This window comes from Xanthomonas sp. LF02-5 (genome assembly GCF_034105325.1).
In the GTDB taxonomy this organism is placed as follows: domain Bacteria; phylum Pseudomonadota; class Gammaproteobacteria; order Xanthomonadales; family Xanthomonadaceae; genus Xanthomonas_A; species Xanthomonas_A sontii.
Genome location: NZ_JAXGGF010000010.1, coordinates 1 through 111728 on the forward strand (window position 1 = coordinate 1; position 111728 = coordinate 111728).

Below are 111728 nucleotides of genomic sequence, written 5' to 3' on the forward strand. Positions count from 1 at the left end.
AGCTGAGGTAGCCCAGCGGCCACCTCAGCCTCCCAACCACCACGATCAGGCGCCGCTCTGGTGCCGTTGCGACAGATGCTACCCCCTGGCTCCAGGTCGTGGCAGGTTGTTCGAGGTGCCCTTCAGTCCCGACCCCGGAAGGGTGGGGGTTGCCGGTCCCGAGACGGGATGCCGCATCATCTCGCCCGGTCGCTGCTGCTCTCTTGTGGGAGGGACTTCAGTCCCGACGCGAGCCACCGTCAGACCCGGGGTCTCGGTCGCATGCTGCCGACCCCCGACGTGGCGCACGGCAGCCGCGACCGCCATCGTATAGTGCGCCCATGCCGACCCTCGCCGCCGCCGCCGCTTCCACCGACACGCCACTGGCCGCCTTGCCAGTCACCCTGCAGCGTCTGCGCGCGGCCTGGCAGTCGGCCAAGCCGGAGCGGGCGCAGCGTCGCGAGGACCTGCTGCGGCTGCGCGCGGCGCTGAAGCGGCGGTTGCCGGAGATGGCCGATGCCATCGCCGCCGATTTCGGCCACCGCTCGCGCCACGAATCGCTGATCGCCGACGGCATGACCGTGCTCGGCGAGATCGATCACCTGCTGCGCCATCTGAAGCGCTGGATGCGCCCGCAGCGGGTCGGCGCCGGCTGGCGGCTGTGGCCGGCGCGTGCGGAAGTGCGGCCGGTGCCGGTCGGCGTGGTCGGGGTGATCGCGCCGTGGAACTACCCGGTCAACCTGGCGCTGATCCCGCTGGCCACCGCCATCGCCGCCGGCAACCACGTCTACCTGAAACCCTCCGAGCACACCCCGCGCAGCGCGCAGTTCCTGCAGTCGCTGCTGGCCGAGGTGTTCCCGCCGCAGCGGGTGGCGGTGGCGCTGGGCGGTGCCGAGGTGGCGTCCGCCTTCGCCGCGCTGCCGCTGGATCACCTGGTGTTCACCGGTTCCACCGCGGTCGGCCGCAAGGTGATGGCCGCCGCCGCCCCCAACCTGACCCCGCTGACCCTGGAACTGGGCGGCAAGTCGCCGGCCATCGTCTGCGCCGACTACCCGCTGGACCAGGCCGCCGCGCGCCTGGCCACCGGCAAGTGGTTCAACGCCGGGCAGACCTGCATCGCCCCGGACTACGTGCTGATCGACGCCGGCCGCGAGGCGGCGCTGGTGCAGGCGCTGCGTGCGCAGGTGCTGGCGCGCTACGGCGATTTCGCCAGCGCCGAGGACTACACCCGCATCGTCAACGAGGGCCAGTACCGGCGCCTGCGCGGCTACCTGGACGATGCCCACGCGCGCGGCCTGGAGGTCATCGAACTGGCCACGGTGGCGCGCGAGCGTGCCGAGCGCGAACGGCTGATCGTGCCCACGCTGGTGCTGCAGCCGGGCGACGACGCGCTGCTGATGCAGGAGGAGATCTTCGGCCCGATCCTGCCGGTGCGCAGCTACCGCTCCCTGGACGCGGCCATCGCCGAGATCAACAGCCGCGACCGGCCGCTGGCGCTGTATCCCTTCAGCCATGACCGCGCGCGGATCGAGACGATCCTGCACGCCACCATCGCCGGCGGGGTCACCGTCAACGACAGCCTGCTGCATTTCGCCGCCAACGCGCTGCCGTTCGGCGGCATCGGCCCCAGCGGCATGGGCGCCTACCACGGCCGCGCCGGCTTCGACGCCTTCAGCAAGGCGCTGCCGATCCTGTGGCAGTCGCGCCGCGCCGGCAGCGATTTGCTGAAGCCGCCGTACGCGCGGATCGCGCGCATGCTCTCGTTCCTGGTGCGGTGAGCGGGGGAGCAGCCGACGTCCAGAGCGCGTGTGCATGGCGTGGCGATAGGGCGCCTGCGTGTAGGCGCGACGAGGCATTACCGGTAAAGCCCCGCGGCTGAAGCCGTTCCTACAAGGCCTGCCTCGGCCGCGACCGGCGAAGCCTCCGATGTGGCGCCACGCCCGGCCGCGATCGCCCCGCACGCGCGATCCACGCCTGGGCCGCGTCCGCAGCCCCGTCACCGGGAAGCAATGCGACCCGCCTGCCCCAAATCGCGGCGCAGTCCACAGTCCAACGCGGGGTCGCACCCCGGAAATAAATAATTCACAGTAAGTTATTAGGTTCTCGCCCGACGCCGTCGCCGATCACGGCGGCTCAGGCTCCTGCGCGAGACGTCCGTGCGGAGCGCAACACACGAGATGCCGCCATGCGTCGACCTGACCGGCGCTCGTCCCCCGTGTCTCCCCCTTTCCTTCAGAACCGGACGCAGCCCAATGAAGATCGCATTCGTTCCCTCGCCCCTGGCGCGCGCCTGTCGCGTGCTCGCCGCCCTGACGGTCCTGGCCGTCGTGCCGCAGCTGGCCATGGCCAACTGCAACGACACCGTCGGTACCAAGATGAGCAACATCCTGTTCGGCGACAGCAGCGGCGACACCGTCGTGCTGGCCCACCGCGGTCTGTGGGGCAAGTACGGCAACTTCCCCGACATGCCGGAAAACTCGCGCGGTTCGCTGCAGCTGGCCAACGACCAGTGCATGGACGGCGTGGAGCTGGACATCAAGATGACCAGCGACGGCGTGCCGGTGGTGCTGCACGACTGGAACCTCGGTCGCACCACCAACGTGTGGACCAGCCGTGCCGGCGAAACCAAGTACGACCCGATGAGCAACCAAGGCTACAACCCGTCGATCACCGTGACCCCGTGGTCGGTGGTGAGCGGCCTGTTCCTGCTGACCCCCGATCGCCGCACCACCACCGGCTACCACGTGCCGCGCGTGGATGACCTGTTCTCCTACTTCAAGGCGCATGGCCTGAAGACGCCCATCGTGTTCGACATCAAGGACGCCGCCTCGGTGCGTGCGGTTTCGCGCGCGGCCGATGCCGCGTTCTCGGTGGGTGCGTCCAACTTCGTCGCGGCCAAGGTCAATGCCACCCTGTACCCGAGCCGCTCGGCGTTCCGCGCCGACACCACCAGCATGGTCGGCATTCCGGTGTTCACCACCAACATGCTGACCAAGATCAATGTCGACAACGCCATATCGGCCTGGAGCGATACCAAGGAGGCGATGGAGATCAACGTCAAGCAGCTCGGTGGCCTGCTGCAGGGCCAGGCCGACCGCGTGCGCGAGCGCGGCGTGCGCGTGGGCGTGTTCCAGGCGATTCCGGACAGCCCGCTGGCCGGGAAGTTCTACCAGAACAGCGGCGCCTGCTGCTATCAGCTGTCGGACCTGTACTTCTCCTACTCCGGCGGCCGCGACACCGCCGACAACCGTGGCGATCTCAACTTCATCGTCAACCAGGAGGCGTTCAGCCTGATCACCACCGACGATCCGAAGGCGGCGATCGCGTACCTGAAGGCACGCGGCAAGCACGACTGAGTCCTTGCACGTCCTGGCGGCCGACCCCGCGGTCGGCCGCCGTGTCGCGGCCGCGGCGCTCCGGCGCCGTGGGCCGCCCTCTCCTGGAGAAGCGCATGTCCCTGTCTTTCGCCAAATCCGCCGTGGCCAGGTCCATCACCTTGGCCACCTGCGCGCTGGCCGCGTTCGCCGCCCTGGCTGCGCCGGCCGCCGAGCCCGCCACCGCCGACCCGGTGGTACTGCGCGTCGGCGCGCAGCAGTTCACTGCCAGCGAGTACCGCGCCCTGGCCGGCGACGCCACGCGCGGCGCTGCCGGCATCGACGACGACTCGGTGGTGCGCCGTTTCGCCGACCGCGCCATCCTGCTCGACCAGGCCCGGCAGCAGCACCTGCAGGACGACCCGGTGGTGGCCGCGCGCCTGCGCCGTGCTACCGACGCGATCCTGGCCGAGGCCGCGCAGGCACGGCTCAGCGCCGACGCGCACATCGACGAGGCGATGCTGCGCCGGCAGTTCGCCGCGCATCCGGACGACTACACCGAATATCACCTGCGCCATCTGTTCGTCGCGCTGCATCCGCAGGGCGGGCCGCGCAGCGGGCACACCCTGACCGAGGCGCAGGCTCTGCAGCGCGCCGAAGCGCTCAAGCGCCAGCTCGACGGCGGCGCCGATTTCGCCACGCTGGCGATGCGCGAGTCCGACGACACCGCCACCGCCGGCGAGGGTGGGCAGTTGTCGCCGACCTTCGGCCGCTACCTGGCCGACGCGTTCGACGCGTCGATCCGCCAGCTCGCGGTGGAGCAGGTCTCCGCGCCGGTGCGCGGCCCCGACGGCTACCACCTGATCCGGCTCGATGCGAAGACCGCGGCGCGCTTCGACGCGGTGCGCGGGCAGATCGATCTGCAACTGCGCGAGCAGGCCGCGGCCGACGCCATGCAGCGCCTGCGCCAGGCGCAGCCGATGGCGTTCGACCGCGCCGCCTACACGGCCGCGGCGCGCTGAGCATGGCGGCGATGCGGTGCCCGCTGTGTTGGTTCGCCGGCGCGGTGGTCGTGGGAATGGTCGCGCTCGCGGCGAAGCTGATGCCGCCGACGGCCGCACCCGCCGTTGCCGCGAGCAAGGTGCAGGCAACGGCTCTACCGCGCTCGGCAGCACCGTCGCCGTTGGCGATGTCCGCGACCACGCCGCCCGATGCGGCGCTGGCGGCCGGCACCAGCGAGGCGCAGCGTCTGACCGCCACCGCGCTGTTGGCGCTGGATTGCCGGCAACGCGCGCAAGCGCCGCCGTCCCGCCCGGTGGTGCTGCCGGGTGCAGACGCCGAGGACGCCGCGGCCGTCGCGGCACGCCGGGCGGCCGAACGGCAACGTCTCGCGGCCTGCCGCGGCGTTGCCGGGCTCGATGCCGCGCAGATCGAGGCGATGCTGCGCAGTGCGGCCGCGCGCGGCGATGCCGATGCGCAACGCCAGTTGCTGGCGCAGCGCGTGGCGCAGTTGGTCGCGCGCGCCGGCAGCGTCGACGCGGAAGGGCAACGCGCTTCGCTGTCGGCCGCCGACGAGCGCGATGCCGAGGACGTGGTGACGCAACTGGAAGACCGCGCGCTGCACGGCGACCGCACGTCGATCGACGCCTTGGCGCAACTGCTGCGCGCGCCCTGGCTGGCGGTGGCCGATCCGCCGTACGCCGCGGCCTGGCAACTGGCCGCGCGGCAGGCGCCGGAGCGGCCGTTCCCGCCGCCGGAACAGGCGCTCGGTGCCGAGGAACTGCTCGACGGCTTGAGCGAGGCGCAGCGCCAGCAGGCGCTGAGCCTGGCGCCGGCGCTGTTCGCGCAGTGCTGCGCGCGGCGCTGAACGGCCTGGTGCCCACGGTTTGGCCGCCGCGGCGGCTGCGGTCAGAATAGCGGCCGGCTTCCCCGTCCCGGATTTCCCTTGAAGATCGCCAGCTGGAACGTCAACTCGCTCAATGTGCGCCTGCCGCACCTGCAACAGTGGCTGGCCGCGTTCGCACCGGACGTGGTCGGGATCCAGGAGACCAAGCTGGAGGACCACAAGTTTCCCGACACGGCGCTGGCCGAGGCCGGCTACCGCAGCGTGTTCGCCGGGCAGAAGACCTACAACGGCGTGGCGATCCTGTCGCGCCTGCCGATCGGCGACGTGCAGATCGGCGTGCCGGGCTTGGAGGACGAGCAGAAGCGCGCCATCGCCGCCACCATCGGCGACCTGCGCATCGTCAATCTGTACGTGGTCAACGGCCAGGACGTGGGCACCGACAAGTACGCCTACAAGCTGCGCTGGCTGGAGGCGGTGCACGCCTGGCTGGCCGACGAGCTGCAGCGGCATCCGCGGCTGGTGGTGCTGGGCGACTTCAACATCGCCCCGGACGCGCGCGACGTGCACGACCCGCTGGTGTGGAGCGACAACCACATCCTCACTTCCACCGCCGAGCGCGGCGCCCTGCACAAGCTGCTCGGCCTGGGCCTGCACGACGGCTTCCGCCTGCACCATGCTGACGGCGGCATCTTCAGTTGGTGGGACTACCGCCAGGCCGGCTTCCGCCGCGACCTGGGGCTGCGCATCGACCTGACCCTGGTGTCCGAGGCGCTGAAGGCGCGCACCCGCGGTGCCGGCATCGACCGCGAACCGCGCAGCTGGGACCGCCCCAGCGATCACGCGCCGGCCTGGGTCGAACTGGAGCCGGCGGCATGAGCGAGCGCCACGTGCGCCGCTGCATCGACAAGGTCGGCGATACCGCGATCGCGCCGCTGCACCGGCTCAGCTGCCACTGCGGTGCGGTGCAGATCGACCTGGAGCTGCCGCAGGGCATCGTCGACCCGCGCCGCTGCAACTGCTCGCTGTGCCGACGCCGCGGCGCCATCGTCGCCTCGGTGCCGCTGGCGGCCCTGCATGTCCGCCAGGGCGAGCAGGCGCTGCGCCTGTACCAGTTCCACACGCATACCGCGCAGCATTATTTCTGCGGCACCTGCGGGATCTACACGCATCATCGGCGCCGCTCCGATCCCAGCCTGTACGGCTACAACGTCGGCTGCCTGGAGGGCGTGGACCCGTATGCGCTGGCCATTGCGGTGCCGGTCGAGGACGGCGTGCGCCATCCGGCCGACCGCGCTGCGCCGTGAGCGGGGCCGCAAATGCAAAACGCCCGGCGAACCGGGCGTTTGCGCAAGCGGCGAGGGCGTTGTGTCAGCGCGCGCGGCCGCGGGTGAACAGGTTGACGATCGCCAGCAGGATGATGGCGCCGATCAACGAGTACAGGAACGTCCACAGGGTGATCGCCTGGTTGATGCCGCCGCCGAACAGCCAGCCGGCGATCAGCGCGCCGACGATGCCGACCACGATGTTCAGGATGATGCCCTGCTGTGCGTCACGGCGCATGATGATGCTGGCCAGCCAGCCCACGATGCCGCCGACGATCAACCAGATGATGATGCCCATGCGTCAGACTCCTCGGTTCGGCCCGCACCAGGAGCGGTGGGGTGCGCGTCATTTAAGGAGCGCCGCCGTGAAGCGGCCGTATAGCGTCGGCCCCGCCGCGCAGCGGCCATTGCGCTTTGTGGGCGCGGCGTGAGCGCGCCGACGCTGCCCGTGGCCGACGGCGCCGAGCCGCCGGATTGGCGCCTCGGCCCGGTGGCGCTGTGGCTGCGCCCGCATCCGCCGCGGACCTCCGGCGAGGCGCAGGCGCGGCGCCTGTTGGCCGGCGAACTGGCGGTGCCGGCGGCGCAATTGCCGCTGCGCCGCGACGCCCGCGGCCGGCCCGGCCTGCATGCACCGCTGGCGCACGTGGACACCGGTTGGAGCCACAGCGGCGACTACCTGCTGGTGGCGGTGGCCGCGCACGCGCGGCTGGGGGTGGACATCGAGCGCCAGCGGCCACGGCCGCGCCTGCTGGAACTGGCGCAGCGCTTCTTCCACCCGGACGAGGTCGCGCTGCTGGCCGCGCTGGCGGCGCCGGCGCGCGAGGCGCTGTTCTTCCGCCTGTGGTGCGCCAAGGAAGCGCTGCTCAAGGCGCATGGCCACGGCATCGCCTTCGGCCTGCACCGGCTGCGCTTCGCCGAGGACGCCGGCGGCGCGCTGCGCCTGGTCTGGTGCGACCCGGGCCTGGGCACGGCCGAGGCCTGGCACCTACACGAATGGGAGGCCGCGCCCGGCTACCGGGCGGCGCTGGCCTGGTGGCCAGGGCTGCCGTAGGTTCCATGCCTCTGGATCGTGTTGCAGCCCTGGATTCCGATATCGGCCTCGTTGGCTGGGCAGGTCGTGCTTTGGTGTAATTTGATGTAAAAAGATATACGTTTTTTATAGGAAAACGCGATGAAGCTCCCTGTGCCGCCCCCAGACAGCTGGCGTCTTCTTGTTGATGAACCTGAACGCATGATGAGGGTGTTCAGGTCGAAGATCGGTCCCGAGGTGGCTGGAAGCTACGAACACTGGGACAAACTCAGGCATAGAGTCGCGCCAGACGGCCTCACCACAGAAGAATGGTGGGCTGGCATCAAGTGGAGCCGTCAAGCGCTGGCGCGCGAACTTGATCTGGTGGACAAAGACGACGAGAACTTCGTCGTTTCCGTTACCGATTCGATGCAGCGCAGACTTCACTACATTGATCGCGAGGCGGCTGGGGCGATCAAAGGAATGGAGAGCAGTGGTGGACAGAATAGATTTCTGATCCGTTCGCTGATCGAGGAGGCCATGACGTCGTCCCAGCTTGAGGGAGCCGCTACCACCCGCGCGGTTGCAAAAGAGATGCTATCGACTGGCAGACTGCCGCGCGATCAGTCGGAGCGAATGATCTACAACAACTACCTCGCGATGAACATGATTCGCGACAGGGGGAAGCGGCCAATCACGCCCGAGGAGGTGCTGGAGCTGCATAGCATCCTGACGGACGGGACGCTGGAAAGCGCGGAATATTCTGGTCGATATCGTTCGGTGGGAGACAATGTCGTCATCTCCGACCGAGGTTCCCCGCCGACGCTGCTGCATGTCCCGCCGCCTGCAATCCAAGTGGCGGACAGGATGAGACGGCTTTGCGCGTTCGCGAACGACACGGCGAGCGAAACCTTCATCCATCCTGTCGTGCGCGCCATCGCAATTCACTTCCAGATCGGCTACGACCATCCATTCGTTGATGGGAACGGACGGACGGCCAGGGCGCTCTTCTACTGGAGCATGATGAACTCCGGTTACTGGTTGACCGAATATCTGTCGATTTCGAGCGTATTGAAGAAGTCGCCCGGGAAATACATGCGGGCGTATCTCTACACCGAGAGCGATGGCGCCGATCTGAGCTATTTCGTCTCGCAGCAGTTGGAAGCGATCGAGCAGTCCATCCAGGCGTTGCACACGTATATCGCGAAGAAGCAGCAGGAAGATCGGCTTGCGCGTCACGTGCTGCGCAAGGCGCATGTGGGCGACGCTGTGCTGAATCACAGGCAGCGCGCCTTGCTGGCCAATGCACTGAAGGATCCTGACCGGCCATACACCGTGGCCGGACATCGGTCGGCGCACACGATCACCTATCCAACAGCGCTGGGCGACCTGAATTCCCTGGTCGCCGCGGGCCTGCTCTACAAGCAACGGGTCGGCAAGGCGTTCGAATACTACCCGGTACCTGGCCTCGCACGGATGTTGGGAGCCTGACCGCCCCAGGCGGGTGCTGAGCCTCTATGCGTTCCGGGAAATGCCTCGGCCAGAGTGCGGCAGCGGCGGCACCTGCGATAATCCGCCGATGACCGATGCCTCTCTTCCCGATTCCGTCCGCGTCGCGCTCGAGCAGGGCCTGCACGCGCAAGGCCTGGACGTGGCCGCGCTGGCGCCGCCGCTGCTGGCCTATCTGGCGCTGCTGACGCGCTGGAACCGCACCTACAACCTGACCGCGATCCGCGACCCGCACGAGATGGTGACCCGCCATCTGCTGGATTCGCTGGCGATGCAGCCGTTCGCCCAGGAGGGCGCGCTGGCCGACCTGGGCACCGGCCCGGGACTGCCCGGCATTCCGCTGGCGATCGCGCGGCCGCAGCTGCGGGTGACCCTGGTCGAAAGCAACGGCAAGAAGGCGCGGTTCCTGCGCGAGGCGGTGCGCCAGCTGCGCCTGGACAACGCGCGCGTGGCCGAGTCGCGCGCCGAGGCGCTGGACGAGGCCGGCGCCTACGACCTGCTGACCGCGCGCGCGCTGGACACCCTGGCCGGCATCGTCGCCGTCGGCGGCCACCTGCTGCGCCCGGGCGGGCGCCTGCTGGCGATGAAGGGCGTGCGCCCGGACGAGGAGATCGCCGCGCTGCCGCCGGGTTGGGTGGCGCCGACGGTGCACCCGCTGCAGGTCCCCGGCCTGGGCGCCGACCGCCACCTGGTGGTGGTCGAGCGCGGTTGAGCGGCGGCCGCGGCCGGCCCCGATTTCCGCCAGGGGGGGCTGTGACCGCATAATGCCCGGTCCCACCCCATCGCCGACGAGGCTCCCGCATGGCCCGCATCATCGCCATCGCCAACCAGAAGGGCGGCGTCGGCAAGACCACCACCGCGGTCAACCTGGCCGCGTCGCTGGCGCGGCAGTCGCAGCGCGTGCTGCTGGTGGACCTGGACTCGCAGGGCAATGCGACGATGGGCAGCGGCATCGACAAGCGCGAGCTGGCCGCCTCCACCTGCGACGTGCTGCTCGGCGAGAGCAGCGCCGAACAGATCCGGGTGACCGCGCCGGAAGGCTTCGACCTGCTGCCGGGCAATATCGATCTCACCGCCGCCGAGATCCAGCTGATGGACCAGCCGGCGCGCGAGCAGCGGCTGAAGACCGCGCTGGCGCCGCTGCGCGAAGCCTACGACTTCATCCTGATCGACTGCCCGCCGGCGCTGTCGCTGCTGACCCTGAACGCGCTGACCGCCGCCGACTCGGTGATCGTGCCGATGCAGTGCGAGTACTACGCGCTGGAAGGGCTGACCGCGCTGCTGGAGACCATCGAGGCGCTGCGCGCCGAGCTGAACCCGGCGCTGGAGATCGAAGGCGTGCTGCGCACCATGTTCGACGTGCGCAACAACCTGGCCAACGCGGTATCGGCGGAACTGACCAACCACTTCGGCGACAAGGTGTTCCGCACCATCGTGCCGCGCAACGTGCGCCTGGCCGAGGCGCCCAGCCATGGCCAGAGCATCGTCGGCTACGATCGCACCTCGCGCGGCGGCGTCGCCTACCTGGGACTGGCCGGCGAGATCGTGCGCCGCCGCAACGAACGCAATCGGCCGATGCCGGCCATGGAGACCATCTGATGAGCGCCAAGCCCCCCGCCCTCGGAGCGAAGAAGCGCGGCCTCGGCCGTGGCCTGGAAGCGCTGCTGGGGCCGAAGGGCGCGGCCGCGCCGGTGCCCACCGCCGAGCTGCAGCCGGGCGAGAGCCTGCGCCGCCTGCCGGTGGGACAGCTGCAGCCGGGCAAGTACCAGCCGCGCCAGGAGATGGACGAGGCCAAGCTGCAGGAGTTGGCCGAGTCGATCAAGGCGCAGGGCGTGATCCAGCCGATCGTCGCCCGCGAACTGGCGCCGGGCAGTTTCGAGATCGTCGCTGGCGAACGCCGCTGGCGCGCCTCGCAACTGGCCGGCCTCAGCGAGGTGCCGGTGGTGGTGCGCGAGCTGGACGATCGCACCGTCATCGCCATGGCGCTGATCGAGAACATCCAGCGCGAGGACCTCAATCCGCTGGAAGAGGCGCAGGCGCTGCAGCGGCTGATCGACGAGTTCTCGCTGACCCACGCCGAGGCCGCCGAGGCGGTGGGCCGCTCGCGCGCGTCGGTGTCCAATCTGCTGCGCCTGCTGGAACTGCCGCCGGCGATCCGCGCGCTGCTGGAAGCGCGGCGCCTGGAGATGGGCCATGCGCGCGCGCTGCTGACGCTGTCGCCGGAGCTGGCCAGCCGCCTGGCCTCCGACGCCGCCGACCAGGGCTGGTCGGTGCGCGAGGTCGAGCACCGCGCCCAGCAGTTCGCCGCCGGCAAGGTGCCGAGCAATCGCAAGGCCAAGCCGGCGCGCACCGCGCCGCAGGCCGACATCGCCTCGCTGGAGACCGAGCTGTCCGAGTCGCTGGGGACCAAGGTGTCCATCGCCCATGGCCGCGGCGGCAAGGGCAAGCTGGTGATCCACTACACCGACCTGGACACGCTGGACGGCGTGCTCGAGAAACTGCGCCCGCGGCAGGCCTGAGCGCCGCCGCCCGCGTCCGCCAGGACCGTCCCCGCCATGCATCCCAGCAAGGTCGACCGTCACCACCTGCTGCGCCTGACCGACCTGCCCAACGTCGGGCCGGCCTGCGAGAAGGACCTGCGCCTGATCGGCATCCGCGTGCCGGCGCACCTGCAGGGCCGCGATCCCTACGACATGTACGCACAGCTGTGCCTGCGCACCGGGGTGGTGCACGACCACTGCGTGATCGACGTGTTCCTGTCGATCGTGCGCTTCATGCAGGGCGAGACGCCGCGCCCGTGGTGGGAGTTCAGCAAGGAGCGCAAGGCGGCGCTGGCCAAGGACGCGCCGCTGACCCTGCGCTGAGGCCGCGCGCCGCGGCGCTGGCCAGCAACCGGAGCATTGCATGAGCAACGAGGACACGCAGATCAGCCCGGGCGGCAGCCCGATCCTGCACCACCGCGAGGAAAAACCGTTCGCGCTGGCGAGCGGCGAGTCCTGCCTGGAGCAGATCGGCGCGCACATCGAACGCCACCTGGGGCCGGTCGCCGGCGTGCTGCACGAGATCATCTCCGACACCGTGCATCTGGATGTGCATGTGGTGCCCGCCACCGACGAGGTGCCGTATCTGCGGCTGGTCACCTCGGGGATGAGCGACCTGCCGATGGCCGTGCCCGAGGGCGTGGGGGCACCGCGCTTCATGGAGCTGATGCTGACCCTGCCGCCCGACTGGCCGATCACCCAGGACGATTTCCAGGATGAGCGCCATTACTGGCCGCTGCGCCTGCTCAAGACCCTGGCGCGGCTGCCGCACAAGTACGACACCTGGCTGGGCTTCGGCCACACCGTGCCCAATGGTCACCCGGCCGAACCGTACGCGCCCGGCGTCGGCTTCGACGGGGCGATCGTGCTGCCGCCGGTGAGCACGCCCGAGGCGTTTGGGGAACTGGTCGTCGATGCCGACAAGACCATCGTGTTCATGACCCTGGTGCCGCTGTATCCGGAAGAAATGGCGCTCAAGCTGAAGAAGGGCGCCGAGGCGCTGATGGACCGCTTCGACGCCAAGGGCCTGCAGGACGTGATCGATCCCGCCCGGCCCAATGTCGCCCGCAAGCGCTTCGGGCTGTTCTGACCTGCCGTTCCGATCCACACACCGCGCACGCTGTTCCACGCTTTCCAGGACTTTCGCCATGCCCATCCTCGTCACCGGCGCCGCCGGCTTCATCGGTGCCCACACCGTCCGTGCGCTGCGCGCCGCCGGGCAACTGGTGGTGGGCCTGGACAACTACAACGACTACTACGACCCGCAGCTCAAGCGCGACCGCGTCGCCGCGCTGTGCGCGAACGCAGACATCCGCACCCTGGACCTGACCGACCGCGACGGCCTGGCCGCGCTGTTCGACGAGGTGCAGCCGACCCGCGTGGTGCACCTGGCCGCGCAGGCCGGGGTGCGCTATTCGCTGCAGAACCCCTATGCCTACGTCGACAGCAACCTGGTCGGCTTCGTCAACATGCTGGAGTTGTGCCGGCACCGCGGCGTGGAGCATCTGGTCTATGCATCCAGCAGCTCGGTGTACGGCGATTCGGCGACGCCGCCGTTCTCCGAGGATCAGCGCATCGACCAGCCGCGCTCGCTGTACGCGGCGACCAAGGCCGCCAACGAGCTGATGGCGCACACCTATGCGCAGCTGTACGGCCTGCGCGCCACCGGGCTGCGCTTCTTCACCGTGTACGGCCCCTGGGGCCGTCCGGACATGGCGCCGCTGCTGTTCAGCCGCGCGGTGCTGGCCGGGCGCCCGATCGAGGTGTTCAACCACGGCCGCATGCGCCGCGACTTCACCTTCGTCGCCGACATCGTCGCCGGCGTGCTCGGCGCGCTCGATCACCCCTCCAGCGAGCCGGTGCCGCATCGCGTGTTCAACCTCGGCAATCACACCCCGGTGGAACTGGAGCGCTTCATCGCGGTGATCGAGGACGCCGCCGGGCGCAGCGCCGAGAAACAGTATCGGCCGATGCAGCCGGGCGACATGATCGAGACGATGGCCGATACTGCGCGGGCCCACGCCGCGTTCGGCTTCGATCCGAGTACCCCGATCGAGGTCGGCCTGCCGCAGGTGGTGGCCTGGTGCCGGGAGTATTTCGGCGCCGCCGCCTGACGCTTCATCCGCGGATCATCGGTCCGCGGCACAATGCCTGCCGCTTTTTCCCCCACGCGCGCCCCGCGCCCAGCCTTGCCGAATCCATGAGCCAGCTTTCCCTCTCCGTCGTCGTCCCGGTGTTCAACGAGCGCGACAACGTGCCGCCGCTGGTCGCCGAGATCGTCGCCGCGCTGCGCGGCACGATCGATTTCGAGATCGTCTATGTCGACGACCATTCGCGCGACGACACCCTGGCGGTGCTCGAAGGGCTGAAGGCGTCCACGCCGGAGCTGCGCGTGCTGCACCATGTCAGCCAGAGCGGGCAGAGCACCGCGGTGCGCAACGGCGTCAAGGCCGCGCGCGGGCTGTGGATCGCCACCCTGGACGGCGACGGCCAGAACGATCCGGCCGACATCCCCAAGCTGCTGGCCTCGCGCCAGGCCGCCGAGCCGCTGGTCAAGCTGTTCGCCGGCTGGCGGGTGTCGCGGCAGGATTCGGGCAGCAAGCGCTGGGCGTCCAAGTGGGCCAACGCGATCCGCGCGCGCATGCTGCGCGACGACACCCCGGACACCGGCTGCGGCATCAAGCTGTTCGAGCGCGAGGCATTCCTGGACCTGCCGTACTTCGACCACATGCACCGCTACCTGCCGGCGCTGATGCAGCGCGCCGGCTGGCAGACCCTGAGCGTGCCGGTCAATCACCGCCACCGCACCTCCGGCGTGTCCAAGTACAACAATCTCAACCGCGCCCTGGTCGGCATCCGCGACCTGCGCGGCGTGGCCTGGCTGATCGCGCGCAGCCGCCGCACCGCGGTGCAGGAGCGCTGAGATGGACGCGCATTTCCTCAACGAACCGATCCAGGCGCTGTACTGGACCGGGCTGCACGTCACCGGCTGGAAGCTGATCGGCTACGTCGGCGCGCTGATGTTCGGCGGCCGCTGGCTGGTGCAGTTCGTCGCCTCCAAGCGCGCCGGCAAGCCGGTGATCCCGCGCCTGTTCTGGTACATGAGCGTGGTCGGCAGCCTGATGACGCTGAGCTACTTCATGTTCTCGGCCAAGCAGGACTCGGTGGGTGTGCTGCAGAACCTGTTCCCCGCCTTCACCGCCTTCTACAGCCTGTACCTGGACATCAAGCACCGCGGCTGGCACCGCGACCGCGCGACGCACTGAGCGCGGCGCCGCTGCGCGCGATTGCAGGGGCGCGTAATCCCCCCCGATCGCAGCTGGCCACTGTGGGAGGGACTTCAGTCCCGACGCGCGCACCTTCCACACCTCAGTGGTCCTACTGTCATCGCCGCCGATGACGCCAAGGCCCCACATGTGGGAGGGACTTCAGTCCCGACGCCTGAATCTTCCAGGTCTCGGTAGTGCCGCCCTCCGCGGCACACGGCAGCGAGCACCGGATTTCTGACGCTACGCGCGCAGGTTTCCTTACGCCTGCCACAGTCCATCCCCGATGGTGTCGCGTCATCCGCCTTGCAACCCTGGCGTCATGCACACCCGACTGCCCCGAGGCTACCGCGCGCTGCGTGCCGGGCGCTGGAGCGAGACCGGCCGCACCTATCTGGTCACCACGGTGACCTGGCAGCGCCAACGCCTGTTCGAGGACTGGCGATGCGCCTGGGCGGCCGCGTCCTGCCTGGGCCATGCCAACACCTGGGTCGGCGCGCAGTTGCTGTGCTGGGTGCTGATGCCCGATCACTGGCATGGACTGGTCATGCTCGAGCACGGTGCCGCGCTGCCGACCGTCATGCGCGAGGCCAAGGGCCGCGCCGCCAGGGCGGCCAATCATGCGCGGGGCCGCGGCGGCGCCGTGTGGATGGAGGGGTTTCATAATCGTGCACTGCGCGACGCGCGGCAGTTACTGCCGGCAGCGCGCTACCTCGTCGCCAACCCGTTGCGCGCCGGTCTGGTGCGCCGCGTCGGCGACTACCCGTACTGGGATGCGGTTTGGCTGTGTCCGGCCGCTACCGCGCCGTGCGCGGCATCATGCTCGGGTGCAAGTGCGACGGCGTGATGCCGTGCAGACCGACGGTGAGGCTTGCGGTCGCATGGTCGATGTCGGCACCAGCAGGCCTGCGACCGCTGCAATGGCTGCAGTTGCTGCTGGATGCTGTCGCAGGCGGAGCGACCGCGCGTCGGGACTGAAGTCCCTCCCACAATGGGACGCCATCCTGCGCAGCCGCAGCCGCAGCCGCAGCCAGCCAGAGCTACAGCTATAGCTAAGCCAGCGATGCAGTTCCTGAGTTGCAGGCCGGTACAACCGCTGCGAGGCGCGTTTCCGTTCCCTGCATCGCCCCACACAGGACTTCCGGCCCACCCGCCAGGCAGGGTGGTGGTGCGATCATCGACGATCCGTTCCCGCCGTGTGCCGCCCATGCCGATGCTCGCCAAGACCCCGCTGGCCATTTCCCTGCTGATCGCGTTCGCCGTGGCCACACCCGCACTGGCCGCACCGCCGGCGTCGACAGCGTCCAGTGCAACACCGGCCACGGCCAATGCCAGCGCCGCCGATGCGCGGTTCCAGGCCATCTACGAGAAGGAGTGGGCCTGGCGCCAGGCGCAGCTCGGCCAGGCCGACGAGGACAGCGACAGCAGCGGCGACAACACCCATCTGCCCGACGTCGGCGCGGCCGCTCAGGCCGCGCGCCTGAAGGTATGGGACGACGTGCTGCGGCAACTGGACACGCTCGACGCCACCCAGCTCTCGCCGGAGAACCAGGTCAACCTGGCGATCTACCGGCCGCAGGTGGAGAACCTGGCCGCGTCGGTGCGCCTGCGCGCCTACGAAATGCCGTTCAACTCCGACAGCGCGTTCTGGTCGGACCTGGCGTTCATGGCCCGGCGCACGCTGCGCACGCCCGACGAGTACCGCGCCTACATCGCGCGGCTGGAGGACGTGCCGCGCTACTTCGCGCAGCAGACCGACAACATGCGCGCCGGGCTCAAGCGCGGCTTCAGCGTGCCGCGCGCGGTGCTCGACGGCCGCGATGGCGCCATCGCCACCGTGGCCGAACTGAAGGATCCGACCGCCGCGGTGCTGTACACGCCGTTCAAGCAGATGCCGGCGCAGATTCCCGCCGCCGAGCAGGCGCAACTGCGCGCGCAGGCGCAGGCGACGCTGCGCGACAAGGTGATCCCTGCCTACGCGCAGCTGCTGACCTTCTATCGCCAGGAGTACGTGCCGCAGGCGCGCACCACGCTGGCGGCCGAAGCCCTGCCCGACGGCAAGGCCTACTACCGGCAGCAGATCCGCGAGTACACCACGCTGGACATGGACCCCGAGCAGATCCATCAGCTCGGCCTGCGCGAAGTGGCGCGGATCCAGAAGGAGATGGACGCGATCATCCAGCAGGTGGGCTTTCACGCGCCGGCCGGGCAGAAGACCTTCCCGGCATTCCTGCAGTTCCTGCGCACCGATCCGCAGTTCTACGTGAAGACGCCGCAGGAACTGCTCGATCGCGCCGCGTGGATCGCCAAGCGCGTGGACGGGGAGGTCGGCAAGTTCATCGGCACGCTGCCGCGCGGGCGCTTCACCATCGTGCCGGTGCCGGCGGACATCGCCCCGTTCTGGACCGCCGGCCGTGGCGGCGTCGGCACCTACTGGCTCAACACCTACGACCTGCCGTCGCGGCCGCTGTACAACCTGCCGGCGCTGACCCTGCACGAGTCTTCGCCGGGCCATTCGCTGCAGGGCGCGCTGGCCGAGGAGCAGGGCGCGCAGCCGGCGTTCCGCCGCGAGAACTACATCTCCGCCTACGGCGAGGGCTGGGCGCTGTACACCGAGAAGCTGGGCAAGGAGATGGGCATCTACGCCACGCCCTACGAGGACTTCGGCCGGCTCAGCTACGAGATGTGGCGCGCCTGCCGCCTGGTGATCGACACCGGTATCCACCACAAGGGCTGGACCCGCGCGCAGGCGCAGGCCTACCTGCGCGAGCGCACCGCGCTCAGCGAGCACGAGGTCACCACCGAGGTCGACCGCTACATCTCCTGGCCGGGCCAGGCGCTGAGCTACAAGCTCGGCGAACTGACCATCCTCAACCTGCGCGCCGAGGCCGAGCGCGAACTCGGCGCGGACTTCGACATCAAGTCCTTTCACGACGCGGTGCTGCAGCAGGGCTCGGTGCCGCTGCCGGTGCTGCAGCAGCAGATCCGCGCCTACATCGCCGCGCGCAAGAAGAAGGCCTGATCGCTGCCGCGCAGGCCGGCGCCGCTTCCTGCGGGAAGGGCGCCGGCCTGCGGCGGATCAGCCGGCGTGGCGTGGCCCGGCCACGCGTGCGGCGAAGGTCGGCAGCACCAGCAGGGTCAGGGCGGTGGCGGTGATCAGCCCGCCGATCACCACCGTCGCCAGCGGTTTCTGCACCTCCGCACCGGAGCCGCTGGCGATCGCCATCGGAATGAAGCCGACGATCGCGACCAGCGCGGTGGTCAACACCGCGCGGATGCGGCTGCCCGCGCCGTCGATCGCCGCCTGCAGCGGCAGGTCGCCGGCCTCCAGGCGCTCGCGGATCGCCTGCATCAGCACCAAGCCGTTCAAGGTGGCCACGCCGGAGACGGCGATGAAGCCCACCGCGGCCGACACCGAGAACGGCATGCCGCGCAGCAGCAGGGCGAGCAGGCCGCCGACCAGCGCCAGCGGCACGCAACTGAACACCAGCACCGCTTCCTTGACGCTGCGCAGGGCCATGAACAGCAGGCCGCCGATCAGCAGGAACACCACCGGCACCACGGTCGCCAGCCGCCGCTCGGCCCGCTGCAGGTTCTCGAACTGGCCGCCCCAACTCAGGTAGGCGCCCGGCGGCAACGGCACGTCGGCCACCGCAGCCTGCGCCGCGCCGACGAAGCCGCCCAGGTCGCGGCCGCGCACGTTGGCCTGCACCACCACGCGGCGGCTGCCGTTGTCGCGGCTGATCTGGTTCGGCCCTTCGCTGACGGCGATGCGCGCCACCGACGACAGCGGGATCACCTGTCCGGTCGGCGTGGCGATCGGCAGCGCGGCCAGCTGATCCGGGTCGTTGCGCGCGGCGTCGTCCATCCGCACCACCACGTCGAAGCGACGGTCGCCCTCGAAGATCTTGCCGGCGGCGCGGCCGCCGATGCCGGTGGCCAGCGCGTCGCTCACGTCGGCCGCGCTCAGCCCGACCTGTGCCGCCGCCGTGTGGTCGATGGTCACATCCAGCGTGGGCAGCCCGGAAATCTGCTCGACCCGCACGTCGGCCGCGCCCTCCACCGCGCGCAGCGTCGATGCGATCTGCTCGGCCACCTTCTGCAACTGGCCGAAGTCGTCGCCGAAGATCATCACCGCCAGGTCGGTGCGCACGCCGGAGATCAGTTCGTTGAAGCGCAATTCGATCGGTTGGCTGAACTCGAAGCTGTTGCCGAGCTGCTGCCCCGCCAGCGCCTCCAGGCGGGCCACCAGTCGCTCCTTGTCCAGCGCCGGATCGGGCCAGTCCTTGCGCGGCTTGAGCACGATCACGCTGTCGGAGATGTTGGTCGGCATCGGGTCGATCGCCGCCTCGGCGGTGCCGGTCCGCGAGAACACCGTTGCCACTTCCGGCTGCGTGGCGATGGCCTTTTCCAGCGCCAGCTGCATCGCCAGCGACTGTTCCAGCGAGGTGGACGGCACGCGCAGGGCCTGCATCGCCACATTGCCTTCGTCCAGCGTCGGCATGAATTCGCGGCCCAGCATCGCGAACGCGCCGACGCCTGCCAGCAGCATCGCCACCGCGCCGGCGGCGACCGTGCGTGGATGCGCGACGGCCGCGCGGATCGCCGGTGCGATGCGCGTGCGCAGCGCGCGGAGCAGACGCGTTTCGTGCGCGTCGTCGGTCGCATGCGCCGCCTCGTCCTGCAGCGTCGGCTCGCGCACCAGCAGCGCGGCCATCGCCGGCACGAAGGTGAAGGAAAACAGGAACGCACCGACCAGGGCCAGCATGAAGGTGGCCGCCATCGGCTGGAACGTCTTGCCCTCCACGCCTTCCAGGGTGAGGATCGGCGCGAACACCAGCAGGATGATCAACTGGCCGAAGGCGGCCGGCCGCGCCATCTTGCGCGCCGCCTCGGCGGCAACGCCCAGGCGCTCGGCGGCGGTCAACCCGCGGCCCAGCGCGGCGCGGCGCTGGCCCAGCAACAGCAGGGTCGCTTCGATCACGATCACCGCCCCGTCCACCAGGATGCCGAAGTCCAGCGCACCCAGGCTCATCAGGTTGCCGCTGATGCCGAAGCGGTGCATGCCGATCACCGCGAACAGGAACGACAAGGGAATCACCAGCGCGGTGATCGCGGCCGCACGCAGGTTGCCCAGCAGCAGGAACAGGATCACCACCACCAGCAGCGCGCCCTCGGTGAGGTTCCTGGCCACGGTCCTGATGGTCGCGTTGACCAGCACGCTGCGGTCCAGCACCGGCGCCGCCACGATGTCAGGCGGCAGCGACGCGTTCACCTGCGCCAGCCGCGCGGCCGCGGCCTGCGCCACAGTGCGGCTGTTGCCGCCGGCGAGCATCAGCGCGGTCCCCAGCACCGCCTCGTGGCCGTTGCGGCTGGCCGCGCCCAGGCGCGGGGCGCGACCGGAGGCGACCGCGGCCACGTCGGCCACGCGCACCACCATGCCGTTGCGGGTGGCCACCGGCGCCTGCGCCAGATCGTCGGCGCTCAGCGCCAGGCCGTCGGCGCGCACCACCAGGCCTTCGCCGGCGCGCTGCACGAAGCCGGCGCCGGCCTGCACGTTGGCGCGCTGCAGGGCGGTGACCAGGTCGGCCAGGCCCAGGCCGTGCGCGGCCAGCCGCGCCGTGTCCGGATGCACCCCGTATTCCTTGACGTAGCCGCCGACCGTATCGACGCCGGCCAGTCCCGGGCTGGCGCGCATCTGCGGCGCGATGATCCAGTCCTGCACGGTGCGCAGATAGGTGGCGCGCTCCTGCGGCGTGCGCAGCAGTTCGCCGTCCGGCGTGCGGTAGACCTCCCCGGCCTGCCAGCCCGCCGCGCCCGGCCGGGCCAGCCGGGACGGATCGAACGCGGTGAAGTCCACCGTCCACATCAGCACCTCGCCCAGGCCGGTGGTGACCGGCGACAGTTGCGGCGATGCTCCCTCCGGCAGGTCGTCCAAGGCCGCGCGGATGCGTTCGGCCACCTGCTGGCGGGCGAAGTAGACGTCGGTCGCATCGGTGAAGATCGCGGTGACCTGCGAAAAGCCGTTGCGCGACAGCGAGCGGGTCGCGGTCAGGCCGGGAATGCCGGCCAGCGCGGTTTCCAGCGGGTAGGTCACCTGCCGCTCGATCTGCTCCGGGGTCAGGGCCGGCGCCACCGTGTTGAGTTGCACCTGGCGGTTGGTGATGTCCGGTACCGCGTCGATCGGCAGCCTGCCCAACTGGAACAGGCCCACGGCGGCGAGCAGCGCGGCCAGCGCCACCACCAGCCAGCGGTGGCGCACGGCGGTGTCGATGATCAGCTTGAACATGGTCGCCTCCTCAGTGGCCGTGGTCGGCGTCGCCCTTGGCCAGTTCGGCCTTGAGCAGGAAGGCGTTGGCGCCGACGATGCGTTCGTCGCCGCGCAGTCCGCCGAGGATCTCGATGCGGTCGCCGGCGCGCCGCCCGACCAGCACCGGCTGCGCCTTGAAGCCGCCCGCGACCGCCACGAACACCGCGTTGCGGCCCTCGACGGTCTGCACCGCATCGGCGGGGACGCTGAGCGCGCTGTCCTGGCCGTCGGTGACCAGCACCGCCGAGACCGGCGAGCCGGCCGCCGGCAGGGGCGCAGCGACCGGCATCGCGCGGATCACCGCGGCGCCACCCTGCTGGCGCAGGTCGGCCGCCGCCGCCGTGACCCGGGCGGCGAAGCTGCCACCCGTCCCGCGCACCTCCAGCGCCATGCCGGGCGCGACCTGCGCCGCCAGCGCCGGCGGCGCGCTGAACACCAGCTCGTTCATCGCCGGATCGGCGACCTCGGCCACCACGCTGCCGGCCGCGACTACGCTGCCGGGCGTGACCTGCACGTTGCCGACGATGCCGGCCACTGGGCTGACGATGCGCACGCGGCCGCTGGCATCGGGGGCCCCGCTGGCCGCGGCCTGCGCCTGCGCGGCGGCAGCCTGCGCCTGTGCCGCCAGCGCCCGCGCGTGCGAGGTTTCCAGCTCCTGGCGGGCGACCACGCCCTGTTCGACCAGGGCGCGGTCGCGGGCATGCGCCAGGCCGGCGGCCTTGGCCTCGGCCGCGGCAGCCAGGGCATTGGCGCGGAACACCGCGGCCTCGCCGCTGACCAAGATGGCCAGCGGCTGCTGCGCCTGCACCGCGTCGCCTGGCGCGACCAGCACGCGCTCGACCCGGCCGGTCACCGTCGAGGCGACCGAGGCGCGCGCGCCCACCGCCGGTTCGACCCGCCCGGCCAGGCGCACCGAGGCGCCGCCGCCGCGGCCGACCGCGACCACATCCAGGCCGGAGGCGGCGATCTGTTGCGGCGTCAGCCGCACCACGTCGCCGGTTTCGGCATCCGCGTGGGCAGTGGCATCGGTCTTGGCCACCGGTGCGTGGGCTGCGTCCTTGCCCTCGGCGCCACGGTCGTGCGCGTCATCGGCCGCCAGGGGGGCCTGCCTGTCGCCGGCGCAAGCGGCCAGCAGGAGTGCCAGCAGCAGGCTGGCGGAAAGGGAGATCGGACGGGACAGGTTCATTGGGCCTCCATGAACGGCGCGCGCCCTTCCAGGCGGGCCAGTTCGATTTCCGCCGCGACGCGCGCCAGGCGCGCGTCCACGGCAATGCCGCGCGCGGCGATGAGCGCAGCGCGGGTGCTGCGCAGTTCCAGTTGCGTGATGCGACCGGCGTCGACGCCGATGCGGGCCAGGCGGTAGGCCTCCTGCGCCGCCGCCACGCCGTCGTCGGCGGCGCGTGTGCGGCTGCCGGCGGCCTTCAGCGTGGCCAGCGCGGACACGCGGTCGGCGGTGCTGGTGCGACGTTGTCGCTCCAGTCGTGCCTCCGCCGCGCGCCGTTCGGCGCTGGCGGCACGGATGCCGCCGCGGTTGCGATCGAACAGCGGCACGCTGAGGCTGACGCCGAGCGTGTAGGCGTGGGCGCGGTCTTCGCGGAACCGCGTCTGCGCGGCGGTCAGGCTCAGCTCGGGCAGGGCACGCTTGCGCTCCACCTCGACCTGGCGATCAGCAGCTTCGGCTTCCGCAGCGGCGATGCGCACTGGCAGCGCTGCCGCCTCGGTCGCGCGCGGCGATGGCGGCGTGCGGTCGAGCAGGCTGCCATCGAGGGACTGCACCGGCGTCTCCAGCAGGGCGATCGCCGCCAGGCGCGCCAGCGCCGCGTCGCGGAACGCCTGCGCTTCGTCCAGCGCCGCGGTGGCATCGGCCACTTCGCTGCGCGCCTGCACCGCGCGCAGTCGCGGCTCGCGGCCCTGCGCGACCATCGCCTCGACGGCGGCCGCATCGTTGCGGATCAGGCCCAGCGCTTCCTCGGCCAGCGCGTAGCGGCGCAGCGCGCTTTCGGCCAGCGCGTAGGCCGAGGCCACCTCGCCGGCGGCCTCGCTGCGGCTCTGCGTGCCGCGCAGGGCCGCAGCGTCGGCGTCGGCGCGGGCCGCGCGGATGCGCGCGCCGCGTTGGCCCCACAGTTCCAGCGGTTGCGACAGGGTCAGCGAGGTTTCGGCCCGGTCGGTGCCCGCATAAGTGCCGCTGCCCCAGGCGTTTTCGGTGGACCAGGACAGCGACGGGTTGGGCAGCGCCCGCGCCTGTTCGGCGCGCGCATCGGCGGCCTCGGTCAGCGCCGCGCCGACGCGGCTGCCGGGCAGTTGATCGAGACGTTGCAGCAAGGTGTCGTACGAAGGGGCGTTCTGCGCCATCGCCAGCGCGGCCGGGGCCAGGCCCAGCAGCACGGCGACGACCCGCCCGGCCGCGCGCGGCGGCCGACGTGTCGGAGTCGACATGAGGAAATTCCAGAGGTGAGGGAAACGGAAACCCGCGATCGCGGGACACGCTCAACTCACGCTCTGGGTGGGCGCTTCAATCCGTCCTGGACGACGCCTGCAGGTGAAGCGTCGACGGCCTGCATCCAGCGCGCCGGTCGCGGCGCGCCGAACACGGCGAGGGCGCTCGCCGGCAGGCTCAGATTCGAGTGGTGGCAATGGTTGTGGCTGCAGGCGCCGGCATGCTTGCCGTCGCTGTCCTCGCCATCGGCATGCGCCGCGGCGGGCGCGTGCACGGCGTCGGCCGATTCCGGCTCCAGCGCGCAGGCCAGCGCATCGGCCACCGGCACGACCACGAACGCCGCCAGCAGCAGCATCAGCAGGGAGGTACGCAGTGGACGGAACAGGCGGCGCATGAGGCCGGCAGACTAACAAGCGCTTCGGCGCGGACACAATATCAACCCGCCGCGCGCCATCCCACGCTCAAGGCAGCTTCGCGATCACCTTGATCTCGAACTGGAAGCCGTACAGCCAGGTCACGCCGATGCCGGTCAGGGTTGGGTGCGGTGCCTCGCCCCAGTACTCGGGCACGATCGCCCAGACGGTGGCGAAGTTCCGCTCCGGATCGACCAGGAACATGGTCACGTCGATCACGTCGTCGAACGTGCAGCCGGCGGCGGCCAGCACCGCGTTGAGGTTGTCGAAGGCGCGGCGCACCTGCGCGGCGAGCTCCGGCTCGGGCGAGCCGTCCTCGCGGCTGCCGACCTGGCCGGAGACGAACAGCAAGCCATTGCTGCGGATCGCCGGCGAGTAGCGGTTGCGCGCGTACAGCGCCTGGCGGCCGGCGGGAAAGACGACATCGCGGTGGGACATGAGGACGCTCCAGAAGAGGCGGCACGCGCTGCGCGTGCCGGAGTCGCCATCGTGGTCGGCGCCGTTGCCTGGATAAACCGCGACGATCCGCCTAGATTGATTGTGGATTCCAAACAATCGCGGACGGCGATGGACCGATTCGAGGCGATGCGGGCATTTGCTCGCGTGGTGGAGACCGGCAGCTTCACCCGTGCTGCCCACACCCTGCAGCTCAGCCGCACCAGCGTGACCCAACTGGTGCAGCAGTTGGAGGCGCACCTGCGGCTGCGCCTGCTTCACCGCACCACCCGCCGGGTCAGCGTCACCGCCGACGGGGCCGCCTACTACCCGCGCATCGCCCGTCTGTTGGCCGAGCTGGAAGAGGTCGAGGCCGGCCTGGGCAGCGCCGCCGCGGCGCCGCGCGGGCGCCTGCGCATCGACGTGCCAGGCCCGTATGCGCGATTGCGGCTGGTGCCGGCGTTGCCCGACTTCCATGCCCGCTACCCGCAGATCCAGCTCGACGTGGGCGTGAGCGACCGCGAGGTCGACGTGATCGTCGACCAGGTCGATTGCGTGATCCGCGGCGGCGCGCCGGCCGATCCGGCGCTGGTGGCGCGGCCGCTGGCCAGCCTGCCGCTGGGCTTCCACGCCAGCCCGGCGTATCTGCATCGGCACGGCGTGCCCGACCACCCGCGCGCGCTGGACGGGCCGACGCATCGCATGGTCGGATTCCTCAGCCCGCGCAGCGGCCGCGCGCGCAGCTTCCAGGCGCGGCGCGGCGAGGAGCAATGCGAGGTGCAGGGCCGCTACCAGGTCGGCTTCGACGACGGCAACGCCTATCTGGCCGCCGGCCTGGCCGGTTTGGGCGTGGTCGTATTGCCGTCCTACATGGCCGCAGCGCACGTGGCCGAGGGCGCATTGCGGCCGCTGCTGCAGGACTGGCAGTTGCCGCCGATGCCGATGCACCTGATGTTCGCGCCCAATCGGCACATGAGCCAGCGGCTGCGCGCGTTCATCGACTGGGCGGTGGAGGCGTTGGGCCCGGCGGACCCGGTGTAGCCGGCATTCGCGCCGCGGGGGGAGGCGATCCGCCTGTGGACAACTTGCACAAGCCCTTGATCGCCTGCATAATGCGCGGCTCGCTGTGCCCGACGAGGTCGGGGCCGGCGGCCGGATGCGCGATCTCTGGCCGGCCTTTCCCAGCGTAACCGCTTGATTTCCCACGTCGCGTGGTGGCCGCAGGGCTGCCGGGGCCGCCGTCTCCCAGGCTATGGGCGACCAAACTACTATCGAGGTGCGCAATGTCCCGCGTATGCCAAGTGTCCGGCAAGCGTGTGCAGACGGGTAACAACGTCTCCCACGCCAACAACAAGACCCGCCGTCGTTTCCTGCCCAACCTGCACGAGCGTCGCTTCTGGGTCGCCAGCGAGAACCGCTGGGTCAAGCTGAAGGTTTCCGCGCACGCGCTGCGCACCATCGACAAGAACGGCATCGACACCGTTCTGGCTGAGCTGCGTGCGCGCGGCGAAAAGGTCTGAGGAGTAGAGCATCATGGCAGGCAAGCGCGATAAGGTCCGTATGATTTCCTCGGCCGGTACCGGCCACTTCTACACCACGGACAAGAACAAGAAGAACACCCCGGGGAAGATGGAATTCCTCAAGTACGATCCGGTCGTGCGCAAGCACGTCCTGTACAAGGAAGGCAAGATCAAGTGATCGGCTGATCCTCGGATCGCTGCTCACGTTGCACACGGAACCCGCCGCAAGGCGGGTTTCGTGCGTCTGGAACAAGGAAAAAGCGCACCGCCGCTGCGGCCATGGTTGCGTTTGCCGGCGCAGTCCGCAGAATCGGGCGACCTGGGTTGCGAGGATCGCGATGCTGCCGGTCTGGTTGGAAGGCACGTGGCTGCTGGCGCTGGACTGGCTGATCCGGCTGGTGGCGCTGTTGTGGATCCCCACCCGCACCACGCCGGGCGCGGCGCGCAGCTGGCTGTTGCTGGTGGGCTTCGTGCCGTTGCTGGGGCTGCCGCTGTACCTGTTGCTCGGCCACCCCTGGCTGTCGCGCGAGCGCGTCCGCCGCCAGACGCTGGCCTCGCAGGTGATCCGCGAGCAGCAGGTGCCGCTGACCGCGCTGCGCTGGGCGCCGCCGGCCGACACCGTGGTCGCCGAAGTGGTGCCGCTGGTCGAGCGCCAGGGCGACTTCATGCCGACCCACGGCAACAGCGTCGAGCTGCTCGACCGCTACGCACCCTCGCTGCAGGCGCTGATCGACGACATCGACGCGGCGGTCGAACGCGTGCACCTGCTGTACTACCTGATGTTCGACGACGCGGTCGGCGATGCGGTGAGCGCGGCGCTGCTGCGCGCGGCCGCGCGCGGCGTGCAGTGCCGGTTGTTGCTGGATGCGCGCGGCGGCCGCCGCGGCCTGCGCCGCTACCGCAAGCGCCTGCATGCGGCCGGGGTCGAGGTGCAGGCGCTGCTGCCGGGCGGGCTGCGCTGGCGCCGCAGCGGCCGCATGGATCTGCGCAACCACCGCAAGATCGCGGTGATCGACAACCGCGTCGGTTACATCGGCTCGCAGAACTTGGCCGAACCGCAGTTCGTCCCCGGCCATCCCAACCGCGAGCTGGTGGCGCGGGTGCAAGGGCCGGTGGTGGCGCACCTGGAAGCGGTGTTCGCCAGCGACTGGTTCATCGAGACGGGGCAGCGCCTGAGCGTGGTCGCGCCCGCCTCCATCCACGGCGGTGGCGTCGCCGCGCAGCTGTTGCCCAGCGGGCCGGCGTACCCGTTCGAGAACGCCCGCGACACGGTCAACGCGCTGATCCATCTGGCGCGGCGGCGCATCGTCATGGTCACGCCGTACTTCGTGCCGGACGAGGCCACGCTCAGCGCGCTGCGCATCGCCGCGCTGTCCGGGGTGGACGTGCAGTTGATCCTGTCCGAGAGCAACAACCAGCGGCTCACCGCCTGGGCGCAGGAGGCGTATTACGACGAACTGCTGCGCAGTGGGGTCAAGATCGCGCTGTACCGGCCGTGCTTCCTGCACGCCAAGCACCTGAGCGTGGATGAGGGCATCGCCCTGGTCGGCTCGATCAACCTGGACATCCGCTCGTTCGCATTGAACGCCGAGGTCGGCATGCTGTGCTACAGCGCCGCGGTGGTGCAGCGGCTGCGTGCGGTGGAGGCCGACTACCTGGCCGACGCGCGGATGCTGACGCTGCAGGACTGGCGCAAGCGGCCGGCGTGGCGGCGCAGCCGCGAAGGCATCGCGCGCCTCGCCGATGCGCTGATGTGACGCATGCCGATGACAGGCGCATGACGCGCTCATGCGCGATCGGTGCCGGCACATGCACCACGGTTCTCAGCCGCGGGCCGGGCCGGTGGGGGCTTCCCTTACAATCGCGGCATGAATGAGCTTGTGCCCAGCGAACCGGCCGCCGACGACTGCGACATCGCCATCGTCGGCGGCGGCGCGGCCGGCGTGCTGGTCGCGCTGCAGTTGCTGCGCCAGGCCGGCACCGCGCTGCGCGTGCAATTGATCGAATCGCAGCCGGCGCTGGCGCAGGGCGTGGCCTATGCGACGCCCTGCGCCGAACACCTGTTGAACGTGACGGCCGGGCGCATGAGCGCCTTCGCCGACGCGCCCGACGACTTCCTCGACTGGCTGCAGCAGCAGGCGTTGTATCCGCAGCTGTCGCGCGCCGCACTGGCCGAGGCCTATGTGCAGCGCCGCCATTACGCCGCCTATCTGCGCGCACGCCTGTGGCAGGCGCAGACCGCCGGGCCGGCGCGCCTGCAATGGCGCCAGGCGCGGGTGCTGGCGCTGCATCCGCAGCCGACGGGCGGTCAAATTCTGCAATTGCACGACGGTGGACAGCTGCACGCTGGCGCCACCGTGCTGGCGCTGGGCAACAGCCTGCGTCCGCTGCCGGCGCGCGGCGCTCCCGGTCTCGACGCGCCGTCGCGGATCGAGGCCTGGGACTATGCGCAGTTGCAGGCGATTCCGCGCGAGGCCACGGTGTGCATCGTCGGCTCCGGCCTGAGCATGGCCGACAGCGTGCTGACCCTGCTGGCCAACGCGCACCGCGGCCCGGTGCACGTGGTCTCGCGGCACGCGCTGCTGCCGCTGCCGCACGCCGCGCATGGCGCGCCGGCCGACTTCGATGCGCAGGCGCTGCTGGCGATGCTGCTGCGCCAGCGCGTGCGCGCGCTGCGTCGCCATGCCGCCGCGGCACAGGCGCAGGGCCGGCCCTGGCAGAGCGTGATGGACCGGATACGCCCGCTGAGCCAGGCACTGTGGCAGTCGCTGTCGGTGACCGAGCAGCGCCGCTTCCTGCGCCACGTGGTGCGATACTGGGACGTGCACCGGCATCGCATCGCCGCGCCGGTGTTCGCGCAGCTGCAGGCGATGCGCCGGGTCGGTCAGTTGCGCCTGCACCGCGCGCGGCTGGATACGGTATTCCCGGTCGGCGCCTGCGTGCAGGTCAACGGCATGGGCGCCGACGGCGTGCCGCTGCAGCTCGACGCGCACTGTGTGATCAATGCCACCGGCGTCGAACTGCGCGCCCAGACCATGCGCAATCCGCTGCTGCACCAGTTGCTGGGGTGCGGCCATGCACAGCCGGGGCCGCACGGCATCGGCGTGGGCAGCGCCGCCGACGGTGCGTTGCTCGACGCCGATGGCCACGCCACGCCGCGCATCCGCGTGCTCGGTAGCCTGCGCATCGGCAGCCTGTGGGAAAGCCTGGCGATCCCCGAGCTGCGCGTGCAGGCGCAGCAGACCGCGCAGGCGCTGCTGGCGCTGGACGTGTCGGCCCGCGTCGCTGCGCAATGAACACCGCGGAACAGGCCACGCTACGATGTATGTCGGCGCGTTGGTGACATCCGAAGGCCTCCCATCGCGCTCATTGCCACAGCGGACCGAGGTGTGACCGCGTAGAAGCTGCTTCAGCCGCGACAGGCCTTCGCCGGTCACGCCCATCGCGGCTGAAGCCGCTCCTGCACGAGACTTCCCCGCAGGCATCAGCGGCTTTCATCCACCGCGTCTTGCGGCGTGCGCCCGAGCAACAGGCAGATCGCGATCGCCGCCAGCGCGGTGATCGCCGCCAGCACCCGGGTGAGCGTGCCGAAGGTCGCCGCGTAGGCCAGCCGTAGTTGCGTCGCGGACAGCGCGCCCTCGGCCATGGAGGCGGACAGATCGCCGGCGACCAGCCGCTGCGCGGTGTCCGCCAGGGCCGCGTGCGGCAGCAGCGGCGCGACCGCGGCCAGCCGCACCTGCACCAAGGCCGCGAGCAGGGCCGCCACGCTGGCCAGGGCGATGCCTTCGCCGGCCACGCGCAGCGTGCCGAACAGGCCGGCGGCCATGCCGGCGCGTTCGATCGGCACCACGCTCACCGACAGCGCATCCATCAGGCCCCAGGGCAGGGCGGTACCGGCACCGATCAACAACAATGCCGGCAGCGCCTGCGCCGGGGGCCGCGCGCCGAGCCAGCACAGGCCGGCCGCGGCCGCCGCCAACCCGGCTGCCGACAGCCAGGCTGGGGCGATGCGCTGCGCCAGTACCGCGGCCAGGCTCGGCACCAGCAGCATCGGCGCCGACAACGCCAGCAGCGTCAGGCCGGCACTGGCCGCCGGCGTGCCATCCACGCCGATCATGCGCAGCGGCAGCAGCACCAGCAGCACCACGTAGCTGGTGCAGGTGGCGACCGGCAGCAGCTGCACGCCGACGAAGCGCCGGTAGCGGAACAGGCTCAGGTCCAGCAGTGGATGCCGGCGGCGCCGTTCGATCCACACGAAGCCGAGCAGCAGCAGGGCCGCGGCACCGAGCAGGGCCAGCGTCGCGGCGCTGCCCCAGCCGCTGTGCGGCCCCTGGATCAGGCCGGCGGTGAACAGCGCCAGCGCCGCGCTGAAACACAGCGCGCCGGCGCGGTCGGGCGGACCGCCGGCCGGAGCGCGCGAGGCCGGCAGCCAGCGCGCGGCCAGGGCCCACGCCAGCGCCGCGATCGCGGCCACGCCGAAGAAGATCGCGCGCCAGCCCAGCCGTTCGCTCAGCGCGCCCGCGGCCAGCGGGCCGAACGCCAGGCCGGTGCCGAAGGTGGTGCCGAGCAGGCTGAACGCGCGCGTGCGCGCCGCGCCGGTGTACAGCTGGGCCAGCGCCGCGGTGCCGGCGGCGAGCGCGGCGGCGGCACCGACGCCCTGCAGCGCCCGCCATAGGTCGATCGCCGCGACCGAGCCGGCCACGGCCACGCCCAGGCTGGCGCTGGCGAACAGCGCCAGACCGCCGAGGAACACCCGGCGCCGCCCATGCCGATCGGCGAGCGCGCCGGCGGCCAGCAGCAGGCTGCCGAAGCTGAGCATGAAGGCGTTGGTGATCCAGGCCAAAGCCAGCGCGCTGCCGCCCAGGGCCGCGCCGATCGCCGGGGTGGCGACGGCACCGCCGGAGAAGTTCAGCGGCAGCGCCAGGGCGGCCAGGCACACTGCGGCCAAAGCGGCGCCGCGGCGCGGCAGGACAGTGGAATCGGGAGGCGAAGCGGAGGTCATCGGAGCGGCTCTGGCGGCGGATGTCGGAAAGCCACTAGAGATACCGAGGCGGCAATTCGCGAAAAAGGCCGCGATCCTCCGCACTTTGCGGAATGGAACGCTCTAATATCGCGGCATGGACCGCCTCACCGGCATCGTCGCCTTCGTCCGGGCCGCCGAACAGCGCAGCTTCGTCGGCGCCGGCCGCGTGCTCGGCATCTCGGCCTCGGCGGTGGGCAAGAGCGTGGCCGGGCTGGAGCGCGCGCTCGGCGTGCGCCTGCTGCAGCGGACCACCCGCCGCATCGCGCTGACCGCCGAGGGCGCGTTGTTCCTGGAGCATTGCCAGCGCGTGCTGGCCGACCTGCGCGAGGCCGAGGACGCGCTGGCGCAGACCCGGCAGGCGCCGCGCGGGCGGCTGCGGGTCGGCCTGCCGACCATCGGCTACCGCTTCCTGGTGCCGCTGCTGCCGGAGTTCCGCCAGCGCTATCCGGACGTGGCGCTGGACCTGGAGTTCGACGACCGCGTGGTCGATCTGCTCGAACACGGCCTGGATGCGGTGATCCGCAGCGGCGTGCAGGCCGACTCGCGGCTGCTGGCGCGGCGCCTGGGGCCGTTCCGCTTCTGCCTGTGCGCGGCGCCGGACTACCTGCGCCGCCGCGGCGTGCCGCAGACCCCGGCGGAGCTGGCCGCGCACGATGGCGTGCTGTTCCGCGTTCCCGATACCGGCAAGCCGCAGGACTGGCCGCTGGCCGAACCGGCGCCGCTGCCACCGGCGGTGCTCACCTGCAACAACATGGAAGCGGTGCGCGCCGCGGCGATCGCCGGCCTGGGCATCGCCTGCATGCCGGCGTTCCTGGCGCAGGACGCGTTGGCCGACGGCCGCCTGCAGCCGGTGCTGGACGCGCACATGGCCGACGGCGGCGCGTTCTTCGTGGTGTGGCCGTCGCGTCGGCAACTGTCGCCGAAGCTGCGCGTGTTCGTGGATTTTCTCGCCGAACGGCTGTTCCGCACCGATTGACGCCACGTCGTGTGCCGGGCGACGCGCGCTGTCGCAGCCGCTGCGCCGCCGCACCGGCTAAAATGCGCGGGTGGATGTCTCTCATTTGCTCGACGATCTGAACCCCGCCCAGCGCGAGGCCGTTTCCGCCGCGCCCGGCCATTATCTGGTCCTGGCCGGCGCCGGCTCCGGCAAGACGCGCGTGCTCACCCATCGCATCGCCTGGTTGCACCAGGTGCATGGCGTGCCGGTGCACGGGATCCTGGCGGTCACTTTCACCAACAAGGCCGCGGGCGAGATGCGCCACCGCGCCGACCTGCAGCTGCGCAACGGCAGCCGCGGCATGTGGATCGGCACCTTCCACGGCCTGGCGCACCGCCTGCTGCGCCTGCACTGGCAGGACGCGAAGCTGCCGGAGAGCTTCCAGGTGCTCGACGCCGACGACCAGCTGCGGCTGGTCAAGCGCGTGGTGCAGCAGCTGGAGCTGGACGAGGGCAAGTACCCGCCCAAGCAGATCGTGTGGTGGATCAACCAGCAGAAGGACGAGGGCCGCCGCGCCCAGCACATCCAGCCGGAACCGCGCGACGAGTGGGTCACCACCCTGCGCAACGCCTACGCGCTGTACCAGGAGCGCTGCGACCGCGCCGGCCTGGTCGACTTCGCCGAACTGCTGCTGCGCGCACACGAATTGTTGCGCGACACCCCGGCGCTGCTGGCGCACTACCGCGCCCGCTTCGGCGAGATCCTGGTCGACGAATTCCAGGACACCAACGCCATCCAGTACGCGTTCGTGCGCGTGCTCGCCGGCGACAGCGGCCACGTGTTCGTGGTCGGCGACGACGACCAGGCGATCTACGGCTGGCGCGGCGCTAAGGTCGAGAACGTGCAGCGCTTCCTCACCGATTTCCCCAGCGCGCAGACCATCCGCCTGGAGCAGAACTACCGCTCCAGCGCCAACATCCTCAACGCCGCCAACGCGGTGATCGCACACAACCCCGACCGTATCGGCAAGCAGTTGTGGACCGATTCGGGCGACGGCGAGCCGATCGACCTGTACGCCGCCTACAACGAGGTGGACGAGGCGCGTTACGTGGTCGAGCGCGTGCGCCAATGGGTGCGCGACGGCGGCAGCTACAGCGAGGCGGCGGTGCTCTACCGCAGCAACGCGCAGTCGCGTGCGTTCGAAGAGGCGCTGATCGCCGAACAGGTGCCGTACCGGGTCTACGGCGGCATGCGCTTCTTCGAGCGCGCCGAAATCAAGGACACCCTGGCCTACCTGCGCCTGGTCGCCAATCGTGCCGACGATGCGGCGTTCGAGCGCGCAGTGAACACGCCGCCGCGCGGCATCGGCGACCGCACCCTCGACGAAGTGCGACGCCTGGCGCGCGCGCAGTCGCTGTCGCTGTGGGCGGCGGCGCGACATGCCGCGCAGCAGGGCGGCGACCTGGCTGCGCGCGCGCGCAACGCGCTGGGCCAGTTCCTCGGCCTGATCGAGCAACTGGCCGCGGACGTGGCCGGGCTGCCGCTGCCCGAACAGATCGACCAGGTGCTGGCGCGCTCCACCCTGCGCGAGCACTGGGGCAAGGAGAGCCGCGGCGGGCTGGATTCGGAATCGCGCACCGACAACCTCGACGAACTGGTGTCGGTGGCCTCGCGCTTCGTACGCGCCGACGGCGACGAGGACGCCGACGAAGGCCGCCAGGCGATGACCGAGCTGGTCGCGTTCCTGGCCTACGCCTCGCTGGAGGCCGGCGAAGGCCAGGCCCAGGCCGGCGAGGAAGGCGTGCAGCTGATGACCCTGCACTCGGCCAAGGGCCTGGAATTCCCGATCGTGTTCCTGGCCGGCATGGAAGACGGCCTGTTCCCCAGTGCGCGTTCGCTGGAAGAGAGCGGGCGCCTGGAGGAAGAGCGGCGCCTGGCCTATGTCGGCATCACCCGCGCCCGCCACAAGCTGGTGCTGAGCTATGCCGAGTCGCGGCGCATCCACGGCCAGGACAACTACAACGTGCCCTCGCGCTTCCTGCGCGAGATCCCGCGCGAACTGCTGCACGAAGTGCGGCCGAAGGTGCAGGTCTCGCGCAGCGCCTCGCTGGGTGCGCCGCGCAGCCTGGGGCACAGCGTGATCGAGGCCCCGGCGATCAAGCTCGGCGCCAACGTGCAGCACCCCAAGTTCGGCGGCGGCGTGGTCATCGACTACGAAGGCAGCGGCGCCCACGCCCGCGTACAGGTGCAGTTCGACGAGGCCGGCGCCAAGTGGCTGGTGATGGCGTACGCCAATCTGACCCTGTTGTAGGTGCGCTCTTCGGTCCCGTCTGCGGACGCGGCGGGATGGCGACATGCTCGACGTTCTAAATGTCTTCAATAGAAGACTTAAAGCTGTATAAGATTCATAATTGAAGACTATTTTTCGATTTGCGGCCGATGTCTGCCGCGGTATGATGTATCCGATTAATTGCATAAACGCTGTTTGCATATCGGATTGAAGACATGGCTGCTTACGACAGGTTGTCGCCATTGGCGAGCTCGGCCATCACGTCGCTGGGAGACGTCATTCGTCGCGGCCGTAGAGCCCGGACGATGACCCAGGAGGAACTGGCCGAGCGTGCCCGGGTCAGCCGTCTGACCGTCCTCAAGATCGAATCGGGCAATCCCGGCGTCGCCATCTGGGCGTGGGTCAGCGTCATGGAAGTGCTGGGCCTGCTTGGCACATTGCAGGCATTGCACGATCCGGTGGCGCAGGCCATGGATGCGGCGCATGGACGCCGGGTGCGCAAGCGCGATCTGCGCAAGAAACTGGATTTCTGACGATGCCTGTCCACGAACGTTACGTCATGATCCGCCTTGAGGGAGCCGATCAGGACGTGCCCGCAGGGCTGCTGACGCTGGTGGAAACGCACGCCGCATCAGTCGGTAGCCGGTTTGCCTATGGCATGCGCTATTCCCGCCGCCCCGGCGCCATCGACGTCGATCCCCGCAGCCTGCGCCTGGACGAAGTAGCGCCCGGTATCGAGGTCGCGCCGCCGGGCGATCTTGCCCTGTTCGGCGCCATCCGCGATGCCCTTCCCGATGCCTGGGGCCGGCGCGTGCTTGCCAACACGCTGCGCATCCAGGAAGGCCAACTCAACGACCGGGTGCTGATCGACAATTCCAGTCCCAACCGCAGCGGTGCCCTCGATTTCCGTCGCCGTCCCGAAGACGCGCCGCACGACAGCGGTCTGCTGCGGCCGATGCATCTGGATCACCTGCTCGATGCCGCCGAGCGAATCGAAGAGGGCGAGTCCGTTCCGCAACACTTGCTCGAGCTGCTGGGCGAGGCGCCCACGCTCGGCGGCATGCGGCCCAAAGCGGTGCTGGTCGATCAGGGGCGGCAGTGGTTGGCCAAGTTCCCGACCCGGCGCGATCCGTTCGACATTCCCTTGATCGAGCACGCCACGCTGGAACTGGCCCGTCTTGCCAAGATGGATGTTCCCGACACCCGGCTGATCGATGTGCCAGGTCGCGGGACGGTGATGATGATCGCGCGCTTCGATCGCGGCACCGAGGCCGAGGGCTATCGCAAATGGCATATGGTCAGTGCGCTGACGGCGCTGGGCGTGCATGAAATGGATTCGCCGAAGATGGCTTATGCGGACATCGCCGACGCGCTGGGCCGGCTGGGTGCGGCGGGACAGGTGACTGCCGATCGCCACGAACTGTTCCGGCGCATGGTGTTCAACATTCTGGTCTGCAACGACGACGACCATCTCCGCAACCACGCGCTTGTGCACCGTGGCGACTTCGGGGGCTGGCGCCTGAGCCCGCTCTACGACGTGGTTCCCAGGCCGAGCGGCGGCAGCGAGCGCTTCCTGCACCTGGGGATCGGCGCACAGGGGCGCCTGTCCACGCTCGACAACGCGCTCACGCACTGCGCGAGGTTTGCCCTCACCACCGCGGCCGCGGCAGCGGTGATCGATGAGGTGGCGGGCGTGGTGCGCCAGTGGAAAGGCCACTTCGAGGCGCAAGGCGTACCTGGTTCGCAGATCGACAAGGTGCAGAACGCATTCCGGCTGCCATCGCAGATCGGCCTGGCGCAAGTGAACCGGTTCCTGTAACGCGGTCTGCCGCTCGCGGCGGGCTGGCGCGACTGGCCGGGCAGGACGGGCATCTAAGCAGGGAGCATCCATGGTCTTGCTTCATGGTCCCTACGTCAGCGACCGCGGCCGCGCCAGGACGCCAGGCGATGACCGAGCTGGTTGGGTTCCTGGCCTGTACCTCGCTGGAGAGCTGCGTAGGCCAGCACCGGTCTGACATGCCGCGCCCGGCGGGTGGGTCAGCGCGACGACGGCGTGGCAGACGCCGCGACGCGGGTGAAGTAGTTGGTGCGCATCGTCGGCGTGCCGTCCGGCGCGAACGCGGAGACCGTCTCGGTCATCGAGCGTCCGTCGGCGGCGACGGTGTAGATGCGGGTCGAGGCCACGCACCTGTCCTTGGACAGCATCATCGCCAGCACGTTGGGCGCGGGCATCTGCAGCGCGAAGACATCGGCCTCGAAGTTGTTCTTCACCGGCGTGGCGCGGCCATCGAGCGCGGCGACGCCTTCGGCATGCATGGTGCCGCCGCCCTGTTCGGCAATGTCGACCTTGACCGCCCACTTGCCCTTGCCCGCCTCGCTGAAGCGCAGGGTGACCGCCTTGGGCCGGTCCTGGGGTGCCCGATCCAGGCGCGCCACGTCCACGGCCCAGTTGCCGAGCAGGGGCGAGGGCGCAACGGGTGCGGCGGATGCGGACAGACACGGCGACAGCAGCGCCGCGAGCGCGACGGCGAATAGCAGTTTCATGCGACCTCCCGGGAATGGTGTGCGGCGATGAGGACAGCCAATGGTGTGCGCTGCGCGCGTTCGCTCGGTCGACCGTGCCGGGGTGCCGAAGAGCGCATCCGTGCGGCGGCATGACCGCCCTGCTCCGGGACGCGTGCGCTGCGACGCTGGCACCGCAGGCGCAGCGCAACAGGTCAGGTGGTCACGGGTCTGGGTTTGCTGCGCACACGGTCTCGCTCAGGCCGCGCCGCCATCGCGCTTCCAGCAGCGCGTAGCCCGCACAGGCCAGCAGCAGCGGGCCGAGGTAATAGAAGGCGCGATAGGCCAGCAATGCCGCCAGCAGTTCCGCTTGCGGTGCATGCGATCCCAGCAGCGGCAGCACCACCGCTTCCAGCACGCCGATGCCGGCCGGCACGTGGGCGATGGCGGTGGCCACGGCCGCCGCCAGCAGTGCGCCGAGCGCCGCGGTATAGGCCACGCCGGCCGGCATCAGCACGTACAGCAGGGCGCCCATCAGCGCCCAGTTGCCGGTGCCCAGGCCGAGTTGCAGCAGCGCCAGCGGCAACGGCGGCAGGTGCAGGACGTGGCCGCGCACCTGCAGCGTGCGGCCATGCGCGCGCTGGCAGGCGATCAGGTAGCCCACCACCAAGCCCAGCATGGCGGCGCCGACCCATGGCAGCACCGCGCCGCTCAGCGGCCACTGCGCCGGCGTGCGCAGGCGGCCGCTGACCAGCAGCACGCCGGTCAGCAGCAGATAGCCCATCCAGTTGGTGGCGATGGCGAAGCCGACCACGCGGCTGATCGTCGCCAGGCCCAGCCCGGCGCGTCCGTACAGCCGGTAGCGGATCGCGGTGCCGCCGATCAGCGCACCGACATTCAGGCTGAAAGCGTAGGCGATGTCCGCGATCGCCATGACCCGCGGCGTCGGCACCGCATGCGTCGCGTAACGTCGCGCGGCCAGGTCGTAGCCGGCATACAGCACGTAGCTGGCCAGGCTCAGGCCTGCGGCGGCGGCCAGGGTGCCGGCACCGTAGCCCGCCAGGGTGGTGCCGACCTGCGCCCAGTCCACGGTGCGCGCCGCGCGCACCAGCAGGACCGCCACCAGGACCAGGAAGGCCAGATAGGCGAAGCGGCGCAGCATGCGCCAACGCGTGCGCGGATGGTTCATGGCGCGTGCCGCTTGCGCCGCAGCACCGCAGTGCGCGGCGTGCGCTTGGGCAGGCGGCTGGCCCACTGCGGCACGTTGCGCAGCACATGGAACAGCAGCGGCCGCAGCAGCGGTTGCCAGAAGCGTCCGTGTGGCACCTGCGCCGGCACGACTTCGCGGCAGTGCCGTTGCATCAGTCGCTGCAGGCGCCCGTGCAGGTCGCGCGCGAAGGCGGCATTTCGGATCATCAGGTTGGCTTCCAGGTTCAGCGCCAGGCTCAGCGGATCGAGATTGCTCGATCCCACCGTGCTCCAGTGGCCGTCGATCACCGCGACCTTGCCGTGGAACGGGCGCTCGCAGTACTCGAAGATCTGCACGCCGGCATCGACCAGATGCCGGTACAGCGCGCGTGCGGCGAGCAGCGCCAGCGGCGTGTCCGGTTGCCCCTGGAAAATCAGCTTCACCGCCACCCCGCGTCGCGCGGCAGCGCACAGGTCGCGCAGGAAGCCGTAGCCGGGGAAGAAGTAGGCGTTGGCGAGCATGATCTGGTGCCGCGCGTTGCGGAATGCCTGCCGGTAGGCGCGCTCGATGCTGCGTGATCGGCCGGCGTTGTCGCGCGGCAGGAAGCACACCTCGGCCGCGCCGGCGGGCGGCACATCGACGTTCTCCTGCGGCACCCACCCCGCGCCGGTACCGTGGGTGGCCAGGGCCCGGCGCATGAACGCGACCATGTCCGCCACCACCGGGCCTTGTACCTCCACCGCGTAGTCCTGTTTCGCCTCCGGGCCGAAATCGGCCAGGTGATCGGCCGACCAGTTGATGCCGCCGATCATGCCGATTCGCCCATCCACCACCAGCAGCTTGCGGTGATTGCGCCGGAACACGTTCAGGCGCACGCCGAGCAGGGTCGGCTGCTGGTCGTACAGGCGCAGCTCGGCGCCGGCCTCGGTCAGTTCGCGCACGAAGCCGGGCGAGAGATCCGGCGAGCCGAACGCATCCACCAGCAGGTGCACGCGCACGCCGCGGCGCGCAGCGGCGACCAAGTGATCCTTCAGCGCCAGGCCGACCTTGTCCTCGAACCAGATGAAGGTCTCCAGCAGCACCTCGTGCCGGGCCGCGTCGATCGCGGCGAAGGCGCACCGGAAGTACGCATCGCCGTTCTCCAGCAACTCCAGGCGGTGGCCCTGGCGCCAGCGCGTGTCGCGGTTCGCGGTCCGGTTCACAGCACGATCCTGGCGTGCAGCGGGGCGTGGTCGGACAGGTGCGACCACGGCCGGCCGGTCAACACCCTTGCGGCCTCGATGCGCACGTTGCGCACATAGATGCGGTCCAGCGGCAACAGCGGCCAGCGCGCCGGGAAGCTGCGCGCCACGCGTCCGTGCAGGTGCACGAAGGCCTCGGTCAGGCCATGCCGCTGCAGCAGCGGATGCCCGCGCTGGCGCCAGTCGTTGAAGTCGCCGGCCACGATCAGCGGCGCCGGCGCCGGCAGTTCGGCGATCAGCGCGCCGAGCAGGCCGATCTGTCGACGCCGGTGTGCCTCGCGCAAACCCAGGTGCACGCAGATCGCATGCACCGCCTCGGCATGACCGGGGATCTCCAGCACCGCATGCAACAGCCCGCGGTGCTCGTGGCCGGCGATGGAGACGTCGCGGTTGACGAAGGAGGCGATCGGAAAGCGCGACAGCAGCGCATTGCCGTGGTGCCCATGCGGATACACCGCATTGCGGCCGTAGGCGAACTGCGGCCACAGCGCGTCGGCGAGGAATTCGTACTGGCTCTGCGCCGGCCAGTCGGCGTGGCGGCCGGCATGCAGCTGGTGTTCGCCCAGCACTTCCTGCAGGAACACCAGGTCCGCGGGCAGGGCGCGGATTGCCGCGCGCAGTTCCGGCAGCATGAAGCGCCGCTTCAGCACGCTGAAGCCCATGTGCGCATTGACGGTCAGCAACTCGATCGCAGGCATGCCGGGACGGGACGGAAACTCCGCCTGCCATTGTCGTCGGCGTCCGCGTGTGGCGCGTGACGGTGTCGCGTCGCGCACCTGCCGCCGCTGCGTTGACCGCAGCGGCGGCGGGTCGGCTCAGCGCCGTGCGGCGATGATCTTGCTCAGGTAGTCCGGCGTGCCCTCGACCCGCACCAGGTGCGGATACTGCAGGCCGTCGTGGTAGTTCACCGGCACGTCGCGCACGCCGCCCTGATACTTGAGCGTCAGCACGATCGGCGCGCTGCCACCCTTGGCGTCGGCGATGGCCTGCTTGAGCGTGTCGCGCGAGTAGTCCTGGCCGTTGACCGCCAGCACCGTGGCGCCGCTGCTGACCCCGGCCTTGAACGCCGGGCCGTCCCACAGCACGTCGTTGATGCTGGCGTCGTCGTTCATCACCAGGCCGATCGACCAGGCGAAGTTGTAGCGGTGCCGCGCCGACTGGTGGCGGCCGTCGTACTGCTTCTCGAATGCGCTGGGCTGGTCGGTGTACACCAGCTTCCAGCCGCTGGCCTGCAGGCCTTCCAGCAGCGGCGGGTCCACCTGGTAGACGCGCCGGTTGATGTAGTCGGCCCAGTCGTAGTGGACCACGCCGTCGAGCGCGGCGACGACGTCGTCGAAGGTGTAGGTCTTGACCGCGAAGCTGCCGTCGTCGATGCCGAAGAACGCCTTGGCCACGTCGTCCAGCGACTTGCGCCCGCCGCTCATCGCGCGCAGCTTGGCGTCCACCGCCAGCCACACCATCTGCCCGCCGCTGTAGTAGTCCTCGCTCATCTGCCAGCTGCGATACGGCAGCGGGGACCGATGCGCGGCGGTGGGGTCGTTGGTGGTGTCCTCCAGCGAGCGCCAGCGGAAGCCGGCGCGGTTGCGATCGTAGTTGGCGGCGGTCATCGCCAGCGCATCGCGGAACTGTTGCGGCGTCCACATCCCGGCGCGCGCGGTCAGCACATAGCCCCAGTACTGGGTCTGGCCCTCGTAGACCCACAGCAGCGAGTCGCCCATCGGCACGTTGAAGGTCGGCGTCCACAGGTCGGCCGGGCGCCGGAACTTGCCATTCCACGAGTGCGTGTACTCGTGCGCCAGCAGGTCGCGGTCCGGCGCGTTCTCGTCCCAGGCGCTGAAGTAGTCGGCAGCCAGTCCGTTCTCGCTGGACTGGTGGTGTTCCAGGCCGTTGCCGCCCAGCACGTCCGACAGCGAGAACAGGAAGTCGTAATGCGCGTAGTGGTGCGAGCCGAACAGCTTGATCGCCTGCACCGGCAGGTTGCGGTGCGCCTGCAGCTGCTCGGCGCTGATGTCCAGGAACCGCGGCGCGTCGGCGACCACGTCCAGGTGCACCGGCGCGCCGCCGGCCGGGGTCAGGTCCACGCGCTTGAAGTAGCGCCCGGCGTAGATCGGCGAGTCGACCAGGGTGGTGAAGTCCACCGGCTTGAAGGTGGTGGTGGCGCCGTTGCGGCTGGCGGTCTCCAGCGCGGTGCCGAACTCCCAGCCGGCCGGCAGGGTCACGCTCGGCGCCACGGTGATGCCGCGGGTGTCGTGGCCGGCCGGGTACAGCGCCACCTTGTTCCACTCCAGCTGCAGCATCTTGTCGGTCATCTCGAAGCCGTCGTCGCGCGGCGACAGGTACTGGAAGCTGGCGTCGATCGCGCTCACGCCCTGCGGCACGTCGACGTGGAAGCTGTACACGTCGAAGGTGTCGCGGCGCCACGGCAGCGGCTTGCCGTTGGCGGTGAGGGTGAGGCCGGCCAGCATCGCCACCGGCCCGCTCGGCGAATGGTCGCCGGGAATCCACTGCGGGTACTGCAGGGTCAGCCGTCCGGCGCTGACCGGGATGGTCTCGTGCACCCGGTAGATACCCTGACGCACATCGCCGGCGTCCACCTGCAGGGTCAGGGTGCCGGGGTAGGGCGTGTCCTGCGGCGCCGGCACGTCCGGTGTGCGCACCACCTGTGCCTGCGCGGCGCCGGCGAGCGCCAGGCCGATGCCGAGGACCAGCGCCCGACGGGCGCGACGGGAGACGGGAAAAGCGGTGGCGGACATGCGCGGCTCCGGGAGCGGGATGGGATGCGAAGCGCGGAACGTTAGCACCTGTCGCCGTCGTCGTCGCACTTGCCCAGCCCGGTCACGAAGGTGTCGGGCAATGCCGTTCATCCGAGGGCCACGGGTCCCGGGCTGTGACCGCGGGACGGCCGCGCGACAGCTATGTCCCTCCGGCGGCTGGCGGCAGCGGCGGTCGTCCAGCGCTGTCCCGCTGTGGACGGCCGCCAAGCGCGCAACCCCTTGGACTACGGCTGCATCGCAGCTGCGGCGTTGCAGCCGGAAAGTGTGCCGCCTCAGTCCTTCAATGCGCCGTCGCCCGGATCGCTGGCGGCATAGGTCGACGTCGGTAGTTCCGCGGCATGAGGGTGCCGCAACGCCTCGCGCAGCGGCGCCGGCAGGTGCTCGACCGCCAGGATCACCTTGCCGAAGTGCACGTCGCGCACTGCGCTCGACGGCACCACGAAGTCGCCGCCATTTTCGATGTTGACGACGAACGTGGCGCCGCCGTCGCGCACCTCGCGCACCGCCCCCACACCGACCTCGCCATCGGCCACGAACACCATCTGGCCTGCTTCCACACGTTCGGACATCGCGCACCGCCTTTGTCTGGGAAGAGCCCACGCGGGCTGGAATGCGCCGGCACGGGCGTTCGATGATCGGACGCGTAGGCGTTGCTGGACGGTGAATGCGACGTGGTCTGTTGGTCACGACGTCGCCGTGGCTGCGGCTTGCGCGTCACCGCCAGGGACACGCGCCGTGACGCAGCGCGATGCGATCATTCGCGTTCGACCACTGCCTGGGAGGGCAAGGATGCGAAGCGAGAAAGAGAAGATGCTGGCCGCCGAACCGTATCGCCCCAACGACGCACAGCTTCAGGCCGAGCAGGACGCGGCCAGTGCCTGGATGCAGCGCTACAACGCGGCGCTGGCCGAGCCACCGGCGCGGCGGCACGCGCTGCTGGTCGAAGGACTGGGTTCGGTGGGACGCGGCGCGGTGGTGCGGCCGCCGTTCCATTGCGACTACGGCTACAACATCCATCTCGGCGAGGACGTGTTCCTCAACTTCAACTGCGTGATCCTGGACGTGGCACCGGTGCACATCGGCGCCGGCACCCAGATCGGGCCGGCGGTGCAACTCTATGCCGCCGATCATCCGCGCGATGCTGCGCAGCGCGCCGAGGGGTTGGAGTTGGGGCGGCCGGTGACGATCGGGCGCAACGTCTGGATCGGCGGCGGCGCGATCGTACTGCCCGGTGTGACCATCGGCGACGACGCGGTGGTCGGCGCCGGCAGCGTGGTCACCCGCGACGTGCCGGCCGGCGCGCGCGTGGCCGGCAATCCAGCACGCCTGCTGAAGCCGCACAGCGACTGAATTTGATCCGGGTCAAGGCAGGCGCCGCGCAATGGGTGTGCAATGCTGTCCAGGCCGCCGTGTGCGGCGTCACCGGAGCATCCCATGTACCAGCGCATCCTGATCGCCATCGATGGTTCCGAGTTGTCCGCCAAGGGTCTGCAGCAGGGGCTGGCGCTGGCCGCCGAGCTCGGCGCGGACGTGGATATCGTCACCGTGTCCGAGCCGTGGGCAATGGGCATGTACGACGCGATGGGCTGGAGCGTGGGCTACGAGGCCAGCCCCGAATACCGCCAGGACCGCGAAGCCGGCGCGCAGAAGATCCTGGCGCCGGCGCTGGCCGCCGCCGCGGCCACCGGAGTGACCGCGCACGGTCGCCACGTGCTCGACCGCTACGCCGCCGAGGGCATCATCGACATGGCCGTGGCCTGCAACAGCGATCTGATCGTGATGACCTCGCACGGCCGCCGCGGCATGAGCCGGGTCCTGCTCGGCAGCCAGACCGCGGAAGTGCTCGCCAACAGCCAGGTGCCGGTGCTGGTGATCCGCTGAGGCGCTGACCGGCCCGCGCCGGGGTCGGCGCGGTGCGGAACACGTTCGAGGCCGGCATCCGGCCGCTGGCCGCAGCGACCTATCGCTTTGCCGATACGCTTCGGCCTGTCACGCGGCTGCGCCGGGAGGCGACGCCGCGACAGGGGGCCGGCATCCGGCACGTGCATGCATTCGTCCGTCTGGACAGATCGGGGACGCGAGCACGCCCGCGCGCCGCCACCGTTGGGCGACGCGCCGGGCGCGCCATCACCAGCTGTACAGCTTCCAGTACACGGGCGACACATTGTCCTTGCTGCCGTCCACTTCCATGTGGCCGTCGCCGTTGCGGTCGTACAGGTAGTAGGCCGGGCCGCGCGCCGGGGTCACCTTGACCATGCGCAGCTGGCCGCCCACGCGGTATTCGTCGACGGTATCGCCGTTGTCCATCTTGCGCTGGGTCGTTTCCGCGCCGCGCACGTCCATCGGCGCGCCGTCCGGGCCGAGGCCGGTGGAGGCGCAGCCCGCCAGCAGCAACAGCGGGACCAGGATCAGGGCTTTCATTGCGGTGTTCTCCACGGGCAGGACGTGCGCAGAGTATGCGCCGAGTGTCTGCATGCGGTGTGGGAATGGTGCGGGCGGATGGCTGCTTAGTGGATCAGGTCGGCGTGTCGCTGCGTACCGTACCCTCACCCCAACCCCTCTCCCGGTGGGAGAGGGGCTCCTGGCTGTTCCCTTGTCCCGCCGGGAGAAGGTGCCCCGCAGGGGCGGATGAGGGTACGTGCGCAGCGGCGTGAACCAGGTCAGCGCGTCGCTGCGCGCCGTACCCTCACCCCAACCCCTCTCCCAGTGGGAGAGGGGCTCCTGGCTGTTCCCTTCTCCCTCCGGGAGAAGGTGCCCCGTAGGGGCGGATGAGGGTACGTGCGCAGCCTCGTGGACCCAGATCAGTGCGTCGCTTCGCGTCGTACCCTCACCCCAACCCCTCTCCCGGTGGGAGAGGGGCTCCTGGCTGTTCCCTTCTCCCTCCGGAGAAGGTGCCCCGTAGGGGCGGATGAGGGTACGTGCGCAGCCTCGTGAACCAGGTCAGCGGGTCGCTTCGCGCCGTACCCTCACCCCAACCCCTCTCCCGATGGGAGAGGGGCTACACGCCGCAGCGTAGAATTGGCCGATGAGCCGATTAGTCCTGATCGACGGGTCCAGTTACCTGTATCGCGCGTTCCACGCGCTTCCGCCGCTGACCAATGCCGCCGGCGAGCCCACCGGCGCGCTATTTGGCGTGGTCAACATGTTGCGCGCCACCCTCAAGGAGCGCCCCGAGTACGTGGCCTTCGTGGTCGATGCGCCGGGCAAGACCTTCCGCGACGACCTGTATCCGCTGTACAAGGCCAACCGGCCGCCGATGCCCGACGAGCTGCGCGCGCAGGTCGAGCCGATGTGCCAGATCGTGCATGCGCTGGGCATCACCATCCTGCGCGAGGACGGGGTCGAGGCCGACGACGTGATCGGCACCCTGGCCCTGCAGGGCGCCGGCGACGGCCTGGACGTCACCATCTCCACCGGCGACAAGGATTTCGCCCAGCTGGTGCGCCCCGGCGTGCAACTGGTCAACACCATGAGCGGCAGCCGCATGGATTCGGATGCGGCGGTGATGGAGAAGTTCGGGGTCTGGCCGCACCAGATCGTCGACCTGCTGGCGCTGATGGGCGACGCCATCGACAACGTGCCGGGCGTGGAGAAATGCGGACCCAAGACCGCGGCCAAGTGGCTGGCCGAGTACGGCTCGCTGGACGGGGTGATCGCCCACGCCGACAGCATCAAGGGCAAGATCGGCGACAACCTGCGCGCGGCGCTGCAGCGCCTGCCGCTGAACCGCGAACTGGTCACCATCAAGACTGACGTGGCGCTGCCCGGCGGCCCTCGCACCCTGGGCCTGCGCGAACAGGAGCCGGAGCAGCTGCGCGGCCTGTACCAGCGCTACGGCTTCACCCAGGCGCTGCGTGATCTGGACGGCGGCGTGGCCGCGCCGGAGGCCGCCAGCGAGGCGACGCCCAGCCTGCGCGGCACCGCCGCCGGCTATGCCCGGGCCGCGGCGCCGGCCGCCGATACGGCGCTGGACCCGGCACTGGCCGCCAAGGGCGACTACACCGCGGTGACCACACCCGAGGCGTTCGAAGCACTGCTGGTGCGCCTGCGCGCCGCCGACGGCTTCGCCTTCGACACCGAGACCGACGCGCTGGACGCGATGCGCGCCAACCTGGTCGGGCTCAGCTTCGCCACCGAGCCGGGCCGCGCCGACTACCTGCCGCTGGGCCATGACTACCCGGGCGCGCCGGTGCAACTGGATCGCGCGCTGGCGCTGGAGATGCTCAAGCCGCTGCTGGAGGACCCGGCCAAGCCCAAGGTCGGCCAGCACGGCAAGTACGACCTGCACGTGCTGCGCCGCCATGGCGTGGAGGTGCGCGGCTACGCCGACGACACCATGCTGGAGAGCTTCGTGCTCAATTCCACCGCCAGCCGCCACGACATGGACTCGCTGGCCCGGCGCTACCTGGGCTACGACACGGTCAAGTACGAGGACGTGGCCGGCAAGGGCGCCAAGCAGATCGCGTTCTCGCAGGTGGCCATCGACGACGCCACCGGCTACGCCGCCGAGGACGCCGACATCACCCTGCGCCTGCACCGCACGCTGTCGGCGCAACTGGACGCCGAGCCGGCGCTGGCGCGGGTCTACCGCGAGATCGAGATGCCGCTGGTGCCGGTGCTGGCGCGGGTCGAGGCCAACGGCGTGTGCGTGGACATCGCCGAGCTGCGCAAGCAGAGCCAGGACCTGAGCCAGCGCATGCTGGCCGCGCAGCAGAAGGCCACCGCGCTGGCCGGACGCAGCTTCAACATGGACTCGCCCAAGCAGCTGCAGGCGGTGCTGTTCGACGAGCTGAAGCTGCCGGCGGTGCTGAAGACCCCCAAGGGCCAGCCCAGCACCAACGAGGAGGCGCTGGAGGCGATCGCCGACCAGCACGAGCTGCCGCGGGTGATCCTGGAGTACCGCGGCCTGGCCAAGCTGCGCAGCACCTACACCGACAAGCTGCCGGAGATGGTCAACCCCGACACCGGTCGCGTGCACACCAGCTACCACCAGGCCGGCGCCGCCACCGGGCGGCTGTCCTCCTCCGATCCCAACCTGCAGAACATCCCCATCCGTACCGACGACGGCCGCCGCATCCGCCGCGCCTTCGTCGCCCCGCCCGGGCGCAAGCTGATCGCCTGCGACTACTCGCAGATCGAGCTGCGGATCATGGCCCACCTGTCCGAGGACCCGGGCCTGTTGCGCGCCTTCGGCAGCGGCGTGGACGTGCACCGCGCCACCGCCGCCGAGGTGTTCGGGCGCAAGCTCGAAGAGGTCACCGGCAACGAGCGTCGCGCCGCCAAGGCGATCAACTTCGGCCTGATGTACGGCATGAGCGCGTTCGGCCTGGCCCGCAACCTGGGCATCGGCCGCGGCGAGGCGCAGGACTACGTGGCGCTGTACTTCAGCCGCTACCCGGGCGTGCGCGACTTCATGGAACGCATGCGCGAGCAGGCGCGCACCCAGGGCTACGTGGAGACCCTGTTCGGCCGCCGCCTGTACCTGAACGACATCAACGCTCGCCAGCAGGGCCTGCGCGCCGGTGCCGAGCGCGCCGCGATCAACGCGCCGATGCAGGGCACCGCCGCCGACATCATCAAGCGCGCCATGGTCGGCGTGGACGCCTGGCTGCAGGACCACCGCGACCGCGCGTTGATGATCCTGCAGGTGCACGACGAACTGGTGTTCGAAGCCGATGCCGACTTCGTCGACACCTTGCTGCCGGAAGTGACCGGGCGGATGTCCGCCGCGGCGGAGCTGAAGGTGCCGCTGGTGGTGGACAGCGGGGTGGGCGACAACTGGGACGAGGCGCATTGAGTGCCCGGGTTCCGGGCATGCACCCGCGACCCGGCCTGGCGCTGCGGTGTCTTGCGTAGACATCGCATGCGCATGCACGCCGGATATCGCAGAGGGTTTTCCGAAGGATTATCCCGCCCGCGACTTTCGCTTTCCCATTCGCGTTGGTTTTTTGACCCCATCGGGCGCGACAAGCCGAAAATCCCTACTGGCGTCACACCCCGGGGCGTGCAGGATCGCTTTGATTGAACGGAATTTTGACGCGGTTTATTTGCGCGGATTTTCGGGAATGAATCCGTCCTTAATCTGACAAATTTTTAACTTAAATCTTCACGAACGAGCAAGGTGGGGAATGTTCTTATATCCCTCGACAGGCGCAATACCTGTCGCGGATCTCCTCCCATCCCCTGGAGCAGATCCAGGAACGGCGACTCCTCCCCAAGTCTCCGTTCCCTGGCCCCGCCGACCTCCCCCTGGTCCGCGGGGCTTTTTTATGCCCGCACGTTCGTGATGCCGCGCTGGCGGCGCGCGCGACACGGCTCAGCGGCGCGCGTCGGTGGGCTGTTGCAGTTGGTAGAGCGCGTCGTCCAGGGTGTCCATCTGCGCGGCCAGCGTGGTGCGGGCATCGTGCAGGCCGCGGTTGTAGTAATGCGCGCCGATGCGCTCGGCGACGAAGTCGAGCAGGAATTCGGCCTCGAACGCACCGACCTGCTGCTGCAGCTCGGTGCGCAGGTAGGCCTGCAACTGTTCGGCGATGGCGCGCTTGTCCTCGCGGCCCAGCACGACGGTACGTGCCGGCGCGCTCATGCCAGCCATTCGCGCGGCACCAGGTACTCGGCCAGGCGCGCCTCGGCGCTGCCCGGTTCGGGCTGGAAGCCGTACTCCCAGCGCACCCGCGGCGGCAGGCTCATCAGGATGCTCTCGCTGCGGCCGCCGCTCTGCAGGCCGAACAGGGTGCCGCGGTCGTAGACCAGGTTGAACTCGACGTAGCGGCCGCGCCGGTACAGCTGGAACTCGCGCTCGCGCTCGCCCCAGGGCAGGCCGCGGCGGCGTTCCACGATCGGCAGGTAGGCATCGAGGAAGCCGTCGCCGACCGCGCGCTGGTAGGCGAAGTCGCGCTCGAAATCGGCATGCAGGTCGTCGAAGAACAGGCCGCCGACGCCGCGGGTCTCGTTGCGGTGCTTGAGGAAGAAGTACTCGTCGCACCAGCGCTTGTGCGCCGGATAGCGGTCTTCGCCGAACGGCGCGCACAGGTCGTGCGCGGTCTGGTGCCAGTGGCGGGCGTCCTCGTCGAACGGGTAGTACGGGGTCAGGTCGAAGCCGCCGCCGAACCACCAGGCCACGGTGGCGCCGTCGCGCTGCGCCTCGAAGTAGCGCACGTTGGCGTGGGTGGTGGGGATGTACGGGCTGAGCGGGTGGAACACCAGCGACACCCCGACCGCGCGCCACGAGGCGCCGGCCAGTTCCGGGCGGTTGGCGCTGGCCGAGGGCGGCAGGCGGGTGCCGGCGACGTCGGAGAAGCCGATGCCGGCCTGCTCGAACAGCGCGCCGTCGCGCAGGATGCGGGTGCGGCCGCCGCCGCCCTCCGCGCGCTGCCACAGGTCTTCGGCGAAACGGGCCTGGCCGTCGGCGGCCTCGACAGCCGCACAGATGCGGTCTTGCAGGCCAGTGAGATAGTCGCGAACGCGGTCGAAGGTATGCATGCCGCCATTCTAGAAGCTGGCTGTGTCAGGCGTCTGCGGCGGGCTGCCCGGACTGCGCGGGCCGGTCGGCATGCGTCAGCGGCGGAACTCGGCGCGCAGCGCGGGGCGGCACAGCTGGTAGACCAGCCAACCGTGCAGGCCGGCGAAGACCAGGGCGGTCAGCGCGCCGCTGACCATGAGCGTGATCCGGCCCAGCGCCAGGTCGTGCTGGAGCTGTTGCGGGTCGAAGGCGTGCTGCGGCGCCCAGACCTGCAGCAGATCGAACAGTTGCCACAGCAGCGGCAGCACCGCGAAGTTGGCCGCGGCGGTGACCACCAGGAACACGATGAACGCCCGCCGCGCCCAGTCGCGCCGCTGCAGCAGCGCCCACGACGCCGCGCACAGGCCCGCCGACAGCAGCGCCGACAGCCAGGACAGCGCCAGTGCATGGGCGACGCACCACTGCAGCAGCGGCGGCAACGGCAGCCCGGCCTCGCGCAGCACGCCCTCGATCGCCCTGTCCGGCAGCGCCATCAGCAACAGCGCCTGGCCCAGCGAATACAGCAGCGACAGCACCCCGATCAGCAGCGAGAGCTTGGCCATCGCATCGATATTCTGGTTGCGGGCGGCAGTGCGGGGCAGCGGCGGAGGCGGCATCGGCGGTCCTTCGGGGCGGGGCGGCGCTGGCGGCGCCGCACCGGCGGCAGTCCGGCAAGGATAGGGATGGCGGAGCAGGGCGCAAGCCGGCGTGGCGCGCGAGGTGGGGCGCCTATGCCGGTGCGCGGCCTCTGGTCAGGGCGCTGCCGATGCGGTGTCGCCAGGAGCGGCGCTACGCCAAGGTCGTGCCGATGCCGTCTGCGTCCGGACGGCCTAGCTGCGGGCGCTCGCGTAGCAGCGGCTTCAGCCGCGACGCGCCTTACCGGGAAAGCCTCGTCGCGACTGAAGTCGCTCCCACAGGGGCTTGCGGCGAGCCCGCCGGGTGCACTGTGGGAGGGACTTCAGTCCCGACGCATTGCGCCATCGGAAGGCTCACCACCTCGCGCGTCGCGGATGCATGACCGCTGACTGCTGCGGAACGGCGCGATGCGTGACGGACACCGGTGGTTGGCGCTGTCCCGAAGGCGCCCCGCGGGCGCTGCGCCTGCCGCACGTCGACGGCAGGCGCCTCGGTATGCGGCCGGCTCAGCGCAGCTCGCGTTCGAACAGCTTGAGGATGCGCTTGTACTCGTCCAGCCAGGAATCGGCGCGGGTGAAGCCGTGCTTCTCCAGCGGGTACGGCGCGATCTCCCAGTTGTCCTTGTGCAGCTCGATCAGCTTCTGGGTCATGTCGACCGAGTCCTTGAAGAACACGTTGTCGTCGACCATGCCGTGGGCGATCAGCAGGTGGTCGCGCAGGCCGCTGGCGTATTCGATCGGCGAGGAGGTGCGGTAGGCCTCCGGGTCCAGGTCCGGGGTGTTGAGGATGTTGGAGGTGTACTCGTGGTTGTACTGGCTCCAGTCGGCCACCGGGCGCAGCGCGGCGCCGGCCTTGAACGTGCCGGGGCTGCGGAACAGCGCCATGTAGGTCATGAAGCCGCCGTAGGAACCGCCGTAGATGCCGGCGCGGCTGCGGTCGCCCTGCTTGCTGTCGACCAGCCAGTCCAGGCCGTCCAGGTAGTCCTCCAGCTCCGGATGGCCCATGTCGCGGTAGATCGCGGTGCGCCAGTCGCGGCCGTAGCCGGCGCTGGCGCGGTAGTCCAGGTCCAGCACGATGTAGCCCTTCTGCACCAGCAGGTTGTGGAACATCTGCTCGCGGAAGTACGGGGTGTAGCGCGCCGACACGTTCTGCAGGTAGCCGGCGCCGTGCACGAACATCACCACCGGATAGCGCTTGCCCGGCTCCGGCTGCGCCGGACCGTAGTACTTGCCCCAGACGGTGCCGGCGCCGTGCTTGGACGGCACCTGCACGAACTGCGGCTGCACCCATTGGCGCGCCTTGAACGCGGCACTGCGGGTATCGGTGAGCACGCGCGCGTTGCCGCCGGCGGCCGGCAGCACCGCCAGTTGCGGCGGCAGGTAGGGGCCGGAGTAGTGCACCAGCAGCTGCTGGCCGTCCGGCGACAGCGCGAAGTCCTCCACGCCGTCCAGCGAGGTCAGTTCGGCGACGCTGTCGTTGCGCAGGTCGAGCTTGCACACCTCGTAGTCGCCCGGCCACTTGCGGTTGCACAGGAACAGGAAGCCCTGGCCGTCGGCGCTGACCACCGGCGCGGACACTTCCCACTTGCCGGAGGTGCGCTGGCGCGGCTTCTCGGTGCCGCGCTGGGTGTACAGGTGCGAATAGCCGGACTGCTCGGACAGCAGCCACAGCGTCTGGTTGTCCGGCATCCAGCCGAAGTCGTTGAAGCTCCAGTTGATCCAGGCCGGATCGGTCAGGCGGTGGCGCGGCTGCAGCACCGCCTTGTCCAGGTCGACGCTGGCGATCCAGCGGTCCTTGTTGTCCACCGCACGCAGCAGCACGGCGACGTTGCGGCCGTCCTCGCTCCAGTGCATGGAGGCGCCGCTGCCGTCGCCGTCGGTTTCCACGCGCACCGCGCGCGGGCCCTGCAGCGGCTCCTGCTTGGCGGCCTTGCGCAGCGCCGCCAGCGGATCGGTGCCGATCCCGGGCAGCACCGACAGGTCGAGCTTGCGCGCGCTGCCGGCCACCGCGTCGACCAGCCACAGGGTCTGCGCCACCGGCGAATTGCGCCCGACCAGGGTGCGCGCTTCCTGGAACTCGGCGTAGCCGGATTCGGTCACGTACTTGGGCATCTTGCTGTCGCGGCCTTCCTCGGCGCCCTTGGCATGGGTGACGACCAGCAGGTGGCGGCCGTCCGGCGACAGCGCACTGTCGTCGACCACCACGTCGTCGCCCAGGTACACCGGTGCCGGCGCGCGGCTGCTGTCGGCGCGGCGCCAGGCCTGCTCCTGCTGGCGCAGCAGCTCGCGCTGGGCGCGGTCGCGAGCCAGGGTTTCCAGCGTGCGCAGCTGCTGGTCGCGCAGCACGTCGGGCTTGGGCGCGGCATCGGGATCGCGCTCGGCCTTGAGCACCGCGGCCTGCTGCACGCCGCCACCCGGGCTCCAGCGGTACCAGTCGTTGCCGACCCGCCACAGCGCGCCGCCATCGGTGGTGAACTGCGGCCGCGCGGCAGCCTGGTTGCTGCGGGTCAGCTGGGTCAGCGCGCCGCTGCGCAGGTCGCGCAGGAACACGTCGCCGTTGCGCACGAACAGCATGCGCTGGCGGCGTGCGTCGTAGACCGGGTTGGCCGCGTCCAGGGTGCTGCGCTGGGCGTCCTCGACCCGCTGCGCGGCGGCGCCGTCGACGCCCTGGCGGTAGGTGTCGCGCACCGGGCTGCCGTTGCGCTTGAGCTGGTACTGCACCTGGTGCCCGTCCCAGGCCCACCAAGCGTCCTCGACCGGCGGCCCGATCCAGTCCGGATCGGCCATGGCCTGCTCGATGGTCAGCGGGGCGGCGGCATCCTGGGCCGCGGCCAGCGGCGGCAGGCAGGACAGGGACAGCAACACAACAGCGCTCAGGGCGAGACGACGCATCTGGAATTCCGGGCGAACGGCAAACCGCAAGCGTAGCAGTCGCCAGGGCGGTGGCGATTGCGCCGTTGGTCATGGGAGCATGGCGCACGGGGCAGGGAAAGGCGGGGCGTTCAAAATACTTGGTCTTCAAGAAGGTTTGGGCGTTTCAATCTGATTGCTATTTTCCTTCAGGCTCAGGTAAGAATTTGGTGGTCACGTCGCCTGAGGTGGCCATCTGGGGAATCTGTAAATTCAGATTTTGATGTTTTTTTATTTTTCGTGTAAATCAAAAATCCAACATCAAAGGGGGAATAAATGAAGATGAAGTGGATGGCAGTGTTGTTTCTGCTGTGTTTTTCTGGCCCGTCGTTCGCCAACGAGTGGATGAATGATGTCGAAGTCACGCAGATGAATGCTTATCAATCGGGGACGGGCCATTTCGTTTGGTTTACCTCCCTGCCTGAAGAGTGTAAGACGGCATCTCCCTCGGCCCCGATCATGACATTCGATGAAGCGCAATCTGGAGGAAAAGGCATGCTGGCCATCGCGATGGCCGCCCTGCTCAATAAGCGCAAGGTCAATGTGCAAGCCAACGGGTGCAGTATTATCGAGATTTATTTGAAGTAAAGGCGAGCACGGACGGGTAATTGTGAAGCAGTTAGCGCACGCGGTGCGAGTGCCACTGCCGTTTGCGTTGTTGAACCTGTAATGGAGCCGAAAAAGGCGATGTCTGACTCGCCTGTCATCGTCGAAAGTCCCTGGAAACGCACCGGAGCCGGCGCGGGAACACCGGATCTGAGCGTTGTCAGCGTGGCTCATGCGGAGGTCATTTCCCTTGGGCCGCGTTGATCAGCCCTTTTGTCGCTGAGGCTCCAGATGCCGAAGGGATACCCATCCGGCGTAGGTGTGCTTAGACACCCGCGGATGTCCTTCCTGCGACAAACCGTCACATCCCATTTCGCCGCGCTGCACCAACAATAGGCATCGTTTCCGCTGCCTCAGGCGCTACCCATGGACGCCCTGCTGCTGTCGCGCATCCAGTTTGGATTCGTCATCAGTTTCCACGTGCTGTTCCCGGCCTTCACCATCGGCCTGTCGAGCTGGCTGGCGTTCCTGGAGTGGCGCTGGCTGCGCACCCGCGACACGGTGTGGCGCGATCTGTACTTTTTCTGGCTGAAGATCTTCGCCGTGTCCTTCGGCATGGGTGTGGTCAGCGGCATCGTGATGAGCTTCCAGTTCGGCACCAACTGGGCGGTGCTCAGCGAACGTGCCGGCAACATCCTCGGCCCGCTGCTCAGCTACGAAGTGCTGACCGCGTTTTTCCTGGAAGCCTCGTTCCTGGGGGTGATGCTGTTCGGCTGGCACAAGGTGCCGGAGAAGCTGCACTTCCTGGCCACCTGCCTCGTCGCCATCGGCACGCTGATCTCCACGTTCTGGATCCTGTCGGCCAACAGTTGGCTGCAGACGCCGGCCGGCTATGCGGTGGTCGAAGGCGTGTTCCACCCGGCCAACTGGCGCGAGGTGATCTTCAATCCCTCGTTCCCGTACCGGCTCACGCACATGGTGCTGGCCGCATTCATCACCACCTGTTTCGTGATCGGCGGGGTCAGCGGCTGGTACCTGCGCCGCGGCGAGCACCTGGATGCAGCCGGGCGCATGCTCAAGCTGGCGGTGGCGTTCGCCGCGATCGCGCTGCCGTTGCAGATCGCCGCCGGCGATGCGCATGGCCTGAATACGCTCGAGCACCAGCCGATCAAGGTGGCGGCGATGGAGGGGCACTGGCACGGCGAGGCGAAGGGGCAGGGCGTGCCGTTGGTGGTGTTTGCGGTGCCCAACGAGGCCGCCGAGCGCAATGACTACGAGGTGACCATCCCGCGCCTGGGCAGCGTGATCCTCACCCACACGCTGGATGGCGAGATCACTCCGCTGACCGCGGTGCCGCGGGACGAGCGGCCGCCGGTGAAGCCGGTGTTCTATGCGTTCCGGGTGATGGTCGGGCTGGGCATGGCGATGTTGCTGCTGGCGCTGGTCTCGCTGTTCTTCTGGTGGCGCGGCACCTTGCTGCGCCGGCGCGCGCTGCACCTGGCATGGAACGCGATGCTGCCGGCCGGGTTCGTGGCCCTGGTCGCCGGCTGGTTCGTCACCGAGATCGGGCGCCAGCCCTACGTGATCTATGGCCTGCTGCACACCCGCGATGCGGTCAGCCCGACGCTCAGCCCGGCGATGGTGTGGATCTCGCTGAGCGTGTACGTGCTCGCCTACGCGCTGGTGTTCGGCTTCGGCAGTTGGTACATCCTGCGCATGCTGCGCCACGGGCCGCTGCCGCACGAGCCGGCGCCGCGCATGCAGGAAGGCGATAAGACCCCCGCACGACCGCTGTCGGCGGCCGACGACGACATCGAGGAGACCCGCTGATGGACATGGCGACCGTATTGCCGGTGATCTGGTTCGGCGTGATCGGCTTCGGCGTGCTGATGTACGTGCTGCTGGACGGCTTCGTGCTCGGCCTCGGCATTCTGGCGCCGTTCGCCGAGGACGAGGATCAGCTCGACCTGATGATGAATACCGCCGCGCCGATCTGGGACGGCAACGAGACCTGGCTGGTGCTCGGCGGCGCCGGTCTGCTGGCGGCCTTCCCCAAGGCCTACGCGATCGTGCTGTCGGCACTGTACCTGCCGGTGCTGCTGATGCTGATCGCGCTGGTGTTCCGCGGCGTGGCCTTCGAGTTCCGCTTCAAGGCGCGCAGTTCCAAGTACCTGTGGGGCTGGGCGTTCGCGCTGGGCTCGCTGTGCGCGGCGTTCTGGCAGGGGGTGATCCTGGGCGCGCTGGTGGAAGGCATGCCGCTGCAGGACGGCAAGTACCTGGGCGGCGTGCTGGGCTGGTTCAGCCCGTTCTCGATGCTCACCGGTGCGGCGGTGGTGTTCGGTTACGCGCTGCTCGGCGGCAGCTGGCTGATCCTCAAGACCGAGGGCGCGATGCAGCGCATCGCCCGCACCCTGACCCGGCCGCTGGTACTGGTGGTGGTGGTGTTCATGGGCCTGGTCAGCGCCTGGCTGCCGTTCCTGGACTCGCGGATCATGGCGCGCTGGTTCCACGACGGGAATTTCTGGTGGCTGTCGCCGGTGCCGCTGCTGGTGCTGGTCAACGCGCTGGCGCTGTGGCGCGCGGCGATGGCGCAGGGCCGCGATGCGCGTCCGTTCGTGCTGACCCTGTGCTTCTTCGTGCTCGGCTTCTTCGGCCTGGTGCTGGGCATCTGGCCGAACATCGTGCCGCCCGGGCTGACCATCTGGGAAGCGGCCTCGCCGCCGTCCTCGCAGGGTTTCGTGCTGGCCGGGCTGGCGGTGCTGCTGCCGGTGATCCTGGGCTACACCGCGTGGTCGTACCGGGTGTTCCGCGGCAAGATCACCGCCGACACCGGCTACCAGCACTGACGGCGGCCGCTGCGGCGGCAGGCCGGCTTGCCAGCGGCGGCGGTGGCGGCCAAGCTACCGGCTCCCGCGCCGTGCGGGTCATCGCCCGCCCGAGCCGCCGCCCCGCATGTCCGCCGTTTCCTCCGAGATTCCCGCCGCGCCCCTGTTGCATCCGCTGGCCGTCGGCGACGCGCGGCGCCCGCTGGCCTTCGCCAACGGCGAACACATCGACCTGGCCACCTTCCTCGGCCACGTGCGCGGCCTGGCTGCGGTGCTGCCGGCCGGCCGGCATGCACTGAACCTGTGCGAGGACCGCTACTGCTTCATGGTCGCGTTCTGCGCGGTGGCGCTGCGCGGGCAGACCTCGCTGCTGCCGTCCTCGCGCGCGCCGGCGGTGGTGGCCGAGGTGCAGCGCAGCCATGCCGATTGCTACTGCCTGGGCGATCTTGCGCTGGCCGAGCCGCCGCCGCGCTACTGGCAGTTGCCGGACGCGCTGCCGTCGCTGGATGGACCGATGCCGCAGCTGGCCGACGACGCGCTGGTGGCGATCGGCTTCACCTCCGGCAGCACCGGCGCGCCCAAGCCCAATCCCAAGACCTGGGGCAGCTTCCTCACCAGCACCCGCCAGGACCTGCTGGCGCTGGTCGGGCTGTGGCCCGACACGGCGGTGCCGCAGGTGGTGGCGACGGTGCCGCCGCAGCACATGTACGGCATGGAGCTGTCGATCCTGCTGCCGCTGGTGACGCCGCTGGCGGTGCACGCCGGGCGTCCGTTCTTTCCCGAGGACGTGGCGCGCGCGCTGGCGCAGCTGCCGGCGCCGCGGCTGCTGGTGACCACGCCGGTGCATCTGCGCGCGCTGGTCGAATCCGGCGTCGCCCTGCCGCCGCTGGCCGGCATCGTCTCGGCCACCGCGCCGCTGGCGCAGGAACTGGCCGCCGCTGCCGAGGCGCGCTTCGGCGGGCAGGTGCGCGAGATGTTCGGCTCCACCGAGACCTGCGTGTTCGCCAGCCGCCGTACTGCCTGTGAAGTGCCGTGGACGCCGCTGCCGGGCGTGCGCGTGGCGCCGCAGCCGGACGGCACCCTGGTGCACGCGCCGCACCTGCCGCAGCCGGTGCTGCTGGCCGACCTGATGGAAGTGGATGCCGACGGTCGTTTCCAGGTGCGCGGGCGCCAGGCCGACCTGCTGGAGATCGCCGGCAAGCGCGCCTCGCTGGCCGACCTCACCCGGCGCCTGCTGGCCCTGCCGGGCGTGGTCGACGGCGCGATGCTGCAACTGGATCCGGAGCCGGGCCAGGCGGTGGGCCGCATCGCCGCGGTGGTGGTGGCACCGACCCTGGACGAGGCCACGATCCTCGCCGCGCTGCGCCGCGAGCTGGATCCGGTGTTCCTGCCGCGCCGCCTGCGCCTGCTCGACGCCCTGCCGCGCAACGAGACCGGCAAGCTGCCGCGCGATCGGTTGCTGGCGTTGCTGGCGGCGGGTCGCGAGGACTGAGGCTCTGCCGGTAGGGCGCCGGGATGGCGCCCATCGACGAGGCGCCAGCGTGGCAAGATTTGCGCAGCGCAGTGCGCTGTCGTCCGCCGCACGGTGTGGCTGGGAGCGGCTTGCAACCCCATACGCTGGTGTTCGTATACTGCAGCCCTCGCTTCGCGCCGCAAGGATGTGCCGCATGCCCCATCGGGCTTCTCTCGTCCTGATCGCCTCGCTGCTGTGCGGGGCCTGCACCCATGCGCCCGCGCGGACGCCTGCCGTTGCGCCTCCTGCCAAGGAATCTCCCGCCATGACCTCGTCCCCCTCGTCCGGCGCCGCCGATCAGGCTGCCGCGCCCGTGTCGCCCAAGCTGAGCGCCGAGCAGATGCTCAGCCGATTGCTGACCTTGCTCCGGACCAGCAGGAGCGTGGCCGAATTCACGCCGGAGCGCTTGCATGAGGTGATGGGGGTGGAGATGGACTATGCGCGTGATGGGTCGGGACGTTATGGATTCGGGGAGAAGGTCAGCCGGGACTGGGTGCATGGCTTCGAGGTCAATATGAAGAAGGCCGATCCTCGGTTGATCTTCAGCTTCGATCCGGTTGTACCGGGCGCCTCGCCCGCGATGCGCGATCTCTGCCGCGTGGATTTCGATCAGTTCACCAGCGAATTAGAAGAAATGGGTTTTGTGCGTGAGCGCTACTACGACTCTCCCCCGGCGGCGCCGAACGGCGGGCCAAAGCCGTCTCACGGACCCTGGATGTACGATTCGTTCGAGCGCCCCGGCATGTGGTTGCAGGTTTACCCGCGTGACGAAAGCATCGGGTCCGATGATGCAGTCCGTCACTCCTGTGTTCAGATGGTGATAGTCGGATAAAGGGAGGCGCAGGGATGCCACTCACGCCACAAGCTCAAGCTGTCATCACCGACTTTGGTAGCCAGCCAAGTGTCAATCCCGATCATGTGCGGAATCTGCGCGCGATCATCGAAGCATCGCCCGCCTTGGTCGATCAGCTAAACGACGCTGTACGTCAGGGCCAAGTGTCACGCATCGTTCCGCTGACCAATCCCAATGCTGGCGGCGAGTACGATTCTGAAAACAAGGCTGTGCGGGTCCCATTGGCCAGGCTTCAAGCATCGCCGTCTGGGCGGGCACCCAACGCGGGCGAGCTCACCTATGTCCTGGGACATGAGTTGCAGCATGGCGCCAATGCCGCGGACACCAAGCGAGCACTCACCGAATTTGCCGCTGGCGTTTCCGCAATCTCACAGAGACAAAGTCCACGCGACTACACCGAACCTCTGGCGTCTCTCCTTGTACAGAATCGCCGCGATGAAGCCGGAGCCCAGATCGCCGCCTGGAATGCGATGGTCAGCAGGGTCCGCACGGCGAATCCGAACGCAACCCTTGAAGATATATACAACGAACAGCCAGGACGTATGGCTGATTTCATCGACAAGTCGGGCGCGCGACCTCACTTCGACTACACGCTCAAGCCGAATCTAAGCATCAATGCGGATATGACGATGCCCCAGAGTCCGGCCAATTTGGAGGGAATGGGGCAGAATTTTTTCGACAAGGCTTCCGAGAACAGCAAGCTCGGTGCTCTCGGCAACTCCGATTATGCCAATTACTACGCTGCCAATCCGGTCAGCCATATCGCCCAGGTCGAGCACCGGCAACATCCGCCACAACCCGGCAACGACACCCCGCAGATCGCGCTGAACCTGTCGCGGCTGCATCTGCGCGAGTCGCTGCTGGAAGAGAACGGGCTGGATCTTGGCAGGGATCGACGTCCTCTGCCGTACTTCGACAGCAGCACGCAGCCGCCGGTTGCGGGACTGCTGCAGCACACCGCCGACACCCATCGACACGTGTCGCCCCTGGCCAACGGGTTGCCCGAACCTTCGACGCTTCCCGCGCAAGGCACGGAGGCGCACCGGAGCGATGATCCCTCGCTGCCGGGGCATCCGGATCACGCGTTGCTGGAACAGATCCGAGCAGGCATGCGCAGGGTCGACGCAGACCTGGGCAAGGCCTACGACCACGACAGCGAGCGGCTGAGCCGCAGCCTGCTGGCGGCCTGCAAGGACAACCGCGACATGTATCCGGGCACGGCCGGCTATTCGTTGTCGGGCAATGCGCTGGAGCGGGTCGACCACGTGGTGTTGGGGAAGACCGGGAACCTGATCGCCGTGCAGGGCGCACTGGACGACCCGGCGATGAAGCGCGCGGTCGTTCCGGTGGAGCAGGCATTGGCCACGCCCGTGGAACAGTCCGACCAGAAACTGGCGCTGGCCAATCAGGCGCTGGGGCAGGAGCAACAGCGCATTACGCAGCCGGAATTGGACCGTCACCTGACCGCGCCGGCGCGTTAGTGCATGTCGCCACTGCGTGGCCGGCGAGGTGGGATGGTCATGCGTGGGAGGAAGGCAGCGGCGCGAAACATCGGCGCATACGCGCTTGCTGCGGTGCGCTCTGCCACGTCCGGCGTCCAACGTGATTTGCGCCGGGCAAGTAGCGACACGGCACCCGTCCCGCACAGGCCGCACTTGGGCGCAAGCCCAGGGACAGCGCGTCGCGCGGGCGGAACCGGCGCGGCAGCGCCGGTGCCGGTACCCGCTCAGGAAAGCGCGGCGGCGACCTGCGCGAACAGGCGCGGCAGATCCACCGGCATGCGGGTGTCCACGTCGATCACCGTCCCCAGGCCGATTGGGCCGGGATAGTCGGCAAGCAGGTCGGGCGGCAGTTCCCGCAGGGGGTGTGCCGCGTGCTGCGTGCCCGTCGCGGCGCGCGCGCGGAAGCGGCGCAGGGTCTCGTCATGGCCGCAGTGGCAACGGACTTCCACCAGCTTCGCCTCCAGTGCGGCGATCCTGCCGCGTTCGTAGTCGCGGCGCGGTCGGAAGTTGGCTTCCAGCACCGCGTGCGGACTGCGCTGTGCCAGCGACCAGAGGACTTCCATCGCTGCGCCGCCGAGACGGCGCGACGCGGCGAGATCGCCGCCGCCATCGCCCAGGGCGTCGGTCAGCGTCTCCTTGATGAAATCCTTGCAGAACAGCGGAAAGCCCAGGTGCGCCGCCAGCGGGACCGCCAGCGTGGTCTTGCCGGCGCCGGGGGCGCCGGACACCAGGACGATCTTGCGTTGCCGTTCAACCATGGACTCCGTCGATCTCAACCGCCAGTTCGTCGCGGCAGATCACCGCGTGCAGCAGCAGGCGCGGGACGCGGTCGCCGAAGCGGGTATCGAGGGCGGCGGCGACCAGCGGCAGGTCGCCGGGCTCGCGCACGTAGACCTTGAGGCGGGTGCCGTCCCCAAACTGCGACGGGAGGTCCGGGGCGTGTTCGCGCGCGGCCGCCAGCAGGGCGTCGAAGTTGGCGAAGGTTTCCTCCAGCTGCGCCAGCAACTGGCCCTGATGCATGGAGGCGTGGCCGACCACGCTGGCGGTGCCCGACAGCAGCAGCGGCATGTCGCTGCCGGCCGGCGGCAGCATGGCGCGGGCGAAGCTGGGCGGCTGCGGGCCGTACTGGCGCGGGTAGCGGTAGGCGCTGACCTGGCGCGGGTTCTCCAGCGGGGTGCCGGCCTGCGCGGCGGCCAGCCAGTAGATCTGCATCACCCGCGCATCGTCGCAGCGGCCGACCGCGGTCGCCGCCGGCAGCTGGGTGGCGTCGAAATCGCCCAGCCCGCGCGCGCGGCCGACGCAGAAGCGCCGGTAGCGCTCGCGGTCGCCGCTGCCCAGGGTGATCGCGTCGAGGTAGTTCCAGATGCGCAGCAGGCGCGGGGTGGCGCTGCCGGCGACGAAGGCGCTGATCTGCGCGTAGGCGAGCGCGGCGGCTTCCTCGATGTCCAGGTCGACCTGGCGCTCGTCGATCTCGATGACGCCGAACTGCAGGCGGCCGTCGCTGGCCCATGCGATGGCGCCGTCGCGGCCGCTGTGCACCGGGGCGTCGGTGCGCCACACCTCGAGCATGCGCGGGCCGTGCGGCTGCAGCGGCACGCGCAGGTAGCGCGGGTCGTCGTGGTAGGGCGCGGTCTCGCCGAAGCCGAATACCGCCAGGACGCGATACTCGGCCAGCCACTGGCTGGGGTCGGTTTCGGCGACGTAGTCCACCTGCAACTGCGGATGGCCCTGCGTGTGGTGCGGAAACTGCAGGTGCGGGCGGCTCATGGTGTATCTCCGTGCAAGGTGTCGCCGTGGAACTGTTCGTGGGCCTGGCGGCGGCGGTGGCGCCAGGCGCGCCACGCCCGCGGCAGCATCGCCACCGCGGACAGCGCATAGATGGCGCGGAACACGCGCAGGCGGCGCAGCACCGCACGGTTGTCGAAGACGTCGCCGGCGAGCATCGCCACCACCGCCTGTTCCACCTGCAGCACGTTGCGCGGCTGCGCGAACAGCTCGCGCATGGTCGGCGAGGTGAAGCGGTAGATGAACCACTTGAACTCGTCCAGGCCGCCGCGCAGGTGCCGCTCCAGGCGCCGCTGCAGCCGCGCCTCGCTGGCCGGGTCGCGCAGCGCCGCGTCGACCACGGACGCGCCGCGCTCGGCGCTGTGCATGGCCAGGTACACGCCGGAGGAGAACATCGGGTCGACGAAGGCGTAGGCGTCGCCGAGCATCAGCCAGCGCGGCCCGCTCATGCGCGTGCATTCGTAGGCGTAGTTGCCGGTGGCGTGCACCGGCGCCACGCGCTGCGCGCCGGCCATGCGCGCCACCACGTCCGGATTCAGCGCCAGCGTACGCAGCAGGAACGTCTCGCTGTCGCAGCCCTTGCGGGTCTTCATGTACTCCGGGTCGCACACCGCGCCCACGCTCATCACGTCGTCGGGCAGCGGGATCAGCCACATCCAGCCGTGCGCGTGGCGGTAGATGCTGATGTTGCCGGCGTCCTCGCCGGGGCGCCGCGCCACGCCGCGGAAATGGCTGAACAGCGCCGCCGACTGGTGCCGCGGATTGGCGCGCTTGAGCTTGAGCGTGTTGCCGAGGAAGGTGTCGCGGCCGCTGGCGTCGATCAGGTAGCGCGGCCGGTAGTGGCGCACGCCGTCGGCGCCGCGTGCCTGCACCGTCGGCGTCTCGCCGTCCAGCTGCACCGCCTCGACGCGCACGCCCTCGTGCACGTCGGCGCCGACCGCGCGCGCATGCGCGAACAGCACCCGGTCGAAGTCGGCGCGCGGCACCTGCAGCGCGAAGTCGGACTGCGCACCCAGCGCATGCGCGAAACGGAAGGTGTTGTAGCCGCCGGCATCGTTGGGGAAATCGGCGCCGAGCTTGAGCACGCCGATCGCCCGCACCTGGTCGAGCACGCCCAGCCGCTGCAGGATCGGCATGTTCATCGGCAGCAGCGATTCGCCGATGTGGAAGCGCGGATGGTGGTCCTTTTCCAGCACCGTCACCCGCCAGCCGCGTTGCGCCAGCACGATCGCCGCCGCGCAGCCGGCCGGCCCCCCGCCGATCACCAGCACGTCGGGCGTGTCTGCCGCGGCGTCGCGTGCGGTGGAGGGAGGGGAAGCAACAGCGGCGGACGTCATCCTGAGGGAACCTGCGGGCGCAACGGCGGGGCGAAACGGCATGATAGCGTGCTGTTCGCGGGCCGATGGTTGCGCCGCAGCGCCCGATGCACCATCTTGTCGCACCCGTCCTTTCGCCTGGAAGCCCCTGGATGTCTTCGCAAACCGCCGCCGAACGTGAACTGGCCGAGCTGCTGGTCGAGAGCCTGAACCTGGAAGACGTCCAGCCCGGCGACATCGATCCGGAGGCGCCGCTGTTCAATACCGGCCTGGGGCTGGACTCGATCGACGCCCTGGAACTGGCGCTGGCGATCAGCAAGCGCTACGGCTTCCAGCTGCGCTCGGACAACGACGAGAACCGCCGTATCTTCGCCTCGCTGCGCGCGCTGTCGGCGCATGTCGAAGCCAACAAGACCAGCTGAGCCGGCCGACGCCGCGCCCTGGGCGCTGGCCCTGGGCGTGCTGCTGGCGCTGGCCTACTCGCCACTGGCGCACTGGGCCAATGCCGCGCACCGCCCGGACCTGGCGGTGCTGGCTGGCGCGGCGCTGGTGCTGATGGTGCTGGTGGAGCCGATGGCGCGCTGGCGGCCCTGGGCCTGGGCGCTGGCGATCGCCGCGACCGCGGCGCTGGTGCCGCTGTGGCGCTCGCCGCACGCCCTGCTGCTGCTGGCCGCGCCGCCGGTGCTGTTCACCGCCTGGGTGGCCTGGTTCTTCGGGCGCAGCCTGCAGCGCGGGCGCACGCCGCTGATCACCCGCATCGTCGAGGCCCTGTACCGGCAGGCCGGCATGCCGATCACCCCGGACCAACTGCGCTACACCCGCCGCCTGACCCTGGCCTGGACCCTGCTGCTGGTCGGGCTGACCCTGCTCAACCTGCTGCTGGCGCTGTGCGCCCAGCCCAGCGGGGTGCTGGCGCAGCTGGGCCTGGCCTCGCCGCTGCCGATCAGCGATGCGCGCGCCTCGCTGTTCGCCAATCTGCTGGGCTACGGGGTCATCGGCGGCTTCTTCGTCGGCGAGTACCTGCTGCGCGGGCGCTGGTTTCCGCAGCGTCCCTACCGTAATCTGCCCGACTTCCTGCACCGGCTGGCGCGGCTGGGGCCGGTTTTTTGGCGCGATCTGTTGCGCTGACGCGCGAAGTGCAGGGGACGCAAGGGTCGTGCAGATCATCAAGGAAAACAGCAAGTTGTCGCGGGCTGGGATGCCTTCGCGCATGGCCTGGGCCGTGTGGAACGCCCTGCAACTGGCATTCACCCTGGCGCACACCGCGCTGGGCATCGTCGTCGCACTGGTGCTGCTGCGGCTGACCGGGCCGCGCCTGCCGCTGCGCATGGGCGCGCGGTTCTGGGCGCCGGTGCTGCTGTTCGGCGCCGGGGCGCGGCTGCAGGTGGAGGGCCGCGAGCGGGTGGACTGGTCGCGCAACCACCTGTTCGTCAGCAACCACCAGTCGATCATCGACATCTGCGCGCTGTTCATGGCGCTGCCGGTGCCGCTGCGCTTCCTGCTCAAGGACGAGATGCTGAAGGTGCCGTTCGTGAACTGGTATGCGCGCGCGACCGGCATGCTGTTCCTGGACCGCGACAGCCGCCGCGCCGGGGCGATGATGCGGCGCGAGGCGGCGGCGCTGCTGCGCCGTGGCCAGGACCTGTGCCTGTTCCCGGAAGGTACCCGCAGCCGCAGCGGCGCGCTGGCCGAGTTCAAGGCCGGGCTGCTGCAGGCCGCGATCGACGCCGGGGTGGACGTGGTGCCGGTGGCGCTGGACGGGGCGGGCAAGGTGCTGCCGCCGACCAGCCTGTTCCGGGTGCGGCCCGGCGTCATCCGGGTGCGGATCGGCACGCCGATCCGGGTGAACGGCGAGGACGGCCCGCTGAACCGCCAGGAAGTGACCCAGCGCGCGCACCAGGCCGTCCGTGCCATGCTCGAACCCAGGATATGAGTCGCCCGTATGCAATTCGTCGTACCGCATGATCATCCCAGCCTGCCCGGCCACTTCCCGGGCCGCCCGGTGGTGCCCGGCGTCGTGGTGCTGGACCACGTGCTGCAGGCCGTCGAGGCGGCGCATGGCGCGCGCGCGCCGCTGCGCCTGCCGCAGGTGAAGTTCGTGCAACCGCTGTTTCCCGGCCAGCCGGCGCGGGTGGAACTGGACGGCGCCGCGCCGCGCTGGCGCTTCCGCGTGCTGCGTGGCGAGGACCTGCTGGTCAGCGGCGAACTCAACGCCGAGGCGGCGCCGTGAGCGCCGGCTGGAAGCAGCGCCCGGAAGGCGGCGGCCGCTTCGCCCTGTGGCTGATCCGCAGCATCGCCCGCTATGGCGGCCGCGCCGTCGGCCGCCTGCTGCTGTATCCGATCACCCTGTATTTCCTGCTGGTGCGCGGCCCGGAGCGGCGCGACTCGCGGCACTACCTGAGCCGTGTGTTCGATCGCCCGGCCACGCTGCTGGAGGTGGCCCGGCACATCCACACCTTCGCCTCGACCATCCTCGACCGGGTGTTCATGCTGTGCGGGCAGATGCACCGGTTCCGGGTGCAGATCCGCGGCCTGGACCAGTTGCACACGCAGATGGACCGCGGCCGCGGCGTGCTGATCTTCGGCTCGCACCTGGGCAGCTTCGACGCGCTGCGGGTACTGGCCACCGAGCGCCCGGACGTGCAGGTCAAGGTGGTGCTGGACAAGGCGCACAACCCGGCGATGACCGAACTGCTCGGCGCGCTGAACCCGCAGCTGGCCGCCAACATCATCGACGCCGGCATGGACAGCACCTCGATCGTCATGGCGATCAAGCAGGCCACCGACGAGGGCGCGCTGGTCGCGCTGCTGGTGGACCGGCCGCGCCCGGAGGATCCGGCGCTGCCGGCCGCGTTCATCGGCCAGGGCGCCATGTTCCCGACCTCGCCGTGGCTGATCGCCGCCGCGCTCAAGGTGCCGGTGGTGCTGGCGTTCGGGCTGTACCGCGGCGGCAACCGCTACGAGCTGGTGTTCGAGACCTTCAGCGAAGGCCTGGACCTGCCGCGTCGGCAGCGTGCGCCGGTGCTGGCCGCGCTCATCCGCGATTACGCCGCCAGGCTGGAGCATTACACCCGCTCCGCGCCCTACAACTGGTTCAACTTCTACGACTTTTGGAACAACCGCCATGCCGATGCGCCGCACCTTGCCGTGGATGCTGATACTGCTGTGCAGCGCCGCACCGCTGAGCGCCGCATCGCCTGAGGCGCCGGACGCCGACTGGATCCTGCAGAAGCTGGCGCGGCCGGCGCCGGTCAGCACCGCCTTCGTCGAACTGCGCGGCTCGGCGCTGCTGAAGACGCCGTTGCGGGTGCAGGGCGAGTACCGCCGCCCGGACGCGCAGACGCTGGTTCGCGAGGTCACCGCGCCTTACCACGAGACCACCACGCTGCGTGGCGGCGAGGCCACGCTGGAGCGCGACGGCAAGCCGCCGCGGCGCTTCTCGCTGGCGCGCGTGCCGGAACTGGCCGGCCTGCAGAGCGGTTTCGGCGCGTTGCTGTCCGGCGACCGCGCGCTGCTGCAGCAGCAGTTCAACATCAGCAGCAGCGGCACCCGCGAGCGCTGGCAGCTGCAGTTGCAGCCCAAGGATCCGGCCATGGCCGCGCACGTGCGCAGCCTGCACCTGTACGGCCGTGGCGCCGAACTGCGCTGCATCGAGACCACCCCGGCCAAGGGCGACGTGCAGCGCACCCTGCTGGCCGGTGCCGCGCAGGCCGCCGGCGCCCTCGCCGACGGCGCTGCGCTGACCGCGCTGTGCCACGGCGACGCGGCGTGATCCCCGCACGAGGCGCCCGCCGGCAGCGTGCTGCCGGCCTGACGGCTGCGCGCGCGGCGGCTGATCGCGCGGTGCAGGCAGGCCTGAGGACGTGGCGATGAAGCGCGTCCTCAGTTCGAAGATGCGCATCTCGCTGGCGCTGCTGTGGCTGGCACTGCTGACCGTGGCCGGGATCTGGCTGGGCAATGCGCTGCAGGTGTCGGGCGATCTTCGTAAATTCATGCCGGAAGCCCGCACTCCCGCGCAGAAACTCCTGCTCGACGAACTCGGCGAAGGCCCTGGCTCGCGGCTGCTGCTGATGTCGCTGTCCGGGGCCGATCCGGCCACGCTGGCCAAGCAATCGCAGGCGCTGCATGCCGAACTGGCCGCGCAGCGCGACGTGTTCGAACTGGTCGCCAATGGTGCCGACGCCGGCCTGGACGCGATCCCGCCGCGCCTGCTGCCGTACCGCTATCTGCTCAGCGACAGCTTCGACGCCAAACCGCTGGATGCGCCGACCCTGCGCGATGCGCTGCAGGCGCGGCTGCAGGACCTGGGTTCGCCGGCGGCGGCGATGGTGGAGCCGCTGCTGCCGCGCGATCCAACCCTGGAAGTGCTGCACCTGGCCGAGAGCCTGCAGCCGGCCGGCGGCCCGCAGCAGCGCGACGGGGTGTGGTTCGACCGCGCCGGCAAGGACGCGCTGCTGGTCGCGCAGACCCGCGCCGCCGGCTTCGATCCCACCGGCCAGCAACGCGCGGTGGATGCGATCCACACCGCCTTCGCCAAGGTCAGCGCCGGCACCGGCAGCACGCTGACCCTGACCGGCCCCGGCGCGTTCTCGGTGGAGATCGGCGGGCGCACCCAGAACGAGGCGCAGTGGATCGGCACCCTGGATACGGTGGGGCTGATCGTGCTGCTGCTGGTGGCCTACCGCAGCTGGAAGATTCCGGTGCTGGGCGTGCTGCCGCTGGCCAGCGCCGGCTTGGCCGGCCTCGGCGCGGTGGCGCTGCTGTTCGACGGCGTGCACGGGATCACCGTGGCGTTCGGCTTCACCCTGATCGGCGTGGTCCAGGACTACCCGATCCATCTGTTCAGCCATCAGCGCCCGGGCCTGGATCCACGCGAGAACGCGCGCCATCTGTGGCCGACGCTGGCCACCGGCGTGGTCTCCACCTGCATCGCCTACGTCACCTTCCTGTTCTCCGGCGTGGACGGCCTGCGCCAGTTGGCGGTGTTCACCATCGCCGGCCTGCTGGTGGCGGCGCTGACCACGCGCCTGCTGCTGCCGGCGCTGATCGATCCCTCGCCGCGCGACCATGCCGATTCGCCGATGCTGGAGCGGTTGTGGCGCGGCATCGCGCGGCTGCCGCGGCCGCGCTGGTCGCTGCTGCCGCTGGCCCTGCTGGCGGCCGCGGTCATCGTGTTCGCGCCGGGGCCGTTCTGGCAGAACGACCTGTCCAAGCTGACCCCGGTGCCGGCCGACGGCCTGGCCCGCGACGCGCACCTGCGCCAGGAACTGGGTGCACCCGACGTGCGCTACGTGCTGGCGTTGCCGGCGGCCTCGGCCGAGGCCGCGCTGGCCGCGTCCGAACGCCTGCGCCCACGCCTGGATGCGCTGGTGGCGCAGGGCGAGCTGGCCGGCTACGACATGGCCGCGCGCTACCTGCCCAGCGCCGCCACCCAGCGCCGGCGCCAGGCCGCTCTGCCAGATCCGGCGCAGGCGCAGGCGATCACCGCCGCCGCGGTCGCCGCCACCCCGTTCCGCGCCGACGCCTTCGCGCCGTTCCTGGCCGACTTGCAGGCCGCACGCAGTGCGCCGCTGCTGACCGCGCGCGACCTGCACGGCACGCCGCTGGCGACGCCCGTCGGCGGCCTGCTGCTGGAGCGCCCGGACCGCACCACCGCGCTGGTGTCGCTGACCGGGCTGCGCGATCCGGCGCAGCTGGCGCGCGCGGTGCAGGGCAGCGGCGCGCAACTGCTGGACCTGAAGGACGCCTCCGAGTCGCTGGTCGCCGCCTACCGCGGCCGCGTGCTCGCCGCGCTGGGCGTGGCCGCGGTGCTGCTGGCGCTGACCGTGGCGATCGCCTTGCGCACGCCGCGGCGGATCGCACGCGTGCTGCTGCCGATGGCGCTGACCACGCTGCTGATCCTGGCGATCCTGCGCGGCTGCGGGGTCGAGCTGAACCTGTTCCACCTGATCGCGCTGATCCTGGCCGCCGGCCTGGGCCTGGACTACGCGCTGTTCTTCGACCACGCCGGCGACGACCGCGCCGACCAGTTGCGCACCCTGCATGCGTTGATCGTGTGCAGCCTGATGACGCTGCTGGTGTTCGCGCTGCTGGCCGCCTCCAGCATCCCGGTGCTGCGCGCGATCGGCAGCACCGTGGCGCTGGGCGTGCTGTTCAATTTCGTGCTGGCGCTGCTGATTTCGCGCGAGACTGCCAGCGAGGCCCGGGAGAGCCGCCATGCACACTGAACCCTTGCACGGACGCGACGCCATCGCCGCCCTTGTCCCGCACCAGGGCCTGATGTGCCTGTGGGAAGAGGTGGTGGCCTGGGACGCGCAGCGCGTGGTGTTGCGCAGCGTCGCGCATCGCCAGGCCGCGCATCCGCTGCGCAGTGGCGATCGGCTGCGCGCGCTGCACCTGTGCGAGTACGGTGCGCAGGCGATGGCGGTGCACGGTGGCCTGCTCGGTCGCGCCGCGGGCACGCCGGTGCGGCCGGGCATGCTGGTGGCGCTGCGCGGGGTGCAGTTGCACGTCAGCGAACTGCAGGATCTGCCCGGTCCGATCGAAGGCGAGGCCGAGGTGCTGCTGCAGGCCGAGGACAGCCAGCAGTACGCCTTCCGCATCAGCCATGCCGGGCAGTTGCTGGCCGAGGGTCGCGCCACGGTGATGCTGGGCGCGGCGTGACTGCGTAGGCCTCGACGGCCCTGCAGGCGCGGCGAGCGCCGCTTGCCGAAGAGCCCGGCGTGGAAGGCGTCGGGACTGAAGTCCCTCCCACAGTGCACCCAGGCAATGCACGGGCACGTTCCTGCAGGTGTCGTTTCGCGGTGTCGTGTGTCATCGATCGCGATAGGTTTCCACGATAACGTCCGCCCGCGGCTGCTGCGGCGTCGGACGGGGTGCCCGCGGTGCGCGACGAGTCGTTAGGATGGCGGCCCTGTCCCTCCGCCCAAGGAACCACGATGTCCCAGCCTGCTTCCCCGCGCCGCGCCCTGGTCACCGGCGGCAGCGGCGATCTCGGTGGCGCGATCTGCCGTGCCCTGGCCGCGCAGGGCCTGCACGTGATCGTGCACGCCAATGCCAACGTCGCGCGGGCCGTGGCGGTGGTGGAGGCGATCGTCGCCGCCGGCGGCAGCGCCGAGGCGGTGGCGTTCGACGTGGCCGATGCCGAGGCCAGCGCGCAGGCGCTGGCGGCCTTGCTGGAGGCCGGCCCGATCCAGGTGCTGGTCAACAACGCCGGCATCCACGACGACGCGCCGATGGCGGGCATGAGCGCGGCGCAGTGGCATAAGGTCATCGACGTTTCGCTGCACGGTTTCTTCCACGTCACCCAGCCGCTGCTGCTGCCGATGGCGCGCACGCGCTGGGGCCGCATCGTCAGCGTGTCCTCGGTGTCGGCGGTGCTGGGCAACCGCGGGCAGACCAACTACGCCGCGGCCAAGGCGGCGCTGCACGGCGCCAGCATGTCGCTGGCGCGGGAAATGGCCAGCCGCGGCATCAGCGTCAACGTGGTCGCACCGGGCGTGATCCAGGGTGCGATGGCCGAGAGCGCGTTCCCGCCGGAGGCGATCAAGCAGATGGTCCCGGCCGGGCGTCCGGGCAAGCCGGAGGAAGTGGCGGCGTTGATCGCCTTCCTGTGCTCGGACGCGGCCGCCTACATCAACGGCCAGGTCATCGGCATCAACGGCGGCATGGGCTGACCGCCTCGAAAACGACGCGGCCGTTGCACCGCCATGCCGGCGGCGCAACGGCGACGGGCGCTCAGCGGCAGACGAAGCTGGACGCCGCCTCCACGTCGCCGCCGACGTAGCGCGCCACCTGCGGATACGGGCACAGCGGACGGCTGCGCTGGCTGCTCCAGTTGGCCGGCACCTCGTTGTTGGGCGCGGCGCTGCCGCTGCCGCGTGCGCTGGCGACGATCGCGGCCGGCGCCTGGCCCTGCTCGACCCAGGCCACCAGTGGGGTCAGCGCATCGAACTGGTCGGTGGCCGGCCCGCCGGCGCAATGCGCCATCGCCGGCACCGCGAACAAGCGTGCGTAGCTGGCGGCGTCGGCATCGGCGGTGCGCAGGCGGTCGTACCAGGCCGCGGTATCGGCGAAGGAGAAGATGCCGTCGCCGGTGCCGTGGTAGATCAGCAGCTTGCCGCCGCGCTTCTTCAGCGTGGTCAGCCGGGTCTCGTTCGGCGGGGTCATGTACGACCACGCGGATTCGCCAAAGGCGCCGGCCGTGGCGAAGATCTTCGGCGCGTCGCGGTCCATGTCGAACTGCAGCGCGTAGCGCTTCAGATCCTGCAGCACCGCCGGATCCTCGGGCGGGGTGACGAAGCCGAAGGCCACCGAGCCGGGCACCAGGGTCAGCGAGGCGTCCTGCCGCCAGCCGGCCCAGTCGCCGCTGGCGATACCCGGGTCGTAGGGGAAGGGCGCGTACAGCGGCGTGCCGGCGCTGTTGCGCGCGCCGGCGTGGATGGCGCCGAGCGCGCGCTTCTGCGCCGGGGTCAGGCATTGGCCGGTGCGCCCGGCGCTGCCGCAGGTGGCGACATCGCGGTTCAGGTCGAAGCGGCGCTGGCAGGCGAGCACGTCCTGCACCATGCCGTCGCGCACGCCGTCCAGCGCATCGCAGGTGGCGAGGATGCGCTCGGCCACCAGGCTGCGCTCGGCGGCGCTCAGGCCGCTGCGCGTGTCGCTGCCGCCTGCCAGCGCCGCCAGTTGCTGGGCCGCGGCCAGATCCGCGATCGCAGCCTTGGGCAGATGGAACCCGGGGTCGCCGACCAGGATGCCGTCGTAGTCCTGCGCGTCGCGCGCGGCGGCGACCATGCCATGGCGGCCGCCGTTGGAGCAGCCGCCGAAGTAGCTGTAGTCCGGCGCCTTGCCGTAGGCGATCTGCACCACGCGCTTGGCCATCGGCGTCAGCGCCTGCACCGCCTGGTAGCCGTAGTCCAGGCGCGCCTGCGGATCGCGGCCGAACAGCGGGTTCTGCGCATTGCTGTGCCCGGCATCGGAACTGATGACCGCAAAGCCCATGCGCAGCGGGTTGTCGCGCTGGCCGCCGCCGCCGATGTCGCCAAGCGCCGGGACCACGTTGCCGTCCAGGCCGCCGTTGGCCTGGTAGAAGAAGCGCCCGTTCCATGCCGCCGGCAAGCGCATCTCGAAGCCGATCGCATAGGACTGGCCGTCGCTGCCGACGCGTTCGTGCATCAGCCCGGTGACCTGGCAGTGTGCGCCGATCGGCTGGCCGGCCACCTGCAGGGCGCCGGCCGCCACGCTGCGTACCGCGGTGAAGCGGGTGCCGGGATAGGCGAGCCGGCTCGCCAGCGCGTCGCACGACTGCTGCAGTGGTGCCGGCGAGGCCGGTGCGCGCGCGGTCGTCTGCGCTTGTGCGGTGGAGGAGGCGGCGAGAGCGGCCAGCGGCAGGGCCAAGGCGAGCAGCGTGGAGCGCATGGAGTTCTCCTGGAGGACGCGCCGGGCGCGGCGGGCCTGTGTCGCGCCGGTGGCGCCAGGGCGTCAACCGCCGTGCGTGCGAAAACCCGAATGTGCGGGCGATATTCGCACTGTGTGACGCGTGCCGCGCAATTGCGCGCCCGCCTGGCGCCTCGCGGCGGGGAAGCGAAGCGCGCGTTGTTGCAGGGCGGCATGGCCCTGCGCGTGGATCAGGCGGCGTCGGCGTACCAGGCCGGCGACAGGACCGGCAGCGGCGTCGCCGCGTCGCGGCAGGCATCCAGCAGGCCGTGGTCGGCCAGCGTCGGATGCTGCTGGCGGGCGCGCGCGAGGATCTCCCCGGCCAGTTCCGCCATGCGCGCGACGTTGCCGTGCAGGCGGGCGACGAAGGCGGCATCGTCCAGCCGGTCGCTCAGGGCGCGGTTGAGTTCGTGGAACCAGCCGATCAGGTACTGATCCAGCAGGCGACCGTCGGCCACCGCCGCGGCCTGCGCGCGGTTGGCCGCGCCCCAGTCGCGCAGCAGCGCCTGCATGCCCAGGTTGAGCGCGCTGGCCTGCTGTAGCGCCGGGCGCAGCCGGCCCAGTACCGCCAGGTCGGCGATGCGGTCGGCGCAGTACAGCGGCGCCAGCAGCGACCAGTAGTAGGTGTAGTCCCAGATCACCTTGACCGGCATCACCTGGGCGTCGCCGAACAGCGGGTACTGGTCCTGGTAGAGGGTCAGGGTGTTCTCGTAGAAGGAGAAGTACAACTGCTGGTACAGCTCGGCATACGGCGCGATGTCGCGCCCGGCGCGCTCGCGCCCGATCAGTTCGCAGATGTAGGTGTTGCTGATGGCGATGAAGTCGCTGCCCGGGGAATAGAACGGGTCCAGGAACACGCCGGCCTCGCCGGTCAGCGCCCAGCGCTGTGCCGAGAACACCTGCTTGCAGCCGTAGGAGAAGTCGCGCAGGAACAGGAAATCCTGCACCGTGTGCTCGCTGCGCTCCAGCGTGCTGGCCACCTGCGGCTGGTGCGTGCGCAGCCAGTCCATCGCCTTGGCGTGGGTGTTCATGGTTTCCAGCGGATGCAGGGCGGCATCGCAGACGATGCCCAGCGAATGCGCGCCGGAGGACAGCGGGATCAGCCAGAACCAGTAGCCGGGGCCGCACATGTGGTTGGTCGAACGCCAGCGGTCCGGCGGCGTGCAGCGCTGCAGCCAGGCGCTGTCCTGCGACCAGCCGTTGGGATCGACCAATCCGTCCACCCGCCACCACACCGCGTTGGCCTGGTGCGCGTTGTCCTGGGCCAGGCCGAGCTTGCGCTTGAGCAGGCCGGCGCGGCCGCTGGCGTCGATCACCCAGCGCGCCTGCAGGCTGGCCTCGGCGCCGTCGCGGCTGTAGCGCACGCAGTGGTCGCCGTCGTCCTCGGCCAGGTCGACGCCGCGCACCGTGCTGCCGTCGAGGAATTCCACGCCCATCTCGCGCGCGCGCTGCCCGAGAAAGTTCTCGAAGCGGCCGCGATCGATCTGCCACGAGGGGGTGGGCAGCAACTGGCTCACCCCGAGCTCGGTGCACTGGTCGATGTCGGTGCGCCCGTCGGAGAAGAAGAAGCGGAAGCCGAACTTGCGGATCTGTTCGGCATCCAGGTGCTCGCGCAGGCCCAGCACCTCGGCGAAGTAGTGCGCGCCGATCTCCACCGAGGACTCGCCGACCTTGAAGGCGGCCTCGCGTACCGGGTGCGCGCGCCGTTCCAGCACGCGGATGCGCAACTGCGGGTCGCGCTGGCGCAACTGCAGCGCCAGGGTCAGCCCGGCCAGCCCGCCGCCCAGAATCGCCACATCCGCCTGCGCTGCCTTCATGTCGTCTTTTCCTTGGCGACGGCCAGGGGGGCCGTGTCGAGGGTGCCGTCGATGTCGTCGATCAGCACCGGGTTGGCGCGGGTGCGCCGGTACTCGCGCACCACGTGCCCATAGGTCCACACCTGCACGATCACGTGCGAGGTGATCTTCCACAGATCGCGCACCAGCCGGAAGTGGCTCTTGCGGAACGTGCCGGGGGTCTGGTTGGCGTAGCGGGTCTCGATCGGCACCGCCACCACCCGCGCGCCGGCCTGGCGCGCGGCCGAGATCAGCAGCTGCGCCTCGAACACGAAGCCTTCGCCGGGCACGTCGGGCAGGGTGTAGACCGACTGCGGGTACAGGCGCTGGCCGCTCTGGCTGTCGACCAGGCGGAAGCCGCAGCCCCAGGCGATGCCCCAGTCGCCGAAATCGTTGCCGATGCGGCGGATCGGCGGCTGGCTGGCGCGCTTGCGCAGGCGCGCGCCCACGATCACGCAGCCGGGATGGCGGTTGGCCGCGGCCAGCAACCGCGGGAAGTCGGCGGCGCTGTGCTGGCCGTCGCCGTCCATGGTCATCACCGCGCGCGCGCCCTGGCGCTGCGCTTCGGCGAAGCCGCTGCGCAGCGCCGCGCCCTTGCCGCGGCGCTGCGGATGGCGCAGCAGGGTCACCGGCAGGTCGGCGATGCAGTCGCTGGTGCCGTCGTCGGAGCCGTCGTCGACCACGATCACCCGCGGGCAGTAGGCCAGCGCGTCGCTGACCACCTCGCGGATGCGCAGCCGTTCGTTGAGGGCCGGAATCAGGATCGCCGCGTCGGCGGCGCTCAGCGGCGTGCGGCTCATGCGCGCAGCTCCACCTGCAGGCAGCGGCCGCCGCCGGCATCGAGCACGCAACCGCTGCTGCCCAGCGCCAGCGCGTCGAACAGCGGCAGCATCGGCGCCATCGCGTTGCCCGCGACATGCCGCGCCAGCGGGCCATCGCCAACCGGCGCGGTGCCGTCGCGCAGTTGTACCTGCAATTGCGGCTTGCCGTCGCGTGCGCCCGCGCTCAGCACCAGCGCGCCGCCGAGCAGGCCCTCGCTGCGCGCGATCCGGCCCAGCGCCCCCACCGAGCGGCTGTCGTAGCCGACCAGCAGCACCGCGTCTTCGCCCGCGGCCAGTTGCGACAGCGCTTCCAGCAGTCCCTGCGCGAAACTGCCGCTGTGCGCGCTGATCGCGGTCGCCGCGGCGGTGGCGCCGGCGCCGATGGTCCAGTAGCCGGCGGCGGCGTTGTGCACCGAGTTGTGGAACTTGGTCGGCGACACCGACAGCGGTTCGCTGGCCAGGGTGGTGCACATGTAGTCGGTGATCGCCAGGTCGCCGTGGGTGGAGGTGAACACCGACGGCAGCGTGGCCGGGTCGCGGCCGGCGTCCTGGCAGGCGGCCAGCGCCGCGTCCAGCGACACCGCCACCGTGTCCGGCGCGCGGCGGCGCTCGTTCGGCGCCAGCAACTGCGGCGAGGGCCGGCCGGGCGTCTCCAGCGGCGCGCCTTCGCCGCGCGCGAACGCCTGTGCCAGCGTCCATCCGGGCAGGCCGGGCGCCCAGAACCCGATGCCTTCGATCGTCGCGCTCAGCATGGGCGTGCTCATGCGCGGCCGAACAGCAGCGAGCAGTTGTTGCCGCCGAAGCCGAAGGAGTTGTTCATCGCGTAGCGGACCTGTGCATGGGCGGTGGCGAAGCGGATCTGCGGGCCGCAGGCGGGATCGGGCAGTTCGCTGTTGAGGGTGCCGGGCAGCAGGCCGTCGCGCAGCGCCAGCAGCGCGAATACCGACTCGACGATGCCGGCGGCGCCGAGCGTGTGCCCGGTCCAGGCCTTGGTCGAACTGGCGTGCAGGGTCGGCGGGAACAGCGCCGCCACCGCGGCGGCCTCGACGCTGTCGTTGGCCGGGGTCGCGGTGCCGTGCAGGTTGAGATACCCGACTTCGGCCGGGTCCACGCCGGCGCGCTGCAACGCGCCGCGCATCGCCAGGCCGGCGCCCAGCCCCTGCGGATGCGGCGCGGACATGTGGTGGGCGTCGCTGGATTCGCCGTAGCCGCACAGCAGCGCCTGCGCCGGCGGCGCGTCGGCGGCATCGGCGCGTTCCAGCAGTGCGTAGCCGCCGGCCTCGCCCAGCGACAGCCCGACCCGGCGCACGTCGAACGGCCGGCACGGCTCCGGCGACACCACCTGCAGCGAGTTGAAGCCGAACAGCACGCTGCCGCACAGCGTGTCCACGCCGCCGACCAGCGCCGCATCGACCACGCCGGCGGCGATCAGCCGCGCCGCCTGGGCGAACACCTTGGCGCTGGACGAGCAGGCGGTGGCGACAGTGATGCAGGGGCCGCGCAGGCCGGTGGCGGCACGCACGAAATCGCCGAGCGAATGCGGGGTGTGCACGATCGGCCGGTCCAAGTCGGCGGGCATGCGCGGACCCTCCGCATCGTGCTCGAGCCGGGTGTAGGCCTCCTCGCTGGCGCCGATGCTGGAGGTGGAGGTGCCCATCACCACCGCCACCCGTTCGGCGCCGTGGCGTTGCGCCGCGGCGGCCACGGCCGCGGCCATGCCGTCCTGTTGCAGGGCGAGCCAGGCCAGGCGGTTGTTGCGGCATTCCCACGCGGCCAGGGCCTCCGGCAGCGCGGCGGTTTCCAGCGCGTCCACCCGGCCGATCCAGCATTCCAGCGGTTGCGGACCGAAGTCGTTGCGACGCAGGCCACTGCGGCCCTCGCGCAGCGCCGCGGCCTGGGCCTGCAGTCCGCTGCCGAGCGCGTTGGTCGCGGTGTAAGCGCGAATGGCCACCGGGGCCATGCGGGGCGACGAGGACGCTTCGGTCACGCGGTATTCCATACAAGGACAATCGCCGCAGTATATCGACGCATTCGGTCATGCCGTGAAACACCCACGACGCGAACGTGAATAGCGCCCGCGCCCGGATCCGTTCAGCGCAGGGCCGGCGTGCGCTTTCGCCGCTGGCGCATTTCCTCCACAATCGCTTGCCTTTCCACGCCAGGCGCACGCCACGGGCATGCAAGCCTACGTCTACAAAAGCCAACGCAAGCCGGACACCTATCTGTATCTCGCCGCCCGCGACGACTTCGGCCGTCTGCCGCCGGCGCTGCTGGCGTCGCTGCAGCCGCTGGCGTTCGTGCTCGAGGTGGCGTTGACCGCCGAACGCACGCTGGCCCGCGCCGATCCGGCCGCGGTGCGCGCCAACCTCGCCGGCTGCGGCTTCCATCTGCAATTGCCGCCGTCCCTGCCCGGCACCACCGATCGACACGATGACTGACTCCTTTCTCCGCGCGCGTGCGCCGATGCTCGCCGCCGCCCTGGGCGCGGTGCTGGCGCTGGCCGCCGGAATCGGCCCGCTGGCCGCCGCCCTGGGCGCATGGCTGGCGCAACCGGCGTTCGCGCTGGCGTTGTCCTGGCACCGTGGCAGCCGGCCGCGCCCACGCGCCGCGCGCGACCTGGTCGGCGCGGCGGCGTCGCTGCTGGTGCTGTGGGCCGGCGGCATGGCGCTGGTCGCGGTGCTGGTGGCCTGGCCGCTGGCGGCGCTGCACGACAGCGGCAGCCTGGCCGCCGCGTTGGCGCTGAGCGTGGCCGCCAGTGCCGCGCTGCTCGGGTTGTGGCGGACCTGGCCGCTGTGGCATGGCAGCGATGCCGAGGGCGGCCCGCTGGGCGCGCGCTGGCATGCGCTGGCGCAGCAGGACGTGCAGGCCTGGCGCGGGCTGGCGGTGGCCGCGCTGGTATTGGTGCTGGCCGGACTCGGCGTGGTGCTGGCCTGGCCGGGGCTGCTCGCCGAGGCCGCACGCTGGCCGCTGGCGTTGGCCTATGCGCTGCTGTCGCCGCTGCTGCACGCCGGCCTGCAACGGGTGGCGCCGCCGCAGACGCTGACCCCGCCGGTGTCCTCCGCCGACCTGTTCGCCGAACTCAGCGCCACCGCCGCGCCGCGCGCGGACGAGCCGCCGCCGGCGCAGGACGAACTGCATGCGGCGCTGTACGACGCCGCCCGCGGTGGTCGCGTCGATCGCGCGCTGCAACTGCTGCAGGCCGGCGCCGATCCGCACGCGCTGCCCGCCGCCGAGTGGCGCGACCAGCGCAGCCTGCCGGTGCTGGCCGCGGTGCTGCCGGACCTGCGCCTGCTGCGCGAACTGATCGTGCGTGGGGTCGACGTCAATCGCCCGCACCTGGGCATGACCCCGTTGCTGGCCGCCACCCGCGACAGCTGGCATGGCCGCCCGGAGGCGGTGATGACCCTGCTCGCCAACGGCGCCGACCCGCGCGCCAGCGACGGCGACGGCAACACCCCGCTGCATCACGCCGCACGCAGCTCCGACCCGGGCGTGGCTGCGCTGCTGCGCGACGCCGCTGCCGAACTGGACGCGGCTAACCGCGACGGCCTGACCCCGCTGGCGGTGGCCTGCCAGGTCGGCAACTGGCGCATGGCCAAGTTCCTGCTTGAGCGCGGCGCCAAGCCGGAGCCGGCCGAGGCCAGCCCGGTGCTGCTGGCCGCGGCCGGTACCGAGGAAGACGATCCGGCCGGCGTGCAGTTGCTGCTCAAGCACAAGGCGCGTGTCGACGCGCGCGATCGCCAGCGCCGCAGCGCGCTGCACGAGGCGGCGCAGGCCGGCCACGTGGAGATCGTGCAGGCCCTGCTCGGCGCCGGCGCCAACCTGGAAGCGCGCGATGCGCTGGGCCGCACGCCGTGGCTGGAAGCCGCCCGCCACGGCCGCGTGGCGGTGCTGGAACGGCTGCTGCCGCACAAGCCGGACCTGGTTGCGGTCGATGGCGATGGCCGCAACGCGATCCTGCTGGCCTGCACTGCCGACCACGTCGCCCCTGGGCTGATCCGGCGCCTGCTGGAGCTGGGCGTGGCGCCGGCGCAGCCGGACCAGAGCGGCCGCCGTGCCGTCGACCTGGCCGCCGAGGCCGGGCGCTGGGCGATCGTGTCCGCGCTGGACCCGGACTATCCGCTGCCGGCCGCGGTCAGCGACGGTCAGGGCGAGACCGGCCCGGCCGGGCTGCCCGACCGGCCGCCGCTGGAACTGCTGCGCGAAGGCCTGCAACTGGGCCAGCCGCGCGACGGCCTGGCCGCGCTGGCGCGGCTGTGCGCGGCCGAGGAACTGGGCGCGCTGCTGCACGAGCCGCCGCTGGCGTTGAACGCGCAGGCGGTGGACTGGCTGCTGGCGCATGGCGCCGAGCCGGAGGTGCTCGATGCCTGCGGCGACACCCCGATGTTCGCGCTGCTCTCGCGCGGCGTGGAGGCGGTGCCCAGCCTGCAGGCGATGCTGCGCCACGGCGTGTCGCCGGCCGGCCGCGGCGGCCTGACCCGCCTGCTCGCCGCCTGCGCGCAGCACGATCACGCGTCGCGCGCGCTGGAACAGTTCGCCCTGGAACTGCTGGAGCGCGGCGCCGATCCGTTCGCGCCGTCGCCGGCCGGCGATCCGCCGCTGTCGCTGGCGGTGCGCCTGGGCTGGCTGCGGCTGCAGCTGCAGTTGCTCGAGCGCGGCGCCGACCGCGAGGCGCGCGACAGCCACGGCATGACCGCGCTGCACCTGGCCGCCGCGCTGGGCCGCGAGGCCTCGCTGAAACTGCTGATCCAGCAGGGCGCCTCGCCGGATGCGCGCGCCGCCGACGGCCAGACCCCGCTCGGCGTGGCCCTGGCCAGCGGCCGCCGCGACCTGGCCGACTGGCTGGACTGGCGCACTTGGCCGCTGCCGCGGCGTCCGCTGCGCGAGGCCGACGTGCCGGCCGCGGCGATGGTCGGCGACGCCGAGGCGATCCGCCGCCTGATCGACCTCGGCCTGCCGGTGGATGCGGTGGACGCGCAGGGCTGCACCGCGTTGCTGCGCGCCGCCGGCGGCGGCCATGCCGAGGCAGTGAAACTGTTGCTGTCGCGCGGCGCCGATCTGCAGCACGCCGCGGCCAGCGGCGCCACGCCGCTGTCGGCGGCGGTGAGCATGCGCCAGACCGAGATCGTCGCGGCATTGCTGCAGGCCGGCGCGCAGATCGAACACCGCCTGCCGGGCGGGGTCACCGTGCTGATGCTGGCCTGCGCGCTGGGTCTGCCGGACATCGCCGCGCGGCTGCTGGCCGCCGGTGCCGACGTGCATGCCGGCGACGCCCAGCAACTGGCCCCGCTGCACTGCGCCGCGCTGTACGGCTTCACCGCGCGCGACAAGTCGCGCCTGCTGGCCCTGCTGGACACGCTGCTGCTGGCCGGCGCCGAGGCCGACCGCGGTTCCGCCGGTGGCGTCACGCCGCTGCTGCTGTTGCTGGGCGCGCGCGCCGAACCGGGCACGGCCTGCGAGGAGCCGGTGGTGCTGGCCGGCGTCGAGCGCCTGCTCGACGAGGAGGTCAGCCTGGAGGTGCAGGATCCGCGCGGCTTCGGCCCGCTGCACCTGGCTGCGCTGCACGGCCTGCCGCTGCTGGTGCAGCGCCTGCTGCGCGCCGGTGCAGATCCGGAACTGCGCGATACCTTGAACCGCACCCCGCGCGAGATCGCGGTGATGCGCGGCTTCGTCGACGTCGCCGGGCAGTTCCAGCCGGCGCTGCCGGGAGTGTCGTCGATGGCGCGGTTCCTGCGCGAAAGCCGCTAGCGCTCTTCCTTCTCCCATCGGGAGAAGGTGGCCCGGAGGGCCGGATGAGGGTCGGGCGCCGCCTCGCCTCGCCCATTGCACCGCGCCTCGTGCCGCACCCTCACCCCAACCCCTCTCCCGGTGGGAGAGGGGCTTGCGGTCTCGCGCCGCACCGCCGTGCACCATCCAGCAAAAAAATGCCCGCCGGAAGGCGGGCGAACTGCGTCATGGTAGGCACGTCGCTGCTTTCGGAACCGCTGCGGGAGGTCTTCCTCCCGCGCACGTGGCGCGGCGGCGAACGGCGCCGCCGCGCGATCGGGCGTTACTGCCGCCCGACCAGGGTCAGGCCGCTGTAGCTGCCGCTCAGGCGCACGTAGTAGGTCGTGGCGCTGGACGGGGTGAGGCGCACCGCCTGGGTGGTGCCGGCACGGGTGGAACGCGCGTCGTAGCTGCTGCTGGTCGGCGTCTTGCCCGCAGACACGTACATCGCCACGTTGCCGGTGCCGCCGAAGGTCATGAAGCTGACCACCGTGCCGGCCGCGGCCTGGAAGCTGTACAGCGCGTCGCCGCCCTGGCTGCCGATGCCGCGCATCTCCACCTTGTTGACCAGGGTCTTGGTCGGCGGCACGCAGCTGCTGTCGGACGGATCGCACGGCGGGGTGGTGGCCATCTGCAGCAGCATGTCCACGTCCAGGATGCCGGCGCCGATCGGCGTGCTGGTGGGGATCGCCACCGGGAACGGCCGCGCGCTGGCGCGCAGCAGGTCGCGCATGCCGGTCCAGCTGAAGGGCGTCTTGGCCACGCTCTGCACCATCGCCACCGCCGCGGCCACGTGCGGGGAGGCCATCGAGGTGCCGGCCATGCCGCCGATCTGCCAGTCGCCGGTCGGGCTCTGGGTGCCGCCGTTGATCACCTGGAAGATGTAGCCGTTCGGGTTGCCGTCGACGTCGCCGCCGCCGCCCGGCGCGGCGATGTCCACGCGCGTGCCGTAGTTGGAGTAGCTGGCGCGGCCGCCGTTCACCCGCGAAGCGCCGACGCTGATCACGCCGTTGCAGGAGGACATGGTGTAGGTGGCGGCATTGGCGTTGGAGTTGCCGGCGGCGACCACGATGATCGTGCCCTTGGCGTTGATCTGGTCGATCGCGTCCTGGTAGATCTGCGGGCAGGTGTCCGGCGCGCCGCTGCCCAGGCTCATGTTGATCACCTCGGCCGGGTTCGGGTTGGTCGGCAGGCCGGCCACCGGCAGGCCCGCGGCCCACAGCATGCCGTCGGCGATGTCGCTGCCGAAGCCGCCGCAGGAGCCGAGCACGCGCACCGGCACGATCTTGGCGTCGTAGGCCAGGCCGGCCGTGGCCAGGTTGTTGTTGGTGACCTGGGCGATGGTGCCGGAGACATGGCTGCCATGCCACGAACTCGGCGCCGGCGCATTGCCGGACGCGCCCAGCGCGGTGCAGTAGTCGGCTTCCACCCAGTCGCCCAGGTCGTAGCCGCCGGCCACGCGACCGTCCGTGTCGCGGCGCGAGACGCGGTGGTCGGTGATCATGTCGTAGCCGGGCAGCACGTTGGCGGCCAGATCCGGGTTGTCCTTGACCACGCCGGTATCGACCACCGCCACCACCACGCCCTTGCCGGTGGAGCGGGTCCAGCCCTGCTCGGCGTTGACCCCGCCGACCGGGTCGTGGAAGTTCCACTGCAGCTTGGCGTAGGCCGGATCGTTGGGGGTGGTGGAGGCGGCGGCCGCGATGGCGGCCGGCAGGCGCACGCTGGCCTCGTCCAGGCGCCGGTACAGCCGATCGACCTGCACCGACACCACCGACGGATCGGCCTTCAGCTCGTTGATGAAGGCGGTGCGCTCGCTGTCGCTGAGGTGGCGCGAGGTCTGCACCACATGCCAGCCCGGCACCGCCATGTCGCGCAGCACCTTGGCGCTGACTGCGCTGCGCAGCGTCAGGCCGTTGCTGCCGATCTGCGCGCGCTGCATGCCGCTGCGCGCCACTGCGCTGCTGAGGGTGCTGGCCAGCAGGCTGCGCGCCTGGCTGCCGCCGTCACGGGTCTTGACGATGAAGCGCTGGCCCAGGTCGTTGGCGCTGGCCGATTGCGGCACCGGACCTTGCACACCGCCCAGGCCGATGGTGGGGGAGGCCGCCTGCGCGCCACCGGCGAACAGGACGGCGGCGAGGGCAGCGGCGAGCGTATTGGAAGACATCATCTGCGGATCCTGGAAAGAGAGGTGAGAAGAAGAAAACGGCGGCGCGCGCGGCGCCGCGTGACGTCACAGATCGATGCCCACGCCGATGCCGGCCGAGGACTCGCCGCTGCTGAACGCGCCGCCCAGGCTGAACGAGGCGCGCGCGCCGATCTTGCGGGCATAGCCGACCGACAGCGCCTGCTGCCCGCCCTGGAAGCCGGCGCCGACCGACACGCGCCCGCGCGGGCTCTGCGTACCGGCGGCGTTGACCGCCATGTTGAGCATCGCCGCGCTCATCGCGCCGAGCCGGTCCATGCGCCGGTCCATGCCGTCGAGGCGATGTTCGGTGTCGGTGCGCAACTGGTTGAAGCTGTCGTCCAGCGCGGTGATGCGGGTGTTGGTGTAGGCGTTGGCGCTGCTCAGGGTGGCGCTGTTGCCGGCGCGCATCTGCGCCACATTGACCGCGTCGGTGTCGGCGCTGCCGGCGGCGACGTTGGCGACCTGGCGTTCGTTGCCGGCGCTGCCCACCGAGACCGTGTTGGCGCGGTTGGCGACCGAGCCCTGGCCCAGCGCCACCGAATTGGCGGCGCTGGCCGAGGCGCCCTGGCCGAGCGCGGTGGCCGAGGCGGCCGAGGCATTGGCGCTCTCGCCGAGCGCGACCGCGTTGGTCGCCACCGCGGCGACGCGGGCGTTGGCGCCGACCGCGGTGCTGCCGTCGGCATTGACCGTGGCGTTGCCGCCGATGGCGGTGTCGTTGGGGCCATAGGCCAGCGCCTGCGCGCCCATCGCCAGGCCGTTGTTGCCGTTGGCGGTGGCCCCGGAACCCACGGCCACGGCATTGGTGCCGGCGCCGGTGCTCGGCGCGCTCGCCGCACCGTCGCCGCCGCCCACGCTGATGCCGCCGGAACCGCCGATCGTGTTCAGGCGGTTGCCGAAGCCGGTCAGGGCGGTGTCGAGCGCGCCCATCGCCGAGCCCAGGTCGGTGTAGTGCGTGCCCTGCACCAGGTAATTGCCGCCGATCAGGTTGCCGTTGGCGTCGACCACGCTGCCGGCGCCGAACGCGGCGGCGACGTTGCGCAGCTGCGCCAGGTTGACCGCGTCGGTGTCCATGGTGCCGGCGGCCAGGTTGGTGAGCTGGCGCTCGGCGCCCGCTGCGCCGATGGACACGGTGTTGTCGCGTTCGGCGACCGAACCGGCGCCCAGCGCCACGCTGTTGTTGGTGATGGTCTGCTTGTCGTTGACGAACTGCGAGTTGCCGACCCGCGCGCCGGGGCCGATCGCGATCGACTGGTCGCCGAACACATCGGACTTGGTGCCGATGGCGATGCTGTCGTAGAACAGCACCGGCGTATCGAGGAAGAAGTTGCCGTTCCACACCATGCCCCCGCCCAGGGCCAGACTGCGGGTGCCGCCGGCCCAGGAGCGGTTGCCGAGCGCGGTGGAGCCGACGCCGCCGGCGAACGCGGCCGGGCCGACCGCGGTGCCGTCGTCGTTCTGGACGAACGCGCTGGGGCCCATGGCCACGCTGTGGGTGCCCCAGGCGCGTGCGCCGTTGCCGAAGGCGGTGGCCCACTCGGCGGTGGCCTGGCTCTGCGCGCCCACCGCCACGGCGGCGTACTGGTTGGCCACCGCGGTGGTGCCGACGGCGACGGTGCGGTTGGCGCTGGCTTCGGCCAGGGCGCCGACCGCGGTGGAACTGTAGGCCGTGGCCAGCGCGCCGCCGCCCAGCGCGGTGGACAGCGGGCCGGTGGCCTGCGTGGCCTGCATTTGGGTGCCTTCGGCGCCGAAGCCCGGACTCATCTCCTCGCCCACGTCGACGATGCCGCCGACGGCGACGCTGGAGCGGTCGCTGGCGATCGCGCCGGCGCCGGCCGCCACGTTGTACTTGCCGCTGGCCTGGGCGCCGGCGCCCAGCGCGGTGGCGGCCACGCCGGTGGCCGAAGTCTGCTGCAGGATCACCACGCCGTTGGGCTGGTAGGAGAAATCCAGGTCGAGCATGCCGCCGACGGCGGTGGTGGAGACCTCGGTGGCCAGGCTGTTGTGGCCCACCGCCACCGCGTGGTTGGCGTAGCCGACCGCACCGCCGCCGAGCGCGATGGTGCCGGTGCCGACCGCCGAGGCGGCCTCGCCGGCGGCCAGCGCTTCGTCGCCGTCGGCGTCGGCGCCGGCGTTGCTGTCGGCGCTGCCGGTGGCCTTGAAGTAGACGCTGGGGTCGTAGGTGGTCGCGGCTGGCGTGGCGCTGGCGTCGCTGGCCGTGGCGTCGGTGCCGGTGGACTGGGCTGTGCCGGTCGTCGTGGTGGTCGGCGTCTGCGCCATCGCCGTCGAAGTCAGGCACAGCGCGCAGGCCAGGGCCAGGGTGCTGTACGCGCGGGGAATCGGATGACGGGCGGCGGTGCCGCGCAGGGAAGAGCATGCGTTCATGGCGATCTCGGGCTGAAAAAACGGCAGGGCAGAAGGTGACGTCGGCGGCGCGTGTGCGCCTCCGCATCGGTCTGGAGTGGTCTGGAAACAGCGCCGTCGTCCCCGGGCGTGCTCCGTCATGCGAACTTAGGCCCGCCGTCACCGGCTTGTCACCTGCAAGTTCTCGCATGATCATCATCGGATTCTCACTGAACGGGAATGGAGCACGGCGGCATGGCGAAGGCGTTCTGGAACTGGCTGGGCCGCGCGCCGCTGGTGGACGAGGTGGATCGGCGCAATGCGCGGGTGATCCAGTTGCTGCTGCTGTTCCTGGCGGTGACCATTCCCGCCACGATCGTGGTGGCGGTGGTGCTGGCCTGGCCGGAGCTGCGCGGGCAGCCGCTGCCGCCGGGCATGCTGATTTCGTTGACCATGAGTCTGCTGATCGGGGTGTGCGCGGCGATCGGCTTCGTGCGCGTGCGCCATGGCGCCCTGCGCGGCGGCGTGCGGCTGCTGCTCGGGGCGATGCTCGGCTCGTTGCTGGTCAACGCCGCCATCCACGGCTTCCAGCGGCAGTTGCCGGATCAACTGGCGCAGATGCTGGTGCTGATCCTGGCCGGGTTGGTGCTGGGGCGCCGCGCGCTGTGGGTCACCTTCGTCGCCTTGCTGCTGATGCTCGGCGTCGGCGTGGGCCGCGATGCGCTGGCCGAACTGGCCGGCGCGCCGGCGCAGGCGCTGTTCAACGTGCTGCCGGTGTTGTTCAGTTACCTGCTGGTGGCGCTGCTGCTGGACCGCACCACCGAGGCGCTGCGCGAGAGCCTGCGCGAATCCAACGCGCGCGGCCAGCGCCTGCAGCAGGAGATGCAGGAACGCGAACGCGCACAGACCCAGCTGATCCACGCGCAGAAACGCGAGATCACCGAGCGCATGGCCAGCGGCCTGGCCCACGACTTCAACAACATCCTGGCGGTGATGTCCGGCTTCGCCGCCGCGCGCCACGACGACGACCTGACCAGCGACGCGCAGCGCATCGCGCAGCTGGAGGACAGCCTGGCGGCGGTGGAGGCATCGGCCGAGCGCGGCATGACCGTCGTGCGCCGGCTGCTGCGCTTCAGCCGCCGCGACGCCGAGCATGTCGAACGCTTCGACGCCGCGGCCGCGGTGGAGGCCTTGCAGCCGATGCTGCGGCAGTTGCTGGAAGCGCGGATCGTGCTGCGCTGCGCGCTGCCGGCGGCGCCGGCGCCGATCCGTTTCGAGCGCAGTCAGTTCGACCTGATGCTGCTGAACCTGGCCTCCAACAGCCGCGACGCGATCGCCGACCGCGGCCATTTCGACATCGCCGTGTCCAGCGAGGACGAGGGCACCGTCATCGAGGTCGCCGACGACGGCCACGGCATGCCGGCGGAGGTGGCCGCGCAGGTGTTCGAGCCGTTCTACAGCACCAAGCCCGCCGACAGCGGCACCGGCCTGGGCCTGGCGGTGGTGCGCGATCTGGTGGTGCGCGCCGGCGGCCGGATCCAGGTGCACAGCACGGTGGGCGTGGGCACGCGCTTCCGCATCGTGCTGCCGCACGCCGATGCGGTGGCGATGTAGCGCCTGCCCGGAAGGTCTGTGCGCTGCGGCGCCGCGCGCGCGTGGTGCGCGTCAGCCGGCGGGATCGAAGATGTAGCCCTTGCCGTGCACCGCGGCCAGCGGCAGCGGCTCGCCGCAGCGGCGCTGCACCTTGCTGCGCAGGCGGTGCACCATCGAATCCAGGCGGTGCGCGTCGAAGTCGTACACGCGGTCGGTGAGCGCGGCGATCAAGGCCTCGCGCGCCACCAGCAGGCCCGGTTGCTCGAGCAGGCGCAGGCACAGCCGGCGTTCGCTGCCGGTCAGCGCGGCGGCGGCGCCGGTCGGCGACAGCAGGCACCAGCCGTCCTCGCTCACCTGCCAGCGCCCGCGCGCTGGCGCCGCAGGCGGGCGCCCGCTCACGCGTCGCGCCAGGCTGTGCAGGGTCGCGGCCAGCAGGTCGATTTCCACCGGCTTGGACAGATAGGCGTCGGCGCCGCCGGTCAGGCCGCGGATGCGGTCCTCGGTCTGGCCCAGGCTGGTCAGCATGACGATGCCCAGGTCCGGGTATTGCAGGCGCAGCGCGCCTGCCAGGGTGAAGCCGTCGGTGTCGGGCAGGCCGACATCCAGCACCACGATCTCGGCGCCCTCGCGCTGCACCCGCTGCTGCAGTTCCGCGCCGGTGCCGCAGCCGTCGGCGGCGAAGCCGAAACGGCGCAGGCCCGGCACCAGGATGCGATCGCGCAGTATCGGATCGTCCTCCAGGACCAGAGTGCGCAGGGCGGCGGCAGCGGGATCGGAAGTCATGCGCAGCCGCAGTGTAGCCGCAGCCGGCCGCTTGCGCGCGCCTGAACGGCGCCGCGCGGCGATTACGCGACGCAAACACCGGCGCTGGCAGACTCGCCGCTCCTCCGCACCGGCGCCCACGATGGCCTCGCGAATCGAAGACTACGCCATGCTCGGCAACTGCCGCAGCGCGGCTCTGGTGGACCGTCGCGGCTCGATCGACTGGCTGTGTCTGCCGCGCTTCGATTCCGATGCCTTGTTCGCCGCCCTGCTCGGCGAACCCGACCACGGCCGCTGGGCGATCGCGCCGCAGGGCGACTTCACCAGCACCCGTGCCTACCGCGACGGCAGCCTGGTGCTGGAGACGCGGTTCGAGACCGACACCGGCGCGGTGGCGCTGCTCGATTTCATGGTCGCCAGCCACGACGAGGTGATGCACAACCACGTGGTGCGGATCGTGCGCGGCCTGCACGGCCGGGTGCAGCTGCGCATGCAGCTGCAGCTGCGCTTCAACTACGGCCGTACCATTCCCTGGGTGTCGCAGATCGAGGGCGGCCTGCAGGCGGTGGCCGGGCCGGACCAGATCGCGCTGCGCAGCCCGCAGGCCATGCACGGCCACGGCTTCGCCACCGAAGCCGAGTTCGTGCTGGAGGCCGGCGAAAGCACCTGGTTCGTGCTCAGCCACGGCGCCTCGCACCTGGAGCTGCCGCCGTTGCTGGCGCCGGAGCAGGCGCTGGCGCAGACCGAGGCGTTCTGGCACGGCTGGTCGCACCGCTGCCTGCATGCCGGCCCGTGGACCGAGGCGGTGCGGCGCTCGCTGGTGGTGCTGAAGGGCCTGAGTTACCTGCCCACCGGCGCCATCGTCGCCGCACCGACCACCTCGCTGCCCGAACGTCTGGGCGGCGAGCGCAACTGGGACTACCGCTTCTGCTGGCTGCGCGATGCGGTGTTCACCCTGACCGCCTTGCGCGCGGCCGGCTATTTCGACGAGGCTGCCGCGTTCCATGGCTGGCTGCAGCGCACCGTGGCCGGCTCGCCCGACCAGTTGCAGGCGCTGTACGGCATCGGCGGCGAGCGGCGCATGTCCGAATGGACGGTGGACTGGCTGCCCGGCTACGAGGGCGCCTCGCCGGTGCGCGTTGGCAATGCTGCGGTCGGCCAGTTCCAGCTCGATGTCTATGGCGAGGTGATCGCCGCGTTCCACCGCGGCCACCACGAGGGCATGGCCTCGGCGGTGCATGGCCGCTCGCTGGCGCGGCAGTTGCTGGAGGTGCTGGAGCAGCGCTGGCGCGAGCCGGACGAGGGCATCTGGGAGATCCGCGACAAGCGCCAGCACTTCGTGCATTCCAAGGTGATGGCGTGGCTGGCGTTCGACTGCGGCGCGCGCGACGGCGTCACCGACGCCGACGCCGCGCAACGCGCGCACTGGCGCGCGCTGGCCGACGAGATCCATGCGCAGGTGCTGGCGCAGGGCGTGCACTGCGACGGCTACTTCGTGCAGAGCTACGGCAGCGAACGGCTGGATGCGGCGACCCTGTTGATCCCGCTGGTCGGCTTCCTGCCGCCGGACGATCCGCGCGTGGCCGCCACCGCCGACGCCATCGCCGAACACCTGAGCATCGACGGCCTGGTCGAGCGCTACCGCGCCGACGACGCCAGCGGCGACGGCCTGCCGGCCGGCGAGGGCACCTTCATCGCCTGCAGTTTCTGGCTGGTGGAGAACTACACGCTGCTCGGCCGCGGCGAGCAGGCGCGCGCGCTGTTCGAGCGCCTGCTCGCGCTGTGCAACGACGTCGGCCTGCTGGCCGAGGAGTACGACCCGCGCAGCGGCCGCATGCTCGGCAATTTCCCGCAGGGCTATTCGCACGTGGCGCTGGTCCACGCGGCGCTGCGCCTGCATGGCTTGATCGGCGAACAGGACACCCATCCATGAGCGATGCCTCCCAGACCACTCCTCCCTGCCTGATCGTGGTGTTCGGCGCCCGCGGCGACCTGACCCGGCGCCTGGTGCTGCCGGCGCTGTACAACCTGCGCCACAGCGGTGCGCTGCCCGAGGAATTCGCGGTGATCGGCGTGGACCACGGCGCGGTCAGCGAAGTGGCGTGGCGGCGCATGCTCGGCGATGCGATGCGCGGGCTGATGGCCGACCGCGACGCAGAGTTCAAGGCCGATGGCCTGGACGAGGAGGTATGGGGCTGGCTGCGTTCGCGCCTGCATTACCTGCGCGGCGACTTCAACGATGCCGGCACCTATCGCAGCCTGGGCGCACTGCTGGACAAGATCGGCGCGCAGTACCGCACCGGCGGCAACGTGCTGTTCTATCTGGCCACCGCGGCGCGCTTCTTCGCGCCGGTGATCGAACAGCTGGGGTCGGCCGGGCTGGTCAAGCAGGGCGCCAGCAGCGGCTGGCGCCGGGTGATCGTGGAGAAGCCGTTCGGCCACGACCTGCAGAGCGCGCGCGAGCTCAATGCCATCGTCGGCCGCGTGCTGGACGAGGACCAGGTGTTCCGCATCGACCATTTCCTCGGCAAGGAAACGGTGCAGAACATCCTCGCCTTCCGCTTCGCCAACGGCTTGTTCGAGCCGGTGTGGAACCGCGACCGCATCGACCACGTGCAGATCACCGCGGCCGAGACCATCGGCGTGGAAGGGCGCGGCGGCTTCTACGACCCCACCGGCTGCCTGCGTGACATGGTGCCCAACCACCTGTTCCAGTTGTTGGCGATGATCGCGATGGAGCCGCCGGCGGCCTTCACCCCGGCGGCGATGCTGCGCCGGCGTGCCGAGGTGATCGAGGCGGTGCGGCCGCTGAGTCCGGCCGACGTGGTCCGCGGCCAGTACGCGGCCGGCGCGATCGGCCGCAACGCGGTGCCCGGCTACCGCGAGGAAGACACCGTGCCGCCGGACTCCAACACCGAGACCTATGTGGCGATGAAGCTGCAGGTGGACACCTGGCGCTGGGCCGGCGTGCCGTTCTACCTGCGCACCGGCAAGCGCCTGCGCGAGCGCACCACCGAGATCGCGATCCGCTTCAAGCCGGCGCCGCTGGCGCCGTTGCGCAGCGCCGAGATCGGCGGCTACGGCCCGGACTGGCTGGTGCTGCACATCCAGCCCGACGAAGGCATCTCGCTGCAGTTCGACGTCAAGCGCCCGGGCGCGCGGGTCAGTCTCGCGCCGGTGCGCATGGACTTCCGCTACCGCGACTGGTTCCCCAAGGAATACACGGTGGGCTACGAACGCCTGCTGCAGGACTGCATGCACGGCGAGGCCGGCCTGTTCCAGGACGCGACCATGGTCGAGGCGGCCTGGACCATCGTGCAGCCGATCCTCGACGCCTGGCAGACCTCGGCCGACGAGACCCCGCAGTACCCGGCAGGCAGTGCCGGCCCGGCCGCGGCCGATGCGCTGCTGGCGCTCAACGGCGGCCACACCTGGCGCACCCTGACCGCCGGGCGCCGCCCGCCGCCGCGGCGCGCGCCGGAAGCCACCGCCGCCACCGAGACCCGGCCGGTGACGCCGGCGCCGAAGCGTGGCGGGGCCAAGGCGGGCGATGCCTCGGCTTCGGCGAAGCCAGGCAAGTCGACCAAGCGCAAGCCTGCCTCGGCGGCGGTGAAGACGCCGGCGCCCAGGAAGGTCGCGAAGAAAGTCGCGAAGAAAACCGTCAAGCGCGCGGCCAGCGGCACCGCAGCGAAGCGTTCGTCACGCAAGGGCTGAAGCGATGCCCCGGGCGCCGGCATGAGCGCCGGTGCTCGGGGAGATGTCTCCATGCCAGCAGGAGCGGCGCAGCGATGGCGGCTGGATCCTGCAGTCGGGGCTGAAGCCCCTCCCACAATGGAAGGACTGGCGGTGCGCGGACACAGCGCGCTTGCCGAGCATTGGCGTTGGCGAGCCGGCATGCCGTGGGAGCCCACCGCCCCTGTCGTCGCAGCCAGCAAAGGCGTCACCGCCACGGATGCTGTCGACCGTCAGTGTGGGAGGGGCTTCAGCCCCGACGCGACCACGCTCGACTACACGCGCACCACGCAGTGGGCACGTGCCTCGGCCAATCGTCGGCGTCCCCATCGCTATCTGTCGCGCGTGACAACGGCGTACCCACCGTGACCGCGGTTGTCGGCAGCGACGAGCGCACATACGCAGCGCATTCCTGGGACACGGTTGGCCGCGCGGCCAAGCCACCCGCATCAACTGCGATGCTGTCCCGCGCCTGTTGCGCCCGTCGCATCCGCCGGCCCCGCCGTCGGATCGTTGACGTCGGCCTCGAACAGCTTGGTCAGGTCGGCGCGCGCCGCACGCGCGGTCTGCACCACCGCCGCATCGTCGTCGTAGACCAGGTGCTGGGCGCGCAGCAGTTGCGTGTCGTGCTCGCGGAAACGGGCGATGCGATCGCGCGCGGTCGCCGCGTCCAGGCCCAGGCCGAGCAGCACCTGCTCGCTCAGTTCCAGGCTGGAGGCGAACACTTCGCGGAACGGCTCCGCACCCAGGTCCATCAGTCGCCAGGCGTGCTGGCGGTTGCGTGCGCGCGCCAGCACCTTGGCCGAGGGGTAGAGCCGGCGGATCAGCCGCGTGGTCTTGATGTTGGTCTCCGGGTCGTCCATCGCCACCACGAAGATGCGGATGCCGTCGCTGCCGGCCGCGCGCAGCAGGTCCGGGCGGCTGGGGTCGCCGTAGTAGAGCTGGTTGCCGAAGCGGCGCAGGTCCTCCACCGTGTCCGGGTTGTGTTCCAGCGCCACGAACGGGATGCGCTGCGCGGTCAGCAGGCGCGCCACGATCTGGCCGAAGCGGCCCATGCCGGCGATCAGCACCTGCGCGCGCTGCGTGTCCACCGTGTCGTACTGCGCCGCCGGCGGTGGTTGCGGTTTGCCCTTGCCGGCCTCGCTGGTGCCGAGCAGGCGCTGCATGCCGATCAGCAGCAGTGGCGTCAGCGCCATCGACACGCCGACCACCGCGACCAGCCGGTCGTGGGTGGCGTCGTCGAGCAGGCGCACGCGCTGCGCCTCGGTGAACACCACGAAGGCGAACTCGCCGCCCAGCCACAGCAGGCTGCCCAGCAGCAGCGCACTGCGCCAGGGCAGGCGCAGCACGCGGCCGATGCCGGCCAGCAGCGCGAACTTGACCAACAGTAGCGTGGCCACCGCCCCGGCGATCAGCCACGGCTCGGCGACGATGCGGTCCAGGTCGATGCCCATGCCCACGGCGATGAAGAACACGCCCAGCAGCAGGCCCTGGAACGGCTCGATCTGCGCCTCCAGTTCGTGGCGGAACTCCGAATCGGCCAGCAGCACGCCGGCCAGGAACGCTCCCAGGCTGGGGCTGAGCCCGGCCTTCTGCAGGAACCAGGCGTTGCCCAGCACCACCAGCAGCGCGCTGGCGGTGAACACCTCGGGCATGCGCGTGCGCGCCACCGTGCGGAACAGGTGGCGCAGCACGAAGCGCCCGCACAGCACCACCAGCGCCAGCGCGCCCAGCGCCTGGCCCACTTCCGTCCAGGTCAGGGTGTCGTTCTTGGCGCCGCCGAGCAGCGGCACCGCGGCCAGCAGCGGGATCGCGATCAGGTCCTGGAACAGCAGGATGGCGAAGCCGAGCCGGCCGTAGTCGCTGTTGAGCGCCTTGCGCTCGGCCAGCAGCTGCAGGCCCACCGCGGTGGACGACAGCGCCAGCGCCAGGCCGATCACCAGCGCGCTCTTCCAGTTCAGGCCCATGCACAGCGCCAGCGCGCCCAGCGGCAGCGCGGTCAGCGCGACCTGGGCGCTGCCGGCGCCGAACACCGCATGCCGCATCACCTTCAAGCGCGCCGGCGACAGTTCCAGGCCGATCAGGAACAGCAGCATCACCACGCCGATCTCGGCGGCGTTGAGGATGCGCTCGGTGTCCTGCACGAAGCCCAGCCCGTCCGGCCCCAGCACCACACCCGCGGCCAGGTAGGCCAGCACCGCGCCCAGGCCCAGGCGCTTGAACACCGGCACCGCGATCACCGCGGCCAGCAGCAGCACCAGCGCCAGTTCCAGGCCGCCGCTATGCACGAGTCGTCTCCATCGCCGCATTATGCGGCCGCCAATGCGACCGGGTGCTGACCCGGGCTGTGCCTGCGGGCTCCGATGGACATGGCGGATCCGCGAAGGATCGGCGGTGGGCAGCCGTCTGGCGCGGTCTTTCTGCGGGGAAGGCGGCGCCGCCTGCCCTGCGCACCCGGTGTGCGCCGCCGCCTGGTCTCTGTGGCCTGGTCGGGTCGGGGCTGAAGCCCCTCCCACACCGGGAAGTCCAGCGATGGTCCGCGTCGTTCCGGATTCCGCTCAAGCGCGCGTGCGTGCGTAACGGGCCGCCGACCCAAGCTCCCTGTGGGAGGGGCTTCAGCCCGGACGCGCGGATGTCGGAATCTCGCCAGCGCAGCTGTCGCCGGATGCGCGGCATCGCCGTCAACGCCGCAGCGCGCGACCCGGATCATCCCCGCGCCGCGGCCAGCCGTGTACCGTTAGCGCATTCGCTCGCCTCCGCCGCCGCCATGAGCACCTATCACCTGCAGTCCGTGTTCCGCCCCGCCTCGGTCGCCATCGTCGGCGGCAGCCCGCGCGAGCGCTCGGCCGGGCGGGCGGTGGTGCGCAGCCTGCGCGCGGCCGGGTTTCCCGGGCAGATCGGCTGGGTCAGCCCGCGCTACCGCGAGATCGATGGCGTCCCCACGGTGCGCCGGCTCACCGACCTGCCCTGGGTGCCGGACCTGGTGGTGATCACCGCGCCGGCGCGGATGGTGCCGCGCATCGTGTCGATCGCCGCGCGGCGCGGCGTGGCCGCGGCGATCATCCTCACCGCCGGGCTCGGCAGCGGACCGGGCTCGGCCGCGGCGCGGGTGGAGAGCGCCGCACGCGCCAAGGGCCTGCGCATCCTCGGCCCGCACTGCCTGGGCGTGATCGCGCCGCATGCGCGGCTCAACGCCAGCATCGCCGCGCACTGCCCGCAGCCGGGCGACCTGGCGCTGATCTCCGAATCCAGCGCCATCGCCGCGGCGCTGGTGGAGTGGGGCGTGGCGCGCGCGGTCGGCTTCTCCGCCGTGGTGTCGCTGGGCGACGCGCTGGACGTGGACTTCGCCGACCTGCTCGACTACTTCGCCACCGACTACCGCACCCGCGCGATCCTGCTCTACGTCGAACACATCCGCGACGCGCGCAAGTTCATGTCCGCCGCGCGCGCCGCCGCGCGCGCCAAACCCGTGGTGGTGGTCAAGTCGGGCCGGCAACTGCGCATCGATCCCAACGCCGACACCCACGTGCAGGCGCTGGCCAGTTCCGATGCGGTGTACGGCGCCGCGTTCGCCCGCGCCGGCCTGCTGCGGGTGCGCGCGCTGGACGAACTGTTCGCCGCGGCGGAGACGCTGGGCCGGCTCAGCACCTTCCCCGGCCGGCGCCTGGCCATCCTCAGCAACGGCGGTGGCGTCGGCCGCCTGGCGGTGGATACGCTGGCCGATCTCGGCGGCACCCTGGCGGCGCTCTCGGCGCCCACCCAGCAGCAACTGGACGCGGCGCTGCCGCAGGAATGGTCGCATCGCAATCCGGTGGACATCGTGGTGGACGCCGACGGCGAACGCTACGCCGCCGCCGCCGGTGCGCTGCTGGAGGACCCGGAGAACGACGCGGTGCTGGTGGTCAACGTGCCGACCGCGTTCACCTCCTCCGCCGAGGCGGCGCAGGCGCTGACCCGCATCCTCGGCCAGCGCCCGCGCCATCACCGCGACAAGCCGGTGTTCGCGGTGTGGCTGGGCAACGACGAGAGCGCCACCGCCACGCTCAACGCCGCGCGCATCCCCACCTACGCCACCGAGGCGGACGCGGTGCGCGGCTTCATGCACCTGGTGCGCTACCGCGAGGCGCAGGCGGCACTGATGGAAACACCGCCGAGCCTGCCCGACGATTTCGCCTTCGACGCCGCCGCCGCGCGCGGTATCGTCGACGCGGCGCTGGCCGCCGGGCAGACCTGGCTGGACCCGCTGGCGACCACGCGATTGCTGGCCGCCTACGGCATCCCCACCGCGCCGGTGGCGCACGCCGCCGATGCCGAGGCCGCGGCGCAGGTGGCCGCGCCGATGCTGGCGCAGGGCTCGGCGGTGGCGGTGAAGATCCATTCGGCCGACATCCCGCACAAGTCCGACGTGGACGGGGTGCGCCTCAACCTGGTCAGCGTGGAGGCGGTGCGCGATGCGGCCGAGGGCATCCTCGCCCGCGCGCGCGCCGCGCGGCCGGACGCGCGCATCGACGGCGTGCTGGTGCAGCCCTCGCTGCTGCGGCCGAAGGCGCGCGAACTGATCGCCGGCATCGCCGACGATCCGACCTTCGGCCCGGTGATCGTGTTCGGCCGCGGCGGCACCGCGGTGGAGGTGATCGACGACAAGGCGCTGGCGCTGCCGCCGCTGGACCTGCGCCTGGCCCACGAACTGATCGGCCGCACCCGCGTCAGCCGCATCCTCAAGGCCTACCGCGACGTGCCGGCGGCCGACGAGCGTGCGGTGGCGATGGTGCTGGTCAAGCTGGCGCAACTGGCCGCCGATCTGCCGGAGATCCGCGAACTGGACATCAATCCGCTGCTGGCCGACCGCGACGGGGTGATCGCGGTCGACGCGCGGGTGGCGGTGGCGCCGTCGCGGCGCCTGCACAAGGGCCGCGGCCATCCGCGCTTCGCGATCTTCCCGTATCCCAAGGAGTGGGAACGGCGCATCGTGCTCAACGACGGCAGCGCCGCGTTCGTGCGCCCGGTGCGGCCGGAGGACGACGCGCTGTTCCGCAGCTTCTTCGCCCGCGTCACCGACGAAGACCTGCGCCTGCGCTTCTTCCAGGCGGTGAAGCATTTCAGTCACGAATTCATCGCGCGCCTGACCCAGCTCGACTACGCGCGCTCGATCGCGCTGGTGGCGATCGAGCCGCGCAGCGGCGACATGCTCGGCGCGGTGCGCCTGCATGCCGACGCCGATTACGACCGCGGCGAATACGGCATCCTGATCCGCTCCGACCTCAAGGGCCACGGCATCGGCTGGCAGTTGATGCGGATCATGATCGAGTACGCCGGCTGGCTTGGCCTCAAGGTGGTCGAAGGCCAGGTGTTGCGCGAGAACCGCACCATGCTGGCGATGTGCCGGCAGCTCGGCTTCAAGGCCACGCCGGATCCCGACGACGCCACGCTGATGGACGTGGTGTTGCCGGTGGCGCAGCACTGAGGACGGCGCCGCGATGTCGACGTTCTCGCCCAGCGAACTGAAGCCGCGCCACGCGATCCTGTCCGGCCTCCCGGGCGCCGCCTCGCTGGAGATCCTGCTGCGCCCGTTCCTGCACGCCGGCGAGATCGTGGACACCGCGATCCGCCTGGACGGCATCGCGCTGCCGTCGCTCAGGCTCGGCGAGCTGGCCGGCCAGCGCTTCGACTTTCCACGCAACCCGCAGGACGGCTACATCGACGGCGCACTTTACCTGGCCGGCGCGCACCACCCGGTCGATGTCGACACGCTGACCTTCAACCTCTCGCGCGACGGGCAACTGACGCTCGTGGCCAAGGGCGTGTATGCGTTCGATGTCGAAGGCCTGGACGACCTGGGCACGGTCCCCTTTACCCTGGCCGCGCGGCTCAGCACGTGCGCGCTGTGAGCGCGGCTGCACGCCGCGGCGCAGTGGCCTTTTGGCATCGCCGCACGTTGCATGAGGCGCTTCACCACCGCACACGTCGACCTGCCTGCGACACTCGACCCTCGGGAGTTCTTCATGTCGTTCAAGCCAGAGCGCTACACCTCGGTCTCGCCGTATCTCATTGTCGATGGCGCGCAGCGGACCATCGCGTTCCTGGTCGCGGTGTTCGACGCCGAACCCTTGCGGCAGATTCCCGGCGAGGGTGGCCTGCTCGCCCACGGCGAGGTGCGCATCGACGACACCGTGGTGATGTTCTGCGATGCGGTCGAGGGCTGGTCGGCGGTGCCGGCGCATGTGCACGTCTACGTGCGCGATGTGGATGCGACCTACCAGCGTGCGCTGGCTGCCGGTGCCACGGCGGTGCAGGCGCCGGTGCAGAAGGACGATCCGGACCGGCGTGGCGGCTTCCGCGACCCAGGCGGCACGACCTGGTGGGTCGGCCAGCAGATCGGCTGAGCGAGCGCAGGCGGCAGCACGTCTGACGCCGCTCATTGCTGCGCCTTGCGCCGCACTCGGCACAGGCCGTGCCTGCAGGCGCCATAGGACGGCACGCGGCAGGCACGGTGTTGCGGTGCTTACTCCAGCTCCTGGTTGCTCACCCCACGCTCGACCGGGTACACGGTCGGCGGCGGCGTGGTGGAGCGCATCAGTTTCAGCGAGGTCTTGCTCTGCTCGCACAGGTTGCCGCCGCTGACGAACACGCCGTCCTGGGTGCACTTCCAGTCGTAGAAGTTGGCGATGCCGCCGGCCAACTGCAGGCTGTAGTCGGTGCTCTTGGCCGCGGCGTCGAAGGGCTGTCCGGCCGGGATGTTCTGGAACCAGCGCATCCATTCCTTGGAACCGACCGGCGGCACCTTGTCTGGCGCCTGGAAGGTGGGGTTCATCGGCGAGAGCTGCGGCGATTCGGCGGTCATGTGGCAACTCATGCAGGAGCTGATCGGATTGTCCACCGGGCCGTTGAGGCGGCCGTTCCAGCCCAGGTGGGTCGGCGGCAGTTCCGGCCTGGTGTTGATCGCCGACTGCAGGATGCGCGGATTGATCCGGGTCTGGGTCGGCTGCTTGTTGGTGTAGTCGTCGCCGGTGTTCTGCGGATCGTTGCCGAACATCACGCCCACCGGCACCAGGTTCTGCCAGCCGGGCTTGCCGCTGACCGCGCCGTTGTACTGGAAGGTGCCGAAGATCCAGCCGGTGCCGGGGACGCGGCTGTCGCGCACGGCGAAATCCATCTGGATCAGCGCCACCTGCTTGAACGCGCGGTCGGCGGACTTGAAGCTGTTGGTGACCCAGGCGTTCCACAGCACCGGGTTCTGCAGGAACGGCACCTGGCTCAGGTCCACGTCGGCGAACAGCGCCTTGCACACCACGGTGCCGTCGCGGAAGGTGTTGGGCTTGGTGGTGAAGCTCGGATCCGGGTTCTGCGGATCCTTCCACACCTGGCCGAAGGTGTAGGCGCCGACATCGTTGTAGATGCCGACCGCGAAGGTCTGGCCGGTGGTGAGCTGGGTCGGCGCCAGTTGCTTGACCTGGATCTGCGCTTCCTTGGTCAGCCCATGCACGCCTTCGCGTCCGAGCGGGCCGTAGTGCTGCCAGGGCGCGTGGTACCAGCGCCGCACCTTGTTGTTCTGCACGTACCAGTCGCTTTCGACGTTGCCTTCCAGGCAGTAGGCCTTCACGGCATCGGCGTAGCCGCGCCAGGCTTCGAAGTTGTTGCTCAGCGGCTTGGGCAGCTTCTGGAAGAACGCCGGCAACGGGCCGCTGGGCGGTTGCTGCGGATAGTCCTGGCTGAGCTGGAACAGCGGCCCCTTGTAGGTGGAGGGCGGCGCGTAGCCGAAATCCGGAAAGCGCCCGGCGGAGGCGGCGCCGCTGGCAAGGGTCAGCACGGTGGCGATGGCGAGAATGCGTGGATGGGGCAGTTGCATGATGGACCTCCGGTCGTGTGCGTCGGTGCGTGCGGGCGATGCCGCGTCCTGTGTCCGGACAACCCCTGGCCCCGGACCGGCCGCACGCCCGCGCTGCTGCGCGGCCGCGGTGAAAGGATTCCCGTCGCGCCAGGGCCGCGCGCAGGCACGGGCGTACGCATCCGCCTGCGCGCGCAGACGAAGCGAGAGACGCGATGGGAAGTGCAGCATCCACCGCCACCGTGGAGACGCGGCGGCGCTGCTGTGGATGCGTGAAACGGCCTAGCGGACCGAAGACATGTCCATGTCGCTCTCCTGACCCCGTGTGGAAGGCAACTGCGTTGAAGACGGTTGTCGCGTCGAGCGTGGGGGAAACGCGCGGGCCCGGCAGGGCAGCATCGGGGGACGAATGCTGCGGGGGCGGCGCCCTGCGGCGGCCGCGATGCCGGGTTGCGCATCGATCGCCAACCGCGCGTGGGAGCGGGCGTCGGCGTTGCTCGACGCTTCGGACTCTAGCGAGCGCCGCGCCGCCGGTGGTAGACAGTTGCGACCGCCGGCGTCGCCGCGGCGCGTGGCTGACCGGCCGTCGCGCGACCGCGCCTGCAGCAGGTGGCCGGTCGGCACGCAGGCCACAGCCATGGCATGCTGCACGCGGGGCCGCGCCTGGCGGGAGCAGGCGCGGTGGGGACGGTGGACGCACCGGGCACGGCGGCGTCCTCCGCGGCGATGCACTTTCTTGCGGTGACGCCATGCGCACGCACGGGACCTTGATTCAGTGGAGCGAGGAGCGCGGCTGCGGCCGGGTGCGCCTTGCCCATCGTGAGACCGAAGCCGAGGTGCAACGCGCGGCGTTTCCTGCCGACGGCGTTCCCCCGCGGGTGGGCGAACTGATCTCCTTCGACCTGGAGCACGACGCGCAGGGACGGCCGCGGGCCATGCGGGTGATGCGTCCCGGTCGGGCACCGGCATCGCCCGCGCGTGCGGCACCGCGTCCGCGTCGCGGTCTCTGGCTCGGCGTGCTGATGCTGCTGGCGGTGCTCGCGATCGCGGCCTACGCGGCGCTGCGCTTCGTGGCGGCACCGCAGGCAAGCCCTGCGGCACCCTCGGCGCCGGGGTCGTCAGCGCCCACCGCGCCCACGACGGCGCCTGCCTTCCACTGCGACGGCCGCACGCACTGCGCGCAGATGACCTCGTGCGACGAAGCGGTGTACTTCCTGCAGCACTGCCCGGGTGTGGAGATGGACGGCAACCACGACGGCGTGCCGTGCGAACGGCAGTGGTGCCGATCTTCGCGTTGAGCGTCTGCAGCCGCGTGGGCAACGCGGGGTCTTGACCGGGCCGTGATCCGCACTCCGTTACGGTCGCCAATTGCCTGCAGGTGACGCATGACCGAGCCACGTCTTTCCTCCGCCAAGACCCGCGCCCTGTCGCTGGGTCTGTTTGCCTTCGTCGCGGTCTTCGCCGCCATCGTCTGGTCGCTGCTGCGCCCGTACGGTTCGGTGTACTTCTTCCCGGTGCATTTCCTGGTCGGGCTGGGCCTGCCGTTCCTGTTCTACGCGCTGGGCGCCAACCGCGCCGCGTTCCTCGCCGGGCTGGGGCTGACCGTGATCGTCCTGGTGCTGTTCAACCTGTGGGGCGACCAGGTCGGTGGGATCGGTCCGCGCGTGTTTGACTGGGCGCATGCCGTGGCCGGTATCCTGGGCATGCTGCTGGCCTACGGCGTGTTCCGCCTGTCCACCCGTGTGCGCCAGCGCCACGTGCGCTGAGCGGTCCTCACTCCGCGTCGTCGCTGCGGGCGAACGGCGCCAGCCGCAGTTTCACCCGGTGCTCCACGCCGGCCGGGCACTGCCCCGGCGCCGGTCCACGGAAATAGCTGCGCTGCCAGCCCTCGCGGCTGGCGTTGGAATCGGGCTGCTCCAGGTCGTGCAGGAACTGGCCACGGCTGCGCATCCACGCCTGGTGCTCGCGCTCCAGCTCCGGCGTCTGCGACAACGGCTGCCAGCGCGGCTGGGTCTCGGCCAGCACCCGTCGCTGCACCGGGAAGAAGTGGCAGAACGGCTCGCCGGCCTCGAACCGGACCCGGCCGGGCCTGGTGAACTGCCAGTTCATGGTGAAGGTGTACGGACTCCAGTCGGTCTCGATCAGCCCGGTGAGCCCGGCGATGCCGTCCTTGGGCCGATTCACCGGCGCGGTGACGTACAGGTCCACGCCGGCCTCGGTGCGGAACAGGCACGGCACGTGGAAGGTGAGCACGCCATAGCCGAAGTGGCTGACCGCCGGCGCGTGCGTCCCAGGTGCCGGCTGCACGCGCAGGTCGTCGAGCGCGTTGCCGCCGTTCCACTCGGCCTCGAACGCGGTCTGGCACAGCAGTTCCCAGCCATGCGCGTTGGCGATGTCCAGCGGCAGGCAGCGGTAGGCGTAGCGCTCGGCGGTCTGGTCCATCCACGGCCGCTCGCGCGGCGCAGGGCGCACGTCGAGGGTGTGGCCGTCGAGAACGTGGGCGGTGAGTTTCATGGCGCGTGCAGGACGATGGACCAGCGCCGAGTGTGACGCCAAGCCGCGGCCTTGGCGACCGCGGCTTGGCGGTCGGCGACGCTCAGGCCGCTTCGAAGTCCAGCAGCGCCACGCCGTCGCCGACCAGCTCGCCCTCGCGTACGCGAAAGCCCTGCACGGTGCCGTCGGCCGGCGCCTGCAGGGTGTGCTCCATCTTCATCGCCTCCAGCACCAGCAGCGGCGTGCCGCGGCGCACCTGGGTGCCGGGCGCGACCAGCAGGGCGACGATGCGCCCCGGCATCGGCGCGGTCAGGCCGCCGCCTTCCACCGCCGGCTGGTCGGCCTCGGCGACCGGGTCGTGGCGTTCGAACAGGTAGCCGTGGCCGTCGACGAACAGGTGCAGTTGCGTGCCGGCGAACACCGCATCGGCCTGCACCCGCTGTGTGCCGAGAAACGCGGACAGGCGCCCGTCGCGCAACTGGCCGCTCGCCTCGAGCGGCTCCTGCGCCGGCGCGGCGTGGATCCGCCAGCCGCCGGCATGCGCGGTCAGCTGCAACGTGCGTTGCGTTTCGCCGTGCTGCAGGGTCAGCGCACGCGGCGCCGGCGCGCCCAGCCGCCAGCCGTCGCGCAGATCCCACGGCGAGTGCGGATCGGCAGTCTGCGCCGCCGACGCGTGCTCGTGCAGTTGCCAGGCCAGCGCGGCCAGGCTCCACAGCGCGTCGGTGGTCGGGACGGGGGTGTCGAACAAGGCGGCGTGCTCGCGCTCGATCAGCGCGGTGTCCAGGTCCGCCTGCGCGAACGCGCTGGTGCCGACCAGGCGCTGCAGGAACGCGGCATTGGTCGACACGCCGACCACCTGGCACGCCGCCAGCGCCGCCTGCATGCGCCGCAGCGCGCGCTCGCGGGTCACGTCCCAGACGATCAGCTTGGAGATCATCGGATCGTAGTGCGGGCCGATCACATCGCCCTGCTCGACGCCGGCATCGACACGCGTATGCGCGTCGGCGGCGGGCAGGCGCAGATGCTGCAGCGTGCCGATCGACGGCAGGAAACCGCGCGCCGGGTCTTCGGCGTACAGCCGCGCTTCCAGCGCGTGGCCGTGGATCGCCAGTTCGTGCTGGCGCTGCGGCAGCGGCTGCCCGGCGGCCACGCGCAACTGCCACTCCACCAGGTCGGTGCCGGTGATGCACTCGGTGACCGGATGCTCCACCTGCAGGCGGGTATTCATTTCCATGAAGTAGAACGCGCCATCGGGCGCCACGATGAACTCGACGGTGCCGGCGCCGACGTAACTGACCGTGCGCGCGGCCTCCACCGCGGCCTGGCCCATCGCCGCACGCCGTTCCGCGTCCATGCCCGGTGCGGGCGCCTCTTCCAGCACCTTCTGGTGGCGGCGTTGCACCGAGCAGTCGCGTTCGAACAGGTAGACCAGTTCGCCGTGCGTGTCGCCGAACACCTGGATCTCGATGTGCCGCGGCCGCAGCACGTACTTCTCCACCAGCACGTGCGCATTGCCGAACGCGGCCTGCGCCTCGCGCTGGCAGGCGGCGAGCGCGGCGGCAAAGTCCTCATCGCGATCGACCCGACGCATGCCCTTGCCGCCACCACCGGCGCTGGCCTTGATCAGCACCGGGTAGCCAATGGCCGCGGCCTGCGCGCGCAGGAAGTCCGGCTCTTGCTGCTCGCCGTGATAGCCGGGCGTCAGCGGCACCCCGGCCGCCTGCATCAGCGCCTTGGCCGCACTCTTGTCGCCCATGGCGCGGATCGCCGCCGGCGGCGGCCCGATGAACACCAGCCCGCGCGCGGCGCAGGCTTCGGCGAACTCGGCGTTCTCGGACAGGAAGCCGTACCCGGGATGGATGGCCTGCGCGCCGCTGCGTTGCGCGGCCTCGAGGATGCGCTCGCCGCGCAGGTAGCTCTCGCGCGCCGGCGCGGCGCCGATGTACACGGCCTCGTCGGCCAGGCGCACGTGGCGCGCGTCGCGATCGGCATCGGAATACACGGCCACGGTGGCGATGCCGAGCTTGCGGCAGGTGGCGATCACCCGGCAGGCGATCTCGCCGCGATTGGCGATGAGGATCTTGTCGAAGGTCGGCAGGTCGGGGGTGGCCATGATCGTGTGCCTGGAAATGAGGTCAGGGATGCTGCGGTCGCTGAGCGAGCAGTTGCGCGAAACGCACGCAGTTGTGCGGGATGCTCCGGCCGTTGCCGTTGCCGTTGCCGTTGCCGTTGCCGTTGCTTGGCTCTGGCCTTGGCTGTCGCTTTGGCTTTTGATTTACCGGGTTCCCTTCCGAAGCGGCGGCCATCGCGGGGAAAAACCCGAAGGGCGGCGTACATGGATGTACGCCGTCCGCGGCAGGGGCAGGATGCCCCTTCCGCGGATCCCCGTGATGGACGCGGACCCGGAGCGCGCAGCGCGGAGGGCGCGAAGGCAGGGCGCGCTTTCTTTTGGTTACCTTTTCTTTGCGCGAGCAAAGAAAAGTAACTCGCCCGCAAGGGCGAAAGCCTTTAAAGCTTTTGCTGTCGCTACTGCTGTTGATTGAAGCTTTTTCGTCGGACGAGAAGATCTGTAGGAGCGGCTTCAGCCGCGACAGCGAGAGTCCGTTCTGTCTGTCGCGGCTAAAGCCGCTCCTACGATTCAGCGGCCGCCACCCTGGCAGCAAACGCAAGAGCAAAGCTTTCGCCTGGCGGCGAGTCACTTTTCTTTGCTTGTGCAAAGAAAAGTAACCAAAAGAAAGCACACCCCGCAGCGCGCCCTCCGCGCTGCGCGCTCCGGGTCCGCAGCCACGGCGGGGATTCGCGGAAGGGGCATTCTGCCCCTGCCGCGAACGGCGCACATCCATGTGCGCCGCCCTTCGGGTTTTTCCCCGCCGCGGCTGCCGCGCCGAGGGGACCCGGTAAGTCAAAGGCAGAGCAAGAGCAAATGCAGGAGCAAGAGCAAATGCAGGAGCAAAAGCAAAAGCGGGAGCAAAAGCAGCAGCAAAAGCGGAGGCCGTCGCAGCGAGCGCGTCCGCGGAGCCGGTCGTGGCGTCCACCGCCGGACACACTGCTGCCGGCATCGCCAGCGACCACCTGCGTGACCACCGCCGATCCCCGCGCGAACGCGCCTTCCACCCCGAGCGCATGCGCCCGCTCACATCCGGAACACCCCGAACCGGCTCGGCTCCGCCGGCGCGTTCAGCGCCGCCGACAACCCCAGCCCCAACACCCGCCGCGTCTGCGCCGGATCGATCACCCCGTCGTCCCACAACCGCGCACTGGCGTAGTACGGATGACCCTGGCGCTCGAACTGCTCGCGGATCGGCGCCTTGAACGCCGTCTCCTCGGCGTCCGACCACTGCCCGCCCTTGGCCGCGATGCCGTCGCGGCGCACCGTCGCCAGCACGCTCGCCGCCTGCTCCCCGCCCATCACCCCGATGCGCGCGTTCGGCCACATCCACAGGAAGTTCGGCGAGTACGCGCGGCCGCACATGCCGTAGTTGCCGGCGCCGAACGAACCGCCGATCACCACCGTGAACTTGGGCACCTTGGCGCAGGCCACCGCCATCACCAGCTTGGCGCCGTCCTTGGCGATGCCGCCGTGCTCGTACTTGCGGCCGACCATGAAGCCGGTGATGTTCTGCAGGAACACCAGCGGGATGCCGCGCTGCGCGCACAGTTCGATGAAGTGCGCGCCCTTCAGCGCCGACTCGGAGAACAGGATGCCGTTGTTGGCGACGATGCCCACCGGATAGCCGTGGATGTGCGCGAAGCCGGTGACCAACGTGGTGCCGTAGCGCGCCTTGAATTCGTCCAGGCGCGAGCCGTCCACCACCCGCGCGATCACCTCGCGCACGTCGAACGGCTTGCGTGGGTCGGCCGGGATCACCCCGTACAGCTCCTCGGCCGGATACAGCGGCGGCTCCGGCGTGCGCAGCGCCAGGGCGGGGGGCGGCTTGCGCCAGTTGAGCTGGGCGACGATCGCGCGCACCCGCGCCAGCGCCTGCAGGTCGTTGTCGGCGAAGTGGTCGGCCACGCCGGAGATGCGCGTGTGCACGTCGGCACCGCCCAGGTCCTCGGCGCTGACGTCCTCGCCGGTGGCGGCCTTCACCAGCGGCGGGCCGCCGAGGAAGATGGTGCCCTGTTCGCGCACGATCACCGTCTCGTCGCTCATCGCCGGCACGTAGGCGCCGCCGGCGGTGCACGAGCCCATCACGCAGGCGATCTGGGCGATGCCCTGCGCCGACAGGTTGGCCTGGTTGTAGAAGATCCGGCCGAAGTGGTCGCGGTCGGGAAACACCTCGTCCTGCAGCGGCAGGAACGCGCCGCCGGAATCGACCAGGTAGATGCACGGCAACCGGTTCTGCTGGGCGATCTCCTGCGCGCGCAGGTGTTTCTTCACCGTGATCGGGTAGTAGGTGCCGCCCTTGACCGTGGCGTCGTTGGCGACGATCACGCATTCCACGCCGGAGACGCGGCCGATGCCGGCAACCACGCCGGCGCACGGCACCTCGTCGTCGTACAGGCCCAGCGCGGCCAGCGGCGCGATCTCCAGGAACGCGCTGCCCGGGTCGAGCAGGGCGTCGATGCGTTCGCGTACCAGCAGCTTGCCGCGGGCCTGGTGCTTGGCGCGGGCGGCCTCGCTGCCGCCCAGGGCGATGCGCGCCTGGGTGGCGTGCAGGTCGTCGACCACCGCGCGCAGCGCGGCGGCATTGGCGGCGAAGGCGTCGCTGCCGGGTTGCAACTGGGTCTGGATCGCGCTCATGGCAGAACCGTGGAAAGAAGGAAAGGGCAGGCGGCCGATGTGGGAGGGGCTCTTGTCCCCTTTTGCGGGATCAGCCCCGACGCGCTGACGTCGGAACGGCCTTACGGCCGATGCGCATCCTGCGCGGCATCACTTGGTCCGCTCGAACAACTCGCGGCCGATCAGCATGCGCCGGATCTCCGAGGTGCCGGCGCCGATCTCGTAGAGCTTGGCGTCGCGCCACAGGCGCCCGGTCGGATAGTCGTTGATGTAGCCGTTGCCGCCCAGCACCTGGATCGCCTGGCCGGTCAGCCAGGTGGCCTTCTCGGCGGCGTAGAGGATCGCGCCGGCGGCGTCCTGGCGGGTGGTCCGGCCGGCGTCGCAGGCGCGCGCCACCGCATACACGTAGGCACGGCAGGCGTTGAGGCCCACGTACATGTCGGCCAGCTTGCCCTGCATCAGCTGGAAGCTGCCGATCGGCTCGCCGAACTGGCGGCGCTCGTGCACGTAGGGCAGCACCACGTCCAGCGCCGCGGCCATCAGCCCCAGCGGGCCGCCGGACAGCACCACGCGCTCGTAATCCAGGCCGGACATCAGCACGCGCACGCCGCCGCCGACCTCGCCCAGCACGTTTTCGGCCGGCACTTCGCAGTCCTGGAACACCAGTTCGCAGGTGTTGGAGCCGCGCATGCCGAGCTTGTCCAGCTTCTGCGCGGTGCTGAAGCCGGGCATGCCCTTCTCGACCACGAACGCGGTGATGCCGCGCGCGCCGCCGCTCGGGTCGGTCTTGGCATAGACCACCAGCACGTCGGCGTCCGGGCCGTTGGTGATCCACATCTTGTTGCCGTTGAGCACGTAGCGGTCGCCGCGCGCCTCGGCGCGCAGCTTCATCGACACCACGTCCGAGCCGGCGCCAGGCTCGCTCATCGCCAGCGCGCCGACGTGCTCGCCGCTGCACAGCTTCGGCAGGTAGCGCGCCTTCTGCGCCGGGCTGGCGTTCTTGCGCAACTGGTTCACGCACAGGTTCGAATGCGCGCCGTAGGACAGGCCGATCGCGCCGCAGGCGCGGGAGATCTCCTCCATCGCCACCACGTGCGCCAGATAGCCCATCGCGCTGCCGCCGTACTCTTCCTCGACGGTGAGGCCGAGCAGGCCCTGTTCGCCGAGCTTGCGCCACAGCGGCGCGGGGAAGGCGTTGTCGCGGTCGGCCTGCTCGGCCAGCGGCGCGATCTCGCGCGCGGCAAAGGCGGCGACGCTGTCGCGCAGCAGGTCGACCTCCTCGCCCAACTCGAAATTCAACGACGGCATCAGCATGGCGGCAACTCCGGGAATGGCGGATGGCCGGCGGCGCCTAGAATCGGACCCGCGCCGGGCAAGAGCGCCCAGCGTAGCCGGGAACGGCAAAGAAGTGAACAGAAATTCATTAATTGAACTTAGAATCACGCCATGGCCTACAAACGCTCCGCCCTGATGGAAGAACGCCTCGCCGGCAACCGCCAGCGGATCCTGCTGGCGGCGCGCCGGCTGATCGCCGCCGACGGCTTCCGCGGCGCCCCGGTGACCGCGGTGGCGGCCGAGGCCGGGGTCTCCACCGGGCTGATCTACCGGCATTTCCCGTCCAAGGCCGAGCTGTTCGTGGAGGTGCTGACCGCCGCCGTGGAGCACGAGCTGACCATCCTGCGCGCCATCGCCGCGGCGCCAGCGCCGGCCGCGCAGCGCCTGCGCGATGCCATCGCCTCGTTCGTGCGCCGCGCTCTGGCCGGCCCCGGGCTGGCCTACGCCTTCATCGCCGAACCGGTGGAACCGGAGGTGGACGCCGAGCGCATCCGCTGCCGGCGCCTGCTCGGCGACGTGTTCAAGGGCATCCTGGCCGACGGCGTGGCCGCGGGGGAGTTTCCCGCGCAGGACCTGGAGGCGGCCGCGGCGTGCCTGGTCGGCGCCTACACCGAGGCCCTGGTCGGCCCGACCGCGCCCAGCCGCGACGGCCCGCGCGACAGCGAGCGCCTGGTCGAGGCGGTGTGCGGGTTCTGCCTGCGTGCGGTGGGCAGCGCCTGAGCGCGACCGGGCGCGCCGCCTGCGCCGAACTGCTGCGATGCAGCACGCATCGCCTGCGATTCCGTGCGCTCCCGGCGTGCCGCGCGGCGCAAACGCTGGCTATACTCGGTCGCGTAGCGGTGGTCCGGATTACCACGTGCCAAAGGGGTGTGATGTGCGGAATTACGACCTCGAATTTCTCAAGCGCTTCTCGATGGTGATCGGCCTGCTGGTGCTGATCACCCTCGGCCTGATCGTGTTCGCGCATTACCTGCAGCGGGCCATCCCGCCGGAGGTGTCGCCGGTGGCGCTCAAGCGCACCGAGGAGCGCATCGCCCCGGTCGGCGCGGTCTACGCCGGCAGCACCGGTGCCGCGGCGCAAGCGGCGGCACAGGCGGCGGCGCTGGCCAAGGCCTCGGCGCAGGCGGCCTACGGCGGCACCACCGACGGCAAGACCATCTTCAACAACCTGTGCACCGCTTGCCACACCACCGGCGTGGGCAAGGCGCCGACGCTGGACCACGCGCATTGGGACAAGCGCATCGCGCAGGGTAAGGAGACGCTCTACAAGCACGCCATCGAGGGCTACACCGGCCCCGACGGCGGCATCATGCCGCCGAAGGGCGGCAATCCCGGGCTGACCGAGGAGCAGATCCACGCCACCGTGGACTGGATGCTGGCCAACCTGAAGTAACCTTGCGCCTCCCGCACGCCACTGCGCCGCCTTCGGGCGGCGCATTCGTTTCCGCGCCCGTCGCGTGCCGGCGCAAACAAGGAGAGTGATCGCATGCGCATGCCGCCGCCATCGTTGTTGTCGTTGTTGCTGCTGGTCGCAGCCCCCGCTGCGCAGGCGCTGACGCCGCCGACGCTGCTGCCGATCGGGCAGTTGCGCCCGGGGCCGCAGGCGCAGGGCGTGGTGTTCGAGGGCGTGGTCACCGCGCGGGTGGAAGCCGGCGGCAGCGGCTACCTGGTGCAGGATGCCGGCGACGACGATCCGCTGACCGCCGACGCGCTGCTGGTGCGCGGCGATGCCGAGCGCAGCCTGGCACCGGGCGACCGCGTGCGGGTGTGGGGCGAGCTGGCGCCGCAGGCCGCCGCGTCGGCCAAGGCCGGCACGGCTTTCGTCGGGCGCAGTGTGCTGGAGCAAGGGCATACCCTGCTGGCACGGGCGCAGCCCTTGCCGCTGCAGGTGCTCGACGCGGCGCCGGCCGACTGGTCGGCGCTGGCCGGCATGCGCGTGCGCATCGCCGCGCCGCTGACCGTGGTCGACAACGATGCGCTGGGCAAGACCGGCGAACTGGGCGTGGCCTTCGGCGGACGCCTGTGGCAGCCCAGCGAAGTGGCCGCGCCCGGCAGCGCCGAGCAGGCGGCGGTGGTGGCCGACAACGCGCGGCGCGGGCTGCGCCTGGGCACGCTCGGTGCGCCGACGCCGACGCCGACGCCGACGCCGACATCAACATCGGCAACGGCAACGGCAACGGCAAAACTTCCGGACTATCTGGCGAGTGCCGCTGCACCGCCGCGCGCGGGCAGCACGGTCCAGGACGTGGAGGGCATCGTCGGCGGGGTGATCGATGGCGTGGCACGGCTGTACCCGACCGCCGCGCTGCAGCTGACGCCGCCGCCGGAACCGGCGCCGCCGCAGGTCGACGGCACCTTGCGCATCGCCGCCTTCAACCTGGAGAACTTCTTCAACGGCGACGGCCGTGGCGGCGGGTTTCCGACCCTGCGCGGCGCGCGGACGGCGGCCGAGTTCCAGGCGCAGCTGCGCAAGCTGGTGGCGACGATCCGCCCGCTGCAGGCCGACGTCGCCGCACTGATGGAACTGGAGAACGACGGCTATGGCCCGACCTCGGCGATCGCCAGCCTGGTCGACGCGCTCAATGCCGGCGGCGGCGACTGGCGCTTCGTCGACGCCGGGCGCGGCCCCGGCGACAACCCGATCCGGGTCGGGCTGATCTACCGCGCCTCGCGGGTGAGCCCGGTGGGCAAGCCGGCGATGCTGGAAGGCGGCCCGTTCGCCGAGCACAGCCGGGTGCCGCTGGCGCAGGCCTTCCGCCACGGCAACGGCGCGCCGTTCGTGGTGGTGGCCAACCACTTCAAGTCGAAAGGGTGCGGCGAAGCCGGTGGCGCCGATGCCGACCGCGGCGACGGCCAGGGTTGCTGGAACGCGACCCGCACCGAGTCGGCGCGCCGCGTCGATGCGTGGCTGCGCAGCGATCCCACCGGCACCGGCAGCACGTCCAGCGTGCTGCTCGGTGATTTCAACGCCTATGCGATGGAAGATCCGCTGCGCCTGCTGCGCGACGCCGGCTGGCGCGACGCGCTGCAGGAGGCGCATGTCGCGCAGCCCTACAGCTTCGTCTATCGCGGTCTCAGCGGCCGGCTGGATCATGCCTTGCTGAGTCCGACCCTGGCGGCTCGGTTGCGCGGCGCCGCCGAATGGCACGTCAACGCCGACCTGCCCGACAGCGATGGTTACCGCGAGCGTGATCTGCCCGGCCCGTGGCGCAGTTCCGATCACGATCCGTTGTTGCTGGGGTTTGATCTGTAGGCTGGGAGTGGGGAAATGGGAATGGGGAATCGGAAAAGCCGATTGTCGGCCTTCCTTTCCCCGTCCTCGATGTGTGGGACATTCCTGCTGGAGGCTCACGTCCTTCGCGAGGCGCACGACCGCCTGTTGTGAGTAGACGTGCTGTGTTTCAGGCCGGTCGCAGTGAGTGTCCGGTCTTACGCTTCACTGCCATCTCTTGAACGTTGCTTCTGTCCATTGTGCGCTGGCCGCACATGTGGCTTGGTGCTGACCGAAGCTGTGAGATGTGGGTGTTCTCGCGCTAAGAAAGGCGACAGCCTTGTTGCTGTTGCTGTTGCTGTTGCTGTTGCTGTTGCTGTTGCTGTTGCTTTGGTATTTGCCGTTGTTTCTGCTGTTGCCGTTGCTTTGGCTT

At 70.7% G+C, this 111728-nt stretch carries 93 protein-coding genes; 58 read left to right on the forward strand and 35 right to left on the reverse strand.

Features of this window, described 5'->3' with window-relative positions; translation table 11 throughout:
• The first annotated feature begins 320 nt into the window (after window positions 1–320).
• From SLW52_RS19715 to SLW52_RS19740, 6 genes are all read left to right on the forward strand, one after another.
• Entirely contained in the window at window positions 321–1757 is a 1437-nt protein-coding gene (locus SLW52_RS19715; RefSeq protein WP_320741035.1) for a coniferyl aldehyde dehydrogenase, read from the forward strand.
• A 474-nt stretch (window positions 1758–2231) separates the two neighbouring features.
• A complete protein-coding gene (locus SLW52_RS19720) occupies window positions 2232–3335 on the forward strand; it encodes a glycerophosphodiester phosphodiesterase family protein (protein ID WP_017915595.1) in 1104 nt (367 codons plus the stop codon).
• 95 nt (window positions 3336–3430) lie between these two features.
• Window positions 3431–4315: a peptidylprolyl isomerase gene (locus SLW52_RS19725; RefSeq protein ID WP_320741036.1), complete on the forward strand. Its 885-nt coding sequence runs from the start codon at window positions 3431–3433 to the stop codon at window positions 4313–4315.
• A 161-nt stretch (window positions 4316–4476) separates the two neighbouring features.
• A complete protein-coding gene (locus tag SLW52_RS19730) occupies window positions 4477–5160 on the forward strand; it encodes a hypothetical protein (RefSeq protein ID WP_320744258.1) in 684 nt (227 codons plus the stop codon).
• A 78-nt stretch (window positions 5161–5238) separates the two neighbouring features.
• The gene (gene xth, locus SLW52_RS19735; protein WP_017915013.1) at window positions 5239–6015 is read left to right on the forward strand and encodes an exodeoxyribonuclease III; all 777 of its coding nucleotides are present in this window, start codon (window positions 5239–5241) and stop codon (window positions 6013–6015) included.
• Window positions 6012–6443, forward strand: coding sequence for a GFA family protein (locus SLW52_RS19740; RefSeq protein ID WP_017911661.1), 432 nt, complete (start codon window positions 6012–6014; stop codon window positions 6441–6443). Before xth ends, SLW52_RS19740 begins: the two co-directional genes overlap by 4 nt.
• Before the next feature lie 64 nt (window positions 6444–6507).
• Here the strand turns inward: SLW52_RS19740 and SLW52_RS19745 are convergent, their stop codons facing one another.
• Window positions 6508–6759, reverse strand: coding sequence for a GlsB/YeaQ/YmgE family stress response membrane protein (locus SLW52_RS19745; protein ID WP_017908994.1), 252 nt, complete (start codon window positions 6757–6759; stop codon window positions 6508–6510).
• A 129-nt stretch (window positions 6760–6888) separates the two neighbouring features.
• Here SLW52_RS19745 and SLW52_RS19750 point away from each other — a divergent pair, with 129 nt between their 5' ends.
• The 12 genes from SLW52_RS19750 (at window position 6889) to SLW52_RS19805 (ending at window position 17807) form a co-directional block, all read left to right on the forward strand.
• The gene (locus SLW52_RS19750) at window positions 6889–7512 is read left to right on the forward strand and encodes a 4'-phosphopantetheinyl transferase superfamily protein (protein WP_267121590.1); all 624 of its coding nucleotides are present in this window, start codon (window positions 6889–6891) and stop codon (window positions 7510–7512) included.
• Window positions 7513–7632: 120 nt separating this feature from the next.
• Window positions 7633–8961, forward strand: a complete 1329-nt coding sequence (locus SLW52_RS19755; protein WP_320741038.1) for a Fic family protein — start codon at window positions 7633–7635, stop codon at window positions 8959–8961.
• An 88-nt stretch (window positions 8962–9049) separates the two neighbouring features.
• Window positions 9050–9691, forward strand: a complete 642-nt coding sequence (rsmG, locus tag SLW52_RS19760) for a 16S rRNA (guanine(527)-N(7))-methyltransferase RsmG (RefSeq protein WP_267084010.1) — start codon at window positions 9050–9052, stop codon at window positions 9689–9691.
• A gap of 89 nt (window positions 9692–9780) precedes the next feature.
• Window positions 9781–10578 (forward strand): AAA family ATPase, encoded by a 798-nt coding sequence (locus SLW52_RS19765; RefSeq protein ID WP_017913880.1) that lies wholly within the window; start codon window positions 9781–9783, stop codon window positions 10576–10578.
• Window positions 10578–11498 carry a ParB/RepB/Spo0J family partition protein gene (locus tag SLW52_RS19770; RefSeq protein WP_160946928.1) on the forward strand — a complete coding sequence of 307 codons (921 nt, stop codon included), beginning with the start codon at window positions 10578–10580 and terminating at the stop codon, window positions 11496–11498. Before SLW52_RS19765 ends, SLW52_RS19770 begins: the two co-directional genes overlap by 1 nt.
• A 36-nt stretch (window positions 11499–11534) precedes the next feature.
• Complete coding sequence (locus tag SLW52_RS19775) at window positions 11535–11843, forward strand: helix-hairpin-helix domain-containing protein (protein ID WP_017908743.1); 309 nt, start codon at window positions 11535–11537, stop codon at window positions 11841–11843.
• Between the two features lie 40 nt (window positions 11844–11883).
• Entirely contained in the window at window positions 11884–12609 is a 726-nt protein-coding gene (locus SLW52_RS19780) for a suppressor of fused domain protein (RefSeq protein WP_320741040.1), read from the forward strand.
• 58 nt (window positions 12610–12667) lie between these two features.
• Window positions 12668–13633 (forward strand): NAD-dependent epimerase/dehydratase family protein, encoded by a 966-nt coding sequence (locus tag SLW52_RS19785; RefSeq protein WP_017908745.1) that lies wholly within the window; start codon window positions 12668–12670, stop codon window positions 13631–13633.
• 86 nt (window positions 13634–13719) lie between these two features.
• Window positions 13720–14442, forward strand: coding sequence for a glycosyltransferase family 2 protein (locus SLW52_RS19790; RefSeq protein ID WP_320741041.1), 723 nt, complete (start codon window positions 13720–13722; stop codon window positions 14440–14442).
• Between the two features lies 1 nt (window position 14443).
• Window positions 14444–14785, forward strand: coding sequence for a lipid-A-disaccharide synthase N-terminal domain-containing protein (locus SLW52_RS19795; protein WP_017913883.1), 342 nt, complete (start codon window positions 14444–14446; stop codon window positions 14783–14785).
• Window positions 14786–15107: 322 nt separating this feature from the next.
• Window positions 15108–15632: a transposase gene (locus SLW52_RS19800; RefSeq protein WP_320741042.1), complete on the forward strand. Its 525-nt coding sequence runs from the start codon at window positions 15108–15110 to the stop codon at window positions 15630–15632.
• A gap of 360 nt (window positions 15633–15992) precedes the next feature.
• Window positions 15993–17807: a DUF885 family protein gene (locus tag SLW52_RS19805; RefSeq protein ID WP_320741043.1), complete on the forward strand. Its 1815-nt coding sequence runs from the start codon at window positions 15993–15995 to the stop codon at window positions 17805–17807.
• A 57-nt stretch (window positions 17808–17864) separates the two neighbouring features.
• On the opposite strand, the gene SLW52_RS19810 is transcribed toward SLW52_RS19805, so the two are convergent.
• The 5 genes from SLW52_RS19810 to SLW52_RS19830 form a co-directional block, all read right to left on the reverse strand.
• Window positions 17865–21074: a CusA/CzcA family heavy metal efflux RND transporter gene (locus SLW52_RS19810; protein WP_320741044.1), complete on the reverse strand. Its 3210-nt coding sequence runs from the start codon at window positions 21072–21074 to the stop codon at window positions 17865–17867.
• Window positions 21075–21084: 10 nt separating this feature from the next.
• A complete protein-coding gene (locus SLW52_RS19815; protein ID WP_320741045.1) occupies window positions 21085–22281 on the reverse strand; it encodes an efflux RND transporter periplasmic adaptor subunit in 1197 nt (398 codons plus the stop codon).
• A complete protein-coding gene (locus SLW52_RS19820; protein WP_320741047.1) occupies window positions 22278–23531 on the reverse strand; it encodes a TolC family protein in 1254 nt (417 codons plus the stop codon). The genes SLW52_RS19815 and SLW52_RS19820 overlap by 4 nt, the downstream gene beginning before the upstream one ends.
• Window positions 23532–23587: 56 nt before the next feature.
• Window positions 23588–23926, reverse strand: coding sequence for a hypothetical protein (locus SLW52_RS19825; RefSeq protein ID WP_017908581.1), 339 nt, complete (start codon window positions 23924–23926; stop codon window positions 23588–23590).
• A gap of 67 nt (window positions 23927–23993) precedes the next feature.
• Entirely contained in the window at window positions 23994–24383 is a 390-nt protein-coding gene (locus SLW52_RS19830) for a RidA family protein (protein ID WP_152181452.1), read from the reverse strand.
• A gap of 129 nt (window positions 24384–24512) precedes the next feature.
• Here SLW52_RS19830 and SLW52_RS19835 point away from each other — a divergent pair, with 129 nt between their 5' ends.
• The 5 genes from SLW52_RS19835 (at window position 24513) to SLW52_RS19855 (ending at window position 29196) form a co-directional block, all read left to right on the forward strand.
• Window positions 24513–25421 carry a LysR family transcriptional regulator gene (locus SLW52_RS19835; protein WP_320741049.1) on the forward strand — a complete coding sequence of 303 codons (909 nt, stop codon included), beginning with the start codon at window positions 24513–24515 and terminating at the stop codon, window positions 25419–25421.
• 242 nt (window positions 25422–25663) lie between these two features.
• Window positions 25664–25900: a 50S ribosomal protein L28 gene (rpmB, locus tag SLW52_RS19840; RefSeq protein WP_010342733.1), complete on the forward strand. Its 237-nt coding sequence runs from the start codon at window positions 25664–25666 to the stop codon at window positions 25898–25900.
• 10 nt (window positions 25901–25910) lie between these two features.
• Window positions 25911–26078, forward strand: a complete 168-nt coding sequence (gene rpmG / locus SLW52_RS19845; RefSeq protein WP_169411268.1) for a 50S ribosomal protein L33 — start codon at window positions 25911–25913, stop codon at window positions 26076–26078.
• A 160-nt stretch (window positions 26079–26238) separates the two neighbouring features.
• The gene (cls, locus tag SLW52_RS19850) at window positions 26239–27657 is read left to right on the forward strand and encodes a cardiolipin synthase (RefSeq protein ID WP_320741051.1); all 1419 of its coding nucleotides are present in this window, start codon (window positions 26239–26241) and stop codon (window positions 27655–27657) included.
• 111 nt (window positions 27658–27768) lie between these two features.
• Complete coding sequence (locus SLW52_RS19855) at window positions 27769–29196, forward strand: FAD-dependent oxidoreductase (protein WP_320741053.1); 1428 nt, start codon at window positions 27769–27771, stop codon at window positions 29194–29196.
• A 188-nt stretch (window positions 29197–29384) separates the two neighbouring features.
• Here SLW52_RS19855 and SLW52_RS19860 read toward each other — a convergent pair whose 3' ends face one another.
• A complete protein-coding gene (locus SLW52_RS19860; protein ID WP_320741054.1) occupies window positions 29385–30902 on the reverse strand; it encodes an MFS transporter in 1518 nt (505 codons plus the stop codon).
• A 115-nt stretch (window positions 30903–31017) separates the two neighbouring features.
• On the opposite strand from SLW52_RS19860, the gene SLW52_RS19865 reads away from it, so the two are divergent.
• The 4 genes from SLW52_RS19865 to SLW52_RS19880 all read left to right on the forward strand — a co-directional run bounded on the left by SLW52_RS19865 (window position 31018) and on the right by SLW52_RS19880 (window position 35969).
• Window positions 31018–31899: a LysR substrate-binding domain-containing protein gene (locus SLW52_RS19865; RefSeq protein ID WP_267084001.1), complete on the forward strand. Its 882-nt coding sequence runs from the start codon at window positions 31018–31020 to the stop codon at window positions 31897–31899.
• Window positions 31900–31969: 70 nt separating this feature from the next.
• Entirely contained in the window at window positions 31970–34171 is a 2202-nt protein-coding gene (gene uvrD / locus SLW52_RS19870) for a DNA helicase II (RefSeq protein ID WP_320741055.1), read from the forward strand.
• A gap of 194 nt (window positions 34172–34365) precedes the next feature.
• A complete protein-coding gene (locus SLW52_RS19875) occupies window positions 34366–34683 on the forward strand; it encodes a helix-turn-helix transcriptional regulator (protein WP_223875660.1) in 318 nt (105 codons plus the stop codon).
• Between the two features lie 26 nt (window positions 34684–34709).
• On the forward strand, window positions 34710–35969 hold the full coding sequence (locus tag SLW52_RS19880) for a HipA domain-containing protein (protein WP_320741056.1): 1260 nt from the start codon (window positions 34710–34712) through the stop codon (window positions 35967–35969).
• 218 nt (window positions 35970–36187) lie between these two features.
• Here SLW52_RS19880 and SLW52_RS19885 read toward each other — a convergent pair whose 3' ends face one another.
• From SLW52_RS19885 to SLW52_RS19910, 6 genes are all read right to left on the reverse strand, one after another.
• Window positions 36188–36694: a hypothetical protein gene (locus SLW52_RS19885; RefSeq protein WP_267083999.1), complete on the reverse strand. Its 507-nt coding sequence runs from the start codon at window positions 36692–36694 to the stop codon at window positions 36188–36190.
• Window positions 36695–36875: 181 nt separating this feature from the next.
• Window positions 36876–37841, reverse strand: coding sequence for a lysylphosphatidylglycerol synthase domain-containing protein (locus SLW52_RS19890; RefSeq protein ID WP_226978576.1), 966 nt, complete (start codon window positions 37839–37841; stop codon window positions 36876–36878).
• Window positions 37838–39043 (reverse strand): cardiolipin synthase ClsB, encoded by a 1206-nt coding sequence (gene clsB, locus SLW52_RS19895; RefSeq protein WP_320741057.1) that lies wholly within the window; start codon window positions 39041–39043, stop codon window positions 37838–37840. Before clsB ends, SLW52_RS19890 begins: the two co-directional genes overlap by 4 nt.
• A complete protein-coding gene (locus SLW52_RS19900; RefSeq protein ID WP_320741059.1) occupies window positions 39040–39780 on the reverse strand; it encodes an endonuclease/exonuclease/phosphatase family protein in 741 nt (246 codons plus the stop codon). The genes clsB and SLW52_RS19900 overlap by 4 nt, the downstream gene beginning before the upstream one ends.
• A gap of 117 nt (window positions 39781–39897) precedes the next feature.
• On the reverse strand, window positions 39898–41835 hold the full coding sequence (locus SLW52_RS19905; protein ID WP_320741061.1) for a peptidase M61: 1938 nt from the start codon (window positions 41833–41835) through the stop codon (window positions 39898–39900).
• 293 nt (window positions 41836–42128) lie between these two features.
• Window positions 42129–42425: a hypothetical protein gene (locus tag SLW52_RS19910; protein WP_267098846.1), complete on the reverse strand. Its 297-nt coding sequence runs from the start codon at window positions 42423–42425 to the stop codon at window positions 42129–42131.
• Window positions 42426–42645: 220 nt separating this feature from the next.
• On the opposite strand from SLW52_RS19910, the gene SLW52_RS19915 reads away from it, so the two are divergent.
• Window positions 42646–43206, forward strand: coding sequence for a sugar O-acetyltransferase (locus SLW52_RS19915; protein ID WP_152236929.1), 561 nt, complete (start codon window positions 42646–42648; stop codon window positions 43204–43206).
• Between the two features lie 84 nt (window positions 43207–43290).
• Window positions 43291–43737 (forward strand): universal stress protein, encoded by a 447-nt coding sequence (locus SLW52_RS19920; protein ID WP_148828883.1) that lies wholly within the window; start codon window positions 43291–43293, stop codon window positions 43735–43737.
• A 246-nt stretch (window positions 43738–43983) separates the two neighbouring features.
• Here the strand turns inward: SLW52_RS19920 and SLW52_RS19925 are convergent, their stop codons facing one another.
• Window positions 43984–44277: a DUF2782 domain-containing protein gene (locus tag SLW52_RS19925; RefSeq protein WP_017910345.1), complete on the reverse strand. Its 294-nt coding sequence runs from the start codon at window positions 44275–44277 to the stop codon at window positions 43984–43986.
• 604 nt (window positions 44278–44881) lie between these two features.
• On the opposite strand from SLW52_RS19925, the gene polA reads away from it, so the two are divergent.
• Window positions 44882–47653 (forward strand): DNA polymerase I, encoded by a 2772-nt coding sequence (gene polA / locus SLW52_RS19930; RefSeq protein WP_267098845.1) that lies wholly within the window; start codon window positions 44882–44884, stop codon window positions 47651–47653.
• 519 nt (window positions 47654–48172) lie between these two features.
• Here polA and SLW52_RS19935 read toward each other — a convergent pair.
• The 4 genes from SLW52_RS19935 to SLW52_RS19950 form a co-directional block, all read right to left on the reverse strand.
• A complete protein-coding gene (locus SLW52_RS19935; protein WP_284467969.1) occupies window positions 48173–48439 on the reverse strand; it encodes a DUF2164 domain-containing protein in 267 nt (88 codons plus the stop codon).
• Window positions 48436–49335 (reverse strand): oxygen-dependent coproporphyrinogen oxidase, encoded by a 900-nt coding sequence (gene hemF / locus SLW52_RS19940; RefSeq protein ID WP_017910342.1) that lies wholly within the window; start codon window positions 49333–49335, stop codon window positions 48436–48438. The genes SLW52_RS19935 and hemF overlap by 4 nt, the downstream gene beginning before the upstream one ends.
• A 75-nt stretch (window positions 49336–49410) precedes the next feature.
• Window positions 49411–49971: a hypothetical protein gene (locus SLW52_RS19945; RefSeq protein WP_295932023.1), complete on the reverse strand. Its 561-nt coding sequence runs from the start codon at window positions 49969–49971 to the stop codon at window positions 49411–49413.
• A 525-nt stretch (window positions 49972–50496) separates the two neighbouring features.
• Window positions 50497–52881, reverse strand: a complete 2385-nt coding sequence (locus SLW52_RS19950; RefSeq protein ID WP_320741065.1) for a S9 family peptidase — start codon at window positions 52879–52881, stop codon at window positions 50497–50499.
• A 294-nt stretch (window positions 52882–53175) separates the two neighbouring features.
• Between SLW52_RS19950 and SLW52_RS19955 the strand changes: the two genes are divergently transcribed.
• The 6 genes from SLW52_RS19955 (at window position 53176) to SLW52_RS19980 (ending at window position 60117) form a co-directional block, all read left to right on the forward strand.
• Window positions 53176–53487 (forward strand): hypothetical protein, encoded by a 312-nt coding sequence (locus SLW52_RS19955; RefSeq protein WP_267083992.1) that lies wholly within the window; start codon window positions 53176–53178, stop codon window positions 53485–53487.
• A gap of 384 nt (window positions 53488–53871) precedes the next feature.
• Complete coding sequence (locus SLW52_RS19960; protein WP_017910339.1) at window positions 53872–55275, forward strand: cytochrome ubiquinol oxidase subunit I; 1404 nt, start codon at window positions 53872–53874, stop codon at window positions 55273–55275.
• Window positions 55275–56291, forward strand: coding sequence for a cytochrome d ubiquinol oxidase subunit II (gene cydB / locus SLW52_RS19965; protein ID WP_320741068.1), 1017 nt, complete (start codon window positions 55275–55277; stop codon window positions 56289–56291). The genes SLW52_RS19960 and cydB overlap by 1 nt, the downstream gene beginning before the upstream one ends.
• Before the next feature lie 106 nt (window positions 56292–56397).
• Window positions 56398–57762, forward strand: a complete 1365-nt coding sequence (locus SLW52_RS19970; protein WP_320741069.1) for an AMP-binding protein — start codon at window positions 56398–56400, stop codon at window positions 57760–57762.
• A gap of 286 nt (window positions 57763–58048) precedes the next feature.
• Window positions 58049–58615: a hypothetical protein gene (locus SLW52_RS19975; protein ID WP_295841749.1), complete on the forward strand. Its 567-nt coding sequence runs from the start codon at window positions 58049–58051 to the stop codon at window positions 58613–58615.
• Between the two features lie 14 nt (window positions 58616–58629).
• A complete protein-coding gene (locus SLW52_RS19980) occupies window positions 58630–60117 on the forward strand; it encodes an XVIPCD domain-containing protein (RefSeq protein ID WP_320741071.1) in 1488 nt (495 codons plus the stop codon).
• Window positions 60118–60362: 245 nt separating this feature from the next.
• Here the strand turns inward: SLW52_RS19980 and SLW52_RS19985 are convergent, their stop codons facing one another.
• The 3 genes from SLW52_RS19985 to SLW52_RS19995 are packed head-to-tail and all read right to left on the reverse strand — an operon-like array spanning window position 60363 to window position 63260.
• Window positions 60363–60896 carry an AAA family ATPase gene (locus SLW52_RS19985; protein WP_320741073.1) on the reverse strand — a complete coding sequence of 178 codons (534 nt, stop codon included), beginning with the start codon at window positions 60894–60896 and terminating at the stop codon, window positions 60363–60365.
• A complete protein-coding gene (locus SLW52_RS19990) occupies window positions 60889–61905 on the reverse strand; it encodes a pteridine-dependent deoxygenase (protein ID WP_320741075.1) in 1017 nt (338 codons plus the stop codon). Before SLW52_RS19990 ends, SLW52_RS19985 begins: the two co-directional genes overlap by 8 nt.
• Complete coding sequence (locus SLW52_RS19995) at window positions 61902–63260, reverse strand: NAD(P)/FAD-dependent oxidoreductase (protein ID WP_320741077.1); 1359 nt, start codon at window positions 63258–63260, stop codon at window positions 61902–61904. Before SLW52_RS19995 ends, SLW52_RS19990 begins: the two co-directional genes overlap by 4 nt.
• A 131-nt stretch (window positions 63261–63391) precedes the next feature.
• On the opposite strand from SLW52_RS19995, the gene xanC reads away from it, so the two are divergent.
• The 9 genes from xanC (at window position 63392) to fabG (ending at window position 70915) form a co-directional block, all read left to right on the forward strand.
• The gene (xanC, locus tag SLW52_RS20000; RefSeq protein WP_003470209.1) at window positions 63392–63661 is read left to right on the forward strand and encodes a xanthomonadin biosynthesis acyl carrier protein XanC; all 270 of its coding nucleotides are present in this window, start codon (window positions 63392–63394) and stop codon (window positions 63659–63661) included.
• Complete coding sequence (locus tag SLW52_RS20005) at window positions 63636–64367, forward strand: hypothetical protein (RefSeq protein ID WP_039726353.1); 732 nt, start codon at window positions 63636–63638, stop codon at window positions 64365–64367. Before xanC ends, SLW52_RS20005 begins: the two co-directional genes overlap by 26 nt.
• A gap of 55 nt (window positions 64368–64422) precedes the next feature.
• On the forward strand, window positions 64423–65172 hold the full coding sequence (locus SLW52_RS20010) for a lysophospholipid acyltransferase family protein (protein ID WP_087963685.1): 750 nt from the start codon (window positions 64423–64425) through the stop codon (window positions 65170–65172).
• 9 nt (window positions 65173–65181) lie between these two features.
• On the forward strand, window positions 65182–65469 hold the full coding sequence (locus SLW52_RS20015) for a hypothetical protein (protein WP_017914445.1): 288 nt from the start codon (window positions 65182–65184) through the stop codon (window positions 65467–65469).
• Complete coding sequence (locus tag SLW52_RS20020) at window positions 65466–66440, forward strand: acyltransferase (RefSeq protein WP_320741080.1); 975 nt, start codon at window positions 65466–65468, stop codon at window positions 66438–66440. Before SLW52_RS20015 ends, SLW52_RS20020 begins: the two co-directional genes overlap by 4 nt.
• Window positions 66364–67011 carry a LolA-related protein gene (locus SLW52_RS20025; RefSeq protein WP_320741082.1) on the forward strand — a complete coding sequence of 216 codons (648 nt, stop codon included), beginning with the start codon at window positions 66364–66366 and terminating at the stop codon, window positions 67009–67011. The genes SLW52_RS20020 and SLW52_RS20025 overlap by 77 nt, the downstream gene beginning before the upstream one ends.
• A 97-nt stretch (window positions 67012–67108) precedes the next feature.
• On the forward strand, window positions 67109–69466 hold the full coding sequence (locus tag SLW52_RS20030) for an MMPL family transporter (RefSeq protein ID WP_320741083.1): 2358 nt from the start codon (window positions 67109–67111) through the stop codon (window positions 69464–69466).
• Window positions 69467–69470: 4 nt separating this feature from the next.
• Window positions 69471–69902: a phosphotransferase gene (locus SLW52_RS20035; protein ID WP_267098996.1), complete on the forward strand. Its 432-nt coding sequence runs from the start codon at window positions 69471–69473 to the stop codon at window positions 69900–69902.
• Between the two features lie 275 nt (window positions 69903–70177).
• Window positions 70178–70915 carry a 3-oxoacyl-ACP reductase FabG gene (fabG, locus tag SLW52_RS20040; RefSeq protein ID WP_267083980.1) on the forward strand — a complete coding sequence of 246 codons (738 nt, stop codon included), beginning with the start codon at window positions 70178–70180 and terminating at the stop codon, window positions 70913–70915.
• A 61-nt stretch (window positions 70916–70976) separates the two neighbouring features.
• On the opposite strand, the gene SLW52_RS20045 is transcribed toward fabG, so the two are convergent.
• The 5 genes from SLW52_RS20045 to SLW52_RS20065 all read right to left on the reverse strand — a co-directional run bounded on the left by SLW52_RS20045 (window position 70977) and on the right by SLW52_RS20065 (window position 77287).
• A complete protein-coding gene (locus SLW52_RS20045; protein ID WP_320741085.1) occupies window positions 70977–72653 on the reverse strand; it encodes a tannase/feruloyl esterase family alpha/beta hydrolase in 1677 nt (558 codons plus the stop codon).
• 209 nt (window positions 72654–72862) lie between these two features.
• A complete protein-coding gene (locus SLW52_RS20050) occupies window positions 72863–74488 on the reverse strand; it encodes a tryptophan 7-halogenase (RefSeq protein WP_320741087.1) in 1626 nt (541 codons plus the stop codon).
• On the reverse strand, window positions 74485–75306 hold the full coding sequence (locus tag SLW52_RS20055) for a glycosyltransferase family 2 protein (protein WP_148827777.1): 822 nt from the start codon (window positions 75304–75306) through the stop codon (window positions 74485–74487). Before SLW52_RS20055 ends, SLW52_RS20050 begins: the two co-directional genes overlap by 4 nt.
• Window positions 75303–76079: a beta-ketoacyl synthase chain length factor gene (locus tag SLW52_RS20060; RefSeq protein ID WP_152181496.1), complete on the reverse strand. Its 777-nt coding sequence runs from the start codon at window positions 76077–76079 to the stop codon at window positions 75303–75305. Before SLW52_RS20060 ends, SLW52_RS20055 begins: the two co-directional genes overlap by 4 nt.
• Window positions 76080–76087: 8 nt before the next feature.
• On the reverse strand, window positions 76088–77287 hold the full coding sequence (locus tag SLW52_RS20065; RefSeq protein WP_295932173.1) for a beta-ketoacyl-[acyl-carrier-protein] synthase family protein: 1200 nt from the start codon (window positions 77285–77287) through the stop codon (window positions 76088–76090).
• Between the two features lie 217 nt (window positions 77288–77504).
• Here SLW52_RS20065 and SLW52_RS20070 point away from each other — a divergent pair, with 217 nt between their 5' ends.
• A complete protein-coding gene (locus tag SLW52_RS20070) occupies window positions 77505–77765 on the forward strand; it encodes a YcgL domain-containing protein (RefSeq protein WP_017909431.1) in 261 nt (86 codons plus the stop codon).
• Window positions 77758–81075 carry an ankyrin repeat domain-containing protein gene (locus SLW52_RS20075; RefSeq protein WP_152235922.1) on the forward strand — a complete coding sequence of 1106 codons (3318 nt, stop codon included), beginning with the start codon at window positions 77758–77760 and terminating at the stop codon, window positions 81073–81075. The genes SLW52_RS20070 and SLW52_RS20075 overlap by 8 nt, the downstream gene beginning before the upstream one ends.
• A 301-nt stretch (window positions 81076–81376) precedes the next feature.
• Here SLW52_RS20075 and SLW52_RS20080 read toward each other — a convergent pair whose 3' ends face one another.
• Both SLW52_RS20080 and SLW52_RS20085 read right to left on the reverse strand, forming a co-directional pair.
• Complete coding sequence (locus SLW52_RS20080; protein ID WP_017915918.1) at window positions 81377–83263, reverse strand: S8 family serine peptidase; 1887 nt, start codon at window positions 83261–83263, stop codon at window positions 81377–81379.
• A gap of 63 nt (window positions 83264–83326) precedes the next feature.
• Window positions 83327–85663, reverse strand: a complete 2337-nt coding sequence (locus SLW52_RS20085) for a YadA-like family protein (protein WP_267083976.1) — start codon at window positions 85661–85663, stop codon at window positions 83327–83329.
• Window positions 85664–85876: 213 nt separating this feature from the next.
• Between SLW52_RS20085 and SLW52_RS20090 the strand changes: the two genes are divergently transcribed.
• Window positions 85877–87235 carry a HAMP domain-containing sensor histidine kinase gene (locus SLW52_RS20090; protein WP_267103391.1) on the forward strand — a complete coding sequence of 453 codons (1359 nt, stop codon included), beginning with the start codon at window positions 85877–85879 and terminating at the stop codon, window positions 87233–87235.
• A 51-nt stretch (window positions 87236–87286) separates the two neighbouring features.
• Here the strand turns inward: SLW52_RS20090 and SLW52_RS20095 are convergent, their stop codons facing one another.
• Complete coding sequence (locus tag SLW52_RS20095) at window positions 87287–87997, reverse strand: response regulator transcription factor (protein ID WP_017915915.1); 711 nt, start codon at window positions 87995–87997, stop codon at window positions 87287–87289.
• Window positions 87998–88118: 121 nt separating this feature from the next.
• Here SLW52_RS20095 and SLW52_RS20100 point away from each other — a divergent pair, with 121 nt between their 5' ends.
• Both SLW52_RS20100 and zwf read left to right on the forward strand, forming a co-directional pair.
• On the forward strand, window positions 88119–89909 hold the full coding sequence (locus SLW52_RS20100) for a glycoside hydrolase family 15 protein (RefSeq protein ID WP_320741092.1): 1791 nt from the start codon (window positions 88119–88121) through the stop codon (window positions 89907–89909).
• Window positions 89906–91690 carry a glucose-6-phosphate dehydrogenase gene (gene zwf / locus SLW52_RS20105; RefSeq protein ID WP_320741094.1) on the forward strand — a complete coding sequence of 595 codons (1785 nt, stop codon included), beginning with the start codon at window positions 89906–89908 and terminating at the stop codon, window positions 91688–91690. Before SLW52_RS20100 ends, zwf begins: the two co-directional genes overlap by 4 nt.
• A gap of 467 nt (window positions 91691–92157) precedes the next feature.
• Here zwf and SLW52_RS20110 read toward each other — a convergent pair whose 3' ends face one another.
• Window positions 92158–93996 (reverse strand): monovalent cation:proton antiporter-2 (CPA2) family protein, encoded by a 1839-nt coding sequence (locus SLW52_RS20110; RefSeq protein WP_320741096.1) that lies wholly within the window; start codon window positions 93994–93996, stop codon window positions 92158–92160.
• Between the two features lie 479 nt (window positions 93997–94475).
• Between SLW52_RS20110 and SLW52_RS20115 the strand changes: the two genes are divergently transcribed.
• The 3 genes from SLW52_RS20115 (at window position 94476) to SLW52_RS20125 (ending at window position 98091) form a co-directional block, all read left to right on the forward strand.
• Window positions 94476–97172 (forward strand): bifunctional acetate--CoA ligase family protein/GNAT family N-acetyltransferase, encoded by a 2697-nt coding sequence (locus SLW52_RS20115; protein ID WP_152235927.1) that lies wholly within the window; start codon window positions 94476–94478, stop codon window positions 97170–97172.
• A gap of 13 nt (window positions 97173–97185) precedes the next feature.
• Window positions 97186–97596: a hypothetical protein gene (locus SLW52_RS20120; protein WP_152235928.1), complete on the forward strand. Its 411-nt coding sequence runs from the start codon at window positions 97186–97188 to the stop codon at window positions 97594–97596.
• 114 nt (window positions 97597–97710) lie between these two features.
• Window positions 97711–98091 carry a VOC family protein gene (locus SLW52_RS20125; RefSeq protein ID WP_152239874.1) on the forward strand — a complete coding sequence of 127 codons (381 nt, stop codon included), beginning with the start codon at window positions 97711–97713 and terminating at the stop codon, window positions 98089–98091.
• A gap of 119 nt (window positions 98092–98210) precedes the next feature.
• Here SLW52_RS20125 and SLW52_RS20130 read toward each other — a convergent pair whose 3' ends face one another.
• Window positions 98211–99554, reverse strand: a complete 1344-nt coding sequence (locus SLW52_RS20130) for a hypothetical protein (RefSeq protein WP_152235930.1) — start codon at window positions 99552–99554, stop codon at window positions 98211–98213.
• A gap of 728 nt (window positions 99555–100282) precedes the next feature.
• Here SLW52_RS20130 and SLW52_RS20135 point away from each other — a divergent pair.
• The gene (locus tag SLW52_RS20135) at window positions 100283–100831 is read left to right on the forward strand and encodes an excalibur calcium-binding domain-containing protein (protein ID WP_320741099.1); all 549 of its coding nucleotides are present in this window, start codon (window positions 100283–100285) and stop codon (window positions 100829–100831) included.
• A gap of 87 nt (window positions 100832–100918) precedes the next feature.
• Window positions 100919–101299, forward strand: a complete 381-nt coding sequence (locus tag SLW52_RS20140; protein WP_152235932.1) for a hypothetical protein — start codon at window positions 100919–100921, stop codon at window positions 101297–101299.
• A 7-nt stretch (window positions 101300–101306) separates the two neighbouring features.
• Here the strand turns inward: SLW52_RS20140 and SLW52_RS20145 are convergent, their stop codons facing one another.
• The 4 genes from SLW52_RS20145 to SLW52_RS20160 all read right to left on the reverse strand — a co-directional run bounded on the left by SLW52_RS20145 (window position 101307) and on the right by SLW52_RS20160 (window position 108063).
• Window positions 101307–102047, reverse strand: coding sequence for a DUF6065 family protein (locus tag SLW52_RS20145; RefSeq protein WP_152235933.1), 741 nt, complete (start codon window positions 102045–102047; stop codon window positions 101307–101309).
• 82 nt (window positions 102048–102129) lie between these two features.
• The gene (locus tag SLW52_RS20150; protein ID WP_320741103.1) at window positions 102130–104139 is read right to left on the reverse strand and encodes an acetyl/propionyl/methylcrotonyl-CoA carboxylase subunit alpha; all 2010 of its coding nucleotides are present in this window, start codon (window positions 104137–104139) and stop codon (window positions 102130–102132) included.
• A gap of 1020 nt (window positions 104140–105159) precedes the next feature.
• On the reverse strand, window positions 105160–106770 hold the full coding sequence (locus SLW52_RS20155; RefSeq protein WP_152235935.1) for a carboxyl transferase domain-containing protein: 1611 nt from the start codon (window positions 106768–106770) through the stop codon (window positions 105160–105162).
• 129 nt (window positions 106771–106899) lie between these two features.
• Window positions 106900–108063, reverse strand: a complete 1164-nt coding sequence (locus tag SLW52_RS20160; RefSeq protein WP_010341368.1) for an isovaleryl-CoA dehydrogenase — start codon at window positions 108061–108063, stop codon at window positions 106900–106902.
• Between the two features lie 132 nt (window positions 108064–108195).
• Between SLW52_RS20160 and SLW52_RS20165 the strand changes: the two genes are divergently transcribed.
• The 3 genes from SLW52_RS20165 (at window position 108196) to SLW52_RS20175 (ending at window position 111337) form a co-directional block, all read left to right on the forward strand.
• Window positions 108196–108804, forward strand: coding sequence for a TetR/AcrR family transcriptional regulator (locus tag SLW52_RS20165; protein WP_017909842.1), 609 nt, complete (start codon window positions 108196–108198; stop codon window positions 108802–108804).
• Between the two features lie 154 nt (window positions 108805–108958).
• Window positions 108959–109477 carry a c-type cytochrome gene (locus tag SLW52_RS20170; RefSeq protein ID WP_017915253.1) on the forward strand — a complete coding sequence of 173 codons (519 nt, stop codon included), beginning with the start codon at window positions 108959–108961 and terminating at the stop codon, window positions 109475–109477.
• 93 nt (window positions 109478–109570) lie between these two features.
• Window positions 109571–111337: an ExeM/NucH family extracellular endonuclease gene (locus SLW52_RS20175; RefSeq protein ID WP_320744259.1), complete on the forward strand. Its 1767-nt coding sequence runs from the start codon at window positions 109571–109573 to the stop codon at window positions 111335–111337.
• The last annotated feature ends 391 nt before the right edge of the window (window positions 111338–111728 follow it).

Coding starts and splice junctions, on each gene's coding strand:
- SLW52_RS19715 (WP_320741035.1), top strand. CDS start 321: ATGCCGACCCTCGCCGCCGCCGCCGCTTCCACCGACACGCCACTGGCC.
- SLW52_RS19720 (WP_017915595.1), top strand. CDS start 2,232: ATGAAGATCGCATTCGTTCCCTCGCCCCTGGCGCGCGCCTGTCGCGTG.
- SLW52_RS19725 (WP_320741036.1), top strand. CDS start 3,431: ATGTCCCTGTCTTTCGCCAAATCCGCCGTGGCCAGGTCCATCACCTTG.
- SLW52_RS19740 (WP_017911661.1), top strand. CDS start 6,012: ATGAGCGAGCGCCACGTGCGCCGCTGCATCGACAAGGTCGGCGATACC.
- SLW52_RS19745 (WP_017908994.1), bottom strand. CDS start 6,759: ATGGGCATCATCATCTGGTTGATCGTCGGCGGCATCGTGGGCTGGCTG.
- SLW52_RS19755 (WP_320741038.1), top strand. CDS start 7,633: ATGAAGCTCCCTGTGCCGCCCCCAGACAGCTGGCGTCTTCTTGTTGAT.
- rsmG (WP_267084010.1), top strand. CDS start 9,050: ATGACCGATGCCTCTCTTCCCGATTCCGTCCGCGTCGCGCTCGAGCAG.
- SLW52_RS19765 (WP_017913880.1), top strand. CDS start 9,781: ATGGCCCGCATCATCGCCATCGCCAACCAGAAGGGCGGCGTCGGCAAG.
- SLW52_RS19770 (WP_160946928.1), top strand. CDS start 10,578: ATGAGCGCCAAGCCCCCCGCCCTCGGAGCGAAGAAGCGCGGCCTCGGC.
- SLW52_RS19775 (WP_017908743.1), top strand. CDS start 11,535: ATGCATCCCAGCAAGGTCGACCGTCACCACCTGCTGCGCCTGACCGAC.
- SLW52_RS19780 (WP_320741040.1), top strand. CDS start 11,884: ATGAGCAACGAGGACACGCAGATCAGCCCGGGCGGCAGCCCGATCCTG.
- SLW52_RS19785 (WP_017908745.1), top strand. CDS start 12,668: ATGCCCATCCTCGTCACCGGCGCCGCCGGCTTCATCGGTGCCCACACC.
- SLW52_RS19790 (WP_320741041.1), top strand. CDS start 13,720: ATGAGCCAGCTTTCCCTCTCCGTCGTCGTCCCGGTGTTCAACGAGCGC.
- SLW52_RS19795 (WP_017913883.1), top strand. CDS start 14,444: ATGGACGCGCATTTCCTCAACGAACCGATCCAGGCGCTGTACTGGACC.
- SLW52_RS19800 (WP_320741042.1), top strand. CDS start 15,108: ATGCACACCCGACTGCCCCGAGGCTACCGCGCGCTGCGTGCCGGGCGC.
- SLW52_RS19805 (WP_320741043.1), top strand. CDS start 15,993: ATGCCGATGCTCGCCAAGACCCCGCTGGCCATTTCCCTGCTGATCGCG.
- SLW52_RS19810 (WP_320741044.1), bottom strand. CDS start 21,074: ATGTTCAAGCTGATCATCGACACCGCCGTGCGCCACCGCTGGCTGGTG.
- SLW52_RS19815 (WP_320741045.1), bottom strand. CDS start 22,281: ATGAACCTGTCCCGTCCGATCTCCCTTTCCGCCAGCCTGCTGCTGGCA.
- SLW52_RS19820 (WP_320741047.1), bottom strand. CDS start 23,531: ATGTCGACTCCGACACGTCGGCCGCCGCGCGCGGCCGGGCGGGTCGTC.
- SLW52_RS19825 (WP_017908581.1), bottom strand. CDS start 23,926: ATGCGCCGCCTGTTCCGTCCACTGCGTACCTCCCTGCTGATGCTGCTG.
- SLW52_RS19830 (WP_152181452.1), bottom strand. CDS start 24,383: ATGTCCCACCGCGATGTCGTCTTTCCCGCCGGCCGCCAGGCGCTGTAC.
- SLW52_RS19835 (WP_320741049.1), top strand. CDS start 24,513: ATGGACCGATTCGAGGCGATGCGGGCATTTGCTCGCGTGGTGGAGACC.
- rpmB (WP_010342733.1), top strand. CDS start 25,664: ATGTCCCGCGTATGCCAAGTGTCCGGCAAGCGTGTGCAGACGGGTAAC.
- cls (WP_320741051.1), top strand. CDS start 26,239: ATGCTGCCGGTCTGGTTGGAAGGCACGTGGCTGCTGGCGCTGGACTGG.
- SLW52_RS19855 (WP_320741053.1), top strand. CDS start 27,769: ATGAATGAGCTTGTGCCCAGCGAACCGGCCGCCGACGACTGCGACATC.
- SLW52_RS19860 (WP_320741054.1), bottom strand. CDS start 30,902: ATGACCTCCGCTTCGCCTCCCGATTCCACTGTCCTGCCGCGCCGCGGC.
- SLW52_RS19865 (WP_267084001.1), top strand. CDS start 31,018: ATGGACCGCCTCACCGGCATCGTCGCCTTCGTCCGGGCCGCCGAACAG.
- SLW52_RS19875 (WP_223875660.1), top strand. CDS start 34,366: ATGGCTGCTTACGACAGGTTGTCGCCATTGGCGAGCTCGGCCATCACG.
- SLW52_RS19880 (WP_320741056.1), top strand. CDS start 34,710: ATGATCCGCCTTGAGGGAGCCGATCAGGACGTGCCCGCAGGGCTGCTG.
- SLW52_RS19885 (WP_267083999.1), bottom strand. CDS start 36,694: ATGAAACTGCTATTCGCCGTCGCGCTCGCGGCGCTGCTGTCGCCGTGT.
- SLW52_RS19890 (WP_226978576.1), bottom strand. CDS start 37,841: ATGAACCATCCGCGCACGCGTTGGCGCATGCTGCGCCGCTTCGCCTAT.
- SLW52_RS19900 (WP_320741059.1), bottom strand. CDS start 39,780: ATGCCTGCGATCGAGTTGCTGACCGTCAATGCGCACATGGGCTTCAGC.
- SLW52_RS19905 (WP_320741061.1), bottom strand. CDS start 41,835: ATGTCCGCCACCGCTTTTCCCGTCTCCCGTCGCGCCCGTCGGGCGCTG.
- SLW52_RS19910 (WP_267098846.1), bottom strand. CDS start 42,425: ATGTCCGAACGTGTGGAAGCAGGCCAGATGGTGTTCGTGGCCGATGGC.
- SLW52_RS19915 (WP_152236929.1), top strand. CDS start 42,646: ATGCGAAGCGAGAAAGAGAAGATGCTGGCCGCCGAACCGTATCGCCCC.
- SLW52_RS19920 (WP_148828883.1), top strand. CDS start 43,291: ATGTACCAGCGCATCCTGATCGCCATCGATGGTTCCGAGTTGTCCGCC.
- SLW52_RS19925 (WP_017910345.1), bottom strand. CDS start 44,277: ATGAAAGCCCTGATCCTGGTCCCGCTGTTGCTGCTGGCGGGCTGCGCC.
- polA (WP_267098845.1), top strand. CDS start 44,882: ATGAGCCGATTAGTCCTGATCGACGGGTCCAGTTACCTGTATCGCGCG.
- SLW52_RS19935 (WP_284467969.1), bottom strand. CDS start 48,439: ATGAGCGCGCCGGCACGTACCGTCGTGCTGGGCCGCGAGGACAAGCGC.
- hemF (WP_017910342.1), bottom strand. CDS start 49,335: ATGCATACCTTCGACCGCGTTCGCGACTATCTCACTGGCCTGCAAGAC.
- SLW52_RS19945 (WP_295932023.1), bottom strand. CDS start 49,971: ATGCCGCCTCCGCCGCTGCCCCGCACTGCCGCCCGCAACCAGAATATC.
- SLW52_RS19950 (WP_320741065.1), bottom strand. CDS start 52,881: ATGCGTCGTCTCGCCCTGAGCGCTGTTGTGTTGCTGTCCCTGTCCTGC.
- SLW52_RS19955 (WP_267083992.1), top strand. CDS start 53,176: ATGAAGATGAAGTGGATGGCAGTGTTGTTTCTGCTGTGTTTTTCTGGC.
- SLW52_RS19960 (WP_017910339.1), top strand. CDS start 53,872: ATGGACGCCCTGCTGCTGTCGCGCATCCAGTTTGGATTCGTCATCAGT.
- cydB (WP_320741068.1), top strand. CDS start 55,275: ATGGACATGGCGACCGTATTGCCGGTGATCTGGTTCGGCGTGATCGGC.
- SLW52_RS19970 (WP_320741069.1), top strand. CDS start 56,398: ATGTCCGCCGTTTCCTCCGAGATTCCCGCCGCGCCCCTGTTGCATCCG.
- SLW52_RS19975 (WP_295841749.1), top strand. CDS start 58,049: ATGACCTCGTCCCCCTCGTCCGGCGCCGCCGATCAGGCTGCCGCGCCC.
- SLW52_RS19980 (WP_320741071.1), top strand. CDS start 58,630: ATGCCACTCACGCCACAAGCTCAAGCTGTCATCACCGACTTTGGTAGC.
- SLW52_RS19985 (WP_320741073.1), bottom strand. CDS start 60,896: ATGGTTGAACGGCAACGCAAGATCGTCCTGGTGTCCGGCGCCCCCGGC.
- SLW52_RS19990 (WP_320741075.1), bottom strand. CDS start 61,905: ATGAGCCGCCCGCACCTGCAGTTTCCGCACCACACGCAGGGCCATCCG.
- SLW52_RS19995 (WP_320741077.1), bottom strand. CDS start 63,260: ATGACGTCCGCCGCTGTTGCTTCCCCTCCCTCCACCGCACGCGACGCC.
- xanC (WP_003470209.1), top strand. CDS start 63,392: ATGTCTTCGCAAACCGCCGCCGAACGTGAACTGGCCGAGCTGCTGGTC.
- SLW52_RS20005 (WP_039726353.1), top strand. CDS start 63,636: ATGTCGAAGCCAACAAGACCAGCTGAGCCGGCCGACGCCGCGCCCTGG.
- SLW52_RS20015 (WP_017914445.1), top strand. CDS start 65,182: ATGCAATTCGTCGTACCGCATGATCATCCCAGCCTGCCCGGCCACTTC.
- SLW52_RS20025 (WP_320741082.1), top strand. CDS start 66,364: ATGCCGATGCGCCGCACCTTGCCGTGGATGCTGATACTGCTGTGCAGC.
- SLW52_RS20030 (WP_320741083.1), top strand. CDS start 67,109: ATGAAGCGCGTCCTCAGTTCGAAGATGCGCATCTCGCTGGCGCTGCTG.
- fabG (WP_267083980.1), top strand. CDS start 70,178: ATGTCCCAGCCTGCTTCCCCGCGCCGCGCCCTGGTCACCGGCGGCAGC.
- SLW52_RS20045 (WP_320741085.1), bottom strand. CDS start 72,653: ATGCGCTCCACGCTGCTCGCCTTGGCCCTGCCGCTGGCCGCTCTCGCC.
- SLW52_RS20050 (WP_320741087.1), bottom strand. CDS start 74,488: ATGAAGGCAGCGCAGGCGGATGTGGCGATTCTGGGCGGCGGGCTGGCC.
- SLW52_RS20055 (WP_148827777.1), bottom strand. CDS start 75,306: ATGAGCCGCACGCCGCTGAGCGCCGCCGACGCGGCGATCCTGATTCCG.
- SLW52_RS20060 (WP_152181496.1), bottom strand. CDS start 76,079: ATGCTGAGCGCGACGATCGAAGGCATCGGGTTCTGGGCGCCCGGCCTG.
- SLW52_RS20065 (WP_295932173.1), bottom strand. CDS start 77,287: ATGGCCCCGGTGGCCATTCGCGCTTACACCGCGACCAACGCGCTCGGC.
- SLW52_RS20070 (WP_017909431.1), top strand. CDS start 77,505: ATGCAAGCCTACGTCTACAAAAGCCAACGCAAGCCGGACACCTATCTG.
- SLW52_RS20075 (WP_152235922.1), top strand. CDS start 77,758: ATGACTGACTCCTTTCTCCGCGCGCGTGCGCCGATGCTCGCCGCCGCC.
- SLW52_RS20080 (WP_017915918.1), bottom strand. CDS start 83,263: ATGATGTCTTCCAATACGCTCGCCGCTGCCCTCGCCGCCGTCCTGTTC.
- SLW52_RS20085 (WP_267083976.1), bottom strand. CDS start 85,663: ATGAACGCATGCTCTTCCCTGCGCGGCACCGCCGCCCGTCATCCGATT.
- SLW52_RS20090 (WP_267103391.1), top strand. CDS start 85,877: ATGGCGAAGGCGTTCTGGAACTGGCTGGGCCGCGCGCCGCTGGTGGAC.
- SLW52_RS20095 (WP_017915915.1), bottom strand. CDS start 87,997: ATGACTTCCGATCCCGCTGCCGCCGCCCTGCGCACTCTGGTCCTGGAG.
- SLW52_RS20100 (WP_320741092.1), top strand. CDS start 88,119: ATGGCCTCGCGAATCGAAGACTACGCCATGCTCGGCAACTGCCGCAGC.
- zwf (WP_320741094.1), top strand. CDS start 89,906: ATGAGCGATGCCTCCCAGACCACTCCTCCCTGCCTGATCGTGGTGTTC.
- SLW52_RS20115 (WP_152235927.1), top strand. CDS start 94,476: ATGAGCACCTATCACCTGCAGTCCGTGTTCCGCCCCGCCTCGGTCGCC.
- SLW52_RS20120 (WP_152235928.1), top strand. CDS start 97,186: ATGTCGACGTTCTCGCCCAGCGAACTGAAGCCGCGCCACGCGATCCTG.
- SLW52_RS20125 (WP_152239874.1), top strand. CDS start 97,711: ATGTCGTTCAAGCCAGAGCGCTACACCTCGGTCTCGCCGTATCTCATT.
- SLW52_RS20130 (WP_152235930.1), bottom strand. CDS start 99,554: ATGCAACTGCCCCATCCACGCATTCTCGCCATCGCCACCGTGCTGACC.
- SLW52_RS20135 (WP_320741099.1), top strand. CDS start 100,283: ATGCGCACGCACGGGACCTTGATTCAGTGGAGCGAGGAGCGCGGCTGC.
- SLW52_RS20140 (WP_152235932.1), top strand. CDS start 100,919: ATGACCGAGCCACGTCTTTCCTCCGCCAAGACCCGCGCCCTGTCGCTG.
- SLW52_RS20145 (WP_152235933.1), bottom strand. CDS start 102,047: ATGAAACTCACCGCCCACGTTCTCGACGGCCACACCCTCGACGTGCGC.
- SLW52_RS20150 (WP_320741103.1), bottom strand. CDS start 104,139: ATGGCCACCCCCGACCTGCCGACCTTCGACAAGATCCTCATCGCCAAT.
- SLW52_RS20155 (WP_152235935.1), bottom strand. CDS start 106,770: ATGAGCGCGATCCAGACCCAGTTGCAACCCGGCAGCGACGCCTTCGCC.
- SLW52_RS20160 (WP_010341368.1), bottom strand. CDS start 108,063: ATGCTGATGCCGTCGTTGAATTTCGAGTTGGGCGAGGAGGTCGACCTG.
- SLW52_RS20165 (WP_017909842.1), top strand. CDS start 108,196: ATGGCCTACAAACGCTCCGCCCTGATGGAAGAACGCCTCGCCGGCAAC.
- SLW52_RS20175 (WP_320744259.1), top strand. CDS start 109,571: ATGCGCATGCCGCCGCCATCGTTGTTGTCGTTGTTGCTGCTGGTCGCA.